Consider the following 112,803-nt stretch of genomic DNA (forward strand, 5'->3'; position numbering starts at 1 on the left):
GTCCCTCAGCAGGAGATTGAGGAACGTTCCGAGGCTGATGAAGACAGCCGCGTATCTGCCGGTGGTGAGAGTGTTCGGCATTGCCGCCTCCTCGGGCACGGCACCGCGGGCATGACGGGGCTCCGCCGACCACGGTGGTCGATGTCATTTGTCTACACCGTAGACGCGATCGAGAGCCTTTGTCTACGGCGTAGACAAGGTGCGACAATACGAGCATGTCCAAGCCCCGCTTCCTCACGCCCGAACTGATCGCCCGCACGGCCCTGGAACTGGGCGACCGATCCGGCGAGAAGGCGATGACCATGCGCCGGATCGCCTCCGAGCTGGGCTGCGATCCCATGGCGCTCTACCGCCACTTCCGGAGCCGCGAGTTGCTGCTCGACGCCGTCGCCGATCTCGCTGTCGCCGACGCGGCCGACCCAGACCCGGATCTCGCCTGGGACGAGCGCATCACGGCGGCGGCGCACGCCATCCGCGCCGCCGCGCTCGGACATCCGGGGATCTCGTTCCACATCGCCTCACGCCCGCCCATGGGGGAGAACGGCAGGCGGCTCGGTGCGGCCATGCTCACCGCGCTGGACGAGGCCGGGATGACGCCCGTCACGGCGGTACGGAGCGTGCAGACGCTGGTGGCCTATCTGGCCTCTTCCTTGGCCATGGCCGTACACGCGGGGGTGCGGGACGAGCGCTGGGAGGAAGTACGTGACGTGGTCAGCGAGTTGCCCGAGGCCGACGCCCCCGGCGAGGAGCTGTTCGTCGTCGGGTCGGCCGAGCAATTCCGTTTCGGGCTGAGGCTGTTGCTGGCCGGCATCGAAGTGGAAGCCGCCACCGAGTCCGCGGCCAAGGCCAAGACCGACACCGACACCGACACCGAAACCAACACGGGACCCGCGTCCACGTCCACGTCCGAGGCCAAGGACCGCTAGTCCGGTGTGCGGTGGTCCCCTCTGCTCCTATTCTCATGCGGACGCGGCATCGGGGGAGAGGGCGTGCGCATGGACGGGTCGCAGAGGCACAAGTCGGTCTGGATCGGCCGCTATCAGCTGATCCGCAGGCTCGGTGAGGGCGGCATGGGGCAGGTGTATCTGGCCCGCTCGACCCGTGGCCGTACGGTAGCCGTCAAGGTCGTCAAGGAAGAGCTGGCCCGTAAGCCCGACTTCAGGCGCCGCTTCGCCCAAGAGGTGCAGGCGGCGCGGCTCGTCGGCGGCGAGTGGACCGCGCCGGTGCTGGACGCCGACACGGACGCGCCGACCCCCTGGGTCGCGACCGGCTTCATCGCGGGGCCCTCGCTCAACGAGGTGGTCGGCGAGCAGTACGGACCGCTGCCCCTCAACTCCCTGCGATCGCTGGCGATCGGGCTGATCCACGCTCTGCGGGCCATCCACGGCGCCGGGCTCGTCCACCGTGACCTCAAGCCGTCCAACGTCCTGGTGACGGTCGACGGGCCGCGCGTGATCGACTTCGGCATCGCACGCGCCCTCGACGTGGCGGCGCAGTCGGCCGACGAACTCACCCGAACCGGCGCCATCGTGGGGACACCCGGCTTCATGTCACCCGAGCAGGTGCGCGGGGAACGGGTGACGTACGCCAGTGACATCTTCTGCCTCGGCGCCGTACTGGCGTACACGGCGACGGGGCGCCAGCCCTTCGGCTCGGCCGAAGGCGGGCTGCACGCGCTGCTCTTCCGCATAGCCGAGTCCGAGGCCGACACGGCGGGGATCCCCGAGCCGTGGCAGTCGCTGATCGCGGCCTGCCTCGCCAAGGACCCTTCCCAACGGCCCTCGCTGGACGACCTGTTGGCGCGCGTCGAGGAGACCCCGGACCCGGGCGGCGCGTGGTTGCCGGGCGAGGTTCTGGCGGCGCTCGGCAGGCAGGCCGTGAAGGTACTGGACGAGGAGGACCCGGAGGAGTTCGAACTCGCCGGGATCACGACGGCCCCCGGGCCGACAGACGGGCCGGGCTTCGGACCGCCTGTCCCGTCCGCCCCGCCGGCTTCCCCGTCGCAGAGCCCACCGCCCGCCGGGGTCGGGCGGAACTCCCCGCCCGCCGCTGTGGGGACCGTCCCGCAGGACGGTCCGTACGGCCCGCCGCCCTTGCCGTCCAATCCCCCTCCCTCCACTCCGCCCTCGCCCCGGACGGCCCGCTCGGCCGACGGCCTGGCCACGGCCCTCAGCGTTCTGCTGGGCCTCTCGGTCCTGCCGCTGCTCTACCGGTTCGTCGTGATCGGCGAGGTCCGCTCCCAACTCGGTGACGTACCAAGCCACTTCCCCACCGCGTACATCAAGGACTTCGAGGATCTGAGGTCCGCGACGAGGGCGGCGGAGGTCGGCACGGTGCTGGTGGGGGTGGCGGTGGTGATCATGTGGTCGCTCTGGTTCCGGCGTACGCGGATCAACGCCGAAGCCTTCGCGCCGGGGCGGATACGCCATCCGGCGGGGATGGCGGTCGGCTCCTGGTTCACCCCGCTCGTCAATCTCTACATGCCCAAGCAGATCAGCAACGACATCTGGACGGCGACGACCGGCCGGCCGGCGGGCGCACAGCGGTGGCTGCTGCACACGTGGTGGTGGCTCTGGCTCGCCCATATGGCTGCCTATCTGAACGACTCGGTCGGCGACTGGCACGAGAGCGATGCCGCCGGCGATGCCCTGGACACCGTCACCGCCTCGCAGGTGGCCGGTGTCGTCGGCGTCCTGTCGGCGGTGGTGGCCCTGGCCTTCGTCACCCGGCTCACCTCCCTCCAGAAGGCGAGGATTGGAGGAGACGCCTGAAACGCCTCCCCTGACGGACGACGGGCGGACGGCAAAAAGGACCAACCCACCGGATCGTGGCCCGAGCGGATCGCGGTGTGGCGTCAGCCCTGGACCTCGGCGCCCGTCGTCCAGAGCCGGAGCTTGTCCGGGTTGAGTACGGCCCAGATACGCCGGATCCGCTCGCCCGCGAAATCGAAGGCCACCACGGACACGGTGACGCCGTCCGCCCGGGCCACGAGCCCGGGCCTGCCGTTCACCGCGCACTCCACGAGCGTCACGTCCACCGCCGTACCGGCCCGCTCCACGAAGAACCGCGCGATCTCCTCGGCGCCTTCGACCGGGCGAGGTGCCGCGTGGACGAGTCCGCCGCCGTCGCCGGTCGCCGTGGCGTCCGAGGCCAGCAGACCGACCAGGGCATCGATGTCCCTCGCCTCCCACGCCTGCTTGAAGTCCCTGACGATTCCGGCCTGTTGGGCGGTCGGCGCCGCAGGAGCCCGCGACGCCCGGACACGGCGTCGGGCGGAGAAGGCCAGTTGGCGGCAGGCACCGGGCGTGCGGCCGACGATCTCGGCCACGTCGGCGAAGGGGTAGCGGAAGACGTCGTGGAGTACGAAGGCGACGCGCTCGGCCGGGGTCATCGATTCGAGGACGACGAGGAAGGCCATGCCGACCGACTCGTCGAGCGTGACGCGGTCGGCCGGGTCCGCCGCCGTATCGCCCGACCGCCCGCCGACCCACTGCGTGTGGTCGGGCAGCGGCTCGGGGATCCATTCGCCCACGTAGCGCTCCCGGCGGGCACGTGCCGAGCGCAGCAGATCGAGGCAGACGCGGCTCGCCACCGTGGTCAGCCAGCCGCCGGGGGAGGCGATGGCCTTCTGCTCCGGCGGGGTCATGGCGTACCAGCGGGCGTACGTCTCCTGTACGACGTCCTCGGCATCGGCGAGTGAACCGAGCAGCCGGTAGGCGAGATTGATCAGCTGACGCCGCTCGCTCATGATCGCGCCCAAGCCCGGCCCGGACCGGCCGTCGCCCGGCTCGGATCGGTGGTCGCCGGGCCCGGACCGGTCGTCGCCCGGCTCGCACGGGTTGGTCATGGTGTCGCAGGCTCCCTCGGTCGCTCGGCCCTCATCCACTCCGACGAGACAGCGCATCGAACTGTCAGGTGGCGGCCGACCCGACCTCGTGCGGACCTCGCGCGGCGCCCCAGCGCCGCCGCTGCCTGACATCACGCCGGGCCGTCTCGTCGTACCGATGAACAGCACGCGATGAACCGCACGCGATGAAGGGGAGACCGACCATGGAATCCGTGAATGTCACGATCGTTTACTACAGTGCCACAGGCACCGTGCACGCCCTGGCCCAGGCCGCCGCCGAGGGCGCGGAGAAGGCCGGCGCGCACGTGCGGCTGCGCAAGGTCGCCGAACTCGCCCCGCCGGAGGCGATCGCCGCCCGGCCGGAGTGGGCCCAGCACCTCAAGGACACCGCCGGCATCGCCGAGGCCGCCCACTCCGATCTGACCTGGGCCGACGCGGTGCTCTTCGGCACTCCGACCCGCTTCGGCAACCCGGCCAGCCAGTTGCGGGCCTTCATCGAGACGACCGGTGGTCTCTGGTACCAGGGCCTGCTCGCGGACAAGGTGTACTCCGCCTTCACCGCCTCCAACACCGCTCACGGCGGACAGGAATCCACCCTGCTGGCGTTGGGCAACACCTTCTACCACTGGGGCGGGATCATCGTGCCTCCCGGCTACACCGACCCCATCCAGTTCCGGTCGGGCAATCCCTACGGCACCTCTCACGTGACCGGTGACGGCCCGCCCGGCGAGGTGGCCCTCCAGGCGGCCCGTCACCAGGCCCGCCGCGTCGTCGACACGGCCGCCGCGCTCAAGGCGGGCCGCGCCGCCTGATCCCGGCACGCCACCCCGGCACCCCTCGCCGACCCGCCCCGGCCCCCGGCCCTGCCCCCGGCCTCTACCTCCTGCCCCCGCCCGGGGGCCGCCGTCGGTCTCTGTGCGATCTTCGCTGTGGGAGCGTGCGCAGCGGCGCTCGCGGCTATCCGGTGGTCACCGGGCGGGGAAGGTCGATGAAGCTCTGCTTTTTGGTGGAGGAGCAGTACCGCTACGACGGTATGCCGGTGGAGGTGATCGCCCAGCTCAGGGAGTGGGGACACCATGTGGACGTGCTGCGGCCCGGCAGTTCGCTGATACGGGTCTCGGACGCCGTACGGGCGGGCACCCACGACGCCTGGGTTCTCAAGACGGTGTCCGGTGGGCCCGGGCTGACGCTCCTGGAAGCCGCGGCGGCTGTCGGCCTGACGACGGTCAACGACGCGCGCTCCGTCCGCGGCGTACGGGACAAGGCGCTGGCGGCGGCGATCGGCCGCAGCGGGGGGCTCCCGGTGCCGATGACATACGTGGCGGCTCGCCCGGAGTTCCTGACGGAGATACCTGACGCCGACTTCCCGCTCGTCGTCAAACCCGCGGAAGGCAGCTCCGGCAGAGGAGTGCGGCTGGTCGCGTCGCCGGGACTGCTGGCCGGGATGAAGGAGGAACTGGCGGCGGAGGGGATGCTGATCGCGCAGCCGTACGTGCCCAACTCGGGGGTGGATCTGAAGGTCTACAGCGTCGCGGGCGAGCTGTACGCGGCCCAGCGGTCCTCACCCCTGCATCCCGGGCAGACCGCTTTCGAGCGGCGGGTGCCGCTGACCTCGGAGGTGGCCGCCATCGTGGCGGCGGCCGGGGCCGTGCACGGGCTCGATCTGTACGGCGTGGACGTACTGCTCGGGCCGGACGGGCCGGTGATCGTCGACGTGAACGACTTTCCGAGCTTCCGTCAGGTCCCGGACGCCACGGCGCGGGTGGCCCGGGCCGTCCTGGACCTGGCCCGTGGCGGAGGCGCCGCGGTGGGGCCGCCCGCCGAAGGCCTCCGGCCGCCGACGGCGCGGGTCCCCGCCACGGCCGGTGAGGCCGGATGAGGATCTGCCTGATCACTCCCCGCCCCGATCATCCGCTCCTGGCCGGTATGACGGCTCTTCTGGGATCGCGGCATCGGATCGAGTCGATCGATCCGACGATGGACGGTCAACTCGCCGCGTACGAGGGTGAGTCGGCCGTCCCGCTCGCCGACGTCTACCTGCTCAAGGCCAGAACCCCGCAGGCGTTGGCGCTCGCCCGGTCGTTGGAGGGGCGGGGTGCCACCGTCGTGAACTCGGCAGCCGCGACCGAGCTGTGCCAGGACCGTACGGCGATGGCCGCCCTGGCCCACCGCGCGGGCCTGCCCTTCGCGAAGACCACGACCATCGCCACGCTGCGCCAACTCGACTCGTCGCCCGGCCTCGTTCACCCGCTGGTGGTGAAGAGCAGACGGAGCCGACGCGACGATCTCGTCACCCGTGTCGACACCCCCGCGCATCTGCGCGCACTCCACGCCACCTGGGGTGATGAACCGGTCGTGGTGCAGCCCTTCACCGAGAACAGCGGCTGGGACCGGAAGCTCTGGGTGATCGGGGGCCATGTCTTCGCCGCGCTCCGCCGCTCGGAGCTGGCGGACGCGGGTGAGCGGGGGCCGACCCTGCCGCTCGCGCTCGGTGATCTGCCGGACGGCTGGATCGAACTGGCCCGCGCGGTCGGTTCCGTCTTCGCGCTGGACGTGTACGGCGTCGACATCATCGATGCCGGCGGCGCCGCGTTGATCGTGGACATCAACGCCTTCCCCGGTGTCCGAGGGCAGTCGGGTGCCCCGCGAGCGCTCGCGGCACTGGCGCTGCGCAAGGCGCGGAGCGGCGTCGCGAAGGGGGCCTGTCGGGAGGCCTGCCGCTAGCTGTACGTATCCCCGGCCGGCTCAGAGCCCGGTGGTGCCCGTCGGCCCACCGGCCGGGACTGGTGTGACGGGTGCGGGGGGTGTGACGGGTGTGGCGCCCCCGTCCCCGTCCCCGCCCTCGATGCCGAGTCGGGCGGCGCCGCCGTCGACGGCAGCCCCCTCCAGGGCCCCGGGAACACCCGTTCCCCGGCCGGCCAGGCGGCAGCCGAAGCAGTCCGGGTGGCCGGCCCGCGCGGTGAGGTCCCTGACCCGCCAGTCCCACTGGCCGGGCGGGCGGGGTCCGGCCGGCTTGCCCCAGCCCACGAGATGCAGGACCAGGGTGACCGCCGCCGCCAGGGCGCATATCGCGAGCCCGAGCCAGATGCCGGGGCGCCACAGGCACATCCCCACACCGGCCACGGTCGTCCCCATGACCGCGAGGGCCGAGCCGGTCCACCCCGCGACGGTGTGTCCGAGATCGACGTCTTCGTGAAGCCCGCTCATGGTTGCTCCTCGCACCCGCCGGGCGACCGCGTCGACGGATAGGGTCGAGTCAGTAGATCTTTCACCAAGTAGATCTCTTAGATGCTAAGGGGATTTTCCATGGAAGGCAAGGCGCGCCCTCCGGCGACCCCCGCCGAGGCGAGGGCCGCCATGGACGGCCTGATCGCCACGAGCCTGGTGGCGCAGCACGCCATCGCTCAGCGGCTCGGTCTCAACGTCACGGACCTCACCTGTATGGGACATGTCCTCGGCGCGGCGTCCGCCCCGCTGACGGCCGGTGAGCTGGCCCAACGCGCCAACGTCACCACCGGAGCCGTCACCGGGGTCGTCAACCGGCTGGAGAGTGCCGGGTTCGTCGAGCGCCGGGCCGACCCCGCCGACCGGCGGCGGGTGCGCATCGTGGCCCGGGACACGGCGAATCGCCGGCTCTACGAGGTGTACGAACCCTTCTACGCCCGGCTCGCGGACCTCTTCGCCGACTACTCGCCCGACGAGATCGCGGTCCTGGGGGACTGGCTGACCCGGGCAGGGGGGCTGATGACCACGTATCTGGAGGAGTTGCGGGAGCAGGGAGACGCCTGAGGGACGGGCAGGGGCCGGCCGTCGGCCCCTGCCCCGTGGCCTCTCCTGCGGTGCCGCGTCCGGGCGCGCGGCCAAGCGGTCGGCCGGGCGCGCGCCCAGGTGTGTGGTCAGGCGCGCGCCCGGCGGTCGCCGGGACTAGGCGGACGGCAGGGTGACCACCTTGATGTTGAACGTGTGGGCGCCCAGACCGCCCGCGATGCCCATGAAGAGCAGGGCGAAGTGCTCCTGTCCGCGTGAGGTGGTGATGCCGCCCATGTCCAGTTGGGACGAGGGGGGCCAGCCGAGATCGGTGAGCAGTCGGCCGGTGGTGCGTTTGGCGTCGGCGTCGTCGCCGGAGAGGAAGACGGTACTGGGGCCGTCGAGACCGTCCGGGGCGGTCATCACGGTGGAGTCCATGGTGCAGAGCGTCTTGACGACGGGGGTCAGGGGAAAGGCCTCCTGGATCTGTTCGGCCAGGCTGCTGTTGGGGTGTGAGAGCTCGGTGAAATCGTCGGAGAGGCCGACCCCGACATCGATCAGCGGGGTGCCTGCCAGGGCCGGAGCCCCGATGGAGCGCAGCAGCTCCACGGAGACCGTCCCCGGGGTGGCGTTGACCAGTACCTCCGCGTGGGCGGCGGTCTCGCTCAGGCCCGCCACGGGAAGGCCGATGTCGGTGCGGTCCGCGGGCCGGCGTGACCCGAGGAGTACGTCGTGCCCTGCCGCGCGCCAGCCGTGGGCGAGTGCGCGGCCGACATTGCCGGTGCCAAGAAGTCCTATACGCATGCTGTGACGCTAGGCGTCGTCGGCTCCCACCGGATCGGGCCCTGGCCCCGGTCGGGTCGGCACCAAAGGCGTAGTTCCACGGTCGCTCCCGGGGTCCTGACGGAGATCGAACCGCGCCGCGTGCGCGACCAACCGGCCCAGTCCCAGCCCTTGTTCAGAACCCGTCACGCCGTCAGATGTGGGCCATGACCTGACGTACCGGCCGGCCGAGTGCGTCGGCCAGCGCGGTCAGCTCCTCGTCCGTGAACCAGTCGCGCCCGGGATTCCAGACCGCTATCTCGAACCGGGCGAAGCCGCACGGCCAGTCGTACTCCAAGGTGTCGATGGACAACTCGACGCCGCAGCAAGGGACTTGGTACAGGAGCGTGGTCAGGCCACCGTCCGCCGATGACTCCACGAGCTCGGTCCACCAGCCGAGATCGACGGAACCGGCGCACCGCGGGCACCCGATCCCCTCCAGATTGGCCCCGCAGTCGACGAGGGTGAGCGTCTCGTGCCAGCTGACCTCGACCTCGGCGAAGCCGTCGGGCGGCCCCTGGATCAGCTCGGCCACGACCGCGACCGCCCGGTCTGCGGCCTCCGGGCCGGGCTGCCAGTGCGGGTCGGCCGGTATGACCGACAGGATGTTGTCGCTCATCCACAGACTCGATTCGTCATAGGCCCCGGGGGGAGCGGGGAGCGGCGGGGCCGGGCGGAATCAGACGACGCAGAACTCGTGCCCCTCGGGGTCGGCCATCTCCACATGGTCCGGCCTGCCCCGCAGCTCGTGCTCGCGTATCACCGTCGCTCCCGCCGCGGTCAGCCGCTCGACCTCGGCGACGACCCGTGGCCACCGGGTCTCCCAGGGGATGTCCCGGCCCCCGCCGACCCGTAGATCCAGATGCAGTCTGTTCTTCGCCACCTTCGACTCCGGGACCTTGAGGAAGGAGAGGCTGGGCCCGACGCCGTCCGGATCCGCGAGATACGCCCCGTCGTCCCACTCCTCCTCCGGAACCCCGCAGTCGAGGAGCCACGCCTCCCAGGTGGAGAAACCCTCGGGCGGGGGCGGCTCGGCATACCCCAGGGCGAGCGCCCAGAACTCGGCCAGTTTCGAGGGGTGCGCGCAGTCGATCGTCAGACTCCACGTGGTGGACACGGTGCCTCCTAGGTCATGTGTACGAACCGTATCGAGCACCACTGACAACGCCCCCTTTCCCAGGCGCCGCACGGAAAGCAGTACCGCGTGCGCGCCCCGGCCGATAATCTCCGCCCCGCGGAGAGATCCCGTCCAACACCCCGACCGGAATGCGGCAGCGGCGGAGCCGCCACCCGCCCGGAAGCTCGACTGGAAGGTCCTGTCATGGCCAGTAAGCTCACCGAGCTCGCGATCGACTGCGCCGATCCCGTCGGTCTCGCCCGGTTCTGGTGCGCGGTCCTCGACTACGAGGTCCAGGACGAGGACGACGGGCTCGTCACCATCGGCTCCCCCGCCCTGCCCGAAGGCAGGAACCTTCCCGGCCCGGTCGCCCCGACGCTGACCTTCGCGCGGGTCCCCGAGGGCAAGACCGTCAAGAACAGGCTCCACCTCGACATCAACGCGACCGACAGGGAACAGGCCGAAGAGGTCCGCCGTCTGCTCGATCTCGGCGCGCGACACGCGGACGTCGGCCAAGGCGACGACGTCGACTTCGTCGTGCTCGCCGACCCGGAGGGCAACGAGTTCTGCGTCCTCGCGGGCCGCTACCCCTGACCGTGCGCTCGGTGAGGTGACCTGGCCACCCAGCGCGCCCACTTCCCGACCGTCGGAAGCGCCGCCGGCAGGCCGGTCACGGCTCGGTCGTCGACTCCTGGGACGCGGCGGACATCGCACTTCCGCGGCCCGGAGGGTGACCCCTGCACCGCCCCCTCGCTCCGGTGGAATTAGGGGTTGATCGCCCGGGGGCGGTGCATATGCTTGGCGGATGCGCTACTTGCGGGCCCGCCGAGTTCGGAGCGATTACCGGTGACGACCTATGAGATACGTGGCGCGGCGCCGCCCCCCTCGGACCTGATGTCCGGGCTCGACGCCACGCCGGACACCGTCCTCCCCTCCCCGGCGCGACGCGCTCCGTCGCCGAAGAAGCCCGGACGCCTCGTCGCGACGAGCGACCTGCACATCCGGTACGCGGAGAACAGGAAGATCACCGACTCGCTGTGGCCCGAGTCCGAGCACGACTGGCTCCTGGTGGCCGGTGACATCGGCGAGTTGGTGTCCGACATCGAATGGACCCTGCGCACGCTGAGCGAGCGGTTCGCGAAGGTCATCTGGGTGCCCGGCAACCATGAGCTGTGGACCGCGCCCGACGATCCGGTCCAGCTCAGGGGCGACGCCAAGTACCGCCATCTCGTTGAGCTCTGCCGGGGGATGGGCGTCGTCACGCCGGAGGACCCCTACCCCATCTGGGAGGGCGAGGGCGGCCCGGCCGTGATCGCGCCGCTGTTCCTCCTCTACGACTACTCCTTCCGGCCCGCCGGCACCGACTCCAAGGCATCCGCCCTCGCGGTCGCCGAGGCCGCCGGCGTCGTCTGCACCGACGAGTTCCTGCTCCACCCCGACCCGTATCCCAGCAGGGAGGCGTGGTGCCGGGCCCGGCTCGCGGCGACCGAGCGCCGACTGGCGGAGATCCCCGAGGAGTTGCCGACCGTCCTGATCAACCACTGGCCGATCGTGCGCGAACCCACGAACGTGCTGTGGCGCCCGGAGTTCGCGCTGTGGTGCGGCACCGAGGCGTCGGCGGACTGGCCGAGCAGGTTCCGGGCGGCCTCGGTCGTGTACGGGCATCTGCACATACCCCGGCTGCTGTGGTGCGACGGGGTGCCTCATCAGGAGGTCTCCCTCGGCTATCCGAGGGAGTGGGGACGGCGTACGCAGGAGCCGGGCCGCCCCGTACAGATCCTGCCGTTGCCGATCCGTGAGGAAGCGGGGCAGAAGCGATGATCGAGCGCATCGTGCCGGCCGAGGTGGAGACCGCCGAGGCGTACGGAGACCTCGCCGAGGCCAAACTCTTCCCGGAGGAGGCCCTGTTGGTGAAGTCCGCCGTGGCCCAGCGCCGCGGCGAGTTCGCCACCGCCCGGCACTGCGCCCGCCAGGCCCTGACACGGCTGGGCGCGCCGGCGGGGGCCATCCTCACCGGTGAACGCGGCTCGCCGCTGTGGCCCGAGGGAGTGGTCGGCAGCATCACCCACTGCCTGGGCTACCGCGCGGCCGTGGTCGCCCGTCCCGCGCACGTCGTCTCGATCGGCGTCGACGCGGAGCCCGCGCAGCCGCTGCCACCGGGGGTGCTGGAGGCGGTGGCGCTGCCCGACGAGCAGATCGCCGTCAAGGAACTCCTGGAGTCCGCGCCGGAAGTCGCCTGGGACCGGCTGCTGTTCAGCGCCAAGGAGTCCGTCTACAAGGCGTGGTTCCCGCTGACGAGGCGCTTCCTGGAGTTCGAGCAGGCCCGGCTCGCCTTCGACCCGGAGAACGGGACGTTCACCGCCCAGCTGCTCGCCGGACCGGCGCGGGCGGGGAGCCGGACCCTGCACTCGTTCGACGGACGCTGGATGTCGGAGAAGGGCATCGTGCTGACGTCGGTGGCGATTCGCGCGTAACCGACAGGACCCCTGTACAGCGGCGTGACCGGGCTGTTCCGGAGCGGACAGCCCGGTCCTCCGTGTGTCCGTCGCCGCTCAGGCGATCGACGCCGCCACGATCGCCGACACCGCGATGTTGCACGACGCCGTGACCCACACCGCGGGGTGCGGCTCCGCCTCGACCAGCGTCGCGCCCAGCTTGCCCGGCGTCACGAGATCCACCACGAGGAACGCCACGGCCATCATGACCAGGCCGAGCACCCCGAACGCGGCCGTCGACGCGAGACCCTTGCCGAAGTCGTCGTACGTCGTCCAGATGGACGTGAAGACGATGCCGCCGATGCCCAGGAGCGCCGAGCTGAGCAGCAGTGCGGCGTTGCGGTTGCGCTCCTCCCAGATCTGCTTGCCGAGCTTCCCCGGCGTCAGCAGGTCGACGAGGAGGATACCGAGGATCAGAAGGACCACACCGAGAGCGCCGTAGGCGCCGGCCCGGCCAAGTCCGTTGACTATGTCGTTCATTGGGAAGCTCGTCTCCGCTGCTGAAGATGATCGTGGCAAAGGCGTCGCAAAATGTATCGCACGGTGCGCGAGGTGCGAGAGGGAGCGGGAAACCGCAGCCGAACCGCGTCCCGACCGTGGCCGGAAGCTCGTGTTCCCCGACCTCATTATCGATCAACATGCCTAAGATCCTGATTTGTCCGGCTGTACGGAGCGAACAGAACAGGCACAGACATGCACCACATGAGGCGGCGCGACCTGCTCACTACGATCGGTGCCACCGCCGTCGCGGCAGGCGCGCCGGCACGCGCGTCCGCCGCCGACGGCGGCCCCGCGCCCGCCACCGAGAGGACACCAGTCGTGCAAGCCGCCACCCCGGCCAGCTCCCCGGACGCCCCGTCGGCCGACTTCCCCGCCGACACCGCTTCCGCCTCCCCGGCCCGGAACGATCCGTACGACCGTCCCGTCGCCGAACTGCTCGCCCGGATGACCGACGACGAGAAGCTCGGCCAGCTCCAGCAACTCGCCTGGGCGGGTGCCACCGGCCCCGGCGGCACCCAGACCCGGCAGGCCGAAGAGGCCGCCCGCGCGGGCCTGTTGGGCTCCGTACTGAACATTCACGGCGCCAAGGAGAGCAACGCCCTCCAGCGCATCGCGGTCGAGGAGTCCCGGCTCGGCATCCCGCTGATCTTCGGCCTCGACATCATCCACGGCTTCTGGACGACCTTCCCGATCCCGCTCGCCCAGGCCGCCAGCTTCGACCCGGCGGTGTCCGAGCTGGACGCGTCGGTCTCGGCGGCCGAGGCGCGCTCCAACGGCGTCCACTGGACGTTCGCGCCGATGATGGACGTCACCAGCGAGCCGCGCTGGGGACGGATCGCCGAGTCCGGGGGCGAGGACCCGTATCTGAACGCCGTGCTGGCCGCAGCCAAGGTACGCGGCTACCAGGGCACCGACCTCAAGGCGAAGGACCGGATCGCCGCCTGCGCCAAGCACTACGTCGCGTACGGCGGGGCGGAGGGCGGCCGGGACTACAACACCGTCGACGTCTCCGAGGCGCGGCTGCGCAATCACTACCTGCCGCCGTTCAAGGTGGCGGTGGACGCCCAAGTGGCCACGGTCATGGCCGCGTTCAACACCATCAGCGGCGTCCCGGCCCACGGCAACGCGCACACCCTCACCCGGATCCTCAAGCAGGACTGGGGATTCGACGGCTTCGTCGTCAGCGACTGGTCCGGAGTGCGGGAACTGATCCCGCACGGCTTCGCCGCCGACGGCGCTGACGCCGCCCGGCTCGCGCTCGGCGCCGGTGTCGACATGGAGATGGTCAGCACCCACCTCGCGGACCACGGACGGGCTTTGCTGCGCGAGGGACGGATCGACGCCGCGCGTCTCGACGACGCGGTGACCCGTGTCCTGCGCGTCAAGTTCCGCCTCGGGCTCTTCGACGACCCGTACGTACCGGAGGCGGCCGAGATCCCCGGCCCGACGGCGCGGGCCCGGTCCGCCGCCCGCACGGCCGCCGCGCGCTCCATGGTGCTGCTGAGGAACGAGGGGGGAGCGCTGCCGCTCGCCAAGGGCGCCCGGTCCGTCGCCGTCGTCGGGCCGTTCGCCGACTCCGCCGATCTCCAGGGCACCTGGGCCGGGCCCGGCGCCGAGAAGTTCCGGTCCGTCACGGTGCTGGAGGGCGTACGCGCAGCCCTGCCGGACGCCGAGGTGACCCATGCCCTCGGCATCGACCCCGCCGGGAAGGACGCCGGCACGCTCCCGGCCGCCGTCGCGGCGGCGCGGGCAGCCGACGTCACCGTCGTCGTCGTGGGGGAGAGCCCCGCCATCAGCGGTGAGGGGAACTCACGCAGCGACATCGGACTGCCCGGCCGCCAGGAGGAGTTGATCGCCGGGGTGGCGGCGACGGGCAAGCCGTACGTCGTCGTCCTCGTCAACGGCCGCCCCCTCACCCTCGGCGACTGGGCCGACGACGCGCTGGCGATCCTGGAGGCCTGGCACCCCGGTATGGAGGCCGGGAACGCGGTCGCCGACGTACTGTTCGGCTCCGTCGACCCCGGCGGCAGGCTCCCGGTGTCCTTCCCCCGTACGGTCGGCCAGATCCCGGTCAACTACAACCACGAGCGGACCGGCCGCCCCTACGACCCGGCCGACCCGGACCAGCGCTACGTCTCCCGCTATCTGGACGTGGCCGACGGCCCGCGCTACCCCTTCGGCCACGGTCTGAGCTACACCACCTTCACGCTCACCGAGCCCTCGCTCAGCCGGAACTCGATCGCCGCCGCGTCCCTGCGCGAGGGCGACACGGTGGAGGTCGCCGTCACCGTACGCAACACGGGGGAGCGCGAGGGGGACGAGGTCGTCCAGCTCTATCTCCACGACCCGGTCGCGAGCATCGTCCAGCCGGTGCGGCGGCTGCGCGGATTCCGCCGGGTGACCCTCGCGGCCGGGAAGTCCACCACCGTGCGATTCAGCCTCGGCGCGGACGATCTCGGTTTCTGGACCAACGATCCCCAGGGGCGTTTCGTGGTCGAGGAGGGCACGGTCGACATCATCGTCGGCACCAGCTCGACGGCGACGGCCAAGGACACCCTGACGGTCACCTGAGATCCCCGGGCGCCCGCCGACCGGGTTGGCGTCCACTTGTTTCGGGAAGAGGCGCGCCGGATGATTCCGGCGGGCCTCTTCCTCGCGGGGGAGAGCGCCGGAGCGCTTTCGCCGACGACCAGGGAGACGAACCCGCCATGGCAGAGATCGACATCCGCGACAACCGGGCGCAGGGCCGGCTGGAGGCGTACGAGGGCGACGAGCTCGTCGGCGTCGTGGGCTACTTCGTGCTGGCCGGAGCCCCCGCCGCGCTCGTGGCCGTCCATACCGTGGTGGAGCCGGGCCACGAGGGCAAGGGCATCGCGGGCGCGCTGGTGAAGGAGTTCTACGAGACCGCCGGGCGCGAGGGCGTGCCCGTCGTACCGCTGTGCCCGTACGCCGCCAGGTGGGCGCAGCGGCACCCGGACGAGGTGTCGGTGGCACCCGCCGCCGGCGAGGAGACGGTACGCGCCGCGGAGGCCCAGCTGAAGGCGGACTCCACGCGCTGGTGAGACCCGCGGGGACGATGCGCCGGGTCGATCATGAGTGGACCCGGCGCGCGTGGGCACGCGCATCGCGAGACATTGGGAACGCACGAGTCCGTACTTTTGGAGGACTGGCATGACCCATCCGTATCCCGACCCCGTACCGCCCACGCCCACCCCGCCGCCCGGCCCGCCCGGCCCCGAACCGGGCCCCGCTCCCGGCCCTGTCCCGGGCCCCTCGCCGGTCCCCGCACCCCCGCCGGGCCCGACGCCCGACCCCATCCCGAGCCCCCCGGGCCCCGACCCGGTGCCGGACCCGGAGCCCCAGCCGGGCCCTGTGGGTTAGGCACTGTTCGCCGTGGTCCTCCGGGACGCGTCACCCGGCCCCCTCGCACACGAGAACCACGCACCGGAGCCCTCGGCCGCCACGGCCGAGGGCTCCGGTACGCCCCGGTGGGGGCGGGTGTCTCGGGGGGCGATCAGTGGGGGAGCGACCCCGGGCCCGTCGCCCACGCCTTGTCCGGCTCGGCCGTGAGAGTGAAGCCGAGCGAGCCGCCGCGCCGTACCAGCGAGGAGTCGACCCAGGACGCGTCACGGACCCGGCCGTTCAGCCGGACCTCGTCCACGTACTGGTTGGCGTCGGACGCCGCCGGAGCCGTGATCGTGACGGCGCGCCGTCCGCCCGCCCCCGCGATCACCGCGCGCGGGAACAGAGGCGCCGTCAGCAGCAGGTCACCACGGCCGGGGGCCTGCGGGTAGACGCCGAGCGCCGCGAAGACGTACCAGGCGGACATCGTGCCGAGGTCGTCGTTGCCGGGAAGCCCCGAAGGGCCGGTCCCGTACACCGTGTCGACGATCTCGCGGACGGTCTCCTGGGTCTTCCAGGGCTGCCCGAGCGCGTTGTACAGCCAGGGCGCGTGGATGCCCGGCTCATTCGTCGGGTCGTAGCGCAGCGCGTCGCCGCCGCGGATCGACCAGGAGCCGTCCGGCTTGTGGAAGAAGAGGTCCAGCCGGGCCGCGGCGGCGTCCCGGCCGCCCATGGCCTCGGCCAGGCCCTGCACGTCCTGCGGCACCATCCAGGTGTACGTGGCCGCGCTGCCCTGTGCGAAGCCGCGGTCGGACGCGGGGTCGAAGGGAGTGACCCACGTACCGTCCAGATTCCTGGCCTGGATGTAGCCCGCGCCAGCCGTGGCCCCCGGGTTGAACACGTTCTTCCAGTAGCCGCCCCGCTCGGTCAGCTCCCGCCGCTCCCGGTCACGGCCGAGCTGCCCGGCCCACTCGGCGAGCGCGGCGTCGGCGACGGAGTCCTCCAGGGTCTCGGCGGCACCGCCCCAGCAGTGACACACGTCCTGGGCCGCGTACTTCGAGTCGAGGTACTGCGCCAGATTGGGCCGCTGGCCCTCGCACTGCCCCGGGCAGCCGGCGTCGGACAGGCCGTCCGGGTGCGGCACGGTGGCCTGGCGGTAGAGCGAGTCGAAGGCGCCCTCGGCGTCGAAGTTCCGTACGCCCATGGCGTAGAACGTCGCCAGCGTCGCGGCCGTCGGGTCGCCCGTCATCACATGCGTCGCGCCGCTGATGTGCACCCAGCGGTCCCACACACCGCCGTTCTGCTTCGAGAAGTTGAACAGCGACTGCGCGAAGTCACCGGCGACACGCGGCTCCAGCAGAGCGAGCAGCTGCACCTGTGCGCGGTACTGGTCCCAGCCCGAGAAGTTGCTGTACTGCGCGCCCTGACCGCGCGCCACCCGGTGGGTCCCGCGGTCCATACCGGAGTAGCGGCCGTCCCTGTCGCTGATCAGGTTGGGCTGCTGGAACGAGTGGTAGAGCGCGGTGTAGAACGCGGTGCGCTGCGCCTCGCCGCCCCCGCTGATCGCGACGTCACGCAGCTGCCGGTCCCAGGCCGCCCGGCCCTTCGCCGCCACGTCCGCCACGCTCGCCCGCGACGGGATCTCCCCGCGCAGGTTGGCCTCGGCGCCGGCGAGGGAGACGTACGAGATGCCGAGCCGCATCCTGACATCGTTGTCCCGGGCGGTGTCGAAGCTGACGTAACCGCCGGAGCCCCGACCGGCCCGGTCCGCCCCGGTCCTGTAGCCCTCGCCGCCGTCGGCGGTGGTGGAGCCGGCGGACAGCTGGTCGTCGTGCCAGGTGCCGACAGCGGAGAACGCGCGGTCGAACGAGGCGGTGAAGTGGAGACGGTAGTAGCTGTTGCGGTTGTTCTCACCGCCGTTGGCGCGCCGCCCGCAGAACGCCCCCGTCTCCACCCAGCCGGTGACCTTGCGCGCCTTCTCGTCGATGTCGACGTGCGCGTCCTCGCTGCCGTTCAGGGAGTTGGAGACCCGGAAGAGGAGATTGGCCGGCTTGTCGGCCGGGAAGTCGAAGTCCGCGACACCGGCCCGCTCGCTGACCGCGAGATCCGCGGTCGCGCCCGAGTCGAGCCCCACCCGGTAACGGCCGGGCTCCGCCTTCTCGTTGGCGTGCGAGAAGTCGGCGGCGTACTTCGCGTCCTTGGTGTCGGCGGAGGGCGAACTGTCGACGTCGCCCACGAACGGCATGATCGGTACGTCACCTGCGGCCCCGGGATGACACCCGGCGCCATTGACATGGGTCACGCTCAGACCGCGCATACGGGTCGCGTTGTACGCGTAGCCGTTGGCCGCGCCGGTGTCGGTCTGGTCGCCCCTGGTGCTGGTCGGGGACCAGGCGATCATGCCGAACGGCAGATTCGCGCCGGGGTAGGTGTTGCCGCCGTTGGCCGAGCCGATGAGCGGGTCCACGTACTCCACGGGATGCCGCACCTGCGCGGCGGACGGCTCCGCGACCGCCGCGGTACCGGCGGCGAGTGACGCCACCAGCCCGGCCAGGGCCGCGGCCATGCCACCGCCGGACAGCACCGTTCGGCCCCTTCGTCTCAGCTTCTCCCGGAACGCTCCCATCGCGCACCACGCCCTTTCCTCTGTCGCCACCTGGCTTGAAACCGCTGTGACCATAGGAGGGTTCGGCGGTCCGGCTCCATCCGGCGGGAAGCACGGCCGGTGAACGTTGCGTGAAACGGCCGCGCGCGGTGCGGACCTCCGCCGGCGAACCCGGCGTGGGCATCCACGAAGGCACCTTCTCCCGGCGCCGCGCGCGTCCGACGCCGGGCGGAAGCACGAACGGCCGGACGCCGACGGAACAACCACCCGCCGGCGTCCGGCCGTTCGTCAGACCCCGCTCAGCCGGGACCTGACGGGCAGGGCGCGCCCGCTCAGCCGGAGACCTCGGAGCGGTCGCCGCCCCACAGCGTGTGGAACGAGCCCTCGCGGTCCGTACGCCGGTAGGTGTGCGCACCGAAGAAGTCCCGCTGGCCCTGCGTCAGCGCGGCCGGCAGCCGCTCCGCGCGCAGCGCGTCGTAGTACGAGAGCGCCGCCGCGAAGCCCGGCGTCGGCACACCCTGGCGCACCGCCGTCGCGAGCACCTCGCGCCAGTCGTCCTGCGCCGCGCCGATCTCCTCGGCGAACTGCTTGTCGGCCAGCAGGCTCGGCAGATCGCGCTGCGCGTCGTACGCGCCCCGGATCCGGTCCAGGAACGCCGCGCGGATGATGCAGCCCGCGCGCCAGATCGCCGCGACGGAGCCGAGATCGATGTCCCAGCCGTACTCCTCGCTGCCCGCCTGGATCTGGTGGAAGCCCTGCGTGTACGAGACGATCTTCGACGCGTACAGCGCCTGCTCGACCTGGTCGGCGAAGCGCGCGGCCTCGGCCTCGCCCAGGGGCGCCGCCTTCGGGCCCGGCAGCGTCTGCGAGACGTCCCGCAGCGCGGCGTGCCCCGACAGCGAGCGCGCGAAGACCGCCTCGGCGATGCCGGAGACCGGCACACCGAGGTCGAGGGCGATCTGCACCGTCCAGCGGCCGGTGCCCTTCTGCTCGGCCTGGTCGACGACGACGTCGACGAACGGCTTCCCCGTCTCGGCGTCCTTGTGGGCCAGCACCTCGGCGGTGATCTCGATCAGATACGAGTCGAGCCGTCCGGTGTTCCAGGTCCGGAACGTCTCGGCGATCTTCTCGGGGGAGTAGCCGGCGACCGCGCGCAGCAGGTGGTACGCCTCGGCGATCAGCTGCATGTCGGCGTACTCGATGCCGTTGTGCACCATCTTGACGAAGTGCCCGGCGCCGTCGGGGCCGATGTGCGCCACCGTCGGGGCGTCGTCCGGGGCCTTCGCGGCGACGCGCTCCAGCAGCGGGCCGAGCGACGCGTAACTCTCCTTGGAACCACCGGGCATGATGCTCGGTCCGTGCAGCGCGCCCTCCTCGCCGCCGGAGATGCCCACGCCGACGAAGTGGATGCCGCGCTCGCGCAGCTCCTTCTCACGGCGCCGGGTGTCCGCGAAGTGCGCGTTGCCGCCGTCGATGATGACGTCGCCCTCTTCGAGGAGCGGGGCGAACTCCTGGATCACGGCGTCGGTCGGGTCGCCGGCCTTCACCATGATGACGAGACGGCGCGGACGCTCCAGCGCCGCGACGAACTCCTCCGCCGAGTCCGCGGGTACGAAGACGCCCTCGTCGCCGAACTCGTCGACCAGGGCGTGGGTCTTCGACGCTGTGCGGTTGTGCAGGGCGACGGTGAAGCCGTTGCGGGCGAAGTTCCGGGCGAGGTTGCGGCCCATCACCGCGAGCCCGGTGACGCCGATCTGGGCAGTACCACTCATGCGTGTGTGCTCCTGGGTCTCCGTCGGATGTACCTCGTCCGTCGGCAGAGGTGTACGCACCGGCGGACGTGGCTGTTCATCGATCTTCAAGCCGCCCCGCATTCTTCCGCATTCCCCGTCGGCCGGGTCGTTTCCGTTCACCTCTTGGGCGGAAGTGGGGTCCGTACGGGTCATCGTTCACCAACTCTTGACACTCTCTCAGCGGCGGCGTAACACTGGCCTGGCTTTGGAGAGCGCTCTCCCACAGTGATCCCGGCGATCTCGCGGTCCCCGCCGGGCCCGGCCACCCGCCGGGTCTCCGGGGACCCCACCGGATCCGGGAGCCGCTCCCCGCGGTGCACCGTCCAGTACCACTCTCTCCCCCCACCGCATACGGCGCGTATGCGGACGAAGAGCGGCATGGAGGTCCGCATGGCCGAAAGACTCCGCAGATCAACCCTGGTGTCCGCGTTGCTCGTCTTCACCGCCCTGGCCCTGGTGGCCATGGGTCTGACCGCGATCACGGACACCGCCACCGCCGACCCCAGGAACGACAGCGGCACCACCGCCGCGTCCCACGTGGGACACAAGATGCCCCCGGCCGTCCCCGTCCCCTCGGGCGACGACCCCGACGGCGACGGCTACATACCGGCGAACCCGCCGGTCACCGGCGTCGTACCGTCGGAACAGATACCGCCGCACCGCTACTTCCGCGAGTTCCAGGCCAACTGCGAGGTCACCCACACCCGGCCGGACGACCCGATCGTCTACCCCGGGCAGTCGGGCGCCTCGCACGACCACACCTTCATGGGCAACAGGACCACGAACGCCAGCAGCACCACGGCCTCGCTGGACGCCGGCACCACGGCGTGCAAGGCGCCGGGCGACCGGTCCGCGTACTGGATGCCGACCCTGCTCAACGGGGACCAGCCGGTACGGCCCATCGGCCCGCAGGTCATCTACTACAAGGCGGGAGTCACCGACTACCGCACCGTCAGGCCGTTCCCCAAGGGGCTGCGCTTCGTCGTCGGCAGCCCGACGCAGACGGCCGCCGAGTTCCGCGACCACCCGGGCTGGGTGGAGGGCTGGGAGTGCGGCAACTCGTTCAACAACACCGAGATCCCGCTCAGTTGCCCGGCCACCCGTGATGTCCAGCTCAACCTCCGCTTCCAGGCGCCCAGTTGCTGGGACGGAAAGTATCTGGACACGCCGGACCACAAGAGCCACATGGCGTATCCGCGGGTCATGGGAGCCAACCAGGACGTCTGCCCGACGTCGCACCCGGTGGCGCTGCCGATGGTCGAGTTCAAGATGGCCTGGCCGGTGAACGGGGACATGTCCAGGGTGAGGCTGTCGAGTGGGACGGGGCACTCCTTCCACTACGACTTCTTCAACGCCTGGGACAACGCCACGCTGGGCGCCATGGTCAACCACTGCGTGGTCGGCGGCCTCCAGTGCGACGCGCGCGGTTACGACCAGAACAACCCCGGGGCCGGTGCGGCCCTGAACGAGGACTACGAACTGCCGTGACCGGGGGCGCTCTCCCGCCGGGGCCTCTGCCGCCCTGATGGGAGAGCGCTCTCCCGCGGGGTGTACCGCACCCCCTTCGCCCCAGCTCCGCGCTTCCCATGTCCCTCCGCTGTCCCCCCGCCCGCACTCTCCCCACAGGTGACTCATGAGCGATTCACGGTTCTTCCCGTCACGACTCCTGCCCTCACGACTCCTCCCCGGATCCACCCCCGGCCGTCTCCGTACGATGGCGTCGGTCGCCGCCACCACCCTTCTCGCGGCCTTCGCCGTGACCGTCCCGGCCGCCGCCCCCGCGCAGGCCGCGGGCAGCGTCGTCAAGGTCACCGGATCCCAGGGCGCCTGGCAGCTGACCGTCGACGGGGCGCCGTACCAGGTCAAGGGACTGACCTGGGGGCCCTCCGTCGCCGACGCCGGCAGATACATGCCCGACGTGGCCTCCATGGGCGTCAACACCATCCGTACCTGGGGCACCGACGGCACCACCAAGCCCCTCCTCGACTCCGCCGCGGCCAACGGCATCAAGGTCATCGCCGGCTTCTGGCTTCAGCCGGGCGGCGGTCCCGGCAGCGGTGGCTGCGTCAACTACCTCACCGACACCCAGTACAAGAACGACATGCTCGCCGAGTTCCCGAGGTGGGTGCAGACCTACAAGGACCACGCGGGCGTGCTGATGTGGAACGTCGGCAACGAGTCCGTGCTCGGGCTCCAGAACTGCTACAGCGGCGACGCGCTGGAGCAGCAGCGCAACGCGTACACCACGTTCGTCAACGACATCGCCAAGAAGATCCACTCCGTCGATCCGAACCACCCGGTGACCTCGACCGACGCGTGGACCGGGGCCTGGCCCTACTACAAGCGCAACGCGCCCGACCTCGATCTGTACGCGGTCAACTCCTACGCCGACGTGTGCAACATCGACGAGACCTGGAACGCCGGGGGCTACACCAAGCCCTACATCGTCACCGAGGGCGGTCCCGCCGGTGAGTGGGAGGTGGACGACGACGTGAACGGTGTGGCGTCGGAGCCCGCCGACACGGCGAAGGCCCAGGGCTACAAGAACGCGTGGAACTGCATCACCGGTCACCGGGGTGTCGCGCTCGGGGCGACGCTCTTCCACTACGGCACCGAGTACGACTTCGGCGGCGTCTGGTTCAACCTGCTCCCGGCGGGTCAGAAGCGCCTGTCGTACTACGCGGTGAAGGAGGCGTACGGCAGGAGCACCGCGGGCGACAACAAGCCACCGGTGATCTCCAACATGGCCGTCGGCAACGCCACCGCGGTACCGGCCGGGCGTCCGTTCAAGGTCACGTCGGACGTGACGGACCCGAACGGTGACGCGCTGAGCTACGAGGTGCTGGTCAACAGCAAGTACATCGACAACAGCGGGCAGTTGACCCCGGCGCAGTTCACCGCCGACGGCAACGGGGACTTCACCGTGACCGCGCCGGACCGGCTCGGGGTGTGGAAGGTCTACATCAAGGCGTCCGACGGCAAGGGCAACGTGGGTATCGAGACCAAGTCCTTCAAGGTCGTGCCGCCGCCCGTCGACGGCACGAACGTGGCGCGGGGAAAGCCGGCCACGGCGTCGTCCTTCCAGCCCGACAGCGTCGGCTGCCCCTGCCCGGCGGCCAATGTCGTCGACGGGAACTTCGGCAGCCGGTGGGCCAGTGACTGGTCCGACCCGCAGTGGATCCAGGTCGACCTGGGCGCGCGGACCGACTTCAAGCACGTACAGCTCGCCTGGGAGGCCGCGTACGCCAAGAGCTACACCGTCCAGACGTCCGACAACGGGCAGGACTGGAGCACGCTGAGGACCGTCACGGGGGGCAACGGAGGCATCGACGACATCGCGGTCACGGGCGCGGCCCGGTACGTACGGGTACACGCGACCGAACGCGGCACGCCGTGGGGCTACTCGCTCTACGAGTTCGGCGTCTACCGCTGACCGCCCCCGCCGCGCCGTAACTCCCCGCCGCCGACGCGGCGGCCCCGCGGTCGGTCACGGCCCCCCCCCGTGACCGACCGCGGGTTCCGGCCTGCCCGCACCCGGGCGGGCCGGACCCGCGGCCGTCCCACGACCCCGCCCGTGCCCGGCGGCCCCGGTGTTGCCCTGGCCCCACCGCCCGGCCGTGGCCCTGGGTGCGCCCCGCGTCCCTGGCCTGCCCGGGCCAGACCGTCTCCCGGGACTGCGGCCGTCCCGCGATCCTGGCCTGCGGGCCACGCCCGCCTCGGCCCTGACGTTTCTCCACGGCCCCCGTCCGTGTCTGGCGGCCGGGGGCCGGCCTGGCCCGAGGCCGTCCCGCGCCCGACGCCCTCGGTACTGCCCTGGTCCCGCCCTGAGGGCGTCCTGGTTCCGTGGCCTGCGGGCGCTGCCTTGCCCTGACCTTCTCCACGGACCCCGTCCGTGTCGGGCGCCCCCGGTGTTGCCCTGGTGTTGCCCTGGTCCCACCGCGCGGTCGTGGCCCCGGGGGCGCCCTGCGGCCCTGGCCTGCGGGCGACGCCCGCCCCTGCCCTGGTCGTCTCCCGAGACCCCGTCCTTACCCGGCGCCCCCGCGCCCCCGGCGCTGACCCAGTCCCGCCAACCACCCGTGCCCGCCGTCCCCGGCCCCCGCCTGCCCGTTTGTGCCCGTTTGGGGGCTGGTCCGTTCTCGGATTGGGTGGGTGGCTTCCGTGTCTTCGTTCCGGGGCCCCGGCGTGTCCGGCTTCGTGGGCTCGCGTGGGCGGACTTGGCAGGGGGTGCAGGGCGGTCGTACGTGGGTCGTACATGTTTCCCTGCCCGTTTAGGTGCCCGTTTTGGGGGGTCGGACGGGACGCAGCTCACGTTTAGGCGAACGATCGCGGAAGCTTCCCCACCGCTTCGGGCGCCGTTCGGGCGTGGATCGGCGTGAAACGGGCAGCGAATCGGGCGCCGGAAGGCGTCACCCCCGGTACGACCAGCGCAGACGCCGACCGGCGAACGGGCATGAACGGGCACACTCAAAGCAGCGAAGGGCCTGGTCGAGCCGGGGCTCTTGCTTGTAGAAACGACCCATGAGCCCGAACGGGTGCTGAGCCGCAGCAGAGCAGGGAAGTGTGTGTCGTGGACACGGACGAACGCCGACGAGAGATTCTTGAGATCGCCCGACGTGACGGGTCGGTGGAAGTCACCGCCTTGGCCATGAAGTTGAGCGTCGCCAAGGAGACCGTCCGGCGTGACCTGCACGCCCTGGAGGAGCACGGCCTGCTCCGGCGCACCCACGGCGGCGCCTATCCCGTCGAGAGCGCCGGCTACGAGACGACCCTCGCCGTCCGGACCACCCGGCTCGTCCCGCAGAAGTCACGTATCGCCGTCGCCGCCGCCGACCTCATCGGCGACGCCGAGACCGTCTTCATCGACGAGGGCTTCACCCCCCAGCTCGTCGCCGAGGCCCTGCCCAGGGACCGCCCCCTGACCGTCGTCACCGCCTCCCTCGCGGTCGCCAACGCGCTCGCCGACGCCGAGAAGATCGCCGTCCTGCTGCTCGGCGGCCGGGTGCGCGGCGGCACCCTCGCCACCGTCGACCACTGGGCGATCCGGATGCTCTCCGACTTCGTCATCGACCTGGCGTTCGTCGGCGCCAACGGCATCTCGCGCGAGTACGGGCTGACCACCCCCGACCCGGCCGTCAGTGAGGTGAAGGCCCAGGCCATGCGGAGCGCCCGCCGCAAGGTGTTCGCCGGCATCCACACCAAGTTCGGCGCCGTGAGCTTCTGCCGGTTCGCCGATGTCGGTGACTTCGAGACGATCGTCACCGACGTCGGACTCCCGTCGGCGGAGGCGCAGCGCTATTCGCTGCTCGGCCCCCAGGTCATCCGCGTCTGACGCACCCCGGTCCGACGCGTCCCACCCGTTCCAGGACCCCCGCCCCGGGCGGCCGGGGGGCGGGACCCGTACGCCCCGACACCCCCGCCAAAGCTGTCAAACCCCCTGTTTCCCCCCACCCCTCAGTTTCCCCCACCCCTCAGCGATCACCACAACCCGAACCGAACGATCAGGAGAAACTCATGCCCCTCCAGCAGCGACGACGTGGCATAGGCGTACGTGTGGGCGCGGGAGCGGCCTTGACGGCACTCCTCGCCGGTTGCAGCGGCGCCGGCGGAACCGCCTCCGAAGGCGACAAGACGGTCAACGTGCTGATGGTCAACAACCCGCAGATGGTGGAACTCCAGAAGCTGACCGCCGCGAACTTCACCAAGGACACCGGCATCAAGGTCAACTTCACCGTTCTGCCGGAGAACGACGTACGCGACAAGATCAGCCAGGACTTCTCCAACCAGGCCGGCCAGTACGACGTCGCCACCATCAGCAACTTCGAGGTGCCCTTCTTCGCGAAGAACGGCTGGCTGCACTCGCTCGACGAGTACACGGAGAAGGACAAGGCGTTCGACCAGGACGACATCCTCAAGCCGCTCCAGGAGTCGCTGACCGCCGAGGACGGCAAGCTCTACGGCCAGCCGTTCTACGGAGAGTCGTCCTTCCTCATGTACCGCAAGGACGTCTTCGCCGAGAAGAAGCTGACGATGCCCGCCAACCCCACCTGGCAGGAGGTCGCCGACCTCGCGGCCAAGGCGGACGGCGCCGAGAAGGGCATGAAGGGCATCTGTCTGCGCGGTCTGCCGGGCTGGGGCGAGGTCATCGCCCCGCTGACGACCGTCGTCAACACGATGGGCGGCACCTGGTTCACCGAGGACTGGAAGGCGCAGCTGACCTCGCCCGAGTTCAAGAAGGCCACCAAGTTCTACGTCGACCTCGTGCGCAAGCACGGCGAGGCGGGCGCTCCCCAGGCCGGTTACGCCGAGTGCCTCAACAACATGACCCAGGGCAAGACGTCCATGTGGTACGACGCCACGGCGGGCGCCGGCTCGCTGGAGGCCAAGGACTCCCCGGTCCGCGGCAAGATCGGCTACGTGCCGGCTCCCGTCGACAAGACCGACAGCTCCGGCTGGCTCTACACCTGGGCCTGGGGCATGCAGAAGGCGTCCAAGAACACCGAGAGCGCCTGGAAGTTCATCTCCTGGGCGTCCAGCAAGGAGTACGAGCAGCTCGTCGGCGAGAAGATCGGCTGGGCCAACGTCCCCGCCGGCAAGCGCGCCTCGACGTATCTGAACCGCGACTACCGTAAGGAGGCCGCCGCGTTCGCCGATGTGACCTCGGAGGCGATCTCCAGCGCCAACCCGCGTGACCCGGGCACCCAGCCCCGTCCGACCGTCGGTATCCAGTTCGTCGGCATCCCCGAGTTCACCGACCTCGGTACGAAGGTCTCGCAGGAGATCAGCGAGGCCATCGCCGGCCGCCAGTCGGTCGACGACGCCCTGGAAGCCTCCCAGAAGCTGGCCGAGAAGGTTGCCGAGGAGTACCGGTGAGCACTTCTGTCAGCGCCGCACCCCCCGCCCCACCGGACCAGTCCCCGCCGGCCAAGTCCCGCCCCCCGGCGGGTCCCCGGTCCGGCAAGGCCCGCGCCTGGGCCACCCGTGCCCCCCTGCTGCCGGCTCTTGTCTTTCTGATCGCCGTCACCCAACTGCCCTTCGTGGCAACGCTGTTCATCTCGCTGTTCGACTGGAACTCGCTCAACCCGGACGCCCGCAGCTTCTCCGGCCTGGAGAACTACGGCTCCGTCTTCTCCGACGCGGACCTGCGTGACTCGGTCTTCACGACGATGCTGCTCACCGCCACCGTGGTGATCGTCAGCGTGGTCCTCGGACTGCTGCTCGCCCTGCTGCTCAACCAGCGGTTCGCGGGCCGGGGCCTCGTCCGTACGCTGCTCATCACACCGTTCCTGCTGGTGCCCGTCTCGGCCGCGCTGCTCTGGAAGCATGTGCTCTACAACCCCGAGTACGGCCTGCTGAACGGCGGTTGGGCCTGGTTCACCGGTCTGTTCGGCGTCGAGAACGCCGCACAGCCCGACTGGATCTCGGACATGCCGCTGCTCGCCGTCGAGGCGTCGCTCGTCTGGCAGTGGACACCGTTCATGATGCTCATCCTGCTGGCCGGGCTCCAGAGCAGGCCGCTGGACATGATGGAGGCGGCGCGCCTGGACGGTGCGAACGCCTGGCAGATGTTCACCTTCCTGACCCTGCCGCATCTGCGCCGCTACCTCGAACTCGGCATCCTGCTCGGCTCGATCTACATCGTGCAGAACTTCGACGCCGTGTTCACCATCACCGCGGGCGGACTCGGCACCGCCAACCTCCCGTACACCATCTACCAGACCTTCTACCAGGCTCACGAGTACGGACTGGCCTCCGCGGCAGGCGTGGTCGTCGTGATCGGCACCATCGTGATCGCGACCTTCGCCCTGCGCGTCGTCTCGTCCCTCTTCAGTGAGGAGGCGAGCCGCGCATGAGCACCATCTCCGCAGCGAAGACCGCCGACGCCCCGGGCAGGACACCACCCCCCTCCCCGCCCGAGGACTCCTACGGGGCCGCGGCCAAGCGCGCCAAGCGGCGCTCCACCACGCTGGGTCTGGTGGCGTGGGTGGTCGGAGTCGTCTTCTGCTTCCCTGCGCTCTGGATGTTCCTGACATCCCTGCACTCGGAGTCGGACGCGGCGACCAACCCGCCGTCCCTCACCGCGCCGCTCACCTTCGAGAACTACAGCGACTTCTTCGGCGCCGACGGCGGGGCCAGCCCCTGGCCGCCGCTCATCAACTCCGTGATGGCGTCGGTGTTCTCGACCCTGTTCGTCCTCGTGCTGGCGCTGCCGGCGGCGTACGCGCTGTCCATCAAGCCCGTCCGCAAATGGACGGACGTGATGTTCTTCTTCCTCTCCACGAAGATGCTGCCGGTCGTCGCCGGTCTGCTGCCGGTGTACCTCTTCGCGAAGAACATCGGGATGCTGGATAACATCTGGTTGCTCGTCATCCTCTACACCTCGATGAATCTGCCGATCGCCGTCTGGATGATGCAGTCCTTCCTCGCGGACGTGCCGGTCTCCATCATCGAGGCCGCCCAGGTCGACGGCGCCCGGCTGCACACCGTCCTGATCCGGGTGGTGGCGCCCGTCGCCGCCCCCGGTATCGCCGCCACCGCGCTGATCTGTTTCATCTTCAGCTGGAACGAACTGCTCTTCGCCCGGGTCCTCACCGGCGTGACAGCGCAGACGGCGCCCGTCTTCCTGACCGGATTCGTCACCAGCCAGGGCCTCTTCCTCGCCCAGCTGTGCGCCGCTTCGGTCGTCGTGTCTCTGCCGGTGCTCGCCGCCGGTTTCGCCGCCCAGGACAAGCTCGTCCAGGGCCTCTCTCTTGGAGCCGTCAAATGAGGGCAGCGATCGTCGAAGCCCCCGGCAAGGTGTCCGTCACCACGGTCCCCGACCCGACCCCGGGCCCGCGCGACGTCGTCGTGTCCGTCGCCTCCTGCGGCATCTGTGGCACCGATCTCCACATCCTCCAGGGCGAGTTCGCGCCGACCCTGCCGATCCTGCCGGGCCACGAGTTCGCCGGCGAGGTCGTGGGCATCGGTTCGGAGGTCACCGAGCTGGCCGTGGGCGACAAGGTCGCCGTCGACCCGTCCCTGCACTGCCACGAATGCCGCTACTGCCGGTCGGGCCGGGGCAACCTCTGCGACCGCTGGAACGCGATCGGGGTCACCGTCCCCGGCGGCGCCGCCGAGTTCGCCGTGGCGCCGGTGGCCAACTGCGTCAAGCTCCCGGACCATGTGAACGTACGGGACGCGGCCCTCATCGAGCCGCTGTCCTGCGCCGTACGCGGCTACGACGTACTGAGCGGCACGCTCGGCGCGGAGGTGCTGATCTACGGCACCGGCACGATGGGCCTGATGATGCTGGAGCTGGCCAAGCGCACCGGCGCGGCCGGCGTCGACGTCCTGGACATCAACCCCGACCGGCTGGCCACCGCGACCAAGCTCGGCTGTTCGCGGGCCGGCGCGTCGGCCGAGGAGTTCGAGCGGCCGGAGGGCTGGGACGTCGTCATCGACGCGACCGGCAACGCGGGCGCCATCCAGGACGGCCTCGGCCGGGTCGCCAAGGGCGGCACGTTCCTTCAGTTCGGGGTCTCCGACTACGCGACGACGGCGGTCATCGAGCCGTACAAGATCTACAACCAGGAGATCACCATCACCGGCTCGATGGCGGTGCTGCACAGCTTCGAGCGGGCCGCCGCGCTGTTCGCCACCGGGGTCCTGGACCCCGAGGTGTTCATCAGCGACCGGCTGCCGCTCGACCAGTACCCCGCGGCCATCGAGCGGTTCCAGGCCGGCCAGGGACGCAAGATCGTGGTGGAGCCGTGACCGACGCTCCCGGCGCGGCACCGGATCCCGCACCGGGGCCCGGCGCCGTCCTGGTGCTGGGGGAGGCGCTGATCGATCTGGTGCCCACCGCCGAGGACGCGGAGGCGCACCTGGCCCAGCCGGGCGGCGCCCCCGCGAACGTGGCCACCGGACTGGCCCGGCTCTCCACGCCGAGCTGGTTCGGGGGCGCCCTCGGGAACGACGGGTTCGCCCGGTCGATCGAACGGCGGCTGGTCTCGGCGGGGGTCGAGCTCGGCCTCTGCGCGCGACCGGATCTGCCCACGGCGCTGGCGGTGGCGGATCCGGGACCCGAGGGCACCGGCTACCACTTCCATCTCCAGTCCACGGCGACCTTCCAACTGCCGCGCCGCACCGACGTCGAGCTCTTCGCCGCCGTGTACGTCGGCGGCCTCGCCGCCGTCGTCGAGCCCTCGGCCTCGGCCGTCGCCGCGGCGGCGCGCGCGGCGGCGGCCGGCACCCCGCTGCTGGTGGTCGACCCGAACGTGCGCGAGGACCGCACGCTCGACTCGGAGAGCGGGTCCGGGCTGCTGCGCGAACTGTGCGAGCTGGGCCAGGTCGTCAAGGCGAGCGACGAGGACCTGGCCCGGCTCTGGCCCGGCTCGACGCCCGACGAGACGTGCCGCAGGCTCGCCGCCGGCGGCCGGCTGGTGGTCCTGACCCGGGGATCGCGCGGGAGCACGGCCTACACCGGCTCGGCCGAACCGGTGTCCGTGCCCGCCGTACAGGTCGAGGTCGTCAACACCATCGGCGCGGGAGACGCCTTCATGGCGGCCATGATCACCTGGATGGTCTCGCGGGGTGTCCACCCGGGCGGGGCAAGGGAGTTCACCCCCGCGCTCGCGGAGGAGATGCTGCGCTTCGCCTCACAGGTGGCGGCCTCGGTCGTCGCCCAGGCGGGCACCGAACCCTCGCTCCCCGCGCACGTCTGACACCCCGTCAGCCGTAGGGAACTGCACCTGTCACCGGCGGCGGTCCCGACCGCCGCCGGTGACAGGGCGTCTCATACCGCTCTCTGGCTCCGGCCCGCCTGCTGACGGATGATCTCGGCGTACCGGTGCCCGCTCGACTTGATCGTCCGCCGTTGCGAGGCGTAGTCGACATGGACGAGGCCGAACCGCTTGTCGTAGCCGTAGGCCCACTCGAAGTTGTCGAGCAGCGACCAGGCGAAGTACCCGGCGAGCGGCACCCCCTTGCGTACCGCGCGGGCGCACGCCTCCAGATGCTCCTCCAGATAGCGCGTGCGCTCCGGATCGTCGACCGTGCCGTCGTCCATCAGCACATCCGGATAGGCCGAACCGTTCTCGGTGACATAGATGCGCTGGGCGCCGTACTCCCTGGTCAGCCGGAGCAGCAGCTCCTCCAGACCGTCCGCGTGCACCTCCCAGTCCATGGCGGTGTGGCGTACGCCCGGCAGATAGACCTGCTTGGCGTACGGCGCCGGGCCCGCCGGGTCGTCGGCGACCACCTGGCGGAAGTAGTAGTTCAGACCGAGCCAGTCGAGCGGCGTGGCGATGGTCTCCAGATCGCCGGGGCGCTCGGGCAGCTCGACGCCGTAGAGATCGAGCATGTCCTGCGGATAGCCGCGCCCGTGGACGGGGTCCAGCCACCAGCGGTTGATGTGGCCGTCCGCCCGCAGGGCCGCCGCCCGGTCCGCGTCGCGGTCGGTGGCCGGCTCGATCGGGCTGAGATTGTTGACGATGCCGATCCGGGCGCCGGACGAGGCCGCGCGGACGGCCTGGGCGGCCAGGCCATGACCGAGATGCAGATGGTACGAGGCGTGCACGGCGGCCTTGAGGTCCGTCAGCCCCGGTGCCATCCGGCCCTCCAGATGCCCGATCCAGGCGGAGCACAGCGGCTCGTTGAGGGTCGCCCAGTCGGTCACCCGGTCGCCGAGGCGCTCGGCGACGACGGAGGCGTAGGCGGCGAAGTGCTCGGCCGTCTCGCGAGCCGGCCAGCCGCCGCGGTCCTGGAGCGTCTGCGGGAGGTCCCAGTGGTAGAGGGTGGCGAACGGGGTGATGCCCGCCTCCAGCAGGCTGTCCACCAGCCGGTCGTAGAAGCCGATCCCCGCCTCGTTCACCGGCCCGTCGCCGCCGGGCACCACGCGCGGCCAGGCGAGCGAGAAGCGGTACGCGCCGACGCCTAGGCGCTTCATCAGACCGATGTCCTCGGGGACCCGGTGGTAGTGGTCGCAGGCGATGTCCCCGGTGTCGCCGTTGTCGACGGCACCGGGGGTGTGCGAGAACGTGTCCCAGATCGAGGGGGACCGGCCGTCCTCGGCGACGGCGCCCTCGATCTGATAGGCGGCGGTGGCGACGCCCCAGACGAAATCGTGGGGGAGGGCGTTGAGTTCGTTCACTGACTGCCTTTCCGACGGGGGGACCTGGGATATCTGACGCTGAGTCATCTGACGTGGTGTCACTTCACCGCTCCCGCCGTCAGACCGGCGACGAGATAGCGCTGGAGGAGCAGGAATCCGGCGACGACGGGCACGCTGACGACGAGCGAGGCCGCCATGATCTGGTTCCAGTACACGTCGTTCTGGGTGGCGTAGCCCTGGAGACCGACGGCGAGCGTGCGGGTCTCGTCGTTCGTCATCACGGACGCGAAGAGGACCTCTCCCCAGGCGGTCATGAAGGCGTAGACCGACACGGCCACGATCCCCGGGATCGCGGCCGGCACGACCACGCGGAACAGCGCGCCGAAGGGGCCGCAGCCGTCCACCATCGCGGCCTCGTCCAGATCCCTCGGGATGGAGTCGAAGTACCCGATGAGCATCCAGATGGAGAAGGGCAGCGAGAAGGTCAGATAGGTGAGGATGAGCCCGCCCCTGGACCCGTACAGGGCGACGCCCGTGCTGTTGCCGATGTTGACGAAGATCAGGAACAGCGGGAGCAGGAAGAGGATGCCCGGGAACATCTGCGTGGAGAGCACCGTGACGGTGAAGACACGTCTGCCCCGGAAGCGGTGGCGGCTCACGGCGTACGCCGCGAAGACCGCGATCGTCACCGACAGGACGGTCGCCGCGCCCGCCACCAGCAGTGAGTTCATGAAGTAGTGCGCGAGCGGGACGGTCTTCCAGATGTCGAAGTACGGGCGGACCGTGATCTCGGACGGAATCCACTGGAAGGTGTCCGTCACGTCCTCCAGCGGCTTCAGTGAACTGCTGATCATCACGTAGACGGGCAGCAGGGCGAAGACGGTGAGGAACGTCAGGATGATCCGGCGCGTCCAGCGGAAGGACGCCGGGGGAGCGAGCGGAGACCGGGTCTTGCCGGTCAGGGCCTCAGAGCGCACCGGAACCCTTCCTTCCACGTGAGGTGGCCACCAGATAGACCGCCGTGACCAGCAGCAGGAAGAGCAGCAGCAGGACGGACATCGCCGAGCCCGTACCGAAGTTCCAGGTGACGAACGACGACTGGTAGATATGGATCGAGATGAGATCGGCCGCCTCGGGCGCCGACTCGCCGAACAGGACGTACGGCGTGTTGAAGTCGTTGAACGTCCACAGGAACAGCACCAGCACCAGCACCTGGTTGACCGGGCGCAGCGACGGCAGCGTGATCTTGCGGAGCTGCTGCCAGATGCCCGCGCCGTCGATGGACGCCGCCTCGTACAGCTCGCGCGGGATGTTCTGGAGCCCCGCCATCAGCATGAGGAAGGCGAACGGCCAGGACTTCCAGACCGCGACGACCACAAGCGCGATGAAGCTGTTGTCACCGATCAGCCAGAAGGACGGCTCGTCGGTCAGACCGAGCTGGTCGTGCAGGACGTGGTTGATCATGCCGTTGTCACGCTGGAACATGAAGGCCCAGGTGATGACCGCGGCGTACACCGGCAGGGCGTACGGAGTGAGGAAGACGGCCCGCAGCAGTCCCCGGCCGCGGAAGTTCTCCTGGAGCATCACGGCCGCGGCCATGCCGAACAGCCAGGACAGACCGACGGTGATGACGGTGAAGAGACAGGTGACGTAGAAGGAGTGGAGCAGCGCCTCGCCGAGCGGGGCGTCGAAGTCGACGGCGATCTTGTAGTTGTCGAACGCCCGCCAGGGAGCCTTGCCCCAGTTGTTGATGTAGAGCTGGGTCAGTTCGCGGAAGCTCATCACGATCCCGATGACCATCGGGACGATGTGCACGAGCAGTTCTAGCAGGACGGCCGGGAGCAGCAGCAGATAGGGCAGCCCGCCCTGGCGGATCCGGTCGGGGACGCGCGGCAGCCGTCGCCGCCGCGCGCCCCCGCCGCCCTGGTCCGCACCGCTGCCCGACTTGCGTACGGGGGGAGTCACGGTGGACGTCATGGGCGGTGCCTCACTGCTGCATCTGCTGCTGGGCCTTGTCCAGCCGCTTCTTGACGGACTCGGTGGTCACCGGGGTCCCTGAGGCGGCGTCCGCCCACAGCTCCTTGACTGCGGTGCCGACGGCGGTCTCGAACTGCGACTCCTCGGGCACCTGGGGGAGCGGCGCCGCGCTGTTCGCGAGGGTGTCGCGCAGGACCTTCAGATCGGGCGCGGCGAACGCCGGGTCGGACTGGGCCGCGGCGACCGGCGGGATGGAGCCGTAGGTCTTGTTGAGGAGTTTCTGCTCGGCGTCGCTCGTCATGAACTTGACGAACTTCTTGGCACCCTCGATGTTCTTGGTGTTCTTGAAGACGGCGATGTTGATGCCGGCGACCATGGAGTTCACCTGCTTCCCGGTGCCGGGTGTGCCGGCCGGTACGGGAACGGGCGCCGCGCCCCAGTCCTCGGGCTTCATACCCTGCGAGGCGAAGGTCGAGGCGGCGGCCTGCCACAGCACCATCGCCGTCTTGCCCTTGGCGAAGTCGGTCAGCGACTGGTTCTGGGCGTACTCCGCGTTGCCCGGAGCGATGATCTTGTCCTTGGCCATGAAGTCGACGTACTGCTTCACGGCGGCCACGTTGGCGTCGGTGGTGAAGGTCGGCTTGCCGGACGCGTCGAAGAAGTTGTCGCCGTGCTGCTGGCCGAGGGCGAAGACCTGGTGGATGTTGTTCGAGAGGTTGCCGCCCTCGGCGCCCAGCGCCCACTTGCCGTCCTTGGACAGCTTCTTGCCGTCGGCGATCAGCTCGTCCCAGGTGGCGGGCGGTCCGTCGATGCCGGCGTCCGCGAACATCTGCTTGTTGTAGTAGAGCGCGTACGCCAGCGAGTACAGCGGTACGGCCGCCGGAGGCTGGCCCTCCGCGCCGGCTGAGGCGACGGCCGAGTCGACGAAGCGGTCCCGGCCGCCTATCGCCTCGAAGTTCTTGTCGTCCCAGGGCAGCAGCGCGCCCGTCGCCTGGAGCGAGGCGGACCAGGTGTTGCCGATGTTCAGCACGTCGGGTCCCTGGCCGGACGTGGTGGCGGCGAGGATCCGGGTCAGCAGATCGGACCAGGGCACCACTTCGAGCTTGACCTTGATCCCCGTCTCCTTCTCGAACTTCTTCAGCTCGGGAGTGAGGATCTTCTTGTCGGCTTCGATGTTCGGGCCCTGGTTCGACGCCCAGTAGGTGAGCGTCTTCGGTGAATCGTTGCTGCCGCCCTCGTCGGTGGAGGTTCCGCCGCCGCACCCGGCGAGGGTGGCGGCGAGGGCGGTGGCGAGGGTGACGACTGTTGCGGCTCTGACTCCGCGCATGGGAAGCCCCTTTCCGGGGTGGCTGTGTTCGAGAGTCGAACGCTGCCTCACGGCTTAATTTATGTCGTGATTTAAGAGGTGAGAGAAGGTCGCGTCAAGGTCTGGGGCCGGGGTATGTTGCCTGCTGGGAGGGAGCACCATGGCGGAACGGGACAGAAGAACAGTGCGTGACCTGCGCCGGGGCAACCGGGCGAGGGTGTTGCAACGGTTGTATTTCGACGGGCCCCTGAGCCGTCAGGAGCTCGGTCCCGCGACAGGTCTGAGTTCAGGTTCCATCAGCAACGTCGTCACCGAACTCGCCGCCGAACGCCTCCTGGAGGAGGCCGGAGTGGTCGACTCCGACGGCGGCAGACCGCGCACGCTGCTGCGGGTCGCCCCCGGCGGAGCGCTCCTCATCGGCATCGACATAGGGGAAACCCGTGTCCGCGTCGAACTCTTCGACCTCTCCCTGACCGAACTCGCCCGCACCGAGCGGCTGTTGGCCCAGCACGGCCATGACGTCGAACGCATCGTCGCGCACGTGCGCACCGGCGTCGCCCACGTCCTGCGGGACGCCGGGGCCGACCCCCGCGAACTCCTCGGCATCGGCATCGGTGTCCCCGGCATCATCGAACGCGACGGCCCCGAAGGGGCGGTCGTGCACGGACAGACCATGGGCTGGGCAGCCGTTCCCTTCGAGAAACTGCTGCGCACCGCCGTGGACATACCGGACGAGGTCCCGCTCTTCATCGACAACGGCGCCAAGACACTCGGCCAGGCGGAGATGTGGTTCGGCGGCGGCCGGGGCGCCGGGGCGGCGGCGATCGCCCTCATCGGCTCCGGGGTCGGCGCGAGTGTGATTCACGGTGGCGAAGACGGCGCGCTGGACGGCAACCACCGCAGCGGCGCCCTGGAATGGGGCCACACCACCGTGCATATGCGGGGACGGCGCTGCCGCTGCGGATCCATCGGCTGTCTGGAGGCGTACGCGGGCGCCGAGGCGATGCGCGAACGCTGGCAGGAGGCGGGCGGCCCGCTCCCCGCCGACGCGGACGACGAGACGGCCCTCGCCGCCCTGCTGGCCGCGGCGTTCCCGCCGCCCGGCGGACCCGCCCCCGACCCGGTCGCCGTCTCGATCCTCGACGAGACGGCGGAATGCCTGGGCGCCGCGGTCGCCGACCTGATCAACCTGTTCCTGCCCGAACGGGTCCTGCTCGGCGGCTGGGCGGGCCTCCAGATCGGCCCGCACCTGCTGCCCGACATCCGCCGCTACGCCCGGGAGTACGCGCTGCGGCACACCGGCGCGCGGGCGACCGTCGAGCTGGGCAGCCTGGGCCCGGACGCGGTCACGGTGGGCGCGGCGACCCTGCCGCTGTCGGACTTCCTGGCCCGCGGAGGGACACGGCCGTTGCCGGGCGGCGTCGACGAGACACCACGGGCGGGGGGCGTACGGGGGGTGTTGCCCCCGGAGCGGTGGTCACGCACACCACCGCCGACGCTGGAGCCGAGCCCGTGACCCGGAGCGGTCAGGCCGACGCCCGGACGATCAGGGTCGGTTCGAAGATCACCGACGTCACCGCGCGGTCCGGGCGGGACAGCCGGTCCAGCAGCAGGCGTGCCATCTCCGCCGCCATGTCCTCCACCGGCTGCCGCACCGTCGTCAGCGCGGGGCGGCAGGACGCCGCCGCGCGGCTGTCGTCGAAGCCGATCACCGCGACCTCGTCCGGCACCCGCAGCCCGCGCTCACGCAGCACCTGGCAGGCGCCCACGGCCATCAGGTCGTTCGCCACGAACAGCCCGTCCAGATCCGGGTGTTCGGCGAGCAGGCGCTCCATGGCCGACGCACCGCTCTCCTCGGTGAACCCGCCCTCCGCGACGGGGATGTACGGATGCCCGTGCCGGGCCATCGAGTCCCGGAAGCCCGCCAGCCGGTCCTGCGCCGCCGGTACGTCGAACGGCCCCGCGATCGTGGCGATCCGCCGGCAGCCCCGGGCCAGCAGATGCTCGGCGGCCAGCCTGGCGCCGTCCTGGTGGGCGAGGTCGACGTAACTGATCCGTACCGGGCGGGCGGGACGCGCGTACAGCACGGCGGGCAGCCCGGCGTCCGTGATGAGCGCGGGCAGCGGGTCCTCCGCGTGCGTCGAGACGACCAGGGCGCCGTCCGCGCTGCCCTGACGGAGGTACGACACCACCTCGTCCCGCGCGCGTGAGGTCTCGGCGAACATCAGCACCGGGTGAATCCCGCGCGGACGCAGGAAGTTGACGACGCCCGTCACCACCCGGCCGAAGAACGGGTCGGCGAAGACCTCGGTCATGAACGAGCCCACACCGCCGTCGAACCGGGCCCTCTCGTCGCCCTCGCCGCTCCCCGGCCCGACGGAGGTGGTGGCGGCTGCGGGGCCCGCCGTCGCGGCCACCGGCGGCGCGTCGTCCCCCGCCCCCGACACCACCAGGGCGATCGAGTCGGCCTTGCGGGTGACCAGCGAACGGGCCGCGCGGTTCGGGGTGTAGCCGGTGACGGCCACCGCGTCCCGTACCGCCGCCTGGATCACCGGGTCGACATTGCGTACGCCGTTGATGACGCGGGAGACGGTGGCGCGCGAGACTCCGGCCGCTTTGGCGACATCCTCCAGCGTGGGCGCGCCGGCCGCGCGTGAATCCTCCGTCATGAGCGCATTTATAGCATCAGCGGAGAGCGCTCTCCATCGAGGGACCGGCTGTCAGCGGACCGGTCGCCGTCACCGTGAGCGTGGTCCGCAGCGGCAGTTCACCCGCCGACGGCCCTGCCAGGAGCGTGAATCGACCCGGTTCCGTCTCCCAGCGTCCGCGCTCCGTCGACCAGTGCGCCAGCGCCCGTGCTCCGAGCCGCACGGTCGCCACGGCCTCCTCGCCCGGGCCCGCCTCCACCGCCGCGTAACCCGCAAGTGCCCGCACCGGCCGGTCGACCGCCGTCTCCGCCCGGGCCAGATAGACCTGGACGACCTCACGGCCCCCGCGCGGACCGGTGTTGCGCAGCCGTACACGTACGTCGACAGGCTCGCCCGACGCGCGGACGGTCGCCGGCGCCTCCATCCCCTCGTACTCCCATGTGGTGTAACCGAGTCCATGGCCGAACCAGTACGCGGGCTCCACCCCTTCCCGCAGCCACGCGCGGTGGCCGATGTGGACGCCCTCCTCATAAGGAAGACATCCCTCACGCGGCCGGGTGTCGAGCACCGGGACGTCCTCCTCGGTCAGCGGCCAGGTCGTGGGCAGCCGCCCGCCGGGCTCGGCGGCGCCGAACAGCACATCGGCCAGGCCGTGTCCGGCCTCCTGGCCGGGGAACCACGTCAGGAGCAGCGCCGGTACGTCACGGTGCCAGGGCAGGGTGACCGGGCCGCCGGAGTTCACCAGCACCACCGTGCGGGGGTTGGCGCGCGCCACCGCCCGTACGAGCGCGTCCTGGCCGTCGGGCAGCGCCAGCGACTCGCGGTCGCGGCCCTCGGACTCGCTCTCCTCGGTGGTGCCGACCACGACCACCGCGACCTCGGCCGCCCGCGCGGCGGCCACGGCGGCGTCCAGAGCCGCCAGCGCGTCACCCGGCGGAGGCGCGGCGGCCAGCAGCGTCGCCACTCCCGTGCCCGGGTCGAGCCGGCGCCGGGCGACCACCTCCGCCTCCACGCCCTCGGTCAACTGGGCCCGCGTACAACGGTAGGGCGGGGCGACATGCACCCGGGTCGGGTCGTCGCTGTCGAGCGGGTACTCGCCGGTCATGAGCGTCCGGCCGTCCACGGAGAGGGAGATGAGCCCCCAGCCGCCCACCGCCAGGGTCCAACCGCCGCTCTCCGAAGGCCGGACGAGGGCCCGGATCTCGACGGTGACCGCGCCCGCAACCCGGGCCGGTTCCACGATCCGGCCCGACAGGCGGTGCTCGGCGTGCAGTTCGGTGCCCTCGGCGTCCAGCAGCCGCACGAGCACGCCCGGTCGGCCGTCGCGCGGATCGCGCGTCCAGGAGGGGTCCAGCGGGCGCGGCCGGGTGTGGGGCGGCAGACCGGGCGTGTACGTCACCTCGGCCGCCGTACGCTCCGACGTCCCGTCCGCCTCGCGCAGCGCCGTCTCGATGCCCTCCAGGGGCGTGACCACCGACGCGGGGAACACCTCCGCGCTGCCGCCTCCCTGGATGCGGACGTCCGTGGCGTGCGGACCGACGACGGCGACGCGGCGCGTCCGGACCGGATCCAGCGGCAGCAGTCGGTCCTCGTTGCGCAGCAGGACCGAGCCGGCGGCCACGGCCCGCCGCAGCAGGGCGAGTCCATCGCCGGGCGGGGTCGACAGCCGCCGGACGGGGCGCGGTTCGCCCAGCGCACCCACCCGCCGGGCGAGCCGCAGCAGCCGCCGTACCTTGTCGTCGATCAGCGCCTCGTCGACCAGGCCCGCCCGCACGGCGTCGAGCAGCCCGGCCGCCCACGGGCTCTCCGGGCCGGGCATGGCGAGGTCCTGGCCGGAGCGCGCGCTGTCGAGCAGCGTGCGCACCGCGCCCCAGTCGGAGACGACCAGCCCGTCGAAGCCCCAACGGTCCTCGTACGGCGCCCCGTTCGCGCTGGCGGCGCCGTTCGCCCCGTTCGCCCCGTTCGCGTCGGCCGTCCCGTTTTCGTCACCCCGCCGGGCCTCCTTCAGGGGCCGCTCCAGGAGCCGACTCGCCGACATGGTCTCGCCGTTGACCTTGTTGTACGCGGACATCACCGCCCAGACTCCCGCGTCCACCGCCGCCTCGAACGGGGCCAGATAGACCTCGCGCAGGGTCCGTTCGTCCACCCGTACATCGACGTGCAGCCGGTCGGTCTCCGCGTCGTTCGCCACGAAGTGCTTGGCCGCGGCCGCCACTCCGCCCTCCTGCACGCCCGTCACAAAGGCGACGCCCGTACGGGCGGTCAGCAGTGGATCCTCGGAGAAGCACTCGAAGTGCCGTCCGCCCAGCGGCGACCGGTGCAGATTCAGGGTGGGGGCCAGCACCACCTGGACGCCCTTGCGGCGCGCCTCGCCGGCCAGGAGCCCGCCGAGCTCGCGCGCCAACTCCCCGTCCCAGGAGGCCGCGAGCGCGGTCGGCGACGGCAGGACGAGGGAGGTCCGCCGCTCGTCCCAGGCCTCACCGCGCACGCCGGCCGGTCCGTCGGACATCGTCAGAGGGCGGAGCCCGACGGCCGGTTCGTCGTACGTACGCCAGTTGCTGGCACCCGTCAGCAGACGCACCTTCTGCCCGATGTCGAGTTTCTCCAGCAGCCGCTCGGTCTCGTCCTCGGCCATTCCGCCCCTTCAATCCTGTTGGAGAGCGCTCTCCCGTAGCCTCGCCCAAGACTCTCCGGAGGGTGCCTGGGCTGTCAATGCCGGCCCCTGGTCTGCGACGACGCACGGAGGGCGCACACGGGCCGCGCGGGCTCCCCGGGTGAGCCCTTGTCATTGCACATGCGACTGCCCTAAGTTGACCGATTGCGACGTGTCCCAGACGTCCTTACCTGCCAGTGGGGGAGCCGAGACCATGGCCGCAACCGGTCGCCACCGCAGATACCAGCCGAGCCGCATCAACCGCGCGTCCCTCACCGTGACAGCCGGCGGCGCGGGCATCGCCCTGCCGCTCATCGGCGCGTCCACGGCCGCCGCGGCACCCGTGGACACATGGGAGAAGGTCGCGGCCTGCGAGTCCACGAACAACTGGCAGATCAACACGGGCAACGGCTATTACGGCGGGCTCCAGTTCAGCCAGTCCACCTGGGAGGCGTTCGGCGGCGGGCAGTACGCGGCGCGGGCCGACCTCGCCACCAAGGACCAGCAGATCGCCATCGCCGAGAAGGTCCTCAAGGGCCAGGGGCCGCAGGCGTGGCCCCACTGCTCGGTCGAGGCCGGACTCACCCGCGGCGGCGACGCCCCCGACGTGTCACCGGCCAAGGCCCGGGACACGAAGGGCGGCCAGGACACCGCGCGGACGGCCGGCGACACGGCGAAGAGCGCCCCCCGGAGCGATCCCAAGAAGGCCGCCTCGCCCACGTCCGTGCCCACCGAGCGCGAGGGCTACACGGTGGCGGGAGGAGACTCGCTCTCCGGGATCGCCGCCGCCGAGGAACTGCGCGGCGGCTGGCAGCGGCTGTACGAGGAGAACCGCCGGGTCATCGGCAGCGACCCCGATCTGATCTTCCCCGGGCAGAAGCTCGTCCTGCACGTCTCCGCCCCGGCCAAGGACAGGCCGGCCGCCCCGCCCAAGCAGGCGGAGAAGAAGGCCGAGAAGCAGGAGAAGAAGCCCGCCGCGAAGGCGCAGCCGCCCAAGCAGGCCGAGAGGCCCAAGGCCAAGCCGCAGGCGGAGAAGCCGAAGGAAGAGCCCAGGCAGCAGCCCAAGCAGCAGGCCTCGAAGCCGAAGACCGCTGAGAAGCCGAAGCAGTCGTCCGGCTTCAGCGCCCCGGTCAGCGCGAGCACGGGCACCCCGTACCGCCAGGCAGGCTCCTGGGCGAGCGGCTATCACACGGGCGTCGACTTCCCCGTCCCCACCGGCACGTCCGTGAAGGCCGTGGCGGGTGGCACGGTCGTGTCGGCTGGCTGGGAGGGGTCGTACGGCTACCAGGTCGTCATCCGGCACGGGGACGGCAAGTACAGCCAGTACGCGCACCTGTCGGCGCTCAACGTGCGCGACGGTCAGAAGGTGAACGCGGGCCAGCGCATCGCACGGTCAGGATCGACCGGAAACAGCACCGGACCGCACCTCCACTTCGAGATGCGTACGGGGCCCGGTTACGGTTCCGACATCGACCCCGTCTCCTACCTCAGAGCGGGCGGAGTCCGCATCTGACCGGACGGTCCGCCGCAGGATGTGGCGCACGGCCTTGTGTTCCGGCCTGTGCGCCCGCTGGCGCGGTGTCGTGTGCCAGTGCCAGGACGGGCGCGCCCACGAGGCGTGACGGGGCTCGACCGACGCGGAGCCGGCCGCGGCGTCCGCCGGCCCGACCACCGGGCCCCTGTCCGGCCCGGAGACGGCGTCCGTCGCCTCCCCGCCGACCGGCGGTTCCCCGACGCTCCCCGCGGCCTGCGCCGCGAGCCGCTCCCTCGTCAGGAGGACGAGCCCGCCGGCGGTCACCGCACCGAAGCCGAGGGCGAGCATGCCGCCCGTCAGGCCGTACCGGAATCCCTCGCCGAAGAGGGTGACCCCGACCGCCGCGGCGACCACCGGATTCACGACCGTGACCGTGGCCAGAGGAGCGGCGAGGCCCGCACCTCGGTAGGAGGCCTGCGAGAGCAGCAGCCCCGCCACGGCCATGATCGCGATGACCAGCAGACTCGGAACCTGGCCGCCGAACGTGCCGTCGGACCAGTCGACGGCCACGGTCTTGGTGAACACCGACGAGATGCCGAAGGCGACACCGGCCGAGGCGGCCAGCAGCACACTGCGCAGGGCCGGACGGTTCACGGCCTGCGCGATCAGGAAGAGGAGACCGACCAGGCCGACGGTGGCACCGGCCACGAACATGCGCTCGCCCGAGCCGAGCGAGTGGGAGTCGGCGGAGCCGGTCAGCGCGAGCAGCCCGGCCAGTCCGAGCGTCGCCAGGAGCGCGCCGCGCCAGGCCGCGGCACCGGCCCTGCGGCGGACGAAGACGGCCGCCATCGGCAGCGCGAAGACGATCGTCAGGGCGCCGAGCGGCTGTACGAGGCTGAGCGGTCCGAACGCCAAGGCGAGGACGTGCAGCACTCCGCCGACACCGTTCAACGCCACGGCGGCCCACCACACGCCGTGGTGCAGGGGCGCGTAGGGCCGGGCAGGCGTGTCCGCCGCGACGCGCTCCTGAAGGATCGCCCCGGCCGCGTACGCGACCGCCGAGACCAGTGACAGCAGCACGGACAGCGCGAGTGCACTCATATATCCACGATCTCTCGCCCTTTGCGATTAGTCGTCGTCCTGAAGACGGCATTCCGACGTACTGCTGTAGTAGTACGTCGATGGAGCTGTAGTCATTCCCCCGGCGGTGGCCCGAGTTCCCGGGTGGAGTCGGCGAACGTACGCGGTGCTTCGGAGCGGGCACTCACCGCGACCGCCGGACGTTACGGACAGTGACGGCGAGGATGATCGAAGACGTCGGGCGGTGATCGTCGGGTGAGGATCGAGAAGAGGGGGCGGCAGGTGGATCTCGTGGAGGTCGGGTCCGTGGGCGGGTTCTTCGCGCTGCGGACGGAGGAGCCCGGAGGGCTCGTGGAAGCGGAAGGGGGCGCGCACGGCGGCGCGTACATTCCGTTCGCACAGATCTACGCGGGCGACATCGCCCCGCTCTTGGCGCGCGTCGACACGGTCGCCCGGAAGCTCGGCGCGCCCGAGCGCCGGATCGCCGCGTCGGTCGCGCAGCTCGGGCTCGCCGCCCGGCTCTGGTCGGTCGCACTGGGCTCCGCCGCCCTGCACGGCGAGGTTCCCGACCTGGACCCGGCACGGCTGCGCTGGGACCCCCTCCGCTCCTCGCCCGACGACCTCCGGCTGGTCGAGCCACGCCCCTTCCCGACTCGGGACACCGCCGGAACGGCGGAGGCGGCGGGCACAGCCGATGCCCTCGCGGCAGCGGTCCGCGAAGTGGTCCAGTACGGCCATCTCGTGCCCCTCGCGGCGGCCCTGCGCGCCGACGGCCGTATCTCGCCACGCCTGCTGTGGGGAAACGCCGGCTCCGCCCTCGCCGGGGCCGTCCGCGAACTCCGCGTCTGGAGCGGCCGGGCCGGACGGCCCGAGGTCGGCGAGCGGGCCGCCGCGATCGGCGCGGCGCTCTTCACCCACCCCGACCTGCGGACCACCGGGGCCGGGCGGGACGGCTCCTTCCGGCGGCACAGCTGCTGCCTCTACTACCGTTGCCCGTCCGGCGGCCTCTGCGGGGACTGCGTCTTCGACCGGCCACCGCAGCGCTCTTCCGCATGAGAGGTTTCCGGGTGACCATGACATGGCTGAGATCGTCGGGCGACGGGGGTATGGCGTGAAGGTCGGGCTGCTGACCAGGGAGTACCCGCCGGACGTGTACGGGGGCGCGGGCGTCCATGTGGAGTTCCTGGCCCGGGAGCTGCGCGAACTGACCGATCTGCGCGTGCACTGCTGGGGCGGGAGCGGCGGCGCCGACGAGCGGGCCCGGGGTGTCGTACGGCACCGGGCCGCCCCCGGACTGGAAGGCGCCAACGACGCCCTGCGCACCTTCTCCGTGGACCTCGCGATGGCCGCCGCCGTCGAAGGCAGCGACCTGGTGCACTCGCACACCTGGTACGCGGCGCTCGCCGGCCATGTCTCCAAGATGCTGTACGGCATCCCGCACGTGATGACCGCCCACTCGCTGGAGCCCCTGCGGCCCTGGAAGGCCGAGCAGCTGGGCGGCGGGTACGAGCTGTCCGGCTGGGCCGAGCGCTCCGCGATAGAGGCGGCGGACGCCGTGGTCGCCGTCTCGCACGGCATGCGCGCCGACATCCTCGACTGCTACCCCTCGCTCGACCCGGACCGGGTGCGGGTGATCCACAACGGCATCGACACCCGCCTCTACCGCCCGGACCCCGGCACCGACGTGCTGGAGCGGATCGGTATCGACCTCGACCGCCCCTATGTGCTGTTCGTCGGCCGCATCACCCGCCAGAAGGGCGTGCCGCACCTGCTGCGCGCGGCCCGCGCGCTGGACCCCGAGGCGCAGCTGGTGCTCTGCGCGGGCGCGCCCGACACCCCCGAGATCGGGGCCGAGTTCCGCGAGCTGGTGGACGAGCTGAGCGGCAGCCGCGACGGGGTGTTCTGGATCCCCGAGATGCTGCCGCGCCCCGAGGTGGTCCAACTGCTCGGCCACGCGGCCGTGTTCGTCTGCCCCTCGGTGTACGAACCGCTGGGCATCGTGAATCTGGAGGCGATGGCCTGCGGTACGGCGGTCGTCGCCTCGGCGGTCGGGGGCATCCCCGAGGTCGTCGACGACGGGAGCACGGGCCTGCTCGTGCCGTACGACGAACGGCACCCGGAGGACTTCGAGACGGCCCTCACCGAGACGCTCAACCGGGTCCTGGACGACGAGGAGTCGGCGGCGGCGATGGGCGCGGCGGGACGTGTCCGGGCGGTGCGCGAATTCGGCTGGGACCGGGTCGCCCGCCGCACGTACGAGGTGTACGAAGAGCTGCTCAAGGCCGAGTAGCCGGGTAGATGGATCCGGACGGCCTGTGCAGAGGTCGCGAACAGAGGGAGCGGCGATGCGTGGTGGACCTTCGGTGCTCGGGATCGTACTGGCGGGCGGAGAGGGCAAACGGCTGATGCCCCTGACCGCCGACCGTGCCAAACCGGCGGTGACCTTCGGCGGTACGTACCGCCTGGTCGACTTCGTCCTGTCCAATCTTGTCAACGGTGACATCCTGCGCAACTGCGTGCTGACGCAGTACAAGTCGCACTCGCTCGACCGCCATGTGAGCACCACCTGGCGGATGTCCAGTCTCCTCGGCAACTACGTCACCCCGGTGCCCGCCCAGCAGCGGCTCGGACCGCGCTGGTATCTCGGCAGCGCGGACGCGATCCTCCAGTCCCTCAACCTCGTCCATGACGAACAGCCCGACTACATAGCGGTGTTCGGCGCCGACCACGTCTACCGCATGGACCCCCGGCAGATGCTGCGCCGGCACATCGAGAGCGGCGCCGGTGTCACCGTCGCGGGCATCAGGGTGCCGCGCGCCGAGGCGTCGTCGTTCGGCATCATCACGCCAGGACCGGACGGCACGCGTGTCGACCGGTTCCAGGAGAAGCCGTCCGACGTGCCGGGGCTGCCGGGCGACCTCGAGCATGTCTTCGCCTCGATGGGCAACTACCTCTTCACCACCAAGATCCTGGTCGACGCGCTGCACCGGGACGCCGAGGACGAGTCGTCGGTCCATGACATGGGCGGCTCGATCCTGCCGATGCTCACCGAGCAGGGCATGGCGCAGGTCTACGACTTCGACGACAACCATGTGCCGGGCGAGACGGCGCGCGAGCACGGCTACTGGCGCGACGTGGGCACCCTCGACTCGTACTACGACGCGCACATGGATCTGATCTCGCACCAGCCGGAGTTCAACCTCGACAACAGACGCTGGCCCATCTACACCCATGCCGGCCAGCTGCCGCCCGCGCGTTTCGTCGCGGGCGGAATCGCCGGCGAGTCGATCGTGGCACCGGGCTGTGTCATACGCGGCCAGGTGACCCGGTCCGTGCTGTCTCCCGGCGTGGTGATCGAGGAGGGGGCCGTGGTACAGGGCTCGGTGCTCCACGACAACGTACGGGTGGGGCGCGGCGCGGTCGTACGCGGCTCGATCCTCGACAAGAACGTGGACGTCCCGCCCGGCGCCACCATCGGCGTCAATCCGGGGCGGGACGAGGAGCTCTACACGGTCTCGAAGAACGGCGTGATAGCGCTCGGGAAGGGCCAGCGGGTCTTCTAGGGCGTGTCGGCGGTTCCGGGGCTCAGCCGGATTCCACGACGCCCGGGGGCGCCCCGCCGCGTCGGCTGAGCGCCCCCGGTCTGGAGGGATGGCTACGGGTTCACCACGACCTGTGCCGTGTTGTTCCGCGGCTTCGGGTCGAACGGGAACGACGGGCCGTAACCGGGGTGGGCGACGACCTTCCCGGTCGCGCCTGGCACCACGCGGTCGATCTCCAGCTGGAACGGCAGCACCGTCTTCGAGTCCCGCGCGACCCAGAGCGGCAGGTAGCAGTCGTAGCGCGGGGCGCCGAGCCGCTCCTCCAGAGGTGCGCCGTCCCGCTCGCGCGGCTCGCAGAGGTCCGGGACAGCGGTGGTGACTGTGCCCTTCGGTACGTGGAACGAGACGACCGCGGCCGGGTCGCCCGAGCCGACGTGGCCGACCCACGCCGGACCTCTGTTCAGGAAGCGGAGCTCGGCCGTGACCGTCGAACCGGGTCGGCCGCGGACCGTGTCGCCGCGCACGGCGAAGTCCGCCGTGTTGACCGCCTCGATGGGCCAGTCACCGTAGTTGTCGTCTGCCTGGATGTCGACGGCGCCCGCGCCCGGCTCGACCGAGTAGCCGAGGAGCTCGTACAGGGCGTGCTCTGCGACGTCGAGCCTCAGCGGCGCGGGCAGCTCGACGGTGGCGCCCGGCGCGACGACCGTGTCGAACGCACAGGTGACGGTGGTCATCGGAGCGGCCTCGCCCTCACCGCCCGTGGAGGTGTACACGCACTGCGGGTACTTCGTCGCGAAGTGAAGGCCGTACGTCCCCCACATCTGCACGCTGAAGCCCTGCGCGGCCTCGTTGCCGTTGTTGGTGACGGAGAACGGCGCGGTGAGCGAGCTGCCCGGCCGCACGCCCAGCAGCTTGTCCGGCCGCAGTACGCGCAGGTCGGGGCCCGAGCCGACCGTCACGGTCGTGTCGAACGAGTTCTGCGGGGCGACCAGTTCGCCGTCGGGACCGCCCTTGGCCGTCGCCTCGTAGGTGATCTTCCCCTGGGCGCCCGACACGGTGCCGGGCAGGGCGCGCACCTTGAGCCGCACCTGCTCCTCGTAGTCGTCCGTCAGCGTCGGGACCTCGGGAACGGAGCACACCGCCGTACTCCCCCCGGGTACGCAGTTCTCCGGCCAGGCCACCTCGGCGACCCCGGCCAGTCCCGAGACGTCGACGGTGAGCCGTCCGTCGCCGACCGTGAAAGTGTCGTTGTCGTGGTACAGGCCGACGGGCAGATCGCGGTACTGTCCCACGCCGCCCTCCGGCGCGACGGTGATCGTGGGCTCGTACGGCACGGCTATCCACAACTGGTCGGTCGGCTCCTCGGCGAAGGCCGGCGCCGTGCCTAAGCCGAGGACGGCCATCCCCATGGCCACGGTGGTCCGGGCTCCGAGCCGCAGCGCGCGGCCGACGGAGGCAGGCTTCATGTCAATCCCCCTGAGATGAGTGCCGGTTCGGATCCGACCCGGCACCGGTTGGACGGCTGTGCCGCCCGGGAAGTTGTATGAACGCCTCGCACGCCGCGACCGGGGAGGTCGTGGACAGCGCCACGACGCCGACCGGCCGCCGGCGAATCCGCCGACGGCCGGGCCGTCCCACTCTCCCGCTCCTCGTCCGACCGGGACACACGCTCTCGGCGGACCTTCGGGCACAGGTCTCACCGAGTCCCGTGCCCGAGGGCGGAGCAGCGGCCGTCACATCAGCCGGCGGCGCCTGCCCAGCCACGTCTGGGCGATCACCACGACCGCCAGGAAGGCGCCGCTGACGACCTGTTGGTAGGCCGAGTCGAGCGAGCCGATCTGGTTGATGACGTTCTGGATGACCTTCAGCAGCAGAACGCCCACGAGCGAACCGCTGATGAAGCCGAAGCCGCCCGTCAGCAGGGTGCCGCCGATGACGACGGCCGCGATCGCCTCCAGCTCCATGCCGGTGCCGAGGATCGTGACGCCCGAGACCAGCCAGGCCGCGTTCAGCGCCCCGGCCAGTCCGGCGCACAGGCCGGAGAGGGTGTAGACGGCGATCTTCGTACGGGCCACGGGCGCGCCCATCAGGGCCGCCGCGTCCTCGTTGCCGCCGACCGCGTACACGTACTGGCCGAACCGGCTGCGCCGCAGCATCACCGCGCCCCCGACGAAGAGCGCCACCGTGATCCACACCGGCACCCCGATTCCCAGGAGCTTCTCCTGGCCGAGGCCGGCGAAGAAGGACTTCTCGTCCACCAGATAGGTGGTGGAGCCCTCGTCGGTGACGGCGAGCAGGATGCCGCGGGCGGCGAGCATCGCCGCGAGCGTGACGATGAACGGCGCCAGCCGTGCCTTCGCGATCAGCAGTCCGTTGACGAGACCGATCAGACCGCAGACCGCCAGGGGCAGGAGGAGCGCGACGAGCGTGCCGTACTGCGAACCCCAGGCGCCGAGCACACCGCCGAGCGCGAAGAGCGAGCCGACGGAGAGGTCGATACCGCCGGTGATGATCACGAACGTCATCCCGAGGGCGACGATCGCCAGGAACGCCGACGAGACCGCCATGTTCTCCAGGTTGTCGCCGGTGAGGAAGGTGTCGAAGCCGATCGACGCGCCGATCGCGACGAGCAGCAGCGTGACGAGCGCGCCGTGCTGCTGGGCGAGCGCGCTGAGCAGCTCCGCCCGGCTCGCGCCGAGCGGCGCCTCGTCGGTGTCTTTGCCGGTGCCCCCCTTGCCGGGGGAGGGGCCGGGGCCCGTGGCGCCGGCCGGACGCTCCGTCTGGGTGTGGGTCATCGCTTTCCCCGTTCGCGTGCCGCGTAGACCGCGAGCACGATCACGACTGCCTGGGCGATCTGCGTCCAGGAGGGCGGCAGATCGTGCTTGATGAGCGTCGCCGTGAGCAGCTGGATCAGTACGGCGCCGGCCACCGTGCCGCCGATCCTGATCCGGCCGCCGCTGAGCGGAGTGCCGCCGACGACGACCGCTGTGATCGCCGACAGCTCCATCAGTGTGCCGAGCGACGTCGGGTCGCTGGCCTGGAGGCGCGCGGTGGCGAGCACGCCCGCGATCGCGGCGAGCACGCCCGCGATGACGTAGACGAGGATCAGCACGCGGCGCACCGGGAGTCCGGCGAGCTGTGCGGCGGGACGGCTGTCGCCGATCGCGAGGAGCTGCCGGCCGAACGTCGTGCGCTTCACGATGAATCCGACGAGCAGCGCCAGCGCGGCGGCGATCAGTACGAGATACGGGATGCCGAACAGGTCGCCCGAGCCGAGCGAGGACATGCCCGGGTCGCGGACGTCCTTGAGCTGTGGCAGCAGCACGAGGGCGATTCCGCGTCCCGCGACCATCAACGCCAGTGTGGCGACGATCGGTTGGACCCCGATGAACGCGATCAGCGAACCGTTCGCGAGGCCGACGACGGCGCCGCCGATCATCGCGACGATCAGCGCGACCCAGGGTCCGTACCCGAGGTAGAGGGAGAGCAGGGAGGTCGACAGGGCCATCACCGAGCCGACCGACAGGTCGACGCCCTCACTGCCGATCGCGAGCGCCATGCCCAGGGCGACGATCAGCACCGGCGCCACCTGGACCGCCTGCGTACGGAAGTTCTCCGTGGACAGGAAGTGCGGGGTGAGCGCGATGTTGACCAGCAGCAGGACGGCGACGCCCGCGTACACGCCGTAGTCCTGGAGCAGGCGCAGCAGCCGCGCGCGGTCGAGGGGGGCGCCCTTCAGGGCGAGTTCAGTCATGGTCCGTCTCCCCTCCTGAGGAGGTCGTGTCGACCGGCGCGGAGGCGGGTGCGGAATCCGGTCCGGCGTCCGGTCCGGCGTCCGCTGCGGTGTCGGGTCCGGAGCCCGGTGCGGAGTCCGGCGCCGCGCCCGCCACCGGGCTCGGTACGGCCGCACGCTCCGGGACCGGCTCCGACACCCGTTCCGACACCCGTTCCGCCGCCAGTCCCGACGCCGACGCCGACACCGACTCCGGCACCCCGGCCACGATCGCCGCGGCGTCCGGCGCTACCGTCTTGAGCTCCGCGTCCGACTCCGGCGCGGCCGCGATCGCGTGCAGCAGCCGGTCCTCCGTGACGTCGTCGCCGGTCAACTCCGCGACCACGGCGCCGTCCTTGAGGACCACCACCCGGTCCGACCCCTCGATCAGCTCCTCCATGTCGGAGGAGATCAGCAGCACCCCGAGCCCCTCGTCGGCGAGTTCGTCGATCAGGCCCTGCACCTCGGCCTTGGCTCCGACATCGATGCCACGGGTCGGCTCGTCCAGCAGCAGCACCTTCGGCTGCATCGCGAGCCAGCGGGCCAGCAGGACCTTCTGCTGATTGCCGCCGGACAGCTCGCCGACCTTCTGGTGCGGCCCGGACGCCTTGATCCGCAGCCGCTTCATGAAGGTGTCCACGATCTTGTCGACCTTGGCGTCGTCCACCAGACCGAACCGGGAGAGCCCGGGGAGCGCCGCCAGCGCGATGTTCTCCCGTACCGAGAGACCGGGCACGATGCCCTCGGCCTTGCGGTCCTCCGGCAGCAGGCTGATGCCGGCCCGGATGGCGGCGGGCGTGGACCCCGTACGGACGGGGGAGCCCGCCACCACCACCTTCCCGGAGTCCGGCGGCAGCGCGCCCGCGATGGCCTTGGCCGTCTCGCTGCGCCCCGAGCCGAGCAGCCCGCCGAGGCCCACGACCTCACCGGGCCGCACCTCGACCGAGACCTGGTGCAGCGTATGACGCACCGTCAAGTCCCGCGCGCTGAGCACCGGTTCGCGGCCCGCGTGATGGTCGCCGGTGAACTTGGTGACACCCTCGCCGCTCACCTCGGCCATCTCCCGGCCCAGCATCAGCGACACCAGCCGCAGCCGGTCGAGGTCCGCGATCGGTCCGGTGTGCACGAGCCTGCCGTCGCGCAGCACCGTGACCTTGTCGCAGACCTCGTACAGCTCGTCCAGCCGGTGGCTCACGTACACCACCGCGATGTCGCGCTCCTTGAGCATCCTGATCACACCGAACAGGGTGCGCACCTCGCGCGGTTCGAGCGACGACGTCGGCTCGTCCATGATGACCACCCGCGCGTCGACGGAGACCGCCCGGGCGAGCGCCACCATCTGCTGCGCGCCGACGCCCAGCGTCCGCAGCGGACGCTTGACGTCGACCCGCAGCCCGAGCGAGCGCAGCGCCTCGTCGGCCTCGCCGTGCATCCGGCGGAAGTCGATGAGCCCGAGCCTGTTCCGGGGCTCCCGCCCCAGGAACAGATTGCGCGCCACGCTCATCAGCGGGACGAGGTTGACCTCCTGGTAGATCGTGGAGATCCCGGCGTGCTGCGCCTCCAGCGGAGTCTGGAAGCGCACCGGACGCCCGTCGTGGACGATCTCGCCCTCGTCGGGCTGGTACACACCGGTGAGCACCTTGATGAGGGTGGACTTCCCGGCCCCGTTCTCGCCGATGAGCGCGTGGACCTCGCCCGGCGATGCGGCGAAGTCCACGCCGTCGAGCGCGCGTGCGCCCGGGAACGTCTTGGTCAGACCGGTGACCGACAGCACGTCAGAAAGCCCTGCCCAGATCGGCCTTGGCGTTCTCCGGGGTGTAGGCGCCGTCCTGGATGACGATGTCCTGCGAGACCTTCTCGCCCTTGGTGAAGGCGTCGAGGGTCTGGAAGGCGAGCGGTCCGAAGCGCGGGTTGGACTCCACGACCCCGGAGATCCAGCCGTCGACGATGCCCTGGACCGCGTTACGGGTGCCGTCGACCGTCACGATCTTGACGTCGCCGGCCTTCTTGCCCGCGCCCTTGAGGGCGTTGACGGCGCCGAGGCCCATCTCGTCGTTCTCGGCGTAGATCCCCTTGATGCCGGGGTTCGACTGGATGAGCTGCTCGGTGACCTGCTGGCCCTTCTCGCGGGCGAACTCACCGGTCTGCTCGAACACCACCTTCAGCTCGGGGGCCTTGGCCGCCACCTGGTCCTTGAAGCCCTTGGTGCGCTCGGTGGTGACGTTGTTGCCCGCGGCGCCGAGCAGGATCGCGACCTCGCCCTTGCCGCCGGTCGCCTCGATCATCTGGTCGGCCGCGCGCTTGCCCTGCTCGATGAAGTCCGAGCCGATGAAGCTCACATAGTCCTTGCAGGCGGTCGCGTTGATCTTGCGGTCGATGGTGACGATCGGGATCTTCTTCGCCGCGGCGCTGCGCAGCACCGGGCCCCAGCCGTCCGAGTTGAGGGGCGCGATCACCAGCAGGTCGGCGCCCTTGGCGATCAGGTCCTGAACATCGCTGATCTGCTTGGAGAACTGCGTCTGGGCGTTGGCGGACAGGAGCTTGATCCCGCGCTCCTTGGCCTCGGCCTTGATGGACGCGGTCTCGGCGATCCGGAAGGGGTTGGCCTCCTTCTCGGACTGGGAGAAGCCGACTGTGGCGGTCTTGAGGTCGATCTTCTCGCCGCCGAACTGCGTGAGGTCACAGGTCTTGTCGTCCGCGCCGGGCGTGGCGACGACCTGGCCGCTGTCCTTCTCGCCGGCCGACGAGCTCTTGTCGGAGGCGTCGTCCTCGGACTTGGCGCAGCCGCTGAGCGCGAGCGCGCCGACGAGACTCGCGGCGAGGACGGTAGTGGTGGTGGTACGGCGGACGGCGGAAAGCTTCATGGAGATCCCCATCTCGGCGCGGCCCCGGCGACCGGGACGCTCGCGGGAGGTCGGCTCGTACGGAACTGGCGAACTGGACTGCCGGGCCGTCGGTCGGAACGGCCGCCGGCCCGGCGGACTGCTGGAGCGGATGTGCGGGAGTCGTTCGGAACGGTTTTTACATCGTTGTACGGAGGCTGTAAAGCCTTCGCGCGATAACGGCTGGGTGTGCGGGGGCCGGTGGTGCTCTCAGCCACCGTCCCGGTGACGGCCGCGTGTGCTCTCCCGCTCCACCAGCCGGAAATCGGCGCGGAGTTCGCGTGAGCCGTTGCCCACGGGGTCTCCGGTGCCGAGCAGCCGGTTGACGACGGAGCGCACGGCGAGCCGGGCGATGGTCTGTTTGTCCGGCGAGATCGTGGTGAGGGTCACAGCTCCGTAGCGGCCCTCCGTGATGTCGTCGAAACCGACGACGGCGACGTCCTCGGGGACCCGTAGCCCCCGCTCGGAGAGCACCCGCATCGCGCCGATCGCGATCAGGTCGTTGTAGGCGAAGACCGCGTCGGGCGTCACGCCCGAGTCGAGCAGCTGATTCATCGCGTCCGCGCCGTTGGCGTGGTCCCAGCCGCCCGTCGGGGCGATCAGGGAGTCCGGCGCCGGCAGCCCCGCCGCCTTCAACTCGGCGCGCCAGCCCCGCAGTCGCAGATGCGACGGCTCGTTGACCCGGTCGGTCCGCGCGCCCAGGAACGCGATCGTCGACCTGCCGAGATCGAGCAGATGCCGTACGGCCGTCCGGGCGGCGGCCACGTTGTCGATCGCGATGTGGTCGTACGGCAGGTCGTACTCCCGTTCGCCGAGCAGCACCAGCGGCGCGTCCTGGTCCCGGCCGAGCAGATCCTCGGTCTCCAGCTCGATCGGACTCAGGATCAGCCCGTCGATCACCCGCGCCCGGAAACCCTGGCTGACCAGCACCTCCTGCTCGCGCCGGCCACCCGTGTGGTCGAGCAGCACCGTGTACTCGTGCTCGGCGGCCACGTCGATGACCGAGCCGGCCAGCTCCGCGAAGTACGGGTTGCCCAGCTCGGGAACGGCCAGCGCGATGATCCCGGTGCGCCCCTTGCGTAGATGGCGGGCCGTGAGATTCGGCCGGTACCCGAGCTCGTCGATGGCCAGCTGGACCCGGGCCCGCATCGCCGGGGTGACATGCCGGTAGTTGTTCACCACGTTCGAAACGGTCTTGATGGAGACGCCCGCGCGCTCCGCGACGTCCTTGAGGCTGACGGTCACCGTTTTTCCCCTCCGAGGTCGGCCCGAAGGTCGCCCCTGCCCAATCTGTACAACGTTATATACGTTGCGGGACCGGGCTTTGTCATGGCCCTGGACAGCAAGTGGAACGGCATGTTGTCATGCCAACTGCCGTTCCTTCCAACGTTGTACAGACTGTCGCAACGAGCCGCCACCCTCGGACCCAGCCGGATGACCGCCGTTCGGGTGTCACTGCCCGACCGGCGCTCACCCGACAGGGTCCAGCAGCAAGGAGGATTTGTGCGCATCCGAAGAAAAGTCGCCCTTCTGCTCGCCTCGGTCCTGGGCCTCGCGGGACTCACCGCGGTCCCGGCGGCCACGGCCGCGGACGACCCGGTCGTGCCCCATGGACTCAAGGGCGAGTACTACTCCTCGTCGGCGCCCGGCGCCTTCGACTTCCATGAGCTGAAGGCCACCGGATTCGACCCCCAGATCGACTTCGACAACCTCGACTCACGGCTCTCCACGGCCACCGGCAGCGCCGATCACGCCAGCGTCCGCTGGACCGGGAAGATCGTCCCTGAAGAGAGCGGTCCGCACACCTTCTCGATGATCGGCGACAACGGGTTCCGGCTCTGGGTCGACGGCGAGATGGCCATCGACCACTGGGTCAACGACTGGGAGAAGGAGCAGACCGCCGACCCCGTCGAACTCGACGGCGGCCGGGAGTACGACATCAAGGTCGAGTACTTCGAGGACGTCGGCGGCTCGAACCTCCATCTGAACTGGACCGAGCCCGGTGGCGCCAAGGAGCCGGTGCCCACCTCGGCCTTCCGCCTCCCCGACGGGTACGCGTACGACGGCGCCATCTCCACCACGGTCCTCGCCGACGGCCGCACACTGCGCATGGAGTTCGCACAGCCGCTCGCCGCGGTCCCGGCCTCTCTCGGCGAGCACCTCGACGCGATCATCGGCGGCGCCGAGTGGCCCCTCGGCCAGGTGAAGAAGGACCCCGCCGACGCCCGTAGCCTGCTCGTCGGTCTCAAGGAACCGGTGGTCGGGAAGGGCGGCTCCGCCGACATCCGTTACGACGGCGAGGGCGGCCTCGCCTCCCAGGACGCCGACCCCGTCGGTGAGTTCTGGAGCAGCGGGCCGAACAGGTCCGAGTACCAGCTTTCCACCCCCTGGGCCGAGGACGTCGGCCCGGACAACGCGCTGCCCGAGTACCCGCGTCCGCAGATGACCCGGGACGCCTGGCGCAATCTCAACGGACAGTGGCAGTTCGCCGCCGCCGAGGAGGGCGAGCGCCCGCCGGTCGGCAAGAAGCTGGACGAGAGGATCCTCGTCCCGTACCCCGTCGAGTCCCAGCTCTCCGGTCTGGAGCGGCACGAGGACCGGATGTGGTACCGCCGTACCTTCACCGTGCCGGACAGCTGGGACATCGCCGACGGACGCAAGGGCGGCCACCGCGACGGCAAGCGCCTCAAGCTGAACTTCGACGCCGTCGACTGGCAGTCCACCGTCTACGTCAACGGCAGGAAGGTCACCGAACACAAGGGCGGCTACGACCGGTTCGGCGTGGACGTCACCGACGCCCTCAAGCCCGGCCGTACGCAGGAGCTGATCGTCGGCGTGTACGACCCGACCGACGCGGCGGGCGGCGAGAACCCGCCCATGGGCAAGCAGCGCCTCGACCCGAGCGGGATCTTCTACACCTCCTCGTCGGGCATCTGGCAGACGGTCTGGATGGAGCCGGTCGCCGCCGACCACGCCGACTCGCTGAAGCTCACGCCGGACGTCGCCGGCGAGAAGCTGGCGGTCGAGGTACGGGGCGTGCGCGACGGGGTGCCGGTGACGGCCACCGCCTACGACGGCAAGCGCAAGGTGGGCACGGTCCGGGGCCGTACGGGGGCGCCGCTCAGCCTGCCGGTGCGCGACCCGCGCCTCTGGTCGCCGGAGGACCCGCACCTGTACAAGCTGGACGTGACGGTCGGCGACGCCCGCTCCGGCGACCGGCTGGGCAGCTACTTCGGTATGCGCTCCATCGCCGTCGAGACCGTGGACGGAGCGCAGCGCACCGTCCTCAACGGCAAGCCCGTCTTCCTGATGGCCACGCTCGACCAGGGCTTCTGGCCGGACGGGCTGCACACCGCGCCGACCGACGAGGCGCTCGCGTTCGACCTCAAGAAGCACAAGGAACTCGGCTACAACTCCGTGCGCAAGCACATCAAGGTGGAGCCGGACCGGTGGTTCTACTGGGCCGACAAGCTGGGGCTCCTCGTCTGGCAGGACATGCCCTCGATGCCGAAGTCGCCGGCCGCCCCGGCGGCGGCCCAGTTCGAGCACGAGATGAAGGAGATGATCGACCAGCACGTCAGCAGCCCCTCGGTGATCATGTGGGTCCCCTTCAACGAGGGCTGGGGCCAGTACGACCAGGCGCGGATCGCCGATCAGGCCAAGGGCTGGGACCCGACCCGGCTCGTCAACAACATGAGCGGTATCAACTGCTGCGGCGCCGTCGACGGCAAGAACGGCGACATCGCCGACGCGCACGGTTATCCGACGCCACTGCTGCCCGCGCCCGACGGCAGACGGGCGCTGGTCAGCGGCGAGTACGGCGGCCTCGGGCTCGCCGTACCGGGCCACGCCTGGCCGGTCCAGCACACCTATGTGGGCGTCGACCAGGAGAAGTACACGGACGAGTACCTGGCGCAGCTCGGCAACGTACGCGACCTCGCCTGCCGGGGGAGCAACGGGGCCGTGTACACCCAGATCTCCGATGTGGAGGGTGAGCTCAACGGGCTGCTCACCTACGACCGCAAGGTCATGAAGCCCGACGTCGAGCGGCTCAAGGCGGCACACCAGAGCCTGATCCGCGAAGCGTCGGACCCGGCCTCGATGGAGTGCGCGACCTCCTGAACCTGCCCCTCGGGCGCCGTACGGGTCCCATACCCGTACGGCGCCTCGCGCGTTCCGGCGAACGGCGGGGTGCCCACGGAGGGAGAGCGGGGCCGCCGGGGGAATAAGGGGGTCGGAGCGCGGACTTGAAAGTGCTGTCGTCCCCGGACGACCACGAGGACGGCCCCGGCGACCACCGACGACAGCAGTCAGAGCGAGGGAACACATGCCCAAGGCGTACGTCTACACCCGGTTCGGCGGTCCGGAGGGCGAAGCTTTCGTCGACCGGCCGAAGCCGGTCCCCGGCCACGGCGAACTGCTCATCGCCGTGAGGGCCGCCGGGGTCAACCCCGTCGACTGGAAGCTCCGTACCGGCTACGTCCGGCCGGGCTCGACCCCCAAGCCGCTGCCCACGGTGTTCGGCAGCGAGGCGTCGGGAGTGGTCGAGCGGGTCGGCGAGGGCGTGCGGGGCTTCGCGGTCGGGGACGCCGTCTTCGGCTCCACGCTCACGGGCGGTTACGCGGAGTACACCCTGCTGCCCGCCGCGATCACCGCGCACAAGCCGGAAGCCGTGTCGTTCACGGACGCGGCGGCCCTGCCGGTCGCGGCGGCGACCGCGTACGACGGCATCCAGCAGCTGGATCTGCCCCCGGGCGCGACCCTGCTGATCATCGGCGCCGGAGGCGGTGTGGGCGTCGCCGCGACCCAGATCGCGACCGGAGCGGGCCTGCGGGTCGTCGGCTCGGCGAGCGGGGGCAAGAAGGACTTCGTGGAGTCGCTGGGCGCGGCCCATGTCGTCCCGGGCCCCGGACTCCAGGAACGGGTACGGGCCGCCGCCCCCGACGGCGTCGACGGGGTCTTCGACATGGTCGGCGGCGCTGACCTGGAGGCCGCCGCCGGACTGGTCGCCGACCGTACGAAGCTGATCAGCGCGGGGGACAAGCCGCGGGTGGTGACCCTGGGCGGCGCGGCGGTCCTGCGGCTCCGCACGGCGGCCGTCCTCGAAGAGGTGGCCGCGCTGGTGGTGGCCGGCACGCTGCGGCCGTATGTGACCCGGACATTCCCGCTGGCCGAGGCGGGCGCCGCGCTGCGCGCGGTGGAGGACGGCCACGCGCTCGGCAAGATCGTGATCGAGGTCCCCGCATGAGCGCCGCCGCAGGAGTCCCGGCGCCCGGCCGCGGGCCCGGTCACCCGCTGGACGATCCCGTACTCGCCGGGCTGACCGGCCCGCACGCCCACTTCGCGCTGCGGCGCGGCCGGGTGCTCGCCTACGACGCCGAGGTCTCGCCGTGGCTCACCCTGCCCGAGGAGCCCGACGCGGGGGACTGGGCGGACGCCGCCCGTCTCCTCGGGGACGACGGCACGGCCGCGCTCTCCCGCCCCCGTGTGGAGCTCCCGGACGGCTGGGAGATCACCTTCCAGGTGGACGGGGTGCAGCTCGTCGACGAGTCGGTGGACGCGGTCCCCGACGAGGAGGCCGTGGTGCTCGGGCCCGCCGACGTACCGGAGATCCTGGACTTGGTGGAGCGCACCAGACCGGGGCCCTTCCTGAAGCGCACCATCGAGCTGGGCACCTACCTCGGCATCCGCCGTGACGGCGAGCTGGTGGCGATGGCGGGGGAGCGGCTGCGGCCGTCCGGCTGGGTGGAGATCAGCGCGGTCTGTACGGCGCCGGAGTTCCGGGGCCAGGGGCTGGGCGGCCGGCTCGTGCGGGCGGTGGCCGCCGGGATCAGGGAGCGCGGAGAGATCCCGTTCATCCAGGCCGCCGAGGAGAACGAGGGCGCCGTCCGGCTCTACGAGGCACTGGGCTTCCGCCGGCGACGCAGGCCGCCGTTCCAGTTCGTCGGGGTCCGGGCCCCGCAGCTCTCGCGCGTCCCGGCGACGGCCGGCGGCTGACGAGCCGTGCCGGGCGGTGCCGAGCCGTGCCGGGCGGTGCCGAGCCGTGCCGGTCCGGGAGGGAGCCGACGTATCCGCACACAGCGGTGGGGCGGGCGAACGGTCCTCGACGACCGTCGGCCCGCCCCACCGGTGAGGGCTGGTTCTCCCGCTAAGGGCGAACCGGTTGTTTCATCTGACTGGTCCGTTCCATCCGATTGCGCATACGCCCCGCCCTCAGTGCGGCGGCCGCGCAGATCAGACCCAGTACAGCGACTATCGCGCCTGGGATGACGTTGCTGAGGAACACGCCTCGGTCCGGGCTCGCGCCGACGACCCACGGTGCCGCCACCATCCAGGCGCCCATGAAGCAGAGCGCCCAGCTGAAGCCGTACGTGCGAGTCGGTGTAGCCGAGAATACGAGGGCCAGGATCGCGATGGCGACACCCATGATCACGTTGTGGACCACGAGACCGGGCTGGCTGGTCGTGTAGTGGAGGATCCACGGTGAGAGGGCGATGAACAGGCCGCCGAGAAAGATCGGCCCGTCCAGCAGTGCCACATCACGTCCACCGAGCACGCGGGCGTACCTTGCCCGCATTTCTGGTACGTCAGGGTGAGAACCAATGTCTCCCCTGGTGTCTGTACCACCGGGGTGAGCGCTTGTGGCTCCCCTGGTGTGTTCAACATCGGCCATGAGTCTCGACTCCTTCGGTCTGAGAGGTGCGACCGTGCTGCACCGGATCGAGCGGTACATGACCATTCTGCCCCTTATTCACCTTTATGTGTAGTTGAGCGTGAACAAAATGCCGTGCACCTCATGGCAAACTGTTCGAGGCCGCTCGGCCGGACGGCCGTATCCGTGCCTGGCCCGACGGCCCCGGACGGGTGAGTGCCCCGTACGGGTGAGGGACGAGTGATGAGGGAACGGCACCGGCGATGACGTTGACAGATGACGGGACCACGTTCGGCGAGAGCGGGCCCGACGCCTCGTACGGCCCCGGAATCGACCCCGAGCGCATGGCCGTCTGTCTGGCCGTGCTCGACGAGCTCGACAAGCTGGACGTCGACCACCCCGACGCCGTCGCCGTCCGCCGCGCCACCGCCGGGATCTACCGGACCGTCAAACAGCGCCGCCGCCAGGAGCGTCGGGCGGCGAAGACCGCCAACGACAAGGCGGTCACCGAGGCGACGGCCACCGGGTCCGCCGAGCGCATCGACGACGAGACGCAGGGCCTGCTGCCGTCCTCCTCGGTCGCCGGTGAGATCGCCGGAATCCTCCAGCGGCCCCGCTCCTGCTACATCTGCAAGACCCGCTACGTCGAGGTCGACGCGTTCTACCACCAGCTCTGCCAGCCGTGCGCCGCCGAGAACCGGGCCCGCCGGGACGCGCGTACGGATCTCACCGGCAAGCGCGCCCTGCTCACCGGGGGCCGCGCCAAGATTGGCATGTACATCGCCCTGCGGCTGCTGCGCGACGGCGCGCACACCACCATCACCACCCGCTTCCCCAACGACGCGATCCGCCGCTTCAAGGCGATGGAGGACAGCGCCGACTGGATCCACCGCCTCAAGATCGTCGGGATAGACCTTCGCGACCCGGCCCAGGTCGTCGCGCTTGCCGACTCCGTCGCCGCCGAGGGCCCGCTCGACATCCTCATCAACAACGCCGCGCAGACCGTACGGCGCTCCCCGGGCGCCTACAGCGAGCTGCTGGCCGCCGAATCCGCGCCGCTGCCCGCCGGGGAGCTCCCGTCCTCGCATGTCATCGGCGCTTTCGGCAGCGGCGCCCAGGCCGTGCTGCCCGCGGGCGGCGGTGAAGCGCTGAGCGCGTCGGACGTCACCGGACTCGCCCTCGTCGGCGGCTCGGCGACCCTCGCCCGTATCGAGGCGGGCACCGCGATCGACGCGGGCGGGCTGGTGCCCGATCTGCACGACACCAACAGCTGGATCCAGACGGTCTCCGATGTCGACCCCGTGGAGCTCCTCGAAGTCCAACTGTGCAACTCCACCGCGCCGTTCATCCTCATCAGCCGGTTGCGCCCGGCGATGGCAGCGGCGGCGGGGCGCGCGTACGTCGTGAACGTCTCCGCGATGGAGGGCGTGTTCAGCCGCGGCTACAAGGGCGCAGGCCACCCGCACACGAACATGGCGAAGGCCGCGCTCAACATGCTGACCCGGACCAGCGCGCAGGAGATGTTCCAGTCCGACGGCATTCTGATGACCGCCGTCGACACCGGCTGGATCACCGACGAGCGCCCGCACCCGGACAAGATGCGACTCGCCGAAGAGGGTTTCCACGCCCCGCTCGACCTGATCGACGGGGCCGCCCGGGTCTACGACCCGATCGTGCGCGGCCAGGCGGGCGAGGACTTGTACGGCTGTTTCCTCAAGGACTACGCGCCGGCCAACTGGTAGTCGCCGCGGGCGGATACCGGGCCGGATGCCACGTCGGCGCTGTCCGGAACTGACTCACCTCACCGGCCCCATCGAGCGAGTACACGCTCATTTGGTTAATGTGAGGCGCACGGACGCCACCCCGGGACCCACGAAGGTTCCCCGGCCGTCCCGGGCCAGGCCTGCAACCAGGCCACCGCCCCGCCCGAAAACCGGCGCCACCGCGACCGAACTGCCCTTGCCCCCGCCCCTGTTCGGCGGCCGGCGCCCGGTACGAGTCCGGAGTCGGCGTGCCCGGGGTTACGCGACACAGAGGAGTGCGCGGTGCCACCTGAAACGGCTCAGCCCGAGAACAGCCCGTCCGACGGAGGCGGTGAACGGAGCGGTCCCGAGAAGCTCCGGAACATCGAGGTGTGGGCCAGATCCGCACCGATCAGGCTGGCGGGCTACGAGGACGACCTCGCGGAGCCGCACATCCTCCGGGGGATCGACTAGGTCCCTCCCGCCGGGATCCGCCGCACAGGGTCCGGACGATTCCCTTTGCCTGGAACGATCAGCTGCACTCGGCGCTGATCGGTCTCGGTTACGCGACGAGGGAGGCCGACGAGGCGGTCGCCCTGGTCGCCCCCCAGGCGTAGGCCGCGATCGAGGCCGGCGAGGCCGGCGAGGCCGTCGAGCGCCGGACGGGCCGCGATCCGCGGCCCGTCCGGCGCTCGTCCGCGCGGAGGTCCCCCGTCCGCCGCCCCCGCTTGCGGGGCGGCCCCGGGTCCGGCAGATATGGAGTCACATTCCGGACGGGACGAACAGCTGGGAGACCCTGTGCTACGCCTACCCTTTCGCCGGCGGCACGCCGCGTTCGCCGCGCTGTCCGCCGGAATCCTGATCATCGCGGGCTGCGGCGAGTACACCGTCGGCAAGGACACGCGGTCGACGAGAGCCGCCAAGGCGGCCGCGTCCACACAGGCCACCCTTCTGCCGCACGGCACGTCCGGCCCCGACCCCTTCACCGATTCGACCGCGGCGCCGATGCCGGACGCGGACCCCACGGCGGCGCCGTCGGCCCCCGCGCCCAGGCAATCGCGCGACTCCGGCGGGCCCACCCCCGGACCCAGGGCGGGGCGCTCGGTCTCGGGCGCCGTCGCCGGACTGTACGGGGGCACGAAATCGGTCCCCAGCTGCGACGTCGACGCCCAGGCCCGACTGCTGACCGGGGACCCGGCCAAGGCCACCGCCTTCGCCAGGGGCGCGGGCGTCGGCGCCTCGGCCCTGCCGGCATTCCTGCGCGGGCTCACCCCCGTCGTACTGCGCGCGGACGTACGCGTCACGAACCGCGGCTACCGGGACGGCGCCGCCACCGCCTACCAGGCCGTCCTCCAGAGCGGCACCGCGGTCCTCGTCGACGACCGCGGACTGCCCAGGGTCCGCTGCGCCGGCGGAAACCCCCTCGGCCAGGCCGTCTCGCCGCGCACCGACGCGGGTCACCAGGGCAAGGCGTGGAGCGGATACCGGCCCGACCGCGTCGTCGTGGTCAACCGCAGCACCCGGCCCCTGGCCTCCCTGGTGATCGTCAACGCCGCCGACAACACCTGGCTGGAGCGGAAGACCGGCACCGACGGCGACAAGGACAAGAAGCCCGAGGTGCCGCCCCCGTACCCGCCGGACACCGACATCATCGACCCGTCGCTGGAGCCGCCCGTGCCGGACGGCACCGGCTCGGACAGCCCCGACCCGGGGCGCTCCGAACCGGCCGTCCCGGAGCCCGACGCGTCCGGGAGCGACCCGGCCCCCTCGCCCGACTGCGTCACCCCCGACGCGCCGGCGCCCGACGCCGAGTCGTCGTCCTCCCAGAGCCTGGTCGGGCCCGACTGCACCACGGCGCCGGATCTGCCCGACGGCGACATGGACCCGGACGGCCCGGTGCTGCCGGTGTCCCCGCAGCGGCACGGCCCCGACGCGCTCGACGGGGACGCGCTCCAGGGGGACGCGATCGACGAGGACCCGCTGGACGGGGACGCGCTTGTCGGCGACGCCGGCGCGCCGTCCGACCACGACCTCGCCCCCACGACGGCCGACGAGAACACCGCCGACACCCTCATCTCGCAGAGCTGACCGGCCGCGCTCGCGGGTGCTCACTCCCGGAAGCGCGCCCGGTCCGCCGACCAGTCGAGATATCCGACAAATGATGACAGAGTGACTCCATGGTCGATCGGGAAGCGGGGCCCCCGTCGCTGCCCGACGACTGGCCCGCGAAGCCGGAACTGAGCCTGTCCCTCAACGGCATGGGCTGCTTCGACTGGGATCTCGACAGCGGACAGCTCCATCTGGACCGCGTGGCGCTGGAGATCCTCGATCTGCGGCCGGACGAGTACGACGGCACGCGCGACAAGGTCCTGGAGCGCCTGCCGCCCGGTGAGCGCACCCAGCTCGACTCCGTCGTCGGGGAGGCGCTCAGCGGGGGCCGCGAGAACTACGGGGCCTACTTCCGGGTCAGACGGCGCAACGGCACCCTGCGCTGGACCCACTCGCAGGGCTCCGTCCACCGTGACCGGGACGGCCGCCCCAGGCGTCTCATCGGCATCATCCGCGACGCGACGCAGGAACTCGCGGACTCGATGGCCCGGCTCGAACTCGACGAGGAGCGCCGGCGGCGGACCAGTGTCGTCGAGGGCGCGACGGCCGCCCTGGCGCACGCCAGAACCGTCCAGGACGTCATCGACGTGCTGAAGGAGTCCGACGGCCTCGAACACCTCGGCGCCGCCAGCATGGTCATGGGTCTCCTCGACTCGGGCCGTATCCATCTGGTCGCCGAGGGGCCCGCCGGCTCCTTCGTGCCGGGGACGCGCATCACACGGGTGGACGAGCAGTACCCGATGAGCGAGGTGATCCGCACGCTCGCGCCCCGGCTCATCGAGTCCGCCGAGGACTTCGCCACCTCCTACCCGGACCTGTGGCCGCACATCAGCTACCTCGGCATCACCTCGGCGGCCTATCTGCCGCTGATCGCGCAGGGCCGGCCCATCGGGGCCATCGGGCTGCTCTACGTCGACAAGGTCGGCTTCACGACCGAGGACCGCAACCTGCTGGTCGCCCTCGGCAGCAGCATCGCGCAGAGCCTCCAGCGCGCCGTCCTCTTCGAGCAGGAGCACGACCTCGCCGAAGGGCTCCAGCAGGCGATGCTGCCGCGCCGCATTCCGGCCGTGTCGGGCGCGGACATCGCCGTCCGCTACCGCTCGGCCCGGCTCGGCCGGGACATCGGCGGTGACTGGTACGACGTGATCCCGCTGCCCGGCGGCCGGGTCGGCGCCGTCATCGGAGACGTACAGGGCCATGACACGGACGCCGCCGCGGTGATGGGACAGCTGCGGATCGTGCTCAGGGCGTACGCGGCCGAGGGCCACACCCCGGCCACCGTCATGGCGCGGGCCTCGGTCTTCCTGCACGAACTCGACACCGACCGCTTCGCCACGTGCATCTACGCGGAGGCGGACCTGAGCACCGGCGTCGTCCGACTGGTGCGGGCGGGCCATGTCGACCCGATGATCCGGGACACCGACGGCAGCTGCCGCCGGCTGCCTGCGGAGGGCGGGCTGCCGCTGGGGCTCTCGGCGGAGTTCGACGGCCTCGACTACCCCGTGAACACCGTCGAGCTCGATCCCGGCCAGATGCTGGTCCTTTACACCGACGGACTGGTGGAGATGCCCGGCGCCGATCTCGACGAAGGCATGCGGAAACTGACCAGTCTGGTCACGGAGGGCCCGCACGACCCCCAGGAACTGGCCGACATGCTCTGCGCGGTGGTGGACGAGCGGGGCGGTGAGGACGACGTCGCCGTACTGCTCCTGCGCAGGCGGGGCGCGTACGCGGGCAGGATCGGCGGCAGACTCCAGCAGTACGTGGGGCAGAACGAGCCCGAGGCGCTGTCGTCGGCCCGGCACATGGTCCGTGCGGCGGTACGGGCCTGGGGTGCGCAGGGCCGGTCGGACGACATCGAGCTGGTGGCCGACGAGCTGATGACCAACGCCCTGACCCACACCGACGGCGACGCGATCGTGACCGTCCGGGTGCTGTCGCGGGTGGAGCGGCGGATGAGGCTGGAGGTCGAGGACCGGTCGAGCGCGCTGCCCCGGATCCGGGACGCGGGGGAGACGGGGGTCTCGGGGCGCGGTCTGGTCCTGGTGGACGTGCTGGCCGACGAGTGGGGTGTGGAGTCGCGGGGCAGCGGCAAGTGCGTCTGGGCCGAGTTCATCATCGCGTCCCGGCCGGAGCCGGACGACTCTCTCGCCGAGGCCGACGACTCCCCGGTGGCGCTGGACGACTCTTCGGCGGCGCCGGACGACTCTCCGGCCGAGCGGGACGGCTGAAGGGCCGTGACGGGTACGGGGTATTAGAGTGACGCTAACTGAACGTAACCCTCCGAGGTCTGACCGTAACCGACCGTCGGTGACTGATGTGCCGTCGCCGGCCCTTCCCAAGACATGAGGACCCCTTGACCACCGAGCTGCTGGCACCTCTGGATCTGGCCTTCTGGCATCTCGAATCCCCGGACCATCCGATGCACCTCGGCGCGCTCGCCGTCTTCGAGCCGGAGGCGGGGTCTGAGCGGGAGCCGGGCCGCACCCTCGCGAAGGGAGCGAGGACCGGGCCGCCCGGCGACAAGGCGCTGCTGGAGCTGCTCGCCACCCGCGCGGCGGCCGTCCCCCGGCTCCGGATGCGGGTACGGGACGTGCTGCTGCCCGTGGGCGGCGCGGCGTGGAGCGTGGACAAGGACTTCGACGTACGCAGACACGTCAGACATCTGGAACTGCCCGCCGGGGACTTCGCCGAGGAGACCACGCGGGTGGCCGGGGAGCTGATGGAACGGCCCCTGGAGCGAGGCATCCCGCCCTGGGAGATGTACCTCCTGACGGGCGGCCCCGCGTCGGACGGGACGGCCGGGCGGCGGCCCTTCGCCGTCCTCGTGAAACTGCACCACGCCCTCGCGGACGGTATGCGCGCCGTGGCCATCGGCGCCGGGATCTTCGACCAGATCGCCGACGCGCGCGCAGCCGGGACCCGCCGCGCCCGCCCCGCGCCGCCGCGCTCCTGGCTGCCGGATCCCTGGCAGGTGGCCGACATGGCGCGGGACAGGATCGGCGACCTCGGCAGGGCGCTCGGGATCGGCGCCTCGGTCGTCCGGGCCAGCCGCCTCGACCTGCGCGGTACGCCCGCCCTCATGGCGGGCTCCAGCGGCACGCGGCGGCTGGCGACGACCGTGCTCGCGCTGGAGGACGTACGACAGGTGCGCAGGGCGCACGGCGGCACGGTCAACGACGTCCTGCTCGCCACCGTCGCGGGCGGGCTGCGGCGGTGGATGGTGGAGCGGGGCGAGCAACTGCCGGACGGCCACTCCGACCCGCGCGCCCTGGTGCCGGTCTCGGGGCGGCGGCCGAGCCGGGCCCGGCAGGGCGCGGGCGGCTCCGGTTCGGGCAACGTGCTCTCCGCGTACCTTGTCGGCCTGCCGGTCTCGGAGCCCGACCCGCTCGCCCGGCTGAGCGCGGTGCGGCGCGTCATGGACCGCAACAAGAAGGACGGCCCCTCGCGGGGCGCGGGAGCACTGGCGGTGATCGCGGGCCAGCTGCACCCGCTGGCACACCGGCTCGGCGCCCCGCTCGCGTCCAGCGCGGCCCGGATCCTCTTCGACCTGCTGGTGACGAGCGTGCCACTGCCGCGCGCGACTCTCTCGTTCGGCGGCTGCCCGCTGCGCGAGATCTACCCGATGGCCCCCCTGGCACGCGGCCAGTCCCTGGCGGTGGGCCTGACGACCTACGGCGGCCGGGTCCACGTGGGCCTCGTCGCGGACGGCAAGGCGGTACCGGACCTCGACGGCCTGGCGAAGAACATGAACGAGGAGCTGCACGCCCTGCTCCACGCGACGCCACCGGCGGGGGCTGCGGCTGAACCGGGGACCGCGCCTGCCGGGCCTGTGGGACGAGCTGCACGGGAGCCGGTTTCCGAACGGGCGGTACCCGCTGGCACGTCGCTGATCGCGGAGCAGGCGGGTTCTGCTGCACAGCCGGTCGACCCGGCGTCGGCTGCCGACTCCGTGTCGCCCGCGGTCCCGGCGCCGGTCGCCGAACGGTCGGTCGAACCGGTGTCGATTGCGGAGCCCGCCGCCTCCGACGACGCTTCGCCGTCTCTTGAACCGGCCCCGGCCGTCGCCCCGGTGCCGATCGCTGAGCAGGCTGGTTCCGTCGAAGGACCGGTCGAGTCGGTGTCGGTTTCCGAGCCGGTCGGCCCCGCCGTCCCGGCGTCGGCTGCGGACTCCGTGGCGCCCGCGGTCCCGGCGCCGGTCGCCGGACAGGCGGGTTCTGCCGGAGGACCGGTCGACCCGGTGTCGGTTTCCGAGCCGGTCGGCCCTGCCGTCCCGGCGTCGGCTGCGGACTCCGTGACGCCCGCTGTGCTGGCGCCGGTCGCCGGGCAGGCGGGTTCTGCTGGCGGACCGGTCGAGCCGGTGTCGGCTTCGGAGCTGGTCGTCTCCGGCGAGTCTTCGCCGTTTCTGGCACCGGCCCTGGATGTCGACCCGGTGTCGCCCGCGGTCCCGGCGCCGGTCGCCGAGCAGGCGGGTTCTGCCGGAGGACCGGTCGACCCGGTGTCGGTTTCCGAGCCGGTCGGCCCCGCCGTCCCGGCGTCGGTCGCCGGACAGGCCGGTTCTGCCGGACGGTCGGTCGAGCCGGTGTCGATTTCGGAGCGGGCTACCCCCGCCGAGTCCCCGGCGCTCGCCGTCCCGGCGCCGATCGCCGAGCAAGCGGGCTCTGCCGAAGGACCGGTCGAGCTGATGTCGGCCCCCGAGCCGGTCGGCCCCGCCGTCCCGGTGTCGGCTGCCGACCCCGTGGCGCCCGCTGTCCCGGCGTCAGTTGCCGGACAGGCGGGTTCTGTCGAAGGGCCGGTCGAGTCGGTGTCGCCCTCGTCGCCCGGCGCCCCCACCCAGCTCACCCTGATCGCCGAGTCCGAGGCCCCCGTCGAAGCCCCCGCAGTCGAACTCGTCCGATAGGTCCGACAATTCCCCCTCTCGACCCCCATCCGACCGCGAACCAGGCCCCACCTGGTCGCCCCGTCGATCGCCGCGCGCGCAGCCCCGTCCACCGGCCACTTCGCTGCCTCAAAAGTGTTGACGCCGCCCCAGTCATCCGATGAATATTCTCGGTGTCAACTTCGGGAGGCACAGCGCAATGCGGCAGAACACGCTCGGACGCGGCGAGGTCCGCGTATCCGGGCTCTCCTTCGGATCGGCCGGGATCGGCAATCTCTACACCCCCGTCGAACCGGACCAAGCCGCCGCGGCGGTCGACGCCGCCTGGGACGCGGGCATCCGTTACTTCGACACCGCGCCGCACTACGGTCTCGGCCTCGCCGAACGCCGGGTCGGCGAGGCCCTGCGCTCCCGGCCCCGCGCCGACTACACACTCTCGACCAAGGTCGGCCGCCTGCTGGAGCCCCTGCCGTTCGCGGACGGCGACGACCTGGACAACGGCTTCGCCGTACGCGCCACGCACCGCCGCGTCTGGGACTTCAGCGCCGACGGCGTCGCGCGCAGCATCGACGACAGCCTGAAGCGTCTGGGCACCGACCGGATCGACATGGTCTATCTGCACGACCCGGACCACCATCTCGCCGAAGCCCTCGGGCAGGCGTACCCCGCGCTGGAGCGGCTGCGCGCCGAGGGCGTCGTCGGTGCGATCGGCGCGGGGATGAACCAGACGGCAGCGCTCACACGGTTCCTGCGGGACACCGACGTCGACGTCGTCCTCTGCGCGGGCCGCTACACCCTCCTCGACCAGTCCGCCCTCACCGAACTGCTCCCCGAGGCCGCCGAGCGCGGCAAGAGCGTGATCGTCGGCGGAGTCTTCAACTCCGGGCTCCTCGCCGACCCGCGTCCGGGCCAGACGTACGACTACGCGGCGGCACCGCCCGCGCTCCTGGAGCGCGCCCTGCGGATCAAGTCCGTCGCCGAGCGGCACGGCGTCCCGCTGCGCGCCGCCGCCATCGCCTACCCGCTCCGTCATCCGGCCGTCGCGAGCGTCCTCGTGGGCACCCGGTCCCCGGGCGAGGTCCAGGACGCGGCGCACATGTACGGCCTCACCGTCCCCGACGCGCTCTGGGACGATCTGCGCGCCGAGGGTCTGCTGGAGGGCGGCGTCCGATGAGCGATGCGCCGACCGGACCGTCGCGGCTCGCGCGGCCGAACGGACAGAAGCCCCGGCAGCCCACCACCTCGGCGCCCGTCGTGGACGCGCACCACCACGTGTGGGACCTCTCCGTACGCGACCAGGACTGGATCACCGGCCCCGCCATGGCACCCATCCGGCGCAACTTCACCGTCGCCGACCTCGCTCCCGAGGCGCGTGCGGCCGGTGTCGGCGCGACCGTCCTCGTCCAGACCGTCACGGTCCCGGAGGAGACCCCCGAATTCCTGGCGCTCGCCGACACCAACGAGCTGATCGCGGGTGTCGTCGGCTGGACCGACATCACTGCCCCCGACGTCGCCGACACCCTCGCGGCCCTGCGGGCACTGCCCGGCGGCGACAAGCTCGTGGGAATCCGGCACCAGGTCCAGGGCGAGCCCGACCCCGAGTGGCTGCTGCGTCCCGACGTACAGCACGGCCTCGCCGCCGTGGCCGCGGCCGGGCTCGCGTACGACCTGATCGTCCTGCCGCACCAGTTGCCGGCCGCCACCGCCGTCGCGGCCCTGCTGCCCCAGCTCACGTTCGTGCTCGACCACCTCGGCAAGCCGCCCATCGCCTCCGGCGGCCTCGACCCCTGGGCGGGCCACATCCGGGCGCTGGCGGCGCGGCCCAACGTCGTCTGCAAGCTCTCCGGCATGGTCACCGAGGCCGAGTGGGACTCCTGGACGGCCGACACGCTGCGCCCGTACACCGAGACCGTGCTCGACGCGTTCGGCTCGGCGCGGCTGATGTTCGGCTCGGACTGGCCGGTGTGCCGGCTGGCCGCCACGTACGGGGAGGTCGTCGACGTCACCCGCGCGCTGACCGCCGACCTGAGCGGGAACGAGCGGCGGGCGGTCTTCGGGGGGACGGCCACCACGGTCTACGGCCTCTGACCTGCGGCGGGACCCTCCGTCGCCGGTCACTGGGCGTTTGCCCCGGAGCTGCGGCACCCTGGACGCATGCCCGAAGTACCCGAAGTCGAAGCGCTGAGAGAGTTCCTCGACGACCATCTGGTCGGCAAGGAGATCGTCCGTGTCCTGCCCCTGACCATCAACGTCCTGAAGACGTACGACCCGCCGCTCCCCGCCCTTCAGGGCACGACCGTCAGCGCGATCGAGCGCCACGGCAAGTGGCTGGACATCGTGGCGGGCGAGTCGGGGCTGCACCTCGCCGTCCATCTGGCCCGCGCGGGCTGGCTGCGCTGGAAGGACGAGTTCCCCGCGGCCCCGCCACGGCCCGGAAAGGGGCCGCTCGCGCTGCGGACCGTGCTGGCCGGTGGCGACGGCTTCGACCTGACGGAGGCGGGCACCACCAAACGGCTCGCCGTCCATCTCGTACGGGACCCCCTGGACGTGCCCGCCATCGCGAGCCTCGGTCCCGACCCGCTCGACGACGCCTTCGACCGCGACGCGCTCGCCGCGCTGCTCGCGGGCGAACGGCGGCAGCTCAAGGGCGCCCTGCGGGACCAGCGGCTGATCGCGGGCATCGGCAACGCGTACAGCGACGAGATCCTGCACGCGGCGAAGATGTCGCCGTTCAAGCCGGTGCAGAATCTGACCGACGACGAGATCACCGTCCTCCACGAGGCGATGCGCTCGACGCTGAACGCGGCGATCGAGCGCTCGCGTGGTGTCGCCGCGGGCCGGCTGAAGGCCGAGAAGAAGAGCGGTCTGCGGGTGCACGGCCGGGCCGGTGAGGAGTGCCCGGTCTGCGGCGACACGATCCGATCGGTCTCCTTCGCGGACTCCTCGCTCCAGTACTGCGCGACCTGCCAGACCGGCGGCAGACCGCTCGCGGACCGCACGACGTCACGGTTCCTCAAGTAGCCCCGGCCGTCCGCCTTCGTACGGCCGGGCTCAGCCATCCCACATGCGCGCACACCCCTCGCTCAGCCGCCCCGCACCGTCATCAGCCGGCTGCCGGCCGCCGTGCGTACCTCGAACCGGTCGATCTCGTACGGTCGCAGCGCGGCGCCGCCCCAGGTGACCATCGGCCCACTGCCGTCCCCACGGGCCGACCACGTCATCACCGTCTCCTCCGACCCGTTACGGCCCACGGCGACCAGCGCGCACACCCCGGCCGCCGTCGACTTCGACAGCTCCAGCGCGACATCCGTGCCCCAGCCCTTCTCTGCCGCCGTGACGACGGCCGCCGTCCCGGTCCTGCGGTCCGTCGCCGTCCACCGCTCGGCGGTCGGCGCCGTCGGGGAACCGTCGCCCCCCTGGGCGCCCCGCGTCTCGACGATCGCGAACGGGCCCCCGACCGCGATCACCACCGCCGCGGCGACCAGGGCGAGCCGCCGTCTTCGGCTCAACCGCCGCCGGGCCGCGGTCCCTTCGAGCATCCGGTGGAGCAGTTCCGGCCCCGCCGACACGAACGGCGCCACCCGCGCGGGCGTCTGCCGGGTGTACTCGTCGAGCTGCCCGCGCACATCGCCGAAATCGCCCAACAGCAGTGTGCAGTGGGGGCAGTCCATGAGATGGTCCTCGAAACGGAAAGCATCGGCAGCGTCGAGCACGCCGAGCGCGTAGGCGCCGACGTCGCGATGGATCTCCGGGGTCCGCATGCCCCCTGATACGGGGCGCGAAGGCAAAACACTCAAGCCGGCCCGCTTATCCACGTACCGATCCGGACTCACCGGGCCCCGGAGCCCTTAAACTTCCGCGTCATGCTGCGTGTACTGGCCGTGGACGACGAAGAGCCGGCCCTCGAAGAGCTGCTGTACCTTCTGCGCGCCGACCCACGGATCCGCGGCGCGGAAGGCGCCACCGGCGCGACCGAGGCGCTGCGCCGTATCGGCGCCGCCCTGGACGCCGGACCCGACGACCCGGCCGCCGTCGACGTCGTCTTCCTCGACATCCATATGGCGGGGCTGACGGGGCTCGACGTCGCCAAGCTCCTGGCGGGTTTCGCCGAGCCGCCGCTGATCGTCTTCGTCACCGCCCACGAGGGCTTCGCCGTCCAGGCGTTCGACCTCAAGGCGGTCGACTACGTACTCAAACCCGTCCGCAGGGAGCGGCTGGCCGAGGCCGTACGCCGCGTCGCCGAGCTGGTGGGGGAGCGCGGCCCCGTCGTCGACACGTCCACCGACCAGATCCCCGTGGAACTCGGCGGAGTGACCCGCTTCGTCCCTGTCGCCGACATCGTCTACGCGGAGGCCCAGGGCGACTACGCCAGACTGCACACCGACACGGGCAGCCATCTGGTCCGGATACCGCTCACCACACTGGAGGAGCGCTGGCGCTCGCGCGGTTTCGTACGGATCCACCGCCGCCATCTCGTCGCCGTCGCCCGGATCGACGAACTGCGCCTGGACGCGGGCGCCATGAGTGTGCGCGTCGGTGACGCGGAGCTGGCCGTCAGCAGGCGGCACGCCAGGGCCGTACGCGATCTGCTGATGCGGCTGCCCGGCCGCTGACCAGGCCCTTCACCCGGTGGAGCGGTGGCGCGGCGGGGGTGTGCCGGGGGTTCCCTCCGCCTTGACGGTCTGCTTACACTCCGGCCCTGGCACGCACGACGCACGAGGTTCCACGCACGACGCACGAGGTTCCACGCACCACGCACGAGGTACAGCGCACGAGGTACCCCGCCCGAACACCGTCCGAGGGGGAGGAGAGACCATGACCACCGAGTCCGCCCCCAAGCGCGAGGTCGTCACCGGTGAGCCCCGCCGGGTACGGCCGCTGCCCCGCTACCGCGCCCAGGCCGAGATCGACGAACAGACCGCGCTCGGCGACGCCTACGTCCGCTCCCTCATGCGCGGCCAGCTCCGTGCCGGGCTCACCGCCTTCGCGCTGCTCGCCGCGGTCGTCGGCGCGCTCCCGCTCGCCTTCGCCGCGCTGCACGACACAACGGTCGTCTGGGTGGTGCTCGGGGTCGCCGCCTATCCGCTGCTGACCCTGCTGGCCTGGTGGTACGTGCGGCGCGTCGAACGCAACGAGCGGGACTTCGCCCGGCTCGTGAAGGGCCGGCCGCTGCCGTGAGCCAGAGTTACACGGTGACGGCCGTCGCCGTCGTCGTGATCGCCACCGTCCTCGTCGGCGGTTTCGGCCTGCGCATATCCCGTACCACCTCCGACTTCTACGTGGCCTCCCGCACCGTACGGCCCGGCCTCAACGCCGCGGCGATCAGCGGCGAATACCTCTCCGCCGCCTCCTTCCTCGGCATCGCCGGCCTGCTCCTGCTGCACGGCCCCGACATGCTCTGGTACCCGGTCGGCTACACCGCCGGCTATCTCGTCCTGCTGATCTTCGTCGCCGCCCCGCTGCGCCGCTCCGGCGCGTACACCCTCCCCGACTTCGCCGAAGGGCGGCTGGAGTCCCGCCCGGCGCGGCGTGTGGTCAGCGCGCTCGTCGTCGGCGCCGGCTGGCTCTATCTGGTGCCCCAACTCCAGGGCGCGGGCCTCACCTTGGAGATCCTGACCGGCGCGCCGAACTGGTTCGGTGCCGTCCTCGTCGCGGTCGTCGTGGTGGTGGCCGTCGCGGCGGGCGGCATGCGCAGCATCACCTTCGTCCAGGCGTTCCAGTACTGGCTCAAGCTGACGGCCCTGCTCGTCCCGGCGATCTTCCTGCTGCTCGCCTGGCAGGGCGACGGGCGTCCCACGATCGACTTCGACCCCACCGAGATGTCGAGCCGCGCGGACCACCCGCTCTACGCGACGTACGGACTGATCGTCGCCACCTTCCTCGGCACGATGGGACTCCCGCACGTCGTGGTCCGCTTCTACACCAGCCCCAACGGCCGCGCCGCCCGCCGGACGACCGTCGGGGTGCTCGCCCTGATCGGCGGCTTCTATCTGCTGCCGCCGGTGTACGGCGCGCTCGGGCGGCTCTACGCGCCCGCGCCCGACCTCGGTGAGGACGCCGACGCCGCCGTCCTGCTGCTGCCCGATCTGGTGATCGGCGGCACGGCCGGCGATCTGCTCGGCGCGCTCGTCGCGGGCGGCGCCTTCGCCGCGTTCCTGTCCACCGCGTCCGGGCTGACCATGGCCGTCGCCGGGGTGCTCACCCAGGACGTGCTGCCCTCGCGCGGCGTACGGCACTTCCGGCTGGCGACGCTGCCGGCCATCCTCGTACCGCTCGGCGGCTCGCTGCTGCTGAGCGGCGTACCGGTGGCGGACGCCGTCGTGATGGCCTTCGCCGTCTCCGCCTCCTCGTTCTGCCCGCTGTTGGTGCTCGGCATCTGGTGGCGCCGGCTCACCCCGCCCGGTGCGATCGCCGGGCTGCTGCTCGGCGGCGGCTCGGCGCTGGTGGCCATCGTGATCACCGTCAGCGGCGCCGTACGGTCGGGCTGGCCGCACGCCCTGCTCGCCTGGCCCGCCGTCTGGTCGGTCCCCGTCGGGTTCCTCGCGATGATCCTGGTGTCGCTGGCGACGAGGTCGCGGATACCGCCGGGGACCAAGGCGGCCATGACCCGCTTCCATCTGCCGGAGGCCCTGATGACCGGCTCCCGGGGAGGCCCCCGGTGAACGGCGCGGCCCTCGCGGTACTGATCGTGCTCGGTGCCGTGCTGCTCGCGGGGGCCTATGTCCTCGGCCGCCGTGCCGGCCGCCGGCGCCCCGACCGGACCAGCGACGTCGGTACGCCCGTCGAGCACGCCACCTTCGAGACCCTGCACACCGCGTCGCTCGCCGCGCCGCCCCTGCGCGCCGGACTCACCGAGGAGAGCGCGGGCAAGGCCGCCCGCCGGCTCCGGTCGCTGCTGGGGACCGACGCCCTGTGCCTGACCGACCGGGACCGGGTGCTCGCGTGGGACGGCCTCGGGGAGCACCACGGCAAGCATGTGATGGGCCATGTGGAGGCTCTCCTCGCCAGCGGTCGCGGAACGGCCTTTCCCAGCGGCTGCGGCGATCTGGACTGTCCGCTGCGCTGGGGCGTCGCCGCGCCCCTGACCGTCGACCACCGGGTGCTCGGCACCCTCGTCGCCTACGCGCCCCGGGAGTCGGCGGTCCTCGCGCGGGCCGCGGGCGAGGTCGCCCGCTGGGTCTCCGTACAGCTCGAACTCGCCGAACTCGACCGCTCCCGAACCCAGTTGATCGAGGCGGAGATCAAGGCGCTGCGCGCCCAGATCTCGCCGCACTTCATCTTCAACTCGCTCGCCGCGATCGCCTCGTTCGTCCGCACCGATCCCGAACGCGCCCGCGAACTGCTCCTGGAATTCGCCGACTTCACCCGCTACTCGTTCCGCAGGCACGGCGACTTCACCACGCTCGCCGACGAACTCCACTCCATCGACCAGTACTTGGCACTCGTCCGGGCCCGCTTCGGCGACCGGCTGTCGGTCACCCTCCAGGTCGCGCCCGAGGTGCTGCCGGTGGCCATGCCGTTCCTCTGTCTCCAGCCGCTCGTCGAGAACGCGGTGAAGCACGGCCTCGAAGGCAAGATCACGATGAGCCACATCACCATCAGCGCGCTCGACGCCGGGTCGGAGGCGGAGGTCGTGATCGAGGACGACGGGGTGGGGATGGATCCCGACCGGCTGCGGCGGATCCTCCGGGGCGAGGGCGGTCTGTCCACGGGCATCGGACTGCTCAACGTGGACGAACGGCTGCGCCAGGTCTACGGGGACGACTACGGGCTCGTCATCGAGACGGGGGTGGGGGCGGGCATGCGGATCGCGGTACGGATCCCCAAGTACCGGGCGGGTGTGCACGGCACCTGAACGGGCCCCGGCGGCACGGGAGTCCAAGGGTCCACGGGCTCGGTCGTCCGGTGGGGTCCGGGCTCAGAACAGATGTATCGCCAGATGCCCCAGCGGCAGCCCCAGCTGCCACGCGGGGGTCCACACCTGGGGCCCCTCCTCCTCGTGCCACTCCGCGCTCCCGTCACCGGCCGTGAGGGGATCGCCGCCCGGCGCCCCCACCGCGTCGAGATCCGGCGCCAGCAGTTCGGTCTCCTCCAGCCACCGCCAGGCGGCCAGGGCCAGTTCCAGATCGGGGTCGACATGGGCGGCCCCGGTACGTTCCGCCTGGAAGGCGCGGGTCTCCAGCAGGTCGAGCTGGTGACAGACCCATTCACGCCAACCGGTGCCGTACGCAGTCAGCGTGCGCCACTCGGCCATCCTCGTCATACCGCCGCCTCCGCCGACCGGCCCGTCGGACAGGAAGATGGTCAGGGCGAGGGCGTCACGGCCCGCCCGGTACTCCAGGGTGGTGGGCGGCATCAGGTCGCCCGTGCGCAGCAGTTCGTCGGCGACGTACTCCGCGTACATCCATTCCATGGGGACGAGCAGGCCGCCAGCACCGCCCTCGTCATGACGTTCCGGACGCATTGTTTTCCGCCTTCCTTCCTCTCCGGGGACGCTGCTTCATCGAGCATTGAACCGGCGGCCGGTGCCCAGCGTGGCCAGAAGAGCAGGATCGGACAGCGGACCGGAGGCGATTGTGACGAGTGAGGCCGGCGGTGACCCGCATGTGCGGGCGCAGCTCGGTGCCTACGCGCTGGGCGGGCTCACGCCCGACGAGGACCGGCTGATCGCCGCGCACCTGGACCGTTGTCCCAGGTGTGCGGCCGACTACGCGGAAGTGGCGGATGGCGCGGCGCTCCTCGCACTCTTCGACGAGGAGGACCTGCGGTAGCCCGGCAGCGAGCGGCCGAGGGCACGCAGCGCGTAGTAGGAGCGGGACTTGACGGTCCCGGCCGGTATGCCAAGTACCTGTGCGGCCTCGACGACGCTCAGCCCCTTGAAGTAGAGCTGCGCGAGTACCGCGCGGTGCTCGGGGCTCAGGGACTTCACCGCCTGCCGTACGTCGAGCGCGGCGACGGACCGCTCCGTGGGATCGCCGGGTTCCGGGGTGGCCTCCAGGACGCCGTCACTGACTTCGGCCGGACGGGCCAGCCGTGAGCGGCGGGCGTCTATCGCCAGCCGCCGGCCCACGGTGAAGAGCCAGGGCCGCATGGACTCGTAGGGGCCCTCGAACGCCTCCGGGTGCTGCCAGGCGCGCACCAGGGTCTCCTGGAGCAGGTCCTCGGCGCGCTGCCGGTCGCCGTAGGTCAGACCGAGCAGGAAGTGGAGCAGCGCGGGGCCGTGCTCGCGCTGCAACTCCGCCAGCGCCCGCTCGTCGGTCGTCGCCGTGGCCGTGGCGGTGGTCATCGTGAACGTCCCTTCTCGCGGGGGTCCGGGTGTCCGGCGTCGTTGCCGTTGGCGTATCCGAACGCATCCGGTACGTCCGGGGACAGATGGCGCACAAGGGTCTGCGACGAGCGGTCGCTCCGCGCGGCGAGTGGTGCGGTGAACGGTTCGCCCGATCCGCTTCGCCCCTTTCAGGTGCTTAACCAAGCTTGGAGTATTAGTCATATTAATATGACGATATGTATGCGTTGACCGTTTGGTCGCCTTCCTCGTGAATGAAGGAGCCTGACCGATGACGACGCGCATGCGACACGGAGCGGTGGCCGCCACGGCCCTGCTGCTCGGTACGACGGCCGGATGTGCCGGCCCCGGGGACTCCGGCCCCGCCGCCGACAGACCCGTCAGAAGCGACACCGGGCCCGGCTCGTCGGCCACCGGCGAGGCGGGCCCGCAGCGCGGGTTCACGCTCGTCGCCTCCGGGGACGTCCTGCCGCACGACTCCGTCATCGCCCGGGCCAACGTCGACGCGGGCGGCACCGGCCACGACTTCGTACCGATGCTCGCCAGCGTGAAACCCGTCGTCTCCGCGGCCGATGTGGCGATCTGTCACATGGAGACGGTGTACGGCCCCGACGGCGGACCCTTCACCGGCTACCCGTCGTTCAAGTCCCCGCCCGAGATCGCCGCCGCCCTCAGGACGACCGGCTACGACTCCTGCTCCACCGCCTCCAACCACACCCTGGACGCCGGCGCCGACGGCATCGGCCGCACCCTCGGGGCACTGGACAAGGCCGGGGTCAAGCACGTCGGCTCGGCCCGCTCGGCGGAGGAGGACACCAGGCCCGCGCTGCTCTCCGCGGGCGGCGCGAAGATCGCCCAACTGGCGTACACCTACGACACCAACGGCATCCCGCTGCCCGCAGGACAGCCCTGGGCCGTCGACATCATCGACGAGGAGCGGATCGTCGCCGACGCGCGCGCGGCCCGCGCGGCGGGCGCCGACGTCGTCGTGGTGAGCATGCACTGGGGCACGGAGTGGCAGACGGCGCCCGACGACAAGCAGCTGGACCTCGGCCGGCGGCTCACCGCGTCCGCGACCGACGGCCGCCCCGACATCGACCTGATCATCGGCACGCACGCCCATGTCCCGCAGGCGTACGAGAAGGTCAACGGCACCTGGATCATCTACGGAATGGGCGACCAGATCGCCGGCGAGATGACCAACCACGCGGGACAGTCCGACCCGCGCGGCACCCAGGGCTCGATCGGCCGGTTCACCTTCGCGCCGCCCGAGGCCGAGGGGGAGCGCTGGAACGTGACGAAGGCGGAGTTCATCCCGCAGACCATGGACAACAACATCGGACGCGTGGTCAATCTGTCGCGGGCGTCGGCCGACGACCCCGCCATGGACGGCTACCGGGCCGCGCGGTCCTCGATCGAGGCGGCCGTACTCGGGCGCGGCGCCGCCAAGGACGGGCTGACGATGGGCCGTTGACACCCGCGGCACCTGTCGGCGCACGGCCGTCGGCGCACGGATCGCGAAGCCCGTACGGACGACCCACGGAGGACGGACGGCCCTACGGTACGACCGTCACCGGCCAGCGGCCCGCCTTGACCAGCCGCACCGCCACCGAGCCGATGAACCGGTGCCCCGCCGACTCCGAAGCGCCCACCACCACGGCGTCCGCCTTCAGATCGTCGGCCGCGGTGACCAGCCCGTTGTACGGGTCGCCGCGCAGCGTGTGGAACTCCCAGCGGACGTCCCATATGTCCTTGACCCGCTCCGCGTTGGCGCGGATCTCCTCCGCGAGAGTCGCGGCGATCTCCTCGGTCGTGTCGGCGACCGGGGCCCCGAGAGCCGCGCCCGACGGCAGCAACGGCTGCACGTACACGACGGCGAGCAGGGCGTTCTGCCGGCGGGCGAGACCACCGGCGTACGACGCCGCGCGGAGCGACGACTCGGAGCCGTCCACACCGGCGACGATCACCTTGGGGCCGTCGGTGCCACGCTCGAAGGGGGAGGGCTGCTGATCCGTCACGCCAGAGAGGCTATCGGCTCGGGGGAGAGGGCCCCAGGGGGGTGCCTCCGGCCGGACTTCCCCGTACGCCGTCCGCCGGTTCCGGCACGGCCGAAGCTCATCGGCTCATCCCATCGGGTGCTTTCCCGGCCCTCCACGGTGTCGGTGAGGGACCGGACGCACCCGCCGTGCGAGCCATTGCCCATGGACGCCTTCAAGAAGGACCAGATGATTCCGGGGCGCCGGGCCGTGCTGCGCATCGCGGCCGTCCTCGGGGCCGTCGGGCTGACCCGGCTGCTGTCCGCGGGCGAGGCCGCCCACACACCGGGGCGTCCGGCGACCGCGAGCCCGCCCGCCGGCTCCCCGGCGGCGGGGCCCGGGGCCGCGGCCGTGCCCCGCCGGCCGTCCTCGTACCGGCTGAGTCCGATGACGGAGTTCCAGCCGCCCGAGTACCGGCCGGCCAGGCTCCCCGTACGCCGCGAGCCCTTACTCGAACTGCCGGACCTGGGCCGCTCGATGGTGCTCACCTTCGACGACGGGCCCGACCCGCACTACACCCCCGGCGTCCTGAAGACACTGCGCCGGCACGACGTACGGGCGATGTTCTTCGTCTGCGGCGAGATGGCCACCGGACAGCGGGACCTGCTGCGCGAGATGGCCGACGACGGGCACGTCGTGGGCAACCACTCCTGGTCGCACCCGGAGCTGCCGAAGCTGAGACCGGGCAGGATCCGGGCGGAGATGGAGCGCACGAGCGAGGTGATCGAGCGGACCCTGGGCCGTCCACCGGCCTGGTTCCGCGCTCCGTACGGCGCCTGGAACCGGCACACCTTCGAGATCGGCGCCGACCTCGGAATGGAGCCGCTCGCCTGGACCGTCGACACCCTGGACTGGAAGTCCCCGGGCACCGGGAAGATCGTCCGCAGCGTGATGGACGGCGCGGCGCCGGGGGCCGTGGTGCTCTCGCACGACGCGGGCGGCGACCGCTCGCAGAGCGTGGCCGCGCTCCGGAACTATCTGCCCGGGCTGCTGAGCCAGGGGTACGGCATCACCGTACCGAGGCCCTGAGGCCGTCGCGGGCGGGACGGCCCGCCCTCGCCCACACCCGCTGCCGACGCGCTCAGCGGGTCTCCACCAGACGCGCGAAGACCACGACGTTGCCGTCGTACCCGCCCGCCTTCGAGTAGCCGCCGCCGCAGGTGATCACACGCAGCTCGGCGTGGCCGGTGTCGCCGTACACCCGGGCCCCCGGGAAGTCGTTCTTGGAGAAGACCTCCACCCCGTAGATCTCGAACACCGCCACCCGCTCGTCGAAGCGGGTCACCTCGATGTGCTCGCCCTTGCTCAGCGAGCCGAGGCCGTAGAAGACGGCGGGGCCCGCCTGGTTGTCCACATGGCCCACGACGACCGAGGTGCCGCGCTGGCCGGGGGCGACACCGTTCTGGTACCAGCCCGCCATGTTGGCGTCCTCGGGCGGCGGCGCGGCGATCCAGCCCTCCGGGTCCAGTCCGACGTCCATCACCGGTGCGTCGACCTTGATCGACGGAATCGTCACGCGGGACATGGGGGCGTAGGGCAGTGGCTTGACGATGGGCACGGTCGCGGGCTCGCTCACCGCCTCCTGCCGGGTGTCCAGCGCCGCGGCCGAGGCGGGCTGGGGCGGCCCGAGGGAGACATCGGCGCCGTTCCGCATCAGTGCGAGACCGGAGAGCATGACAAGAGCCAGAACGCCCCAGGGCGAACGTCTCCTCGGCTCCGAGCCGCCGTGGTCCAGGCCCATGGTTCTCCCTTCGTCGGCGCCTGCTACGCACGCTAAACGCGTGGCTCCGGGTCGGCGAGAACTGGAGGGCGAATGGGTGGTGCGGCCGTCCGCGCACGCCGAGCTGCCCCATTCGAGTAGTCGTCATACAAAATCTTCTGACGCTCTGTGACCTGCGCGTCCGTCAGGTCCGGACTCGATCTGTCGGCGTGTCGTCTCACCGAGGTGGACCAGTGCCGAAATGCGTCGAATGTTCTCGCCGGTGATGGTTCGTCATGGAGGGCGTACTCGTCGAATTTCCCGGAGCACCGCTTTGGGGCGTCTTCCGCTGGAGGCTCAACGATGCGTGCTTCACGCGCTCTCATGGTGACTGCCGCGGCCTGCGCCGCCGTGGCGCTCTCCGCCCCGCTGGCCGGGGCCACCAACGGTCCGAGGAACATCACCGTCAACCCGTTCTCCGTCCACCAGGGCGGCACGCTGCACATCACCGTCGACGGCTGCGGCCACGGCGGCACCGTCACGTCGAACGCCTTCCCCAGGGCGCAGCTCTCGGTGAACTCCTCGGGTCACTCGGAGGCCAGGGCCCGTATCCACAACCACGCCACACCCGGCGACTACAACCTCTCCGTCAAGTGCAGCGACAACAGCCGTATCGCGACCCACCGCTTCCGCGTGGTGGCCGGACAGGGCTCGGAAGGCGGCCTCGGTGGCTCCATCGGCCCGAGCTCGACCGAGATGGCGGTCGGCGCCGGTCTGGTCGCGTCGGCCGCGGTCGGCGGTACGGTCTTCATCGCCCGTCGCCGCCGTACGAGCAACACGCTCGTCTGACCGGCCGGGCCTCCTGACGGCGAACGCCTGTCGCCCCAAGTCCCGGACCGGACTTGGGGCGACGAGTGTGCGGTCCGCCGCCGGCGCGACACCGGGTCAGTGCTCGCGGCTCGCCGAGCGACGGCGCACGACCAGGACGGTGCCGGCGGCCGCGGCCGCGACGAGGCCGGTGCCGACCGCCAGCTCGGTGGCGTTCATGCCCATGAAGCTGCCGCCGAGTCCGCCGCGGACACCACCGGGAGGCGCGATCGCCGTGGAACTGGTGGTCGCCGCCGTGCGGGTCACGGCCGGGCTCGGTGTCGGGGTGGGGGTGGGGGTCGACGTCCGGGTCGGCGTGGGCGAGGGGGTGCCGCCCGCGATGGTCAGGTCGGTGGTGCCCCGCTGACCGTTGCAGATGAAGGTCACCTCGTACATCGCGCCGGGCTTGGCGTCCCAGAAGATGGAGGCCCGCGCCGATCCTCCGGAGGGGATGGGGGTGTCGTCGAACACCCCGGACTCGGCGGTGGCGGTGCTGCTGCAGCCGGTGACCGTGAGGGTCACCTGGCCGCCTGCCGCGATCACCGAAGGGGTGACGGCGAAACCGAAAGGAGTGGGGGCCGCCGCCGTGGGCATGGCCACGGCAGGCGTCGTGAGTGCGAGTGCGGCCGCTCCCAGCAGAGCGGCGGACGCGGCACGTATCGCGCGCATGGACAATCCTCCGGGTCTCCGAGGGGCAGTGCGGAACTGATTTCCGCGGATGGCGGGAAATGCACCTCGATACCCGGCACGCTAGGAGCGCCCCCTGGCGGCCGCGATCTCAGTCGGGCGAACGGGTTGTCCTCTCACCCGACTGGTCCGTGCGGGTCGCCGGACGGTCCGCTGCCGGGTCTCCGTCCGACGACCGCGCAACGGGCCGCCCCGCGCGCTCCCCTACATGTCGACGTGCGGGAACAGATTGTGGAACGGGCCCGCCGTGGCCGCGATCCCCCGCCCGTACGGTGCGTCGAAGTCCCAGATCAGGAAGAGCAGGAAGGCGATCAGCGCGCTGAACAGCCCGGCCAGCAGCAGCTCCCGCCAGGTGCGCCGGATCTGGAGCGTGAAGATCAGCCCCACCGTCACGACCGCGCCCGTGATGAGGCCGAACCAGACGACCCCCGGCATGGTCGCCCCCGCGTTCTCGCCCCTGGCGCCTCGCGCGTCGTCGGCCGCCGCCACCTGGTCGACCAGTGGCTGGTAGGCCTGCGCCTGGTGGTCGTCGGCGGGTACGTAGTCGGTGACGCTGCGGCGTACCCGCTCCAGCAGCGCCGTTCCCTTCTCGCTGAGGCTCCCGTGGTCCGCCATGTAGGGCCACTCGGTGTCGACCACGTACGAGACGTACGCGTCGACGTCGCCCCGGATCCGATCACGGACCTCGGCCGGGTAGACCTCGGACCGCGCCTGCACCTCGTGCAGGGCCTGTGCCTCCTGGCGTACGGACTCCTGGGCCCCGCCGCGCGCCTCCCAGACGCCGGCGATGGCCAGACCCAGCACGATCGCGTAGACCACGCCGATCATCATCGTCATGTATTCGAGGACGTCCGGGCTCTCGGAGGGGTCGTCGTCCGCCGGCACCCGGCGGTTGTTGATGAGAACGATGGCCACGACGACCGCGCAGGCCGCGGCCATCGCCAGGGACAGGACAAGCCATTCCGACATGGGTCTCCGTCAGCTAGCGGGAACGGGGGCGAAGGATGGCGGCGGCCAGCACCGCCGGTGCCGTGAGCAGGAGCATGAGCATCACGACCGACGTGCCGTTCGACGGCCGCTTACGGGCCGGCGACTTGTACGCGGGCAGCACCCGTACCTCCGGCGGATCGGCCTTCGGCGGCGACTGCGACGGTGACGGCGCGGGCGCCGACGGCCTGACGGGCGGCGGCGGAGGCGGCGGCGGGTCGGCCGCGGGCCGCACCGGCGGCGGCTCGGGCCGGGGCGGTACGGGCACGGGCTCCGCGACCACCGGCGGCTCCGGCTCCGGCTCGGGCCGGGGCGGCGGTGGTGAGGGCTCCGGCGTCGGCTCGGGCGGTGGTTCGGGAGTCGGTGGCGGTGAGGGAGGCGGCGAGGGCGGTGGGGGTTCGGGCGACGGAGGGGGCGAGGGCGAGGGCGGCGGCGACGGCGGCGGCGGCTTGGGCCAGCAGGGCCCGTCGCCGATGACGACGACCGCGCCCGAACCGCCCGGCCCGGTCCAGGCCGAGACACAGATGGCTGCGACGGCGGGAGCGGGCGTGCTGAGTATGCAGACGAGTCCGGTGACGGCCAGGGTCCGCGCGGCAAATGATCTGTACACGGCCGCAGCATGGATCAGCGTGGCGCACGCCGCGCCGAGATGCCGCTCGATTCGCCTGATCGGGCGGATTCGGGGCCTTCCAGGTTTCTTTCTGAAGATTCTTTGAGAGACGTTGAACGCTCTCCACCCTCCCGCCCGTACTTAGGACCATGAACGGCGCGGCCTGGCGCCCCAACTGGCTTACGAACTACGGGAGTTGACATGAACACCTGGCGGAACGCCTCGCTCGCGGTGACCGCGGTGGCCGTACTGGCCCTGACGACGGCGTGCGGTCAGGAGAAGGGTGAGAGCCCCAACGGTGAGGCTGTCGGCGCTGCCGCACCCGCCGACGGCGGTTACGGATCCGACAGCGGCTACGGCGACGAGTCCGCGGCCGAGCCCAAGACCGCCGGCCAACTGGCCGTCTGGGACAGCAAGGAGCTCGGCGAGGTCGTCACCGACAGCGAGGGCTTCACGCTCTACCGCTTCGACAACGACACCGCCGAGCCGCCCAAGTCGAACTGTGTGGGCGAGTGCGAGAAGGCGTGGCCCGTCGTCGCGGCCGGCGACGTCAAGGCGGCGGCCGGCACCGACGCGTCGAAGATCGGAGAGGTCACCCGCGCCGACGGCACCAAGCAACTGACGCTCGGCGGCTGGCCGATGTACCGCTACGCCAAGGACACCAATCCCGGTGACGCCAACGGTCAGGGTGTGGGCGGCACTTGGTTCGCCTCCGCTCCCGACGGAAAGAAGGCCGCTCCCGGAGCGGCCGGTGGAGAGGCCGCCGGCGGCTCCGAGGCCGATCTCGCCGGACTGTCCGTGCGAAAGGACCCCAAGCTCGGCGAAATCGTGGTCGACTCCAAGGGTATGACGGTATATCGGTTCAAGAAGGACACTGCGTGGCCCATGAAGACGGCCTGCACCGGCGCCTGCCTGGAAAAGTGGCCGGTAGTCGCTCCGGTCGACAAGAACGACACCGAAGGCATCATCAAGAAGGGCTTCGTGACGTTCGACCGGCCCGACGGAATCAAGCAGCAGACCATCGACTGCTGGCCGATCTACACCTTCGCCGGGGACACCAAGCCCGGTGACACCAATGGTCAGGGCGTCGGCGGCACCTGGTACGCCGTCGCTCCCGACTCCAAGCTGGTCGGAGCGCCCAAGTAGTCCCCACGTCGCGCCTCCGGCCGATCGGTCCGCCGTCACGCACCCGTGCGTGGCGGCGGACCGCTTGCGTGCCGGGTTCAGGTGTGACCGAGAACGGACCGCTAATTTCCGTTTCGGCTCGCTCTCTTGGCGGGCGATCAGTAGCCTCGGCTCGAACACCGGCCATGTACAAGGCCGTTCACCGTGGCGACTTGTTGGAGATCTCGATGGAGCGTCCCGCCTGGGCACCGCAAGGCATCGACATATCGGTGCCGAGCGTTTCCCGCATTTATGACTACTATCTGGGCGGTTCGCACAATTTCGAAGTGGACAGGGAAGCGGCCCGTAAGGCAATGGAGTTCACTCCGGGGCTGCCCAAGATCATGCAGGCGAACCGGGCGTTCATGCGCCGGGTCGTCCGATTCGCCATTGGCGAGGGCGTGACCCAGTTCCTCGACATCGGTTCCGGCATTCCCACGTTCGGCAATGTGCACGAGGTGGCCCGGGCCGCCGACCCCGACTCCAGGGTCGTGTACGTCGACCACGACCCGGTCGCCGTGGCGCACAGCAGAGCGGTGCTCGAAGGCGACGACAAGGCCGCGATCGTGGCGGCCGATCTCCGCAGACCCCGGCAGATCCTCGACAGCCCCGAGGTCCGCGCGCTCCTCGACCTGGACCGTCCCGTCGGTCTGCTGCTGGTCTCCGTCCTGCACTTCCTGGAGGACGAGGACAAGCCCTTCGCGGCCGTCGCCGAGCTGACCGAGGCCCTCGCCCCCGGCAGTGTCATCGCCGTCTGCCACGCCGCGTACGCGGGCATCCCGCTGCCCCAGGAACAGGTCGCGGGAATGGTCGGCGTCTACAGGAACATCCGCAACCCGCTCGTCATGCGCACGCGCGAGGAGATCGCCGGCTTCTTCGACGGCTACGAGTTCGTCGAGCCCGGTCTGGTGCCCATGGGGAGCTGGCGGCCCGAGAGCCCTGACGGCCAGGAGGACCCGTACGCGATGTCGGGCTTCGCCGGAGTGGGACGCAAGGCGTGAAGGTGCCTGCGGAGGTCCCGGACGCCGAGGCGGAACCGGACGGAGTGGAGGACCGGCTCAGGCGGTTCGCGACGATCTGGAGCCGCGCGATCTTCCCCGCGACGGCCACGTCGCTGACCAGGCCCGAGTTCGAACACCATCTGCTGCCCCTGGCACGCCGGCTGAGGGAGGCGCTGCACCGAGGGACCTTCGACGCCTCGCCCGCGCACGGTGTGGGTGCCGCCCTGGTGGCCGCGCACTGCACCGACCCGGAAGCGCTCGCCCGCTCCCTCGGGGTCGTCGACGCGTATCTGGTCCTGTACTGCGGCGCCGCGGCCGATCCGGCCGACGACCTCGCGGCCGAGGAACTGCGGGCGCGCTGCGCCCGGCTCCAGCACGCGCTCGCCGCCGGGTTCGCCCTGGCGCTGCGGGAGCGCACCCTCGCCGAGCAGGAGGCCATCGCCCGCTCCGCGCTCGCGGCGCGCGGAGCCGCCGAGGACGCGCTGCACGCCACGGAGGCCCGGTTCCGCGCGGTGTTCGAGGGAGCGGCGATAGGTATCGGCATCGCCGATCTCGACGGGCACGTGCTGGAGGTCAACGACACCCTCACCCAGATGTTCGGCGGCCTTGAGCACCATGTCCGCAGCAGGAACGTCAGCGAGTGGGTGCACCCCGACGACGTCCCGCAGGTCTGGCGGCTCCACAGTGAGCTGGTACGGGGCGAGCGTGAGGAATTCCGTACGGAGAAGCCGTTCTTCCGTAACGACGGCACGGTCCTGTGGACCAATCTGACGGTTTCGCTGCTCCGGGACGTCGACGGAGTGCCGCAGTACCAGCTGGTACTGCTGGAGGACACCACGGAACGCCGGCTGCTCAATCTGCGGCTGCGCTACGAGGCGACCCACGACGCCCTCACCGGACTGCCCAACAGGACGCTGTTCTTCGAACGGCTGGAGAAGGCGCTCGCCCCCGCGAAGGACACCGCGCGGGCAACGGCCGAGGGACCCGTCGCCGAGACCACCGAGGAGCGTGCGGAGGGCGCCGCCGATCCCGTCGTGCCCCCGAAGGAGCCCGCGCCGGGCGCCCGGCCGCCGGCCCGCTTCGGCCTCTGCTACCTCGACCTCGACGGTTTCAAGGCGATCAACGACAGCCTCGGCCACTCCGCCGGCGACCGCATGCTCGTCGAGGTCGCCGACCGGCTCCAGAGCTGCGCCACGGCGCCCGGCGAGATGGTCGCCCGGCTCGGCGGCGACGAGTTCGTGGCGCTGACCACCGGCCCCGACACCCAGCGTGAGGTGAACGACCTCGCCTCGCGCATTCTCGGCGCGCTGGCCACCCCGATCAGCCTGGACGGCCGCGAGTTCACCGTCCGGGGCAGCATCGGCATCGTCGAGGGCGAGGCGGGCACCACCAGCGCCGCCGAGGTGCTGCGCAGCGCCGACATCACCATGTACCGCGCCAAGTCGGCGGGCGGCAACCGCTTCGAGCACGCCGACGCCGAGGCCGACGCCCGCGCGATTACCCGGCACGGGCTCACCACGTCGCTGCCGACCGCGCTGGAGCGCGGCGAGTTCTTCATCGAGTACCAGCCGCTGGTGCATCTCGCCGACGGCACCGTGCACGGCGCCGAGGCGCTCGTGCGCTGGAGCCACCCGACGCACGGGGTGCTCGGCCCCGACCGGTTCATCCCGCTCGCCGAACACACCGGGCTGATCGTGCCCCTCGGGCGCTGGGTGCTGGAACAGTCCGTACGCCAGGCCCGCACCTGGCAGGAGGAGCTCGCGGCCGGCACCTTCGCCGGCCCGGTACGGATCAACGTGAACCTCTCGCCCGCCCAGCTGCACCACCCCGGCCTGGTCGCCGACACGGTGGACGTGCTGGAGCGGGTCGGTCTCGAACCGGGGTCGCTCTGTCTGGAGGTCACCGAGTCGGCGCTGATCGGCGCGGACGAGGATCTGCTCAAGCCGCTGCGGCAGCTCGCCGAGATGGGCGTCGACATCGCGCTCGACGACTTCGGCACCGGCTACTCGAACCTGGCGAATCTGCGCAGACTGCCGGTGAGCGTCCTCAAGCTGGACCGCTCCTTCACGCAGGGGATGCAGCAGCACCCCGCCGACCCCGTCGACATCAAGATCGTCGAGGGGATCGTCTCCCTCGCGCACAGCCTGGAGCTGGCCGTGACGGTCGAGGGCGTGGAGACCGGGACCCAGGCGGAGCATCTGCGGATGCTCGGCTGCGACACGGCGCAGGGCTGGTACTACGCGCGTCCGGGCCCGCCGGAGATGCTGCACACGCTGTCGCTGGCCGACGCGGTCTGACACGGTCCCGAACGGGTGGCCGGGATGAGCACCGGCCGCCCGTTCGCTACGCGCGTTGCGCGCTTCGCCCGGCCTCCCCGCCGGGGCCCGCACCGCCCGCACCGTTCCGTGCCCGGGTGCTGAACAGCACCCTCTGGAGTTCGCGCGCGGCCCGCGGCGGCGCCACGTCGCTGCGGTGGGCGAGCGCGATCGTACGGCGCAGTCCCGGCGGCGCCAGCGGTGTCACCCGCAGATCGCGCCCCGCCTGCTTGGCGACCATGCTCGGCACCACCGCCACCCCGAGCCCCGCCCGGACGAAACCGAGGACGGCGTCCATCTCGCCGCCCTCGACGGTGAACGTCGGCTCGAACCCCTCCGCCCGGCACGCGGCGACGGTCAGCTCCCGCAGGTCGTAGCCGTGCCGGAACATCACCAGCTGATCCCGCTGGAGATCGGAGATCCGGACCGGCCGGCGCGGTCCCGGCGCCGCCGCCGACGAGACCACCACCAGGTCCTCGTGCAGCAGCTCGACCGTCGTCAGCGCCGGGGAGGGCGTCGGCAGCGGGAGCACCACCAGCGCGAAGTCCAGGGCGCCGCGCGCCAGTTCGCGTACGAGATCGTGCGAGCCGCTCTCCTCGATCAGCAGCTCGATGCCCGGGTGCTGATCGTGGAAATCACGCAGGACCCCGGGCAGCAGTCCGGTGCACAGGCTCGGCGGCGCGCCCAGCCGCACCCGGCCGCGCCGCAGCTGCACCAGCTCCTGCACCTCGTGGCGCGCGGTCTCGGCGTCGGCGAGTATCCGGCGGGCCGTCGGCAGCAGGGCCTCGCCCGCGTCGGTGAGCGCGACATTGCCCCGCGCCCGGCCGAACAGCTCGGCGCCCAGCTCCTTCTCCAGGGCCCGGATCTGCTGGGAAAGGGACGGCTGGGAGACATGCACGCGCTCGGCGGCCCGGGTGAAGTGCAGGGTCTCCGCGACGGCGACGAAATAGACGAGCTGCTGGAACTGCATGGCTCCAGCGTAAACCTACGATAGGGAGAGGCTATGGACATGAGCCGAACCATGTCTTGGACCTCTTGGTGCCCCCGGCTCTAGCGTGCGTGACATGGCTCTGGCAACGCGCACGGACAAGCGGTCGGACCGGAAGGCCGGTGAGCCGGGCGGCGGACGACCCGGCAGACGGCCCTCGGTTCTCGGCACCCTCTGGGGTTCCACGGTCGGCAAGAAGGCCGTCATGGCCGTCAGCGGCCTGATCCTGCTCGGCTATCTCGTCGCGCATCTGCTGGGCAATCTGAAGATCTTCTTCGGCCCCGGGGAGTTCAACGCGTACGGCCACTGGCTGCGCACCATGGGCGAGCCCGTCCTGCACCACGAGTGGACCCTGTGGATCGTGCGCGTGGTGCTGCTCGCCGCCGTGATCCTGCACGGGGTCTGCGCGTACCAGCTCAGCCGCCGCGACATCGCGGCCCGCCCCACCTCCTACGTGCACAAGCGCCGCCGCGCCAGCTACGCCACCCGCACCATGCGCTGGGGCGGCATCATCCTGGCGCTGTTCATCGTCTGGCACCTGCTCGACCTCACGACACTCACCGTCAACGAGAACGCCCAGCCGGGTCACCCGTACGAGAACGTCGTCGCGACCTTCTCCACCTGGTACGGCAACGTCATCTACATCACCGCGATGCTCGCCCTCGGACTCCACGTCCGGCACGGCTTCTGGAGCGCCGCACAGACCCTCGGCATGGGCCACGCGACCCGTGACCGTCTGCTGAAGCTCACGGCCAACGGCCTCGCGCTCGTACTGACCGCCGGCTTCATCTCCCTGCCCGTAGCCGTCATGACCGGAGTCGTGAGCTGACATGGACGACACACTCCCCGCCACGTACACCGACTACTCCACCGGCGAACCCCTCGTCGACACCAAGGCCCCGGGCGGGCCCGTCGCCGAGCGCTGGGACACCCGCCGCTTCGAGGCCAAGCTCGTCAACCCTGCCAACCGCCGCAAGCACACCGTCATCGTCGTCGGCACCGGGCTCGCGGGCGGCGCCGCCGGAGCCACCCTCGCCGAACAGGGCTACCACGTCGTCCAGTTCTGCTACCAGGACTCCCCGCGCCGCGCCCACTCCATCGCCGCCCAGGGCGGCATCAACGCCGCGAAGAACTACCGCAACGACGGCGACTCCATCCACCGCCTCTTCTACGACACCGTCAAGGGCGGCGACTTCAGGGCCCGCGAGTCCAACGTCCACCGGCTCGCCCAGATCTCCGTCGAGATCATCGACCAGTGCGTCGCCCAGGGCGTGCCCTTCGCCCGCGAGTACGGCGGTCTCCTCGACACCCGCTCGTTCGGCGGCGTCCAGGTCTCCCGCACCTTCTACGCCCGTGGCCAGACCGGTCAGCAACTGCTCCTCGGCGCCTACCAGGCGCTGTCCCGGCAGATCGCGGCCGGCACCGTCGAGATGCACCCGCGCACCGAGATGCTCGACCTGATCGTCGTCGACGGCCGGGCCCGCGGCATCGTCGCCCGCGACCTGATCTCCGGCAAGGTGTCCACGTACTTCGCCGACGCCGTCGTCCTCGCCTCCGGCGGCTACGGCAACGTCTTCTACCTCTCGACCAACGCCAAGAACAGCAACGCCACCGCCGTCTGGCGCGCGCACCGGCGCGGCGCGCACTTCGCCAACCCCTGCTTCACCCAGATCCACCCCACCTGCATCCCGCGCTCCGGCGACCACCAGTCCAAGCTCACGCTGATGAGCGAGTCGCTGCGCAACGACGGCCGCATCTGGGTGCCGAAGGCACACGGCGACACCCGTCCGCCCGCCGAGATCCCCGAGGACGAGCGCGACTACTACCTGGAGCGGATCTACCCCTCCTTCGGCAACCTCGTCCCGCGCGACATCGCCTCGCGCGCGGCGAAGAACGTCTGCGACGAGGGCCGCGGCGTCGGCCCCGGCGGCCAGGGCGTCTACCTCGACTTCGCCGACGCGATCCGGCGGCTCGGCCGCGGGGCGGTCGAGGAGAAGTACGGGAACCTCTTCGAGATGTACGAGCGGATCACCGCCGAGGACCCGTACCAGGTGCCGATGCGCATCTACCCGGCGATCCACTACACGATGGGCGGACTCTGGGTCGACTACGACCTCCAGACCACCATCCCGGGGCTGTTCGCGATCGGCGAGGCCAACTTCTCCGACCACGGCGCCAACCGGCTCGGTGCGTCCGCCCTGATGCAGGGCCTCGCCGACGGCTACTTCGTGCTGCCCTCCACCATCAACGACTACCTGGCCCGCAACCCGCACCAGGACACGGTCGACGACAGCCACCCCGCCGTCGCCGAGGCCGTCGCCGACACCGAGGACCGGCTGCGGCTGCTGCTCTCCGTCGACGGCGACCGCACCCCCGACTCCTTCCACCGGGAGATCGGCGAACTCCTCTGGGAGCACTGCGGAATGGCCCGCAGCGAGGTCGGGCTGCGCAAGGCGCTCGACCGCATCCCGGAGATCCGCGAGGAGTTCTGGCGCCGGATCAAGGTGCCCGGCACCGGCGAGGAGTTCAACCAGTCGCTGGAGAAGGCCAACCGCGTCGTCGACTACCTGGAACTCGCCGAGCTGATGTGCCTCGACGCGCTGCACCGCGCCGAGTCCTGCGGCGGCCACTTCCGCGAGGAGTCCCAGACCGAGGGCGGCGAGGCGGAACGGCACGACGACGCCTTCTCGTACGCGGCGGCCTGGGAGTTCACCGGCTCCGGCACCGCGCCCGTCCTGCACAAGGAAGACCTCGTCTTCGAGTACGTCCACCCCACCCAGCGGAGCTACGCATGAGGCTCACCCTGCGCGTCTGGCGGCAGAGCGCCGCCGACGCCACCGGCGCCATGGTCACGTACGACATCGACGGCATCTCCGAGGACATGTCGTTCCTGGAGATGCTCGACTCGCTCAACGAGCAGCTGATCCTCACCGGCGACGACCCCGTCGCGTTCGACCACGACTGCCGTGAAGGCATCTGCGGCGCGTGCGGTGTCGTCATCAACGGTGACGCCCACGGCCCCGAGCGCACCACCACCTGCCAGCTCCATATGCGGCACTTCTCCGACGGCGACACGATCGACGTCGAGCCGTGGCGCGCCGGCGCGTTCCCCGTGGTCAAGGACCTGGTCGTGGACCGGTCGGCGTTCGACCGGATCATCGGCGCGGGCGGCTACATCTCCGCCCCGACCGGCTCCGCCCCCGAGGCACACGCCACGCCCGTGCCCAAGGCGGACGCCGACTTCGCGTTCGAGCACGCCGAGTGCATCGGCTGCGGCGCGTGTGTGGCCGCGTGCCCGAACGGCTCGGCGATGCTCTTCACCTCCGCCAAGGTCAACCACCTCAACGTCCTGCCCCAGGGCGCGCCCGAACGCGAGACCCGGGTCCTGGACATGGTCGCCACCATGGACGAGGAGGGCTTCGGCGGCTGCACCCTGACCGGCGAATGCGCGACGGCCTGCCCGAAGGGCATCCCGCTGCCGTCGATCACGGCGATGAACAAGGAGTGGCTGCGGGCGACGCGGAAGGTGGCGCGGTAGACCCGCCGCTCCCCGGGCCGGTTGTCGGTGGCGTGTGACAGCCTCCGGTCATGGATGCGAAAGACGCACGGGGCGTCGGCGGCGTGGGGGAATCGACGCGAGCGGTGGCGGAGCGGGTCCGCCGGGCGTGGGAACAGATCGCGGACCGGCTGCCGCCGCCTGCGCCCTGGCGGGTGAGGACGACGGGCGTCGCCGACGAGGCGGGCGTCGCGGCGGTCGAGCACCGGGTCCGGGACGAGTTCGGGGTGTCGCTGCCGCCGGATCTCCTCGCCCTGTGGCGGCTGGACGCCGTTCATGCCGGGGACTGGCTGCCGCCCGAGGGGACCTGCACCTTGGTACTCCCCGAAGAGACCCTGGCGCTCAGGGAGTTCATGCTCGGCCTCGCGGCGGACGAGGACCCGGACGACCCGCAGTGGCCCGACCGGTTCACCGAGGACCTGCTGCCGATCGCGTCGAGCCCCGGCGGTGACAGCCTTGTCGTCCGGCTCCGTCCGGACGAGTACCACGGGAACGTGCATTTCTGGGACCACGAGGTCTGGGGCCTCGGGGTTCCCCTGTGGCCGAGTGTCGCCGCGATGCTCGATGACGCCGCGTCCGCCCTGCTGACCGGCGGCCCCGCGCTCGGGTGGCATGTCGCGAACGGGGGAGATCAGCCGCTCGTCGTTCCGCTCCTCAACGCGCGGAATCAGCTGGAGGATTGGGGACAGGGACCGGGGTCAGTCCCGCGACCCCTGCCAGGCGGGTGAGGGAGTCCAGGAGGGCGTCGCGGTCGTACGTACTCGTCGTCACCAGTACCTCGTCCGCGGCGGTCTCCTTGATCACCGAGTCCAGGGCGTCGGCCACCTGCTCCTCCGTGCCCTGGACATGGCCGCGCAGGCCCGACTCGTAGAACTCCCGCTCCTTCGCGGTCATCGCCAGCGTCCCGATCCGGTCGGCGGGCGCGAGCGGGGGGAAGACGCCGCGTGTCCGGGAGTGGGCCATCGACCACGCTTCGGGCATCAGCAGTCGGCGCGCTTCCTCCTCGGTCGCGGCGACCGCGACCGTCCCCGAGATGACCACGTGCGGGCGGTCCGACCAGGCGGAGGGGCGGAAGCTCTCGCGGTAGCGCTCCACCGCCCGCAGCATGCGGTCCCGGCCGCGCAGGTCGCCGACGACCATGGGCAGACCGGCCGCCGCCGCGATGTCCGCGCCCTCGCCCATCGCCAGGACGAACGGCTTCGGCCGCAGGCCCTCGGCGGGCAGGGCGTGGACCTCGGGGTAGAGCCGCTGGTCGCCGGTGAACCAGCCGAGCAGTTCCGCGACGCGTTCGGCGAAGTCCTCCGTGTCCCGTTTGTCCTTTCCGAGTGCCCGGCGTATCCCGTCGGTGAAGCCCACCGAGCGGCCGAGGCCCATGTCGATCCGTCCCGGGAACAGCGACTCCAGCACCCCGAACTGCTCGGCCACCACCAGCGGCCGGTGGTTGGGGAGCATCACCCCGCCCGTACCGACGCGGATCGTGGAGGTCGCCGCCGCGACCGCCGCCGCCAGAACGGTCGGCGCCGAGCCCGCGACGCCGGGCACGCTGTGGTGCTCGGAGACCCAGAACCGGTGGTAGCCGAGCGCCTCCAGCCGCCGCGCGAGGCGCACGGTGTCGCGCAGCGCCTCGGCGGTGTCCCGGCCCTCCCGGGTGCGGGAGCGGTCGAGTACGGAGAACGGGATGTCCGCGATCACAGGGCTCACCTCACGTTCAACACCTGCGCGGCGTGAGGATTCCCGGCCCTTCTCTAGGCTGGGCGTGTGACGGACAACAGCAGACCACTGGCGGTATTCGATCTGGACGGGACGCTCGCGGACACCGCGCACCGCCAGCACTTCCTGGAGCGCCGGCCGAAGGACTGGAAGGCCTTCTTCGACGCGGCGCCGGGGGACACCCCGCTGGCCGAGGGAGTGGCGCTGGTCCTGACCAGCGCGGAGGAGTGCGAGGTCGTCTATCTGACGGGCCGTCCCGAACGCTGCCGCGAGGACACACTCGTCTGGCTGCGGGCGAACGGACTCCCCGACGGCCGGCTCTTCATGCGCCGCAACGACGACCGGAGACCGGCCCGTACGACCAAGGTGGAGCGGCTCGGCAAGCTGGCCGCCGGCCGGGAGATCCGCATGCTCGTGGACGACGACGAGCTGGTCTGCGACGCGGTGGAACGCGCGGGATTCCGGGTCGTACGGGCCCGCTGGGCGAGCACGTCCCAGTCGCTGAAGGACGGCCAGGAACGCGAGGGCCGCACGTGACGGGGTCCAAGCGCGGGGGCCGGGCCTCATCCGCCGCGCCGGCGCGCGGCGCGCCCGCGACGACCGGTCAGCCCGCGCTCTCGCCGTCCTCCAGTCGGAAGCCGACCTTGAGGCCGACCTGGTAGTGCTCGATCCGGCCGTCGACGATATGGCCCCGGACCTGTGTCACCTCGAACCAGTCCAGCTCGCGCAGGGTCTTGGACGCCCGGCCGATGCCGTTGCGGATGGCCTCGTCGACGCCCGTCTCCGAGGTGCCGTAGATCTCCGTGACCCGGTAGGTGTGGTTGCTCATGGGGGTCCTTCTCCTCTTCGCACGGTCGCGGTGTCACTCCCACCGTGCCCCACCACCAGGCGCCGCGCGCGGCAGGAGATAGGGGTCCCGGCGGCTGCTCGGGGCTTGACCGGTTACCTGGTCCATACCAAAATCGCCGAATGCCCGTGCGAGTGCTCTTGCTCCCCCCACGTCGGGTTTCTCTCTTACGTGCCAGCACGCCAGAAGGTGACCTACGTGAAGAACCGCTTTTTTGTCGGCTCCGCCGCGCTCGTGTCCTCCATCGCACTCGTGGGATGCGGCATGCTCCCGGGCGACGACGAGCGGGTGATCACCATCTGGCTCATGAAGGACAGCGTCTCCACCGAGTTCCTGGAGCGGTTCACCGAGGCGTACGAGGAGGAGAACCCCGAGATCCGGTTGGAGGTCAAGATCCAGGAGTGGACCGGGATCGGCAAGAAGGTGATGGCCGCGCTGGAGGACGACGACTCGCCGGACATCATCGAGGTCGGCAACACCCAGGTCGCCCAGTACGCGGAGAGCGACGGACTGCGGGATCTCACCCTTGAGTCCGTACGCGACCTGGGAAGTGAGGACTGGCTGCCCGGACTCGCCGAACCCGGCAGCATCAACGGCTCCCAGTTCGGCGTCCCTTGGTACGCGGCCAACCGTGTCGTCATCTACAACAAGGACCTCTTCGCGCAGGCCGGGATCGAGGAGCCGCCCAAGACCCGCGAGGAGTGGCTGGACATCACGGCCCGACTCGACGAGGGCGCCCAGCAGGGCATCTATCTCGCGGGCCAGGACTGGTACACGCTCTCCGGCTTCATCTGGGACGAGGGCGGCGAGCTGGCGGTCGAGTCCGGCGGCGAGTGGCAGGGCCGGCTCGACACCCCCGAGGCGATCAACGGCATGAAGTTCTACAAGGAACTCCAGGCGCTCGGCGACGGGCCCAAGGACTCCGACGAGGTGACGCCCGTACAGGAGGGCGAGTTCGCCAGGGGCGACATCGCGCAGATGATCGACACCCCCAACTCCGCCGTGCTGATCGAGGAGAAGAACCCCGAACTCAAGGGCAAGCTCGGCTTCTTCCCCATCCCCGGCAAGACCTCGGCGGCGCCCGGCGCCGTCTTCACCGGCGGCTCCGACCTCATCGTTCCCAAGAACTCCTCGCACCGGTCCGCCGCCGTCGAGGTGGTCAAGGCGCTGGCCGGCGAGAAGTGGCAGACGGACCTCGCCAGGACCATGAGCTACGTGCCGAACAAGACCTCGCTCGCGGGTGTCATCGAGGGCCAGGAGGCCACGGCCGCGATGGCGGCGGGCGCCGCGCAGGGACGCGCCACACCCAACTCGCCGAAGTGGGCCGACGTCGAGCTGGACAACCCGATCAAGCCGTACATGACGGCCGTCCTCCAGGGCGAGGACCCGAAGACCGCCGCGCAGGCGGCAGTTGAGAAGATCACCGCGGCGCTGAGGTAGATTCGGGGGCAGAGGCCCCCGAGGGGCCGGCGCCCGCCGCGCGAGGCGAAGGGCGCCCCACAGGTCCCGTCGGGACCGGCCGTTTTACCAATCCATTACCCATTGGTTCCGGCCATTCAACCGTCCCACATCCCCACTCCGCCGGGCTGTCATGTCGAATCCAGCCGGTCACGGAAGAAACAAGGTGCCGGGGCGCCGCACCAGCGGCGTCCCACCACCGCTCGTTCTTTTGTCCGGCACAGGAGACCTCTATGTCCGCCTCGCCCGCCGTCATTCCCGCCTCCCTCCCCACGGCACCTCCGCAGCTCCCCCTCCCCGCGTCGGCGCCCGACCCGGAGCAGCGATACCTCGTGTCCCTGGCCCGCGACCCGGAGGACGTACGCGCCGCCCAGCGCCTGCGCTACATGGTCTTCGCCGGTGAGATGGGCGCCCACATCGACGGGCCCGAACCCGGCCTGGACGGTGACGCCTTCGACGCCTACTGCGACCACCTGCTCGTACGCGAGGCCGGGACCGGCGAGGTCGTGGGAACGTACCGGCTGCTGCCGCCCGACCGCGCCCGCGCCGCCGGACGCCTCTACTCCGAGAGCGAGTTCGACCTCCAGCGCCTCGACCACATACGCGACGACCTCGTCGAGGTCGGCCGCTCCTGTGTCCACCCCCTGCACCGCAACGGCGCCGTCATCGCCCTGATCTGGGCCGGTCTCGCCCACTACATGACGAACACCGGGCACAACTGGATGGCCGGCTGCTGCTCCCTGCCGCTGAGCGACGGCGGCGCCCTGGCGTCCGCGACCTGGAACACCGTCAAGGACCGCAACCTCGCGCCCGAGGAGTACTGGGTCACCCCGCATCGCCTCTGGACCCCGGACAGCGAGAGCGTGCCCGCCGCCCGCGCCGAACTCCCCGCCCTGCTCCGCGGCTATCTGCGGCTCGGCGCCTGGGTCTGCGGCGCGCCCGCGCACGACCCGGAGTTCGGTGTCGCCGACCTCTACGTCCTGCTGTCGCTGCGCCGCACCAACCCCCGCTACCTGCGGCACTTCCTCTCGCTCGCCCCGGCGCGATGAGCGCCTGGCTGCCCACGGCGCCCTGCACCCCGCAGCTCTGCGCCCCCCTGCCGGACGCCCCGCGCCGGGGCCCCGTCGCCGCGTCCGCGCGGCTCGCGGCCGGCATCGTCGCGGTGGTCGTCGGGACGCTGCTCATCCCCTTCGTCGCGCTCCTGGGCGCCGGCCGGCGTGACCGGCTGACCCGGCGGTGGACGCGTACCGTGATCCGGCTCTTCGGGGTGCGGATCGAGGTCGGCGGGACACCGCCCGCACCGCTGGTCGGCTCACCGGACGGTGCCCCCGGTGGTGCCTCCGCCAAGGCTTCGGCCAAGGCTTCGGACGAGACTTCGGACAAGGCTTCGGACGAGGTGCCGCGCGGGGTGCTCGTCGTCGCCAACCACATCTCCTGGCTGGACATCCCGCTCGTCGCGACCCTGTTCCCGGGCCGGCTGCTCGCCAAGAGCGACATCCGGCGCTGGCCCGTCCTCGGCCTGGTCGCCGCCCTCGGCGGCACACTCTTCGTGGAGCGCGACCGGCTGCGCGCGCTGCCGGGCACGGTGCGGGACGTCGAGGACGCGCTGCGCGCCGGATCCCGGGTGATCGTCTTCCCCGAGGGCAGTACCTGGTGCGGACGGGACCAGGGAAGGTTCACCGCGGCGATGTTCCAGGCCGCGCTGGACGCGGGGGCCGCCGTCCTCCCCGTACGGATCGCCTACAGCCCGCTGGGTCCCGCCGCCTTCGTCGGGGACGACCCGCTCGCGGTCTCACTGTGGCGCGCGGTGGTGACCCGGGGGCTCACGGCGGAGATCGAGGTCCTGCCCCTGATCCCCGCCGGGAGCCACCCGGACCGGCGCTCACTCTCCCGCGCGGCGCAGAGCTCCGTCACCCTGGCCGGCGGTGACCGGACCGGCGTCGTCCACGCGGCGGTCGCCACTCCTGCCGCTGTCGCCCGGACGCCCGTCCGTACCACCGTTGTCGCCGCCAGGTCGGCCGTCCCTCACCCGGCCGTCCACCACAGCGCCGTCCCGCACACCGCCGTTCCCTACACAGCCGTCGACAGCGACAGCGCGAACCGCCCGGCCTCGTCGGTCCACCAGTGCGCCAACTCCAGCCCCGCACCGGCCAGTTCGGTGCGGACCGTGTCCTGAGTGAACTTCGCGGACACCTCCGTACGCATCTCCTCACCGGCCTCGAAACTGACCGCCAGATCGAGTTCCGGAATCTTCACGGTGAGGGCCCGGCGGGCCCTGAGCCGCATCTCGATCCACCGCTGTTCGCTGTCCCAGAGCGCCACATGGTCGAAGTCCGCCGGGTCGAAGTCGGCACCCAGCTCGCGGTCGACGACGGTCAGCACGTTCTTGTTGAAGGCGGCCGTCACACCTGACGCGTCGTCATAGGCCCTGACCAGTACGGACTCCTCCTTCACCAGATCCGTTCCCAGGAGCAGCGCGTCGCCGGGCACGAGCATCGCGCGCACGGACGCGAGGAACTCCGCGCGCTCGTCGGGCAGCAGATTGCCGATCGTGCCCCCGAGGAACGCGACCAGTCGCGGCCCCGGCGTGTCCGGCAGCGCCAGCTCCTTGGTGAAGTCGGCGATGAGCGCGTGCACCTGGAGGCCGGGACGCTCGGCGAGCAGCGACTCGGCCGCCCCGGTGAGCGCGCTCTCGCTGACGTCGACCGGTACATAGGCGTGCGGCAGTGGCAGCTCGTCGAGCAGATGCCGGGTCTTCTCCGACGATCCCGACCCCAGCTCGACCAGCGTGCGGGCCTCCGTCGCCGCCGCGATCGCGGGCGCGCGGGCGAGCAGGATCTCCCGCTCCGCGCGCGTCGGGTAGTACTCGTCGAGCCGGGTGATCTCCTCGAAGAGCTCGCTCCCCCTGGCGTCGTAGAACCATTTGGGCGGCAGGGACTTGGGGCTCCGGGTCAGCCCGTGCAGCACATCGGCGCGCAGCGCGGCGTCGGTGGCGTCCTCGGGCAGGGTGCGGGTCAGCTGGTACGGGCTCACGAGGGGGGCTCCTTGAGGGGAGTGAGCAGGACGTCGGTGCGGGTCGCCGCCAGCAGTGTGCGGTCGGGGACCTCGCACCAGCGCGGATCGTCGTCGTACGGCTCCGACGCGACGACCACGCTCCGGCCCGGCTCGGCGAGATACCAGAGCGTGTCCCCCCAGGCGGTCGCGGTGACCGTCGTGCCGTCGGTGAGCAGCAGATTGAGCCGGGAGTCGGGCGCCGCCCCGGCCACCTCCAGGACGGTGTCGGTGAGGGCCTGTCCCATGCCGTCGCCGTCCCGCAGCCGGTGCAGCACCAGCGCCCACACGAGCGCCGAGTCCGTCCGGGCGTCCAGGGAGAGCAGTTCGGCGGCGGAGAGCGCGGCGGCGAGCGGCGCCAGGCTGGACGGCCACCCGCGTACGGCACCGTTGTGGCTGAAGAGCCAGGGCCCGGACGCGAACGGCGCGGCCGCCGCCTCGCCGTCCGAGCCCGCCTCGGTGGCGTCCCGCACGGCGGCGAGCACCGCGCCGCTCCTGACCGCCCTCGCCAGGTCGACCACGCTCAGATCCGCCCAGATGGGCCCCGTGCGGCGGTAGCGCGCGGGCAGCGGGTCGCCCTCCGCGTACCAGCCGACCCCGAAACCGTCCGCGTTGACCGTCCCGTGCCGCTGCCGCCGCGGCTCCCAGGACTGCCGGTACAGCGCGTACTCGGGGGTGATCAGCACCTCGCGCAGCGCCACCGGCGTTCCCACGTAGGCGATATGACGGCACATCATGCGTTCCCGGCCGAACGGGCGGTACGGAACCCGGCGAAGATCTGCCGGCGCACCGGCAGGTCCCAGTTGCGGAAGGTGCCGCGGCATGCCACCTCGCCCACCGCGAACGAGCCGCCGCGCAGGACCTTGTGCGCCGGGCCGAAGAACACCTCCGAGTACTCCCGGTAGGGAAAGGCGACGAAGCCGGGGTAGGGCAGGAAGTCGCTCGACGTCCACTCCCACACATCGCCGATCAACTGCCGTACACCCAGCGGCGACGCGCCCTTCGGATAACTGCCCGCGGGCGCCGGCCCAAGATGGCGCTGGCCGAGGTTGGCGCGCTCGGGCGTCGGGTCCTCGTCTCCCCACGGGTGGCGCCGCGAGCGGCCGGTGGCGGGGTCGTGCCTGGCGGCCTTCTCCCACTCCTCCTCGGTCGGCAGCCTCCGCCCGGCCCAGCGGGCGTACGCGTCCGCCTCGTACCAGCTGACATGCACCACCGGCTCGTCGGCGGGAACGGGCTCGACCGTCCCGAAGCGGCGGCGCGTCCACTGCCCGGCCTCGCGCCGCCAGAACAGCGGTGCGGCGATGCCGTGTTCACGGATCTGGTCCCAGCCGGCCGGGTCCCACCAGCGTTCGTCCGTGTAGCCGCCGTCCTCGATGAAGCGCAGATAGTCGCCGTTGGTGACGGGCACCGTGTCCAGGTAGTACGCGGGCACGAGCCGGTGGTGCGCGGGCCGTTCGTTGTCCAGCGCCCACGGCTCCGACGACGTACCCATGGTGAACCGCCCCGCCGGGACGAGTACCTCACTCGGCAGCTCCGCGGCGTCCACGGGATCGGGGCCCGGCGGCTCCGGCGCGGTCAGCACGGCGGGCCCGCGGCGCAGCTGATGGGTGATCAGCATCGTCTCGTCGTGCTGCTGTTCGTGCTGCGCGATCATCCCGAAGGCGAAACCCGAGTCCAGCAGCGGACCGCCGCGCAGCGGACTGCTGTCGAGGATGTCCAGGACCCTGCCCCGGATGTCGGAGGCGTACGCGCGCGCCTCGGTGGGCGCCAGCAGCGGGAGCGTCGGGCGCAGCGCGCGGGGATGCTCGAAGGCGTCGTACACGGAGTCGATCTCGGGCCTGACCGCCTCCCGGCCGCCCACCGTACGGAGCAGCCACTGCTCCTCCTGGTTGCCGATATGGGCCAGGTCCCAGACCAGCGGTGACATCAACGGAGAGTGCTGCGCGGTCAGTTCGGGCTCGTCCACACAGGAGGTGAGGAGTGAGGTGCGCTCGCGCGCGGTGGTCAGCGCGTCGAGGGCCCGGCGCCGCAGCGCGTCGACGGATATCCCGTCCGTGGTCCCGTCCGCCGTCTCGGCCGGTGTCCCGGCGTTCTCGGTCATGTGTGGAGTTCCTTCCCGGTTTCGGGGACGTGCATATCGTCGGCGGGGGAGCGGCCCGGCACGACGTATCGCTCGTTGAAGGCCGCGACGGCGTTCTGTACGGCCTCGGTGGCGCCGGTGCGGGGCAGCGCCTGCAGGGCGATGGCGAAGCACTCGACCGCCGCCGCGTGCAGCTCGGGGTCGGTGAGCCCGTCGCGGGCGGCCGTGAGCCAGAGCGGATTGCCCGGCGCGGGCAGGGCGCCCGCCGTCTCGGCGAGCGTCTTCACGGTGCGGTAGACCGTCTCGGCGGCCTCGGGGTCGTCGAACAGCGCGGTCGTCACCGCCAGCGGAACCATCCAGCCGTCCGTTCCCTGCTGGGCGTCGATCATCCGCAGCTCCAGATGACCGCGCGGACGCACCGGCGGGAAGAGGGTCGAGATGTGGTAGTCGAGGTCCGCGCGGACCGGCGGCCGGGGCAGCCCCGAGCCGATCCACTCCCGGAAGGTCAGCCCTCCTTCGGGCACCCCCCAGGGGCCGGCCGGCGTCCGGACGCACATCACCGGCGCGTCGAGCACATACGCCGCCCACGCCGCCCGGGGCTCCCGCCGCAGATCGGGCGCCTGGGTGCGCCCCGGATCGAGGTCCGTCCAATGCGCCTGTCTGGTGGAGCGCCAGCCGGTGGCACGGCGCGCCTGGACGGGCGAGTTGGCGAACGCGGCCACCAGCACCGCGCCCAGCAGGTGCGCGAGCTGCCAGCGTCTGCCGTACCCGAGAGGGCCCGGCTCCTCGGTGCCCGCGTCGAGGCACACCTGGACGGAGGCGGAGGAACGCATCATGGCGCGGCCCGAGGGGCCGATCCGGTCGAGGTAGGTCTCCATCGCGTCGTACCGCGGCTCTTTCAGGAGCCTGCCCGGTGAGTGCCACGGATCCTGTCCGAGGCCGGTGAGCGTGAGACCGGCCGTACGCAGTTCACGGCGTACGGCGGCGAGATCCGCCGCTGTGGAGTTGACGCACTCCATGAGGGAGGAGGCGGGTGCCGAGCTGAGCTCCAGCTGGCCGCCCGGTTCGAAAGTCAGCGCCGATCGCAGGGACACGTCACGAAGGCCGGTGTAGGCCTTGTCGAGACGTTCGGGCCGAACGGGCAGTTCGGGGTCGTACAGATCGTGCACGAGCCATTCCAGTTCGACACCCACGATGCGGGGCGGACCTGTCTTGAAACATATGCCGCGCAGCAGCGCTTCGGCGTCGTCCTCTGTGAGAGACGGGCCCGCAGCTGCGAATTCCTCCGACGACATGGCCGGATCCTCCTGTCGAAGACCGTGCCCGGACCCCGGCCCGGGGTCCGGGCGGGGCGCTGCGTTCCAACCTAAGGCCACTCCCGTCGATCCGCACAAGAGTGCCCCCGCGAGCGGGAAACCTGGTTGCCCCGAGCGTGTTCCCTCGCGCAGGATGCCGGGCATGAGCGCACGGCTGCGGGGGATCGCGAAGCACACGGAGGAGATCGTCGAGGCGGGCGGATACGTCGCGGAGGACGGCCGTCAGGTGTCTCTCACGGCGCTGCTGACCGCCGCGACGCAGGGCACGAGGCTGTACGGCCCCGAGCCGGTGCCGGTCGCCCCGGACACCTCCCGTACGACATCCTTCGAGGTCACGGGCGAGAGCAGCCTCCAGGCCGCCCGGCGGATGGTCTCCGCGGCGCCGGGCCCCGTGGCCGTCCTGAACTTCGCGTCGGCACGCAACCCGGGCGGTGGCTACCTGAACGGCGCACAGGCCCAGGAGGAGGCCCTGTGCCGGGCTTCCGCCCTCTACGTCACGCTGCTGCGCGCCCCCGACTACTACGCGTACCACCGGGCCGACCGCAGCCCGTTCTACAGCGACCGCGTGATCCACTCGCCCGGCGTACCGGTGTTCCGCGACGACCGGGGCCGGCTGCTCGACGCCCCGTTCACCGTCGGCTTCCTCACCTCTCCCGCTCCGAACGCCGGGGTCGTCGCGCGCGACCGGCCCGAGGAGAGCCCGCGAATTCCGGCCACGCTCGCCGCCCGCGCGGAGCGGGTCCTGGAGGTGGCGGTGGCGGGCGGATACCGGCGCCTCGTACTCGGGGCGTGGGGGTGCGGGGTCTTCCGCAACGACCCGGCGGGCGTGGCGCGCGCCTTCCGGGCACTGCTCGTCGCACCGCCGGAAGGCTCCGGGGCGGGCGGGGGCCGCTTCGCGGGCCACTTCGACCAGGTCGTCTTCGCGGTCCTCGACCGGACGGCCGATTCGGCCACGCTGGCGGCTTTCCGCCGTACCTTCGCGGACCTGACGGAGGACGGCTCCCTCGTACGGGCTGAGCACCAGCCGTAACGCTCCGGCGTACGGGCTGAGCACCAGCCGTAACGCTCCGGCGTACGGGCTGAGCACCAGCCGTATCGCTCCGGCGTACGGGCTGAGCACCAGCCGTATCGCTCCCTCGTACCGGCTCAGCGCCAGCCGTAACGCTCCCGCAGCCGCCGTACGACCCGGTCGAACCGCATCCGGTCGAGCGCGCACGCCTCGCGCCGCATGCCCTTGTCGTGGATCCGCAGCACCCGGTCCAGATCCACCCACGACTCCCGCCCCAGCCGGTCCCACGGCCCGACCCCGATCGGCACCCACTCGTGATCCCGGTCGTGCCGCTTGCTGGAGAGCTGCACGGCGAGCAGGGTCCCGCCCGCCTCGCGGGCCACGACAAGGACGGGCCGGTCCTTGCCGCGCCCGTCGTTCTCCTCATAAGGCACCCAGGTCCAGACGATCTCACCGGGATCGGGATCGCCGTCCTTGTCGGGCGCGTACGACGTCCGTACGACCCCGACGCGCCCGGCATCGGCCTCCACGGTGGCGAACGGCCCGCTCCGGCCGGGTAGTTGGTCCTCGCTGGAACGACGGGGTCCGCCGGACTCGGTAAAGGGCTTCATCCCACAGAAGGTAGAGCGTGCGGGCCGCCGTCATGCGTCGGGGTCCGGGCTGCGCCGCCCCCGCCCACTTCCGACCGCGCCCCGCCCCGCGTTCAGACCCACCCCTCCAACGCGTCCATGAACCCTTCGAAGTCGTCTCGATGCGCCGTGTGCCCCGCGCCCTTGACCGTGCGGACCTCGAAGCCGCGTGACCGCAGCTCCGCCACGTCCTCCGGCGAGAGCATCGGGCTCGGGTCGGCGGTCGTCACCAGAGAGGGCACCAGCGGACGGGTGGGCCGCAGATCCGTGCCGAACGCCGGCGCGATGCCGTACGCCGTCCGCACGTCCCACACCGCGAGGCTCGCCAGCTCGATGTCCACGTCCGCCTCCTCCCAGCGGGGATTGAGCCTGGATATCTCCTCGCGCGACAGCGTCTTGGCCGCCGCCAGCCGCGCGGGCCCCGCGCTCTCCCCGGCGCCTTCCTCCGGGCCCGGCAGCCGCCACGCCGGATCGCAGTAGACCGCACGGCGCGGTGCGAGCCGCTCCACGGCGAGGGCGAGCGCCATGCCGCCGAGGGAGTGACCGATCGCCAACTCCGCCCCGGTGGGCAGCGTCTCCACGAGATCGTCGGCGAAGTCCCCCGGCGCGTAGGGCCCTTGGCCGCTCGCGCCGTGACCGCGCAGATCGACGGCCACCACGCGCAGCCCGCGCGCGGCCAGTTCGGGGCCCACCCGTCGCCACGTCCGGTGGTCGGCCATGATGCCGTGGATCAGGAGCGCGACGCGGTCGCCCTCGCCCCAGGTGTGGGTGTTCAGTCGCAAGACGATCCCTTTCGTACGCAAGGGCGCCCGAAAGCGCCGTGTCCGTGGTGCGACGGTGACCATGACCGGACGGGGCGCCGGGTGCCGGATCCCGTCGGCGACTCGTCTGGAAGGATGCGGAGGGCGATGAGCCAGTTACCTGAACAGCCCTCCCCGCAGCCGTCCCCAGGCGCCTCCCCAAGATCCTCCCCGCCTTCGGCGCGGCCGCCCGAACCACCCGAACCGCCCGTCGAACGCCTCGCCGGCCGCCCCGCCGAACGTCCCGTCCCCACCAGCGCCGATGTCGCCCGGCTGGCCGGAGTCTCGCGGGCCACCGTCTCGTACGTACTCAACAACACCTCCGCCGTACGGATCAGCGAGCCCACCCGCCGCAAGGTCCGCGAGGCCGCCGAGGAGCTGGCGTACATCCCCCATGCCGCCGCCCGCAGCCTCCGCGCGGGACACACCAGGATTGTCCTGCTCCCCACCGCGCACGTCCCCATCGGCCCCCTGCACAGCCGCTTCCTCAACGAACTCCAGTGGGCGCTGCGCCGGTTGGACTACACCGTCGTCCAGTACGGCAGCCTCGGCCTCGACGGCGACGAGGCCGCGCGCGCCTGGGCCGAACTGCGCCCCGTCGCCGTCGTCTCGCTCGGCGAGATCGCCCTCACCCCGCACGGCGTCGAGATACTCAAGCGCTCCGGCGCGAAAGCCGTCATCACCCTCGGCCCCCGGCGCGTCGAGGGCGCGCACGCCCTCGTCATGGACCAGCGCGAGATCGGCAGCTGCGCGGTCGAGCACCTGCTGGAGCGCGGCCGACGCAGGATCGGCGTCGTGATGCCCGAGGAACCGGGCCTGGAGCTCTTCTCCGAGCCCCGTCTCGCCGGCGCCCGCGCCGCGGCCGCCGCGTCCCCCACCGGCGCCCGTGTCGTCCCGGTGCCGCTCTCCTACACGGAGGAGTCGGCCGCCGCGCTCGCGGCCGGCTGGCACGCCCTGGACCTCGACGCGGTCTACGCCTACAACGACGAGTACGCCATGCTCCTCATGAGGGCCCTCCAGGACGCGGGTGTCGACATCCCCGGGACCGCGGCGGTGCTCGGCGCCGACGATCTCCTGCTCGGCAAGCTGCTCCGGCCCCGGCTCTCCACCGTGCGGATCGACCTCGTCACCGGGCAGCGGCTGGCGGCGCTGGTCGACCGGGTGGTGCGCGATCCCGGCGGCGAACCGGAACGTCACGACCTGATGGGAGCGCTGGCGGTCCAACGCGAGTCGAGCTGACCCCCGCCGGACGACATGCGGGCCGTCGGGCCGTTGTCTAGCGTCACCAGCATGAGCACTGTCTGGCACCCCTTCCCGCGGCGGTTCGAGATCCTGCTGGTACCGGAGCACACCGCCGGCGACGACACCCCGCCGGACGCGGCGACCGCGCTGCGCTCGGCGGTGGTCGAGACGACCGGGGAGATCGGCGAGTCCGGATATCCGCGGTACGAGGGCGACGGGATGGTCGCGGACATCGACCCGGAGACCCGGACCGTCGAAGGGCTGCTGATCGACGGCTTCGAGGTCGACTACGGCCTGACGGCACGCGTCCTCGACACCCCCGACAGGCCGGACCCGTCCGGTACGGCGGAGCCCCGCACCGGCTGACCGGCCCCGGACGTCCGGGGCCGGTCCCTCCCCCTCGGCCCGCGTGTACCTCCCATGAAAGAGTGCGTCGGTGAACAGCCGACGCCTGCTGACTCACTCACAGGGGAGAGAGCCGATGAGCGATCCGATGACCATCCGCGACGTCTATGTCGTCGACGCCGTCCGCACACCGATCGGCAAGTTCGGCGGGGCGCTCTCCTCCGTACGACCCGACGATCTCGCCGCTCATGTCGTCCGCGCGCTCGTGGATCGTACGCCGGAACTCGACCCGGCCAGGATCGACGACGTCGTCCTCGGCGCGGCGAACGGCGCGGGCGAGGACAACCGCGACGTCGCACGCATGGCCGCCCTCCTCGCCGGGCTGCCCGTCTCCGTCCCCGGCGTCACCGTCAACCGGCTCTGCGGCTCGGGGCTCGAAGCGGTCATCCAGGCGGCGCGCGCCATCGCGCTCGGCGACGCGTCGATCGTCCTCGCGGGCGGCGTCGAGTCCATGTCCCGTGCCCCGTGGGTGTTCCAGAAGCCCGAGCGGGCCTTTCCCGCCGGCCACCAGGAGATGTACTCCACGACACTCGGCTGGCGCATGACGAACCCGAAGATGCCCGCGGAGTGGACCGTCCCGCTCGGCGAGGGCGCCGAGCAGATCGCCGACAAGCACGCGATCACCCGGGACGCGCAGGACGCGTTCGCGCTGGAGAGCCACCGCAAGGCGGCGCGGGCCTGGAGCGAGGGTCTGTACGACGCGGAGGTCGTCCCCTACACGGGGGTGGAGCTCGTACGCGACGAGTGCGTCCGCGACAACACGTCCCTCGAAGCGCTCGGCAAGCTCCGGCCCAGCTTCCGTAAGGAGGGTGACGGCACGGTCACGGCGGGCAACGCCTCACCGCTCAACGACGGCGCCGCGGCCCTGCTCCTCGTGGACGAGGCGGGCCTGCGCGCCACCGGACGCGAACCGCTCGCACGGATCAGGACCTCCGCCGTCACCGGCATCGAGCCGCAGCTCTTCGGCCTCGGCCCGGTCGAGGCGGTACGCCGGGCGCTGGCCAGGGCGGGCCGGGACTTCGCCGACCTCACCACGTTCGAACTCAACGAGGCGTTCGCCGCCCAGTCGCTGGGCTGCCTCGCCGAATGGCCCGAGCTGGACCCCGCCGTCGTCAATCCGCGCGGCGGCGCGATCGCCATCGGCCACCCCCTGGGTGCCTCCGGCGCGCGCCTCGCGGGATCCGTCGCCCATCAGCTCGCGGCGGCGGGCTCGGGGACCGGTCTCGCCGCGCTCTGTATCGGTGTGGGCCAGGGACTGGCCCTCGTACTGGAACGCTGACGCGCGCCTACGCGCCCGCCGTCCCCTCGTCCGGGGTCGGGCCCTGGGACTTCGCGGCGGCCTCGGCCTCCGCGACGCTCTTGCGGACCTCGTCCATGTCGAGCGCGCGTGCCTGCCCGATCACGTCCTCCAGGGCCGTCTCGGGCAGCGCGCCGGGCTGGGCGAAGACCGCGACGTTGTCCCTGACGATCATCAGCGTCGGGATCGACCGGATCTCGAACGCCGCCGCGAGCTCCTGCTGCGCCTCGGTGTCGACCTTGGCGAAGACCAGGTCGTCGTGGCGCTCGGACGCCTTCTCGTAGACCGGCGCGAACTGACGGCAGGGACCGCACCAGGAAGCCCAGAAGTCGATCAGAATGAAGTCGTTCTCCGACACCGTCCGGTCGAAGTTCTCCTTGGTGAGTTCCACAGTGGCCATGGCCTGATACCTCTTCCTGTTCTCTCCGGATGGAGCCGCATCCGACAACGGTGCGTACCACCGCCGTATTCCTCGCCCATTCCCGAAGATCGTGTGGCCATGCGGCGGGCGCCGCATCAGACTGTTCCCATGACGGAAGCCATGGAGTACGACGTTGTGGTGCTGGGTGCGGGACCGGTCGGGGAGAACGTTGCCGACCGCGTCAGGGCGGCCGGACTGAGTGCGGCGATCGTCGAGCGGGAGCTGGTCGGCGGCGAATGCTCCTACTGGGCATGCATGCCCAGCAAGGCCCTCCTGCGCTCGGTGATCAGCCGTGCGGACGCGCGTCGCGTCCCCGGACTGGGCCAGTCCGTCCAGGGCTCCCTCGACGTACCCGCCGTCTTCGCGCACCGCGACTACTACGCCTCGGACTGGAAGGACGACGGCCAGGTCGCCTGGGTCGACTCGATCGGCGCCACGCTGTACCGGGGCCACGGCCGGCTCGACGGCAAGAAGCGGGTGACCGTCACCGACGCCGACGGCGGCGAGCGGGTCCTCACCGCCCGCCACGCGGTCGCCGTCTGCACCGGCACCACCGCCGTGGTCCCCGACCTGCCGGGCGTGGCGGGCGCCAGGCCCTGGACGAGCCGCGAGGCGACCAGCTCCTCGACGGTGCCGGCGCGGCTGGTCGTCGTGGGCGGGGGAGTGGTCGGCGTCGAGATGGCCACCGCCTACCAGGGATTCGGCTCGTCCGTCACCATGCTCGTACGGGGCGACCGTCTGCTGCCGCGCATGGAGCCCTTCGTCGGGGAACTCGTCGCCGATTCCCTCACCGAGGCGGGCGCCTCCGTACGTACGGGCCTCTCCGTCACCTCGGTCGAACGCGACGGTGGCACCGGGCCGGTCGCGATCGTCCTCGACAACGGCGAGCGGATCGAGGCGGACGAGATCCTCTTCGCCACCGGCCGGGCACCGCACACCCAGGACGTCGGCCTGGACTCCGTCGGTCTGAAGCCGGGCTCCTGGCTGCCCGTCGACGACAGCTGCCGGGTGGACGGCAGCGACTGGCTCTACGCGGTCGGCGACGTCAACCACCGCGCGCTCCTCACCCACCAGGGCAAGTACCAGGCCCGTATCGCGGGCGCCGCGATCGGTGCCAGGGCGCAGCAGGTGCCCCTGCTGGAGACCGACCGCTGGGGCGCCCACGCGGCGACGGCCGACCACGACGCGATCCCCCAGGTCGTCTTCACGGACCCGGAGGTCGCCACGGTCGGCCTGACCCTCAAGGAGGCCGAGGACGCGGGCCACCGGGTCCGCGCGGTCGACTACGCCATCGAGAACGTCTCGGGCGCGGGCCTCTACGCGGACGGCTACCGGGGCCGCGCCCGCATGATCGTGGACCTGGACAGCGAGATCCTGCGCGGTGTGACGTTCGTGGGCCCGGGCGTCGGCGAGATGCTCCACTCGGCGACGATCGCGGTCGCGGGAGAGGTCCCGATCAACCGCCTCTGGCACGCGGTCCCCGCCTACCCGACGATCAGCGAGATCTGGCTCCGCCTGCTGGAGACGTACCGGGGCTGAAGCCGGGTAACTCCACTCACTCGGTCCTGACGAGCACCCCCGGCGCCGCGTCCCGTACGTCCGGCGACGGATGGGTGCGCGGCGTCCGGAGGGCCTCACGCCAGGCTGGGGGTCGGCACAGGCGGGTGCCCAGTGCCGATCGGCCCGCCACTCGTGAACCAGGCAGGACAGTTCCTCATTGTGCCGCCGGGGGACCGCGAACCCAGCGGATGAGCGCGAGCCCGGCGGAGGTGTGCGGGCGGTGCCGCGGATCCGCCGGGCTCGGTGGGTACGGCCTCCGTACCCACGGCTCCTCAGCTACGGCTTCGCGGCCACGTACTCCCGCAGATGCCGTGCCGTGAGCGTGTCCGCGTGTGCCACCAGGTCGGCCGGCGTACCGGTGAAGACGATCTGTCCGCCGTCGTGTCCGCCACCCGGCCCCAGGTCGATCAGCCAGTCCGCGTGGGCCATCACCGCCTGGTGGTGCTCGATCACGATCACCGTGTTCCCGGAGTCCACCAGCCGGTCGAGCAGCGCGAGCAGCTTGTCGACGTCCGCCATGTGCAGCCCGGTCGTCGGCTCGTCCAGGATGTAGACGGACGATTTCTCCGCCATCTGGATCGCCAGCTTCAGCCGCTGCCGCTCGCCGCCCGACAGGGTGTTCAACGGCTGGCCGAGCCGCAGATAGCTCAGCCCCACGTCGGCGAGCCGGCCGAGGATCGCGTGCGCCTGCCCGGAGGTGAAGTAGTCG

98 protein-coding genes and 5 pseudogenes (2 of these 103 running past the window's edge) are annotated in these 112,803 nt (G+C 71.4%); 62 read left to right on the top strand and 41 right to left on the bottom strand.

The window, feature by feature from the left end:
- A protein-coding gene (locus ACFWU9_RS00490) for a hypothetical protein (RefSeq protein WP_384313400.1) crosses the window boundary here: on the bottom strand, positions 1-81 show its 5' portion. Its footprint begins 312 nt before the window's first position; 81 of the gene's 393 nt are visible here — the first part of the coding sequence; the start codon lies at positions 79-81; the stop codon falls past the left edge of the window.
- A 134-nt stretch (positions 82-215) separates the two neighbouring features.
- On the opposite strand from ACFWU9_RS00490, the gene ACFWU9_RS00495 reads away from it, so the two are divergent.
- Both ACFWU9_RS00495 and ACFWU9_RS00500 read left to right on the top strand, forming a co-directional pair.
- Positions 216-926 (top strand): TetR/AcrR family transcriptional regulator, encoded by a 711-nt coding sequence (locus ACFWU9_RS00495; protein WP_384313401.1) that lies wholly within the window; start codon positions 216-218, stop codon positions 924-926.
- Between the two features lie 69 nt (positions 927-995).
- Positions 996-2,771, top strand: coding sequence for a DUF4328 domain-containing protein (locus ACFWU9_RS00500; protein WP_384313402.1), 1,776 nt, complete (start codon positions 996-998; stop codon positions 2,769-2,771).
- 83 nt (positions 2,772-2,854) lie between these two features.
- Here ACFWU9_RS00500 and sigJ read toward each other — a convergent pair whose 3' ends face one another.
- Entirely contained in the window at positions 2,855-3,847 is a 993-nt protein-coding gene (gene sigJ / locus ACFWU9_RS00505) for an RNA polymerase sigma factor SigJ (RefSeq protein WP_384313404.1), read from the bottom strand.
- Positions 3,848-4,050: 203 nt separating this feature from the next.
- On the opposite strand from sigJ, the gene wrbA reads away from it, so the two are divergent.
- The 3 genes from wrbA to ACFWU9_RS00520 all read left to right on the top strand — a co-directional run bounded on the left by wrbA (position 4,051) and on the right by ACFWU9_RS00520 (position 6,571).
- Positions 4,051-4,659, top strand: a complete 609-nt coding sequence (gene wrbA, locus ACFWU9_RS00510; RefSeq protein ID WP_384313406.1) for an NAD(P)H:quinone oxidoreductase — start codon at positions 4,051-4,053, stop codon at positions 4,657-4,659.
- 176 nt (positions 4,660-4,835) lie between these two features.
- Positions 4,836-5,726, top strand: coding sequence for a RimK family alpha-L-glutamate ligase (locus tag ACFWU9_RS00515; RefSeq protein ID WP_384313408.1), 891 nt, complete (start codon positions 4,836-4,838; stop codon positions 5,724-5,726).
- Positions 5,723-6,571 (top strand): RimK family alpha-L-glutamate ligase, encoded by an 849-nt coding sequence (locus ACFWU9_RS00520; RefSeq protein ID WP_384313410.1) that lies wholly within the window; start codon positions 5,723-5,725, stop codon positions 6,569-6,571. The genes ACFWU9_RS00515 and ACFWU9_RS00520 overlap by 4 nt, the downstream gene beginning before the upstream one ends.
- A 171-nt stretch (positions 6,572-6,742) precedes the next feature.
- On the opposite strand, the pseudogene ACFWU9_RS00525 reads toward ACFWU9_RS00520, so the two are convergent.
- A pseudogene (locus ACFWU9_RS00525) lies at positions 6,743-7,054 on the bottom strand (HGxxPAAW family protein); the annotation flags it as partial.
- Between the two features lie 99 nt (positions 7,055-7,153).
- Here ACFWU9_RS00525 and ACFWU9_RS00530 point away from each other — a divergent pair.
- The gene (locus ACFWU9_RS00530; RefSeq protein ID WP_384313412.1) at positions 7,154-7,636 is read left to right on the top strand and encodes a MarR family winged helix-turn-helix transcriptional regulator; all 483 of its coding nucleotides are present in this window, start codon (positions 7,154-7,156) and stop codon (positions 7,634-7,636) included.
- Positions 7,637-7,771: 135 nt separating this feature from the next.
- On the opposite strand, the gene ACFWU9_RS00535 is transcribed toward ACFWU9_RS00530, so the two are convergent.
- The 3 genes from ACFWU9_RS00535 to ACFWU9_RS00545 all read right to left on the bottom strand — a co-directional run bounded on the left by ACFWU9_RS00535 (position 7,772) and on the right by ACFWU9_RS00545 (position 9,533).
- Entirely contained in the window at positions 7,772-8,398 is a 627-nt protein-coding gene (locus ACFWU9_RS00535; RefSeq protein WP_384313414.1) for an NADPH-dependent F420 reductase, read from the bottom strand.
- A 172-nt stretch (positions 8,399-8,570) separates the two neighbouring features.
- Positions 8,571-9,035, bottom strand: coding sequence for a hypothetical protein (locus ACFWU9_RS00540; protein ID WP_384313416.1), 465 nt, complete (start codon positions 9,033-9,035; stop codon positions 8,571-8,573).
- A 60-nt stretch (positions 9,036-9,095) separates the two neighbouring features.
- Complete coding sequence (locus ACFWU9_RS00545) at positions 9,096-9,533, bottom strand: VOC family protein (RefSeq protein WP_384313418.1); 438 nt, start codon at positions 9,531-9,533, stop codon at positions 9,096-9,098.
- A gap of 204 nt (positions 9,534-9,737) precedes the next feature.
- On the opposite strand from ACFWU9_RS00545, the gene ACFWU9_RS00550 reads away from it, so the two are divergent.
- The 3 genes from ACFWU9_RS00550 (at position 9,738) to ACFWU9_RS00560 (ending at position 12,007) form a co-directional block, all read left to right on the top strand.
- Positions 9,738-10,127 carry a VOC family protein gene (locus ACFWU9_RS00550; protein ID WP_384313419.1) on the top strand — a complete coding sequence of 130 codons (390 nt, stop codon included), beginning with the start codon at positions 9,738-9,740 and terminating at the stop codon, positions 10,125-10,127.
- 300 nt (positions 10,128-10,427) lie between these two features.
- The gene (locus tag ACFWU9_RS00555; RefSeq protein ID WP_384313785.1) at positions 10,428-11,354 is read left to right on the top strand and encodes a metallophosphoesterase family protein; all 927 of its coding nucleotides are present in this window, start codon (positions 10,428-10,430) and stop codon (positions 11,352-11,354) included.
- Positions 11,351-12,007 carry a 4'-phosphopantetheinyl transferase gene (locus ACFWU9_RS00560; protein ID WP_384313421.1) on the top strand — a complete coding sequence of 219 codons (657 nt, stop codon included), beginning with the start codon at positions 11,351-11,353 and terminating at the stop codon, positions 12,005-12,007. The genes ACFWU9_RS00555 and ACFWU9_RS00560 overlap by 4 nt, the downstream gene beginning before the upstream one ends.
- Positions 12,008-12,085: 78 nt before the next feature.
- Here ACFWU9_RS00560 and ACFWU9_RS00565 read toward each other — a convergent pair whose 3' ends face one another.
- Positions 12,086-12,508, bottom strand: a complete 423-nt coding sequence (locus tag ACFWU9_RS00565; protein WP_384313423.1) for a DUF350 domain-containing protein — start codon at positions 12,506-12,508, stop codon at positions 12,086-12,088.
- 213 nt (positions 12,509-12,721) lie between these two features.
- Between ACFWU9_RS00565 and ACFWU9_RS00570 the strand changes: the two genes are divergently transcribed.
- Together ACFWU9_RS00570 and ACFWU9_RS00575 are read left to right on the top strand one after the other, a co-directional pair.
- Positions 12,722-15,100, top strand: a complete 2,379-nt coding sequence (locus ACFWU9_RS00570; RefSeq protein WP_384313425.1) for a glycoside hydrolase family 3 N-terminal domain-containing protein — start codon at positions 12,722-12,724, stop codon at positions 15,098-15,100.
- A gap of 137 nt (positions 15,101-15,237) precedes the next feature.
- Positions 15,238-15,591: a GNAT family N-acetyltransferase gene (locus ACFWU9_RS00575; RefSeq protein WP_384313427.1), complete on the top strand. Its 354-nt coding sequence runs from the start codon at positions 15,238-15,240 to the stop codon at positions 15,589-15,591.
- 452 nt (positions 15,592-16,043) lie between these two features.
- On the opposite strand, the gene ACFWU9_RS00580 is transcribed toward ACFWU9_RS00575, so the two are convergent.
- Entirely contained in the window at positions 16,044-18,437 is a 2,394-nt protein-coding gene (locus tag ACFWU9_RS00580) for a GH92 family glycosyl hydrolase (RefSeq protein ID WP_384313787.1), read from the bottom strand.
- A gap of 371 nt (positions 18,438-18,808) precedes the next feature.
- Complete coding sequence (gene gndA, locus ACFWU9_RS00585; protein ID WP_384313428.1) at positions 18,809-20,248, bottom strand: NADP-dependent phosphogluconate dehydrogenase; 1,440 nt, start codon at positions 20,246-20,248, stop codon at positions 18,809-18,811.
- A 411-nt stretch (positions 20,249-20,659) separates the two neighbouring features.
- On the opposite strand from gndA, the gene ACFWU9_RS00590 reads away from it, so the two are divergent.
- The 8 genes from ACFWU9_RS00590 to ACFWU9_RS00625 all read left to right on the top strand — a co-directional run bounded on the left by ACFWU9_RS00590 (position 20,660) and on the right by ACFWU9_RS00625 (position 30,969).
- A complete protein-coding gene (locus tag ACFWU9_RS00590; RefSeq protein WP_384313430.1) occupies positions 20,660-21,757 on the top strand; it encodes a DUF1996 domain-containing protein in 1,098 nt (365 codons plus the stop codon).
- A 226-nt stretch (positions 21,758-21,983) separates the two neighbouring features.
- A complete protein-coding gene (locus ACFWU9_RS00595) occupies positions 21,984-23,702 on the top strand; it encodes a discoidin domain-containing protein (RefSeq protein ID WP_384313789.1) in 1,719 nt (572 codons plus the stop codon).
- Positions 23,703-24,836: 1,134 nt separating this feature from the next.
- A complete protein-coding gene (locus ACFWU9_RS00600) occupies positions 24,837-25,598 on the top strand; it encodes a DeoR/GlpR family DNA-binding transcription regulator (protein WP_384313432.1) in 762 nt (253 codons plus the stop codon).
- Between the two features lie 182 nt (positions 25,599-25,780).
- Positions 25,781-27,139: an ABC transporter substrate-binding protein gene (locus tag ACFWU9_RS00605; RefSeq protein ID WP_384313433.1), complete on the top strand. Its 1,359-nt coding sequence runs from the start codon at positions 25,781-25,783 to the stop codon at positions 27,137-27,139.
- The gene (locus ACFWU9_RS00610; protein WP_384313436.1) at positions 27,136-28,119 is read left to right on the top strand and encodes a carbohydrate ABC transporter permease; all 984 of its coding nucleotides are present in this window, start codon (positions 27,136-27,138) and stop codon (positions 28,117-28,119) included. The genes ACFWU9_RS00605 and ACFWU9_RS00610 overlap by 4 nt, the downstream gene beginning before the upstream one ends.
- Positions 28,116-29,033: a carbohydrate ABC transporter permease gene (locus ACFWU9_RS00615; protein ID WP_384313438.1), complete on the top strand. Its 918-nt coding sequence runs from the start codon at positions 28,116-28,118 to the stop codon at positions 29,031-29,033. The genes ACFWU9_RS00610 and ACFWU9_RS00615 overlap by 4 nt, the downstream gene beginning before the upstream one ends.
- Positions 29,030-30,019: a zinc-dependent alcohol dehydrogenase family protein gene (locus ACFWU9_RS00620; protein WP_384313440.1), complete on the top strand. Its 990-nt coding sequence runs from the start codon at positions 29,030-29,032 to the stop codon at positions 30,017-30,019. The genes ACFWU9_RS00615 and ACFWU9_RS00620 overlap by 4 nt, the downstream gene beginning before the upstream one ends.
- Complete coding sequence (locus tag ACFWU9_RS00625) at positions 30,016-30,969, top strand: PfkB family carbohydrate kinase (RefSeq protein ID WP_384313441.1); 954 nt, start codon at positions 30,016-30,018, stop codon at positions 30,967-30,969. Before ACFWU9_RS00620 ends, ACFWU9_RS00625 begins: the two co-directional genes overlap by 4 nt.
- A 71-nt stretch (positions 30,970-31,040) precedes the next feature.
- Here the strand turns inward: ACFWU9_RS00625 and ACFWU9_RS00630 are convergent, their stop codons facing one another.
- The 4 genes from ACFWU9_RS00630 to ACFWU9_RS00645 are packed head-to-tail and all read right to left on the bottom strand — an operon-like array spanning position 31,041 to position 35,661.
- Positions 31,041-32,396 (bottom strand): GH1 family beta-glucosidase, encoded by a 1,356-nt coding sequence (locus ACFWU9_RS00630; RefSeq protein ID WP_384313443.1) that lies wholly within the window; start codon positions 32,394-32,396, stop codon positions 31,041-31,043.
- 59 nt (positions 32,397-32,455) lie between these two features.
- Positions 32,456-33,334, bottom strand: a complete 879-nt coding sequence (locus ACFWU9_RS00635; protein ID WP_384313445.1) for a carbohydrate ABC transporter permease — start codon at positions 33,332-33,334, stop codon at positions 32,456-32,458.
- Positions 33,324-34,334: a carbohydrate ABC transporter permease gene (locus ACFWU9_RS00640; RefSeq protein WP_384313447.1), complete on the bottom strand. Its 1,011-nt coding sequence runs from the start codon at positions 34,332-34,334 to the stop codon at positions 33,324-33,326. The genes ACFWU9_RS00635 and ACFWU9_RS00640 overlap by 11 nt, the downstream gene beginning before the upstream one ends.
- Positions 34,335-34,344: 10 nt before the next feature.
- A complete protein-coding gene (locus ACFWU9_RS00645; protein ID WP_384313449.1) occupies positions 34,345-35,661 on the bottom strand; it encodes an ABC transporter substrate-binding protein in 1,317 nt (438 codons plus the stop codon).
- 139 nt (positions 35,662-35,800) lie between these two features.
- Here ACFWU9_RS00645 and ACFWU9_RS00650 point away from each other — a divergent pair, with 139 nt between their 5' ends.
- Positions 35,801-37,156, top strand: a complete 1,356-nt coding sequence (locus tag ACFWU9_RS00650; protein WP_384313451.1) for an ROK family transcriptional regulator — start codon at positions 35,801-35,803, stop codon at positions 37,154-37,156.
- 10 nt (positions 37,157-37,166) lie between these two features.
- On the opposite strand, the gene ACFWU9_RS00655 is transcribed toward ACFWU9_RS00650, so the two are convergent.
- Complete coding sequence (locus ACFWU9_RS00655; RefSeq protein ID WP_384313453.1) at positions 37,167-38,309, bottom strand: LacI family DNA-binding transcriptional regulator; 1,143 nt, start codon at positions 38,307-38,309, stop codon at positions 37,167-37,169.
- 16 nt (positions 38,310-38,325) lie between these two features.
- Complete coding sequence (locus ACFWU9_RS00660) at positions 38,326-40,923, bottom strand: glycoside hydrolase family 3 C-terminal domain-containing protein (RefSeq protein WP_384313454.1); 2,598 nt, start codon at positions 40,921-40,923, stop codon at positions 38,326-38,328.
- Positions 40,924-41,155: 232 nt separating this feature from the next.
- Here ACFWU9_RS00660 and ACFWU9_RS00665 point away from each other — a divergent pair, with 232 nt between their 5' ends.
- Positions 41,156-42,454 carry a peptidoglycan DD-metalloendopeptidase family protein gene (locus tag ACFWU9_RS00665; RefSeq protein ID WP_384313456.1) on the top strand — a complete coding sequence of 433 codons (1,299 nt, stop codon included), beginning with the start codon at positions 41,156-41,158 and terminating at the stop codon, positions 42,452-42,454.
- Here the strand turns inward: ACFWU9_RS00665 and ACFWU9_RS00670 are convergent.
- Complete coding sequence (locus tag ACFWU9_RS00670; RefSeq protein WP_384313457.1) at positions 42,335-43,516, bottom strand: DMT family transporter; 1,182 nt, start codon at positions 43,514-43,516, stop codon at positions 42,335-42,337. The genes ACFWU9_RS00665 and ACFWU9_RS00670 overlap by 120 nt on opposite strands.
- A gap of 261 nt (positions 43,517-43,777) precedes the next feature.
- Here ACFWU9_RS00670 and ACFWU9_RS00675 point away from each other — a divergent pair, with 261 nt between their 5' ends.
- Genes ACFWU9_RS00675 through glgC form a run of 3 tightly spaced genes read left to right on the top strand, consistent with a single transcriptional unit; the run spans position 43,778 to position 47,058 of the window.
- Positions 43,778-44,551 (top strand): IucA/IucC family C-terminal-domain containing protein, encoded by a 774-nt coding sequence (locus ACFWU9_RS00675; protein ID WP_384313459.1) that lies wholly within the window; start codon positions 43,778-43,780, stop codon positions 44,549-44,551.
- A gap of 22 nt (positions 44,552-44,573) precedes the next feature.
- A complete protein-coding gene (gene glgA, locus ACFWU9_RS00680) occupies positions 44,574-45,785 on the top strand; it encodes a glycogen synthase (protein WP_384313461.1) in 1,212 nt (403 codons plus the stop codon).
- A 55-nt stretch (positions 45,786-45,840) separates the two neighbouring features.
- Complete coding sequence (gene glgC / locus ACFWU9_RS00685) at positions 45,841-47,058, top strand: glucose-1-phosphate adenylyltransferase (RefSeq protein WP_384313463.1); 1,218 nt, start codon at positions 45,841-45,843, stop codon at positions 47,056-47,058.
- A 92-nt stretch (positions 47,059-47,150) separates the two neighbouring features.
- Here the strand turns inward: glgC and ACFWU9_RS00690 are convergent, their stop codons facing one another.
- From ACFWU9_RS00690 to ACFWU9_RS00715, 6 genes are all read right to left on the bottom strand, one after another.
- Entirely contained in the window at positions 47,151-48,503 is a 1,353-nt protein-coding gene (locus tag ACFWU9_RS00690) for a hypothetical protein (protein WP_384313465.1), read from the bottom strand.
- A gap of 267 nt (positions 48,504-48,770) precedes the next feature.
- Positions 48,771-49,832 carry an ABC transporter permease gene (locus tag ACFWU9_RS00695; RefSeq protein WP_384313466.1) on the bottom strand — a complete coding sequence of 354 codons (1,062 nt, stop codon included), beginning with the start codon at positions 49,830-49,832 and terminating at the stop codon, positions 48,771-48,773.
- A complete protein-coding gene (locus ACFWU9_RS00700) occupies positions 49,829-50,791 on the bottom strand; it encodes an ABC transporter permease (protein ID WP_384313468.1) in 963 nt (320 codons plus the stop codon). Before ACFWU9_RS00700 ends, ACFWU9_RS00695 begins: the two co-directional genes overlap by 4 nt.
- Complete coding sequence (locus tag ACFWU9_RS00705) at positions 50,784-52,583, bottom strand: ATP-binding cassette domain-containing protein (protein ID WP_384313470.1); 1,800 nt, start codon at positions 52,581-52,583, stop codon at positions 50,784-50,786. Before ACFWU9_RS00705 ends, ACFWU9_RS00700 begins: the two co-directional genes overlap by 8 nt.
- Position 52,584: 1 nt before the next feature.
- A complete protein-coding gene (locus ACFWU9_RS00710; protein WP_384313472.1) occupies positions 52,585-53,673 on the bottom strand; it encodes an ABC transporter substrate-binding protein in 1,089 nt (362 codons plus the stop codon).
- Positions 53,674-53,901: 228 nt separating this feature from the next.
- Complete coding sequence (locus ACFWU9_RS00715; RefSeq protein WP_384313474.1) at positions 53,902-54,936, bottom strand: LacI family DNA-binding transcriptional regulator; 1,035 nt, start codon at positions 54,934-54,936, stop codon at positions 53,902-53,904.
- A 189-nt stretch (positions 54,937-55,125) separates the two neighbouring features.
- On the opposite strand from ACFWU9_RS00715, the gene ACFWU9_RS00720 reads away from it, so the two are divergent.
- The 3 genes from ACFWU9_RS00720 to ACFWU9_RS00730 all read left to right on the top strand — a co-directional run bounded on the left by ACFWU9_RS00720 (position 55,126) and on the right by ACFWU9_RS00730 (position 59,688).
- Positions 55,126-57,813 (top strand): PA14 domain-containing protein, encoded by a 2,688-nt coding sequence (locus ACFWU9_RS00720; protein ID WP_384313476.1) that lies wholly within the window; start codon positions 55,126-55,128, stop codon positions 57,811-57,813.
- A gap of 205 nt (positions 57,814-58,018) precedes the next feature.
- Positions 58,019-58,939 carry an NADP-dependent oxidoreductase gene (locus tag ACFWU9_RS00725; protein WP_384313478.1) on the top strand — a complete coding sequence of 307 codons (921 nt, stop codon included), beginning with the start codon at positions 58,019-58,021 and terminating at the stop codon, positions 58,937-58,939.
- Positions 58,936-59,688 (top strand): GNAT family N-acetyltransferase, encoded by a 753-nt coding sequence (locus ACFWU9_RS00730; RefSeq protein WP_384313480.1) that lies wholly within the window; start codon positions 58,936-58,938, stop codon positions 59,686-59,688. Before ACFWU9_RS00725 ends, ACFWU9_RS00730 begins: the two co-directional genes overlap by 4 nt.
- Positions 59,689-59,839: 151 nt before the next feature.
- Here the strand turns inward: ACFWU9_RS00730 and ACFWU9_RS00735 are convergent, their stop codons facing one another.
- On the bottom strand, positions 59,840-60,364 hold the full coding sequence (locus tag ACFWU9_RS00735; RefSeq protein ID WP_384313481.1) for an SPW repeat protein: 525 nt from the start codon (positions 60,362-60,364) through the stop codon (positions 59,840-59,842).
- 242 nt (positions 60,365-60,606) lie between these two features.
- Here ACFWU9_RS00735 and ACFWU9_RS00740 point away from each other — a divergent pair, with 242 nt between their 5' ends.
- From ACFWU9_RS00740 to ACFWU9_RS00780, 9 genes and pseudogenes are all read left to right on the top strand, one after another.
- Positions 60,607-62,085 (top strand): SDR family NAD(P)-dependent oxidoreductase, encoded by a 1,479-nt coding sequence (locus ACFWU9_RS00740; protein ID WP_384313483.1) that lies wholly within the window; start codon positions 60,607-60,609, stop codon positions 62,083-62,085.
- Between the two features lie 303 nt (positions 62,086-62,388).
- Entirely contained in the window at positions 62,389-62,559 is a 171-nt protein-coding gene (locus ACFWU9_RS00745) for a hypothetical protein (protein WP_384313484.1), read from the top strand.
- Between the two features lie 50 nt (positions 62,560-62,609).
- A pseudogene (locus ACFWU9_RS00750) lies at positions 62,610-62,699 on the top strand (Holliday junction branch migration protein RuvA); the annotation flags it as partial.
- A gap of 184 nt (positions 62,700-62,883) precedes the next feature.
- On the top strand, positions 62,884-64,173 hold the full coding sequence (locus ACFWU9_RS00755) for a DUF6777 domain-containing protein (protein WP_384313486.1): 1,290 nt from the start codon (positions 62,884-62,886) through the stop codon (positions 64,171-64,173).
- Positions 64,174-64,262: 89 nt separating this feature from the next.
- The gene (locus tag ACFWU9_RS00760; RefSeq protein WP_384313488.1) at positions 64,263-66,425 is read left to right on the top strand and encodes a SpoIIE family protein phosphatase; all 2,163 of its coding nucleotides are present in this window, start codon (positions 64,263-64,265) and stop codon (positions 66,423-66,425) included.
- Between the two features lie 125 nt (positions 66,426-66,550).
- Positions 66,551-67,969, top strand: a pseudogene (locus ACFWU9_RS00765) (wax ester/triacylglycerol synthase family O-acyltransferase); the annotation flags it as partial.
- Positions 67,970-69,272: 1,303 nt separating this feature from the next.
- Complete coding sequence (locus ACFWU9_RS00770; protein WP_384313490.1) at positions 69,273-70,247, top strand: aldo/keto reductase; 975 nt, start codon at positions 69,273-69,275, stop codon at positions 70,245-70,247.
- Positions 70,244-71,161 carry an amidohydrolase family protein gene (locus ACFWU9_RS00775; RefSeq protein WP_384313491.1) on the top strand — a complete coding sequence of 306 codons (918 nt, stop codon included), beginning with the start codon at positions 70,244-70,246 and terminating at the stop codon, positions 71,159-71,161. Before ACFWU9_RS00770 ends, ACFWU9_RS00775 begins: the two co-directional genes overlap by 4 nt.
- 66 nt (positions 71,162-71,227) lie before the next feature.
- Complete coding sequence (locus tag ACFWU9_RS00780; protein WP_384313493.1) at positions 71,228-72,094, top strand: Fpg/Nei family DNA glycosylase; 867 nt, start codon at positions 71,228-71,230, stop codon at positions 72,092-72,094.
- A 62-nt stretch (positions 72,095-72,156) separates the two neighbouring features.
- On the opposite strand, the gene ACFWU9_RS00785 is transcribed toward ACFWU9_RS00780, so the two are convergent.
- A complete protein-coding gene (locus ACFWU9_RS00785) occupies positions 72,157-72,834 on the bottom strand; it encodes a zf-HC2 domain-containing protein (RefSeq protein WP_384313495.1) in 678 nt (225 codons plus the stop codon).
- A 102-nt stretch (positions 72,835-72,936) separates the two neighbouring features.
- Here ACFWU9_RS00785 and ACFWU9_RS00790 point away from each other — a divergent pair, with 102 nt between their 5' ends.
- From ACFWU9_RS00790 to ACFWU9_RS00805, 4 genes are all read left to right on the top strand, one after another.
- Positions 72,937-73,686, top strand: a complete 750-nt coding sequence (locus ACFWU9_RS00790) for a LytR/AlgR family response regulator transcription factor (protein ID WP_384313496.1) — start codon at positions 72,937-72,939, stop codon at positions 73,684-73,686.
- Positions 73,687-73,888: 202 nt separating this feature from the next.
- The gene (locus ACFWU9_RS00795; RefSeq protein ID WP_384313498.1) at positions 73,889-74,251 is read left to right on the top strand and encodes a hypothetical protein; all 363 of its coding nucleotides are present in this window, start codon (positions 73,889-73,891) and stop codon (positions 74,249-74,251) included.
- Positions 74,248-75,735 carry a cation acetate symporter gene (locus tag ACFWU9_RS00800; RefSeq protein ID WP_384313499.1) on the top strand — a complete coding sequence of 496 codons (1,488 nt, stop codon included), beginning with the start codon at positions 74,248-74,250 and terminating at the stop codon, positions 75,733-75,735. The genes ACFWU9_RS00795 and ACFWU9_RS00800 overlap by 4 nt, the downstream gene beginning before the upstream one ends.
- A complete protein-coding gene (locus tag ACFWU9_RS00805) occupies positions 75,732-76,928 on the top strand; it encodes a sensor histidine kinase (RefSeq protein WP_384313501.1) in 1,197 nt (398 codons plus the stop codon). Before ACFWU9_RS00800 ends, ACFWU9_RS00805 begins: the two co-directional genes overlap by 4 nt.
- Before the next feature lie 63 nt (positions 76,929-76,991).
- Here the strand turns inward: ACFWU9_RS00805 and ACFWU9_RS00810 are convergent, their stop codons facing one another.
- Positions 76,992-77,537, bottom strand: a complete 546-nt coding sequence (locus ACFWU9_RS00810) for a hypothetical protein (RefSeq protein WP_384313503.1) — start codon at positions 77,535-77,537, stop codon at positions 76,992-76,994.
- Between the two features lie 112 nt (positions 77,538-77,649).
- Here ACFWU9_RS00810 and ACFWU9_RS00815 point away from each other — a divergent pair, with 112 nt between their 5' ends.
- On the top strand, positions 77,650-77,844 hold the full coding sequence (locus ACFWU9_RS00815) for a zf-HC2 domain-containing protein (protein ID WP_384313505.1): 195 nt from the start codon (positions 77,650-77,652) through the stop codon (positions 77,842-77,844).
- On the opposite strand, the gene ACFWU9_RS00820 is transcribed toward ACFWU9_RS00815, so the two are convergent.
- On the bottom strand, positions 77,781-78,359 hold the full coding sequence (locus ACFWU9_RS00820; protein WP_384313507.1) for a sigma-70 family RNA polymerase sigma factor: 579 nt from the start codon (positions 78,357-78,359) through the stop codon (positions 77,781-77,783). The genes ACFWU9_RS00815 and ACFWU9_RS00820 overlap by 64 nt on opposite strands.
- A gap of 271 nt (positions 78,360-78,630) precedes the next feature.
- Between ACFWU9_RS00820 and ACFWU9_RS00825 the strand changes: the two genes are divergently transcribed.
- Entirely contained in the window at positions 78,631-79,833 is a 1,203-nt protein-coding gene (locus tag ACFWU9_RS00825; protein ID WP_384313509.1) for a CapA family protein, read from the top strand.
- A gap of 82 nt (positions 79,834-79,915) precedes the next feature.
- Here the strand turns inward: ACFWU9_RS00825 and ACFWU9_RS00830 are convergent, their stop codons facing one another.
- On the bottom strand, positions 79,916-80,377 hold the full coding sequence (locus ACFWU9_RS00830) for a universal stress protein (RefSeq protein ID WP_384313511.1): 462 nt from the start codon (positions 80,375-80,377) through the stop codon (positions 79,916-79,918).
- Between the two features lie 183 nt (positions 80,378-80,560).
- Between ACFWU9_RS00830 and ACFWU9_RS00835 the strand changes: the two genes are divergently transcribed.
- Positions 80,561-81,424, top strand: coding sequence for a polysaccharide deacetylase family protein (locus ACFWU9_RS00835; protein ID WP_384313513.1), 864 nt, complete (start codon positions 80,561-80,563; stop codon positions 81,422-81,424).
- A 52-nt stretch (positions 81,425-81,476) separates the two neighbouring features.
- On the opposite strand, the gene ACFWU9_RS00840 is transcribed toward ACFWU9_RS00835, so the two are convergent.
- Positions 81,477-82,136 carry a class F sortase gene (locus tag ACFWU9_RS00840; protein ID WP_384313515.1) on the bottom strand — a complete coding sequence of 220 codons (660 nt, stop codon included), beginning with the start codon at positions 82,134-82,136 and terminating at the stop codon, positions 81,477-81,479.
- 321 nt (positions 82,137-82,457) lie between these two features.
- On the opposite strand from ACFWU9_RS00840, the gene ACFWU9_RS00845 reads away from it, so the two are divergent.
- Positions 82,458-82,943, top strand: a complete 486-nt coding sequence (locus ACFWU9_RS00845; RefSeq protein ID WP_384313517.1) for a hypothetical protein — start codon at positions 82,458-82,460, stop codon at positions 82,941-82,943.
- 96 nt (positions 82,944-83,039) lie between these two features.
- On the opposite strand, the gene ACFWU9_RS00850 is transcribed toward ACFWU9_RS00845, so the two are convergent.
- Together ACFWU9_RS00850 and ACFWU9_RS00855 are read right to left on the bottom strand one after the other, a co-directional pair.
- Positions 83,040-83,630: a hypothetical protein gene (locus ACFWU9_RS00850; protein WP_384313519.1), complete on the bottom strand. Its 591-nt coding sequence runs from the start codon at positions 83,628-83,630 to the stop codon at positions 83,040-83,042.
- Between the two features lie 222 nt (positions 83,631-83,852).
- The gene (locus ACFWU9_RS00855) at positions 83,853-84,617 is read right to left on the bottom strand and encodes a hypothetical protein (RefSeq protein ID WP_384313521.1); all 765 of its coding nucleotides are present in this window, start codon (positions 84,615-84,617) and stop codon (positions 83,853-83,855) included.
- Positions 84,618-84,691: 74 nt separating this feature from the next.
- Here ACFWU9_RS00855 and ACFWU9_RS00860 point away from each other — a divergent pair, with 74 nt between their 5' ends.
- From ACFWU9_RS00860 to ACFWU9_RS00880, 5 genes and pseudogenes are all read left to right on the top strand, one after another.
- Positions 84,692-85,351 (top strand): hypothetical protein, encoded by a 660-nt coding sequence (locus ACFWU9_RS00860; RefSeq protein WP_384313523.1) that lies wholly within the window; start codon positions 84,692-84,694, stop codon positions 85,349-85,351.
- Positions 85,352-85,446: 95 nt separating this feature from the next.
- Complete coding sequence (locus tag ACFWU9_RS00865) at positions 85,447-86,391, top strand: SCO0930 family lipoprotein (RefSeq protein WP_384313525.1); 945 nt, start codon at positions 85,447-85,449, stop codon at positions 86,389-86,391.
- 206 nt (positions 86,392-86,597) lie between these two features.
- Positions 86,598-87,410, top strand: coding sequence for an SAM-dependent methyltransferase (locus ACFWU9_RS00870; protein ID WP_384313791.1), 813 nt, complete (start codon positions 86,598-86,600; stop codon positions 87,408-87,410).
- Positions 87,407-88,357 (top strand): annotated as a pseudogene (locus ACFWU9_RS00875) (PAS domain S-box protein); the annotation flags it as partial. The gene ACFWU9_RS00870 and the pseudogene ACFWU9_RS00875, both read left to right, overlap by 4 nt.
- A gap of 114 nt (positions 88,358-88,471) precedes the next feature.
- Positions 88,472-89,707, top strand: a pseudogene (locus ACFWU9_RS00880) (putative bifunctional diguanylate cyclase/phosphodiesterase); the annotation flags it as partial.
- Positions 89,708-89,753: 46 nt separating this feature from the next.
- Here the strand turns inward: ACFWU9_RS00880 and ACFWU9_RS00885 are convergent.
- On the bottom strand, positions 89,754-90,695 hold the full coding sequence (locus ACFWU9_RS00885) for a LysR family transcriptional regulator (RefSeq protein ID WP_384313527.1): 942 nt from the start codon (positions 90,693-90,695) through the stop codon (positions 89,754-89,756).
- 94 nt (positions 90,696-90,789) lie between these two features.
- Between ACFWU9_RS00885 and ACFWU9_RS00890 the strand changes: the two genes are divergently transcribed.
- From ACFWU9_RS00890 to ACFWU9_RS00905, 4 genes are read left to right on the top strand one after another with little or no spacing between them, the layout of a single operon-like run.
- Positions 90,790-91,542, top strand: coding sequence for a succinate dehydrogenase cytochrome b subunit (locus tag ACFWU9_RS00890; protein WP_384313528.1), 753 nt, complete (start codon positions 90,790-90,792; stop codon positions 91,540-91,542).
- 1 nt (position 91,543) lies between these two features.
- Positions 91,544-93,508 (top strand): fumarate reductase/succinate dehydrogenase flavoprotein subunit, encoded by a 1,965-nt coding sequence (locus ACFWU9_RS00895; RefSeq protein ID WP_384313530.1) that lies wholly within the window; start codon positions 91,544-91,546, stop codon positions 93,506-93,508.
- Positions 93,505-94,251: a succinate dehydrogenase/fumarate reductase iron-sulfur subunit gene (locus tag ACFWU9_RS00900; protein WP_384313532.1), complete on the top strand. Its 747-nt coding sequence runs from the start codon at positions 93,505-93,507 to the stop codon at positions 94,249-94,251. The genes ACFWU9_RS00895 and ACFWU9_RS00900 overlap by 4 nt, the downstream gene beginning before the upstream one ends.
- 50 nt (positions 94,252-94,301) lie before the next feature.
- Positions 94,302-94,997: an SMI1/KNR4 family protein gene (locus ACFWU9_RS00905; protein WP_384313534.1), complete on the top strand. Its 696-nt coding sequence runs from the start codon at positions 94,302-94,304 to the stop codon at positions 94,995-94,997.
- On the opposite strand, the gene ACFWU9_RS00910 is transcribed toward ACFWU9_RS00905, so the two are convergent.
- Positions 94,924-95,970 (bottom strand): LLM class flavin-dependent oxidoreductase, encoded by a 1,047-nt coding sequence (locus tag ACFWU9_RS00910; RefSeq protein WP_384313536.1) that lies wholly within the window; start codon positions 95,968-95,970, stop codon positions 94,924-94,926. The genes ACFWU9_RS00905 and ACFWU9_RS00910 overlap by 74 nt on opposite strands.
- Positions 95,971-96,027: 57 nt before the next feature.
- Between ACFWU9_RS00910 and ACFWU9_RS00915 the strand changes: the two genes are divergently transcribed.
- Positions 96,028-96,516 (top strand): hypothetical protein, encoded by a 489-nt coding sequence (locus ACFWU9_RS00915; RefSeq protein ID WP_384313538.1) that lies wholly within the window; start codon positions 96,028-96,030, stop codon positions 96,514-96,516.
- A 67-nt stretch (positions 96,517-96,583) separates the two neighbouring features.
- Here ACFWU9_RS00915 and ACFWU9_RS00920 read toward each other — a convergent pair whose 3' ends face one another.
- Complete coding sequence (locus ACFWU9_RS00920) at positions 96,584-96,808, bottom strand: dodecin (protein ID WP_384313539.1); 225 nt, start codon at positions 96,806-96,808, stop codon at positions 96,584-96,586.
- A gap of 216 nt (positions 96,809-97,024) precedes the next feature.
- Here ACFWU9_RS00920 and ACFWU9_RS00925 point away from each other — a divergent pair, with 216 nt between their 5' ends.
- The 3 genes from ACFWU9_RS00925 (at position 97,025) to ACFWU9_RS00935 (ending at position 100,460) form a co-directional block, all read left to right on the top strand.
- Entirely contained in the window at positions 97,025-98,266 is a 1,242-nt protein-coding gene (locus tag ACFWU9_RS00925) for an extracellular solute-binding protein (RefSeq protein WP_384313541.1), read from the top strand.
- 251 nt (positions 98,267-98,517) lie between these two features.
- On the top strand, positions 98,518-99,333 hold the full coding sequence (locus tag ACFWU9_RS00930) for a GNAT family N-acetyltransferase (RefSeq protein WP_384313543.1): 816 nt from the start codon (positions 98,518-98,520) through the stop codon (positions 99,331-99,333).
- On the top strand, positions 99,330-100,460 hold the full coding sequence (locus ACFWU9_RS00935; protein WP_384313545.1) for a lysophospholipid acyltransferase family protein: 1,131 nt from the start codon (positions 99,330-99,332) through the stop codon (positions 100,458-100,460). The genes ACFWU9_RS00930 and ACFWU9_RS00935 overlap by 4 nt, the downstream gene beginning before the upstream one ends.
- On the opposite strand, the gene egtD is transcribed toward ACFWU9_RS00935, so the two are convergent.
- Genes egtD through egtA form a run of 4 tightly spaced genes read right to left on the bottom strand, consistent with a single transcriptional unit; the run spans position 100,355 to position 104,710 of the window.
- A complete protein-coding gene (gene egtD / locus ACFWU9_RS00940) occupies positions 100,355-101,317 on the bottom strand; it encodes an L-histidine N(alpha)-methyltransferase (RefSeq protein ID WP_384313547.1) in 963 nt (320 codons plus the stop codon). The two genes, ACFWU9_RS00935 and egtD, sit on opposite strands and share 106 nt — an antisense overlap.
- Entirely contained in the window at positions 101,314-102,069 is a 756-nt protein-coding gene (gene egtC, locus ACFWU9_RS00945; protein ID WP_384313792.1) for an ergothioneine biosynthesis protein EgtC, read from the bottom strand. The genes egtD and egtC overlap by 4 nt, the downstream gene beginning before the upstream one ends.
- The gene (gene egtB / locus ACFWU9_RS00950) at positions 102,069-103,436 is read right to left on the bottom strand and encodes an ergothioneine biosynthesis protein EgtB (protein WP_384313548.1); all 1,368 of its coding nucleotides are present in this window, start codon (positions 103,434-103,436) and stop codon (positions 102,069-102,071) included. Before egtB ends, egtC begins: the two co-directional genes overlap by 1 nt.
- Entirely contained in the window at positions 103,433-104,710 is a 1,278-nt protein-coding gene (gene egtA, locus ACFWU9_RS00955; RefSeq protein WP_384313550.1) for an ergothioneine biosynthesis glutamate--cysteine ligase EgtA, read from the bottom strand. Before egtA ends, egtB begins: the two co-directional genes overlap by 4 nt.
- A 163-nt stretch (positions 104,711-104,873) precedes the next feature.
- Here egtA and ACFWU9_RS00960 point away from each other — a divergent pair, with 163 nt between their 5' ends.
- Positions 104,874-105,761, top strand: a complete 888-nt coding sequence (locus tag ACFWU9_RS00960) for a TIGR02452 family protein (protein ID WP_384313552.1) — start codon at positions 104,874-104,876, stop codon at positions 105,759-105,761.
- Positions 105,762-105,877: 116 nt separating this feature from the next.
- Here the strand turns inward: ACFWU9_RS00960 and ACFWU9_RS00965 are convergent, their stop codons facing one another.
- Together ACFWU9_RS00965 and ACFWU9_RS00970 are read right to left on the bottom strand one after the other, a co-directional pair.
- The gene (locus ACFWU9_RS00965; protein WP_384313553.1) at positions 105,878-106,351 is read right to left on the bottom strand and encodes a type II toxin-antitoxin system PemK/MazF family toxin; all 474 of its coding nucleotides are present in this window, start codon (positions 106,349-106,351) and stop codon (positions 105,878-105,880) included.
- A gap of 92 nt (positions 106,352-106,443) precedes the next feature.
- Positions 106,444-107,151: an alpha/beta fold hydrolase gene (locus ACFWU9_RS00970; RefSeq protein ID WP_384313555.1), complete on the bottom strand. Its 708-nt coding sequence runs from the start codon at positions 107,149-107,151 to the stop codon at positions 106,444-106,446.
- Between the two features lie 126 nt (positions 107,152-107,277).
- Between ACFWU9_RS00970 and ACFWU9_RS00975 the strand changes: the two genes are divergently transcribed.
- The 3 genes from ACFWU9_RS00975 (at position 107,278) to ACFWU9_RS00985 (ending at position 110,095) form a co-directional block, all read left to right on the top strand.
- On the top strand, positions 107,278-108,408 hold the full coding sequence (locus tag ACFWU9_RS00975; RefSeq protein WP_384313557.1) for a LacI family DNA-binding transcriptional regulator: 1,131 nt from the start codon (positions 107,278-107,280) through the stop codon (positions 108,406-108,408).
- Between the two features lie 51 nt (positions 108,409-108,459).
- Positions 108,460-108,777: a hypothetical protein gene (locus tag ACFWU9_RS00980; protein WP_384313559.1), complete on the top strand. Its 318-nt coding sequence runs from the start codon at positions 108,460-108,462 to the stop codon at positions 108,775-108,777.
- A gap of 127 nt (positions 108,778-108,904) precedes the next feature.
- Positions 108,905-110,095 carry a thiolase family protein gene (locus ACFWU9_RS00985; protein ID WP_384313793.1) on the top strand — a complete coding sequence of 397 codons (1,191 nt, stop codon included), beginning with the start codon at positions 108,905-108,907 and terminating at the stop codon, positions 110,093-110,095.
- 7 nt (positions 110,096-110,102) lie between these two features.
- Here the strand turns inward: ACFWU9_RS00985 and trxA are convergent, their stop codons facing one another.
- Positions 110,103-110,513 (bottom strand): thioredoxin, encoded by a 411-nt coding sequence (gene trxA / locus ACFWU9_RS00990; RefSeq protein WP_384313560.1) that lies wholly within the window; start codon positions 110,511-110,513, stop codon positions 110,103-110,105.
- A gap of 129 nt (positions 110,514-110,642) precedes the next feature.
- Here trxA and ACFWU9_RS00995 point away from each other — a divergent pair, with 129 nt between their 5' ends.
- Positions 110,643-112,073: a dihydrolipoyl dehydrogenase family protein gene (locus tag ACFWU9_RS00995; protein WP_384313562.1), complete on the top strand. Its 1,431-nt coding sequence runs from the start codon at positions 110,643-110,645 to the stop codon at positions 112,071-112,073.
- Between the two features lie 297 nt (positions 112,074-112,370).
- On the opposite strand, the gene ACFWU9_RS01000 is transcribed toward ACFWU9_RS00995, so the two are convergent.
- On the bottom strand, positions 112,371-112,803 hold the 3' end of the coding sequence (locus tag ACFWU9_RS01000) for an ATP-binding cassette domain-containing protein (RefSeq protein WP_384313564.1). The gene runs 1,838 nt beyond the window's last position; the window shows 433 of its 2,271 coding nt (coding positions 1,839-2,271); its start codon lies off the right edge, out of view — the gene reads right to left on this strand; the stop codon is at positions 112,371-112,373.

It is taken from the genome of Streptomyces sp. NPDC058653 (assembly GCF_042716895.1).
Classification (GTDB): Bacteria; Actinomycetota; Actinomycetes; order Streptomycetales; family Streptomycetaceae; genus Streptomyces.

Excerpts from the sequence above, each read along its gene's own strand:
- ACFWU9_RS00710 (WP_384313472.1), bottom strand. The coding sequence starts at position 53,673 with ATGAAGCTTTCCGCCGTCCGCCGTACCACCACCACTACCGTCCTCGCC.
- ACFWU9_RS00500 (WP_384313402.1), top strand. The coding sequence starts at position 996 with ATGGACGGGTCGCAGAGGCACAAGTCGGTCTGGATCGGCCGCTATCAG.
- ACFWU9_RS00575 (WP_384313427.1), top strand. The coding sequence starts at position 15,238 with ATGGCAGAGATCGACATCCGCGACAACCGGGCGCAGGGCCGGCTGGAG.
- ACFWU9_RS00555 (WP_384313785.1), top strand. The coding sequence starts at position 10,428 with ATGTCCGGGCTCGACGCCACGCCGGACACCGTCCTCCCCTCCCCGGCG.
- gndA (WP_384313428.1), bottom strand. The coding sequence starts at position 20,248 with ATGAGTGGTACTGCCCAGATCGGCGTCACCGGGCTCGCGGTGATGGGC.
- ACFWU9_RS00865 (WP_384313525.1), top strand. The coding sequence starts at position 85,447 with ATGAACACCTGGCGGAACGCCTCGCTCGCGGTGACCGCGGTGGCCGTA.
- ACFWU9_RS00845 (WP_384313517.1), top strand. The coding sequence starts at position 82,458 with ATGCGTGCTTCACGCGCTCTCATGGTGACTGCCGCGGCCTGCGCCGCC.
- ACFWU9_RS00780 (WP_384313493.1), top strand. The coding sequence starts at position 71,228 with ATGCCCGAAGTACCCGAAGTCGAAGCGCTGAGAGAGTTCCTCGACGAC.
- ACFWU9_RS00930 (WP_384313543.1), top strand. The coding sequence starts at position 98,518 with ATGTCCGCCTCGCCCGCCGTCATTCCCGCCTCCCTCCCCACGGCACCT.
- ACFWU9_RS00770 (WP_384313490.1), top strand. The coding sequence starts at position 69,273 with ATGCGGCAGAACACGCTCGGACGCGGCGAGGTCCGCGTATCCGGGCTC.
- ACFWU9_RS00975 (WP_384313557.1), top strand. The coding sequence starts at position 107,278 with ATGAGCCAGTTACCTGAACAGCCCTCCCCGCAGCCGTCCCCAGGCGCC.
- ACFWU9_RS00670 (WP_384313457.1), bottom strand. The coding sequence starts at position 43,516 with ATGAGTGCACTCGCGCTGTCCGTGCTGCTGTCACTGGTCTCGGCGGTC.
- ACFWU9_RS00540 (WP_384313416.1), bottom strand. The coding sequence starts at position 9,035 with ATGAGCGACAACATCCTGTCGGTCATACCGGCCGACCCGCACTGGCAG.
- ACFWU9_RS00920 (WP_384313539.1), bottom strand. The coding sequence starts at position 96,808 with ATGAGCAACCACACCTACCGGGTCACGGAGATCTACGGCACCTCGGAG.
- ACFWU9_RS00620 (WP_384313440.1), top strand. The coding sequence starts at position 29,030 with ATGAGGGCAGCGATCGTCGAAGCCCCCGGCAAGGTGTCCGTCACCACG.
- ACFWU9_RS00690 (WP_384313465.1), bottom strand. The coding sequence starts at position 48,503 with ATGAAGCCTGCCTCCGTCGGCCGCGCGCTGCGGCTCGGAGCCCGGACC.
- ACFWU9_RS00660 (WP_384313454.1), bottom strand. The coding sequence starts at position 40,923 with ATGGCCGAGGACGAGACCGAGCGGCTGCTGGAGAAACTCGACATCGGG.
- ACFWU9_RS00965 (WP_384313553.1), bottom strand. The coding sequence starts at position 106,351 with ATGAAGCCCTTTACCGAGTCCGGCGGACCCCGTCGTTCCAGCGAGGAC.
- ACFWU9_RS00895 (WP_384313530.1), top strand. The coding sequence starts at position 91,544 with ATGGACGACACACTCCCCGCCACGTACACCGACTACTCCACCGGCGAA.
- ACFWU9_RS00860 (WP_384313523.1), top strand. The coding sequence starts at position 84,692 with ATGAGCATCACGACCGACGTGCCGTTCGACGGCCGCTTACGGGCCGGC.
- ACFWU9_RS00795 (WP_384313498.1), top strand. The coding sequence starts at position 73,889 with ATGACCACCGAGTCCGCCCCCAAGCGCGAGGTCGTCACCGGTGAGCCC.
- ACFWU9_RS00835 (WP_384313513.1), top strand. The coding sequence starts at position 80,561 with ATGGACGCCTTCAAGAAGGACCAGATGATTCCGGGGCGCCGGGCCGTG.
- ACFWU9_RS00825 (WP_384313509.1), top strand. The coding sequence starts at position 78,631 with ATGACGACGCGCATGCGACACGGAGCGGTGGCCGCCACGGCCCTGCTG.
- ACFWU9_RS00615 (WP_384313438.1), top strand. The coding sequence starts at position 28,116 with ATGAGCACCATCTCCGCAGCGAAGACCGCCGACGCCCCGGGCAGGACA.
- ACFWU9_RS00695 (WP_384313466.1), bottom strand. The coding sequence starts at position 49,832 with ATGACCCACACCCAGACGGAGCGTCCGGCCGGCGCCACGGGCCCCGGC.
- ACFWU9_RS00850 (WP_384313519.1), bottom strand. The coding sequence starts at position 83,630 with ATGCGCGCGATACGTGCCGCGTCCGCCGCTCTGCTGGGAGCGGCCGCA.
- ACFWU9_RS00890 (WP_384313528.1), top strand. The coding sequence starts at position 90,790 with ATGGCTCTGGCAACGCGCACGGACAAGCGGTCGGACCGGAAGGCCGGT.
- ACFWU9_RS00735 (WP_384313481.1), bottom strand. The coding sequence starts at position 60,364 with ATGGCCGATGTTGAACACACCAGGGGAGCCACAAGCGCTCACCCCGGT.
- ACFWU9_RS00775 (WP_384313491.1), top strand. The coding sequence starts at position 70,244 with ATGAGCGATGCGCCGACCGGACCGTCGCGGCTCGCGCGGCCGAACGGA.
- ACFWU9_RS00565 (WP_384313423.1), bottom strand. The coding sequence starts at position 12,508 with ATGAACGACATAGTCAACGGACTTGGCCGGGCCGGCGCCTACGGCGCT.
- ACFWU9_RS00885 (WP_384313527.1), bottom strand. The coding sequence starts at position 90,695 with ATGCAGTTCCAGCAGCTCGTCTATTTCGTCGCCGTCGCGGAGACCCTG.
- ACFWU9_RS00590 (WP_384313430.1), top strand. The coding sequence starts at position 20,660 with ATGGCCGAAAGACTCCGCAGATCAACCCTGGTGTCCGCGTTGCTCGTC.
- wrbA (WP_384313406.1), top strand. The coding sequence starts at position 4,051 with ATGGAATCCGTGAATGTCACGATCGTTTACTACAGTGCCACAGGCACC.
- glgC (WP_384313463.1), top strand. The coding sequence starts at position 45,841 with ATGCGTGGTGGACCTTCGGTGCTCGGGATCGTACTGGCGGGCGGAGAG.
- ACFWU9_RS00810 (WP_384313503.1), bottom strand. The coding sequence starts at position 77,537 with ATGCGTCCGGAACGTCATGACGAGGGCGGTGCTGGCGGCCTGCTCGTC.
- ACFWU9_RS00855 (WP_384313521.1), bottom strand. The coding sequence starts at position 84,617 with ATGTCGGAATGGCTTGTCCTGTCCCTGGCGATGGCCGCGGCCTGCGCG.
- ACFWU9_RS00650 (WP_384313451.1), top strand. The coding sequence starts at position 35,801 with ATGGCGGAACGGGACAGAAGAACAGTGCGTGACCTGCGCCGGGGCAAC.
- glgA (WP_384313461.1), top strand. The coding sequence starts at position 44,574 with ATGGCTGAGATCGTCGGGCGACGGGGGTATGGCGTGAAGGTCGGGCTG.
- ACFWU9_RS00550 (WP_384313419.1), top strand. The coding sequence starts at position 9,738 with ATGGCCAGTAAGCTCACCGAGCTCGCGATCGACTGCGCCGATCCCGTC.
- ACFWU9_RS00905 (WP_384313534.1), top strand. The coding sequence starts at position 94,302 with ATGGATGCGAAAGACGCACGGGGCGTCGGCGGCGTGGGGGAATCGACG.
- ACFWU9_RS00515 (WP_384313408.1), top strand. The coding sequence starts at position 4,836 with ATGAAGCTCTGCTTTTTGGTGGAGGAGCAGTACCGCTACGACGGTATG.
- egtB (WP_384313548.1), bottom strand. The coding sequence starts at position 103,436 with ATGACCGAGAACGCCGGGACACCGGCCGAGACGGCGGACGGGACCACG.
- ACFWU9_RS00720 (WP_384313476.1), top strand. The coding sequence starts at position 55,126 with ATGACCGCCGTTCGGGTGTCACTGCCCGACCGGCGCTCACCCGACAGG.
- ACFWU9_RS00985 (WP_384313793.1), top strand. The coding sequence starts at position 108,905 with ATGACCATCCGCGACGTCTATGTCGTCGACGCCGTCCGCACACCGATC.
- ACFWU9_RS00870 (WP_384313791.1), top strand. The coding sequence starts at position 86,598 with ATGGAGCGTCCCGCCTGGGCACCGCAAGGCATCGACATATCGGTGCCG.
- ACFWU9_RS00820 (WP_384313507.1), bottom strand. The coding sequence starts at position 78,359 with ATGACCACCGCCACGGCCACGGCGACGACCGACGAGCGGGCGCTGGCG.
- ACFWU9_RS00785 (WP_384313495.1), bottom strand. The coding sequence starts at position 72,834 with ATGCGGACCCCGGAGATCCATCGCGACGTCGGCGCCTACGCGCTCGGC.
- ACFWU9_RS00730 (WP_384313480.1), top strand. The coding sequence starts at position 58,936 with ATGAGCGCCGCCGCAGGAGTCCCGGCGCCCGGCCGCGGGCCCGGTCAC.
- ACFWU9_RS00640 (WP_384313447.1), bottom strand. The coding sequence starts at position 34,334 with ATGACGTCCACCGTGACTCCCCCCGTACGCAAGTCGGGCAGCGGTGCG.
- ACFWU9_RS00980 (WP_384313559.1), top strand. The coding sequence starts at position 108,460 with ATGAGCACTGTCTGGCACCCCTTCCCGCGGCGGTTCGAGATCCTGCTG.
- ACFWU9_RS00665 (WP_384313456.1), top strand. The coding sequence starts at position 41,156 with ATGGCCGCAACCGGTCGCCACCGCAGATACCAGCCGAGCCGCATCAAC.
- ACFWU9_RS00495 (WP_384313401.1), top strand. The coding sequence starts at position 216 with ATGTCCAAGCCCCGCTTCCTCACGCCCGAACTGATCGCCCGCACGGCC.
- ACFWU9_RS00740 (WP_384313483.1), top strand. The coding sequence starts at position 60,607 with ATGACGTTGACAGATGACGGGACCACGTTCGGCGAGAGCGGGCCCGAC.
- sigJ (WP_384313404.1), bottom strand. The coding sequence starts at position 3,847 with ATGACCAACCCGTGCGAGCCGGGCGACGACCGGTCCGGGCCCGGCGAC.
- ACFWU9_RS00535 (WP_384313414.1), bottom strand. The coding sequence starts at position 8,398 with ATGCGTATAGGACTTCTTGGCACCGGCAATGTCGGCCGCGCACTCGCC.
- ACFWU9_RS00725 (WP_384313478.1), top strand. The coding sequence starts at position 58,019 with ATGCCCAAGGCGTACGTCTACACCCGGTTCGGCGGTCCGGAGGGCGAA.
- ACFWU9_RS00935 (WP_384313545.1), top strand. The coding sequence starts at position 99,330 with ATGAGCGCCTGGCTGCCCACGGCGCCCTGCACCCCGCAGCTCTGCGCC.
- ACFWU9_RS00995 (WP_384313562.1), top strand. The coding sequence starts at position 110,643 with ATGACGGAAGCCATGGAGTACGACGTTGTGGTGCTGGGTGCGGGACCG.
- egtC (WP_384313792.1), bottom strand. The coding sequence starts at position 102,069 with ATGTGCCGTCATATCGCCTACGTGGGAACGCCGGTGGCGCTGCGCGAG.
- ACFWU9_RS00560 (WP_384313421.1), top strand. The coding sequence starts at position 11,351 with ATGATCGAGCGCATCGTGCCGGCCGAGGTGGAGACCGCCGAGGCGTAC.
- ACFWU9_RS00570 (WP_384313425.1), top strand. The coding sequence starts at position 12,722 with ATGCACCACATGAGGCGGCGCGACCTGCTCACTACGATCGGTGCCACC.
- ACFWU9_RS00645 (WP_384313449.1), bottom strand. The coding sequence starts at position 35,661 with ATGCGCGGAGTCAGAGCCGCAACAGTCGTCACCCTCGCCACCGCCCTC.
- ACFWU9_RS00760 (WP_384313488.1), top strand. The coding sequence starts at position 64,263 with ATGGTCGATCGGGAAGCGGGGCCCCCGTCGCTGCCCGACGACTGGCCC.
- ACFWU9_RS00700 (WP_384313468.1), bottom strand. The coding sequence starts at position 50,791 with ATGACTGAACTCGCCCTGAAGGGCGCCCCCCTCGACCGCGCGCGGCTG.
- ACFWU9_RS00520 (WP_384313410.1), top strand. The coding sequence starts at position 5,723 with ATGAGGATCTGCCTGATCACTCCCCGCCCCGATCATCCGCTCCTGGCC.
- ACFWU9_RS00840 (WP_384313515.1), bottom strand. The coding sequence starts at position 82,136 with ATGGGCCTGGACCACGGCGGCTCGGAGCCGAGGAGACGTTCGCCCTGG.
- ACFWU9_RS00790 (WP_384313496.1), top strand. The coding sequence starts at position 72,937 with ATGCTGCGTGTACTGGCCGTGGACGACGAAGAGCCGGCCCTCGAAGAG.
- ACFWU9_RS00960 (WP_384313552.1), top strand. The coding sequence starts at position 104,874 with ATGAGCGCACGGCTGCGGGGGATCGCGAAGCACACGGAGGAGATCGTC.
- ACFWU9_RS00655 (WP_384313453.1), bottom strand. The coding sequence starts at position 38,309 with ATGACGGAGGATTCACGCGCGGCCGGCGCGCCCACGCTGGAGGATGTC.
- ACFWU9_RS00595 (WP_384313789.1), top strand. The coding sequence starts at position 21,984 with ATGGCGTCGGTCGCCGCCACCACCCTTCTCGCGGCCTTCGCCGTGACC.
- trxA (WP_384313560.1), bottom strand. The coding sequence starts at position 110,513 with ATGGCCACTGTGGAACTCACCAAGGAGAACTTCGACCGGACGGTGTCG.
- ACFWU9_RS00900 (WP_384313532.1), top strand. The coding sequence starts at position 93,505 with ATGAGGCTCACCCTGCGCGTCTGGCGGCAGAGCGCCGCCGACGCCACC.
- egtA (WP_384313550.1), bottom strand. The coding sequence starts at position 104,710 with ATGTCGTCGGAGGAATTCGCAGCTGCGGGCCCGTCTCTCACAGAGGAC.
- ACFWU9_RS00580 (WP_384313787.1), bottom strand. The coding sequence starts at position 18,437 with ATGGCCGCGGCCCTGGCCGGGCTGGTGGCGTCACTCGCCGCCGGTACC.
- ACFWU9_RS00530 (WP_384313412.1), top strand. The coding sequence starts at position 7,154 with ATGGAAGGCAAGGCGCGCCCTCCGGCGACCCCCGCCGAGGCGAGGGCC.
- ACFWU9_RS00605 (WP_384313433.1), top strand. The coding sequence starts at position 25,781 with ATGCCCCTCCAGCAGCGACGACGTGGCATAGGCGTACGTGTGGGCGCG.